At 65.1% G+C, this 100,480-nt stretch carries 108 protein-coding genes, 1 tRNA gene, 1 pseudogene and 1 riboswitch (1 of these 111 only partly in view); of the genes and pseudogenes, 47 read left to right on the forward strand and 63 right to left on the reverse strand.

What is annotated here, in order from left to right:
* The 9 genes in view from xrtA to AC07NK_RS15330 are tightly spaced (at most 20 nt apart) and all read right to left on the reverse strand, a layout consistent with a single transcriptional unit that may run on beyond the window.
* A protein-coding gene (gene xrtA, locus AC07NK_RS15290) for an exosortase A (RefSeq protein ID WP_495171454.1) crosses the window boundary here: on the reverse strand, positions 1–744 show its beginning. The gene continues 792 nt to the left of window position 1, outside the view; only the first 744 of its 1,536 coding nucleotides appear in the window; its start codon is at positions 742–744; its stop codon lies beyond the left edge, outside the window.
* Complete coding sequence (locus AC07NK_RS15295; protein WP_495171455.1) at positions 741–1,961, reverse strand: TIGR03087 family PEP-CTERM/XrtA system glycosyltransferase; 1,221 nt, start codon at positions 1,959–1,961, stop codon at positions 741–743. The genes xrtA and AC07NK_RS15295 overlap by 4 nt, the downstream gene beginning before the upstream one ends.
* Positions 1,961–3,010, reverse strand: coding sequence for a FemAB family XrtA/PEP-CTERM system-associated protein (locus AC07NK_RS15300; RefSeq protein WP_495171456.1), 1,050 nt, complete (start codon positions 3,008–3,010; stop codon positions 1,961–1,963). The genes AC07NK_RS15295 and AC07NK_RS15300 overlap by 1 nt, the downstream gene beginning before the upstream one ends.
* Before the next feature lie 20 nt (positions 3,011–3,030).
* Positions 3,031–3,873: an XrtA system polysaccharide deacetylase gene (locus AC07NK_RS15305; protein WP_495171457.1), complete on the reverse strand. Its 843-nt coding sequence runs from the start codon at positions 3,871–3,873 to the stop codon at positions 3,031–3,033.
* Positions 3,870–4,979: an ExeA family protein gene (locus AC07NK_RS15310; RefSeq protein ID WP_495171458.1), complete on the reverse strand. Its 1,110-nt coding sequence runs from the start codon at positions 4,977–4,979 to the stop codon at positions 3,870–3,872. The genes AC07NK_RS15305 and AC07NK_RS15310 overlap by 4 nt, the downstream gene beginning before the upstream one ends.
* Positions 4,980–4,990: 11 nt before the next feature.
* Positions 4,991–6,577 carry a porin family protein gene (locus AC07NK_RS15315; protein ID WP_495171459.1) on the reverse strand — a complete coding sequence of 529 codons (1,587 nt, stop codon included), beginning with the start codon at positions 6,575–6,577 and terminating at the stop codon, positions 4,991–4,993.
* Positions 6,574–7,665 carry an AAA family ATPase gene (locus AC07NK_RS15320; protein ID WP_495171460.1) on the reverse strand — a complete coding sequence of 364 codons (1,092 nt, stop codon included), beginning with the start codon at positions 7,663–7,665 and terminating at the stop codon, positions 6,574–6,576. The genes AC07NK_RS15315 and AC07NK_RS15320 overlap by 4 nt, the downstream gene beginning before the upstream one ends.
* A 10-nt stretch (positions 7,666–7,675) precedes the next feature.
* Positions 7,676–9,196: an XrtA system polysaccharide chain length determinant gene (locus AC07NK_RS15325; protein ID WP_495171461.1), complete on the reverse strand. Its 1,521-nt coding sequence runs from the start codon at positions 9,194–9,196 to the stop codon at positions 7,676–7,678.
* Positions 9,197–9,206: 10 nt separating this feature from the next.
* The gene (locus AC07NK_RS15330; protein ID WP_495171462.1) at positions 9,207–9,851 is read right to left on the reverse strand and encodes an XrtA/PEP-CTERM system exopolysaccharide export protein; all 645 of its coding nucleotides are present in this window, start codon (positions 9,849–9,851) and stop codon (positions 9,207–9,209) included.
* A 203-nt stretch (positions 9,852–10,054) separates the two neighbouring features.
* Between AC07NK_RS15330 and AC07NK_RS15335 the strand changes: the two genes are divergently transcribed.
* Together AC07NK_RS15335 and AC07NK_RS15340 are read left to right on the forward strand one after the other, a co-directional pair.
* Positions 10,055–10,180, forward strand: coding sequence for a hypothetical protein (locus AC07NK_RS15335; protein ID WP_495171463.1), 126 nt, complete (start codon positions 10,055–10,057; stop codon positions 10,178–10,180).
* Between the two features lie 10 nt (positions 10,181–10,190).
* Positions 10,191–10,619 (forward strand): hypothetical protein, encoded by a 429-nt coding sequence (locus AC07NK_RS15340; protein ID WP_495171464.1) that lies wholly within the window; start codon positions 10,191–10,193, stop codon positions 10,617–10,619.
* Here the strand turns inward: AC07NK_RS15340 and AC07NK_RS15345 are convergent, their stop codons facing one another.
* On the reverse strand, positions 10,620–11,843 hold the full coding sequence (locus tag AC07NK_RS15345; protein ID WP_495171465.1) for a pyridoxal-dependent decarboxylase, exosortase A system-associated: 1,224 nt from the start codon (positions 11,841–11,843) through the stop codon (positions 10,620–10,622).
* A complete protein-coding gene (locus AC07NK_RS15350; protein WP_495171466.1) occupies positions 11,840–13,351 on the reverse strand; it encodes an acyl-CoA ligase (AMP-forming), exosortase A system-associated in 1,512 nt (503 codons plus the stop codon). Before AC07NK_RS15350 ends, AC07NK_RS15345 begins: the two co-directional genes overlap by 4 nt.
* A 121-nt stretch (positions 13,352–13,472) precedes the next feature.
* On the opposite strand from AC07NK_RS15350, the gene AC07NK_RS15355 reads away from it, so the two are divergent.
* The 4 genes from AC07NK_RS15355 to AC07NK_RS15370 are packed head-to-tail and all read left to right on the forward strand — an operon-like array spanning position 13,473 to position 16,043.
* Complete coding sequence (locus tag AC07NK_RS15355) at positions 13,473–13,745, forward strand: acyl carrier protein (RefSeq protein ID WP_495171467.1); 273 nt, start codon at positions 13,473–13,475, stop codon at positions 13,743–13,745.
* A 41-nt stretch (positions 13,746–13,786) separates the two neighbouring features.
* A complete protein-coding gene (locus tag AC07NK_RS15360; RefSeq protein WP_495171468.1) occupies positions 13,787–14,443 on the forward strand; it encodes an alpha/beta hydrolase family protein in 657 nt (218 codons plus the stop codon).
* On the forward strand, positions 14,431–15,243 hold the full coding sequence (locus AC07NK_RS15365) for a hydrolase 1, exosortase A system-associated (protein WP_495171469.1): 813 nt from the start codon (positions 14,431–14,433) through the stop codon (positions 15,241–15,243). The genes AC07NK_RS15360 and AC07NK_RS15365 overlap by 13 nt, the downstream gene beginning before the upstream one ends.
* Before the next feature lie 41 nt (positions 15,244–15,284).
* A complete protein-coding gene (locus AC07NK_RS15370) occupies positions 15,285–16,043 on the forward strand; it encodes an AAA family ATPase (RefSeq protein WP_495171470.1) in 759 nt (252 codons plus the stop codon).
* 58 nt (positions 16,044–16,101) lie between these two features.
* On the opposite strand, the gene AC07NK_RS15375 is transcribed toward AC07NK_RS15370, so the two are convergent.
* Both AC07NK_RS15375 and trxB read right to left on the reverse strand, forming a co-directional pair.
* Complete coding sequence (locus AC07NK_RS15375; RefSeq protein ID WP_495171471.1) at positions 16,102–16,587, reverse strand: tetratricopeptide repeat protein; 486 nt, start codon at positions 16,585–16,587, stop codon at positions 16,102–16,104.
* 402 nt (positions 16,588–16,989) lie between these two features.
* Positions 16,990–17,961, reverse strand: coding sequence for a thioredoxin-disulfide reductase (gene trxB / locus AC07NK_RS15380; protein WP_495171472.1), 972 nt, complete (start codon positions 17,959–17,961; stop codon positions 16,990–16,992).
* A gap of 161 nt (positions 17,962–18,122) precedes the next feature.
* Here trxB and AC07NK_RS15385 point away from each other — a divergent pair, with 161 nt between their 5' ends.
* Positions 18,123–18,767 carry a peptidylprolyl isomerase gene (locus tag AC07NK_RS15385; RefSeq protein ID WP_495171473.1) on the forward strand — a complete coding sequence of 215 codons (645 nt, stop codon included), beginning with the start codon at positions 18,123–18,125 and terminating at the stop codon, positions 18,765–18,767.
* Between the two features lie 193 nt (positions 18,768–18,960).
* Here the strand turns inward: AC07NK_RS15385 and AC07NK_RS15390 are convergent, their stop codons facing one another.
* From AC07NK_RS15390 to AC07NK_RS15440, 11 genes are all read right to left on the reverse strand, one after another.
* Positions 18,961–20,157, reverse strand: coding sequence for a dipeptidase (locus AC07NK_RS15390; RefSeq protein ID WP_495171474.1), 1,197 nt, complete (start codon positions 20,155–20,157; stop codon positions 18,961–18,963).
* 78 nt (positions 20,158–20,235) lie between these two features.
* Complete coding sequence (locus tag AC07NK_RS15395; RefSeq protein WP_495171475.1) at positions 20,236–22,386, reverse strand: prolyl oligopeptidase family serine peptidase; 2,151 nt, start codon at positions 22,384–22,386, stop codon at positions 20,236–20,238.
* A 630-nt stretch (positions 22,387–23,016) separates the two neighbouring features.
* Positions 23,017–23,439: a 50S ribosomal protein L17 gene (gene rplQ / locus AC07NK_RS15400; RefSeq protein WP_495171476.1), complete on the reverse strand. Its 423-nt coding sequence runs from the start codon at positions 23,437–23,439 to the stop codon at positions 23,017–23,019.
* Between the two features lie 188 nt (positions 23,440–23,627).
* Positions 23,628–24,689, reverse strand: a complete 1,062-nt coding sequence (locus tag AC07NK_RS15405) for a DNA-directed RNA polymerase subunit alpha (protein WP_495171477.1) — start codon at positions 24,687–24,689, stop codon at positions 23,628–23,630.
* Positions 24,690–24,795: 106 nt separating this feature from the next.
* Positions 24,796–25,185 (reverse strand): 30S ribosomal protein S11, encoded by a 390-nt coding sequence (rpsK, locus tag AC07NK_RS15410; RefSeq protein ID WP_325282517.1) that lies wholly within the window; start codon positions 25,183–25,185, stop codon positions 24,796–24,798.
* 60 nt (positions 25,186–25,245) lie between these two features.
* Complete coding sequence (gene rpsM / locus AC07NK_RS15415) at positions 25,246–25,614, reverse strand: 30S ribosomal protein S13 (RefSeq protein WP_495171478.1); 369 nt, start codon at positions 25,612–25,614, stop codon at positions 25,246–25,248.
* 229 nt (positions 25,615–25,843) lie between these two features.
* The gene (locus AC07NK_RS15420; protein ID WP_495171479.1) at positions 25,844–26,359 is read right to left on the reverse strand and encodes an SRPBCC family protein; all 516 of its coding nucleotides are present in this window, start codon (positions 26,357–26,359) and stop codon (positions 25,844–25,846) included.
* Positions 26,360–26,427: 68 nt separating this feature from the next.
* Positions 26,428–27,774, reverse strand: a complete 1,347-nt coding sequence (locus tag AC07NK_RS15425; protein ID WP_495171480.1) for a HAMP domain-containing sensor histidine kinase — start codon at positions 27,772–27,774, stop codon at positions 26,428–26,430.
* Complete coding sequence (locus AC07NK_RS15430) at positions 27,771–28,469, reverse strand: winged helix-turn-helix domain-containing protein (RefSeq protein WP_495171481.1); 699 nt, start codon at positions 28,467–28,469, stop codon at positions 27,771–27,773. The genes AC07NK_RS15425 and AC07NK_RS15430 overlap by 4 nt, the downstream gene beginning before the upstream one ends.
* A 129-nt stretch (positions 28,470–28,598) precedes the next feature.
* The gene (locus AC07NK_RS15435) at positions 28,599–28,769 is read right to left on the reverse strand and encodes a hypothetical protein (protein ID WP_495171482.1); all 171 of its coding nucleotides are present in this window, start codon (positions 28,767–28,769) and stop codon (positions 28,599–28,601) included.
* A 104-nt stretch (positions 28,770–28,873) separates the two neighbouring features.
* The gene (locus AC07NK_RS15440) at positions 28,874–31,105 is read right to left on the reverse strand and encodes a S9 family peptidase (RefSeq protein WP_495171483.1); all 2,232 of its coding nucleotides are present in this window, start codon (positions 31,103–31,105) and stop codon (positions 28,874–28,876) included.
* 158 nt (positions 31,106–31,263) lie between these two features.
* Between AC07NK_RS15440 and AC07NK_RS15445 the strand changes: the two genes are divergently transcribed.
* Positions 31,264–32,349: a hypothetical protein gene (locus AC07NK_RS15445; RefSeq protein ID WP_495171484.1), complete on the forward strand. Its 1,086-nt coding sequence runs from the start codon at positions 31,264–31,266 to the stop codon at positions 32,347–32,349.
* Here AC07NK_RS15445 and soxR read toward each other — a convergent pair.
* A complete protein-coding gene (gene soxR / locus AC07NK_RS15450) occupies positions 32,343–32,807 on the reverse strand; it encodes a redox-sensitive transcriptional activator SoxR (RefSeq protein ID WP_495171485.1) in 465 nt (154 codons plus the stop codon). The two genes, AC07NK_RS15445 and soxR, sit on opposite strands and share 7 nt — an antisense overlap.
* Positions 32,808–32,895: 88 nt before the next feature.
* Here soxR and AC07NK_RS15455 point away from each other — a divergent pair, with 88 nt between their 5' ends.
* Positions 32,896–33,270 (forward strand): VOC family protein, encoded by a 375-nt coding sequence (locus AC07NK_RS15455; protein WP_495171486.1) that lies wholly within the window; start codon positions 32,896–32,898, stop codon positions 33,268–33,270.
* On the opposite strand, the gene AC07NK_RS15460 is transcribed toward AC07NK_RS15455, so the two are convergent.
* The 12 genes and pseudogenes from AC07NK_RS15460 to ffh all read right to left on the reverse strand — a co-directional run bounded on the left by AC07NK_RS15460 (position 33,261) and on the right by ffh (position 43,293).
* Complete coding sequence (locus AC07NK_RS15460; RefSeq protein ID WP_495171487.1) at positions 33,261–34,901, reverse strand: cation:proton antiporter domain-containing protein; 1,641 nt, start codon at positions 34,899–34,901, stop codon at positions 33,261–33,263. The genes AC07NK_RS15455 and AC07NK_RS15460 overlap by 10 nt on opposite strands.
* Before the next feature lie 220 nt (positions 34,902–35,121).
* A complete protein-coding gene (locus tag AC07NK_RS15465) occupies positions 35,122–35,520 on the reverse strand; it encodes a hypothetical protein (RefSeq protein ID WP_495171488.1) in 399 nt (132 codons plus the stop codon).
* A gap of 48 nt (positions 35,521–35,568) precedes the next feature.
* Positions 35,569–36,141: an OmpA family protein gene (locus tag AC07NK_RS15470; protein ID WP_495171489.1), complete on the reverse strand. Its 573-nt coding sequence runs from the start codon at positions 36,139–36,141 to the stop codon at positions 35,569–35,571.
* On the reverse strand, positions 36,138–36,539 hold the full coding sequence (locus AC07NK_RS15475; protein ID WP_495171490.1) for a hypothetical protein: 402 nt from the start codon (positions 36,537–36,539) through the stop codon (positions 36,138–36,140). Before AC07NK_RS15475 ends, AC07NK_RS15470 begins: the two co-directional genes overlap by 4 nt.
* A 258-nt stretch (positions 36,540–36,797) precedes the next feature.
* Entirely contained in the window at positions 36,798–37,190 is a 393-nt protein-coding gene (rplS, locus tag AC07NK_RS15480; protein ID WP_495171491.1) for a 50S ribosomal protein L19, read from the reverse strand.
* A gap of 1 nt (position 37,191) precedes the next feature.
* Entirely contained in the window at positions 37,192–37,920 is a 729-nt protein-coding gene (gene trmD, locus AC07NK_RS15485) for a tRNA (guanosine(37)-N1)-methyltransferase TrmD (protein ID WP_495171492.1), read from the reverse strand.
* A gap of 4 nt (positions 37,921–37,924) precedes the next feature.
* Positions 37,925–38,275: a type II toxin-antitoxin system VapC family toxin gene (locus AC07NK_RS15490; protein WP_495171493.1), complete on the reverse strand. Its 351-nt coding sequence runs from the start codon at positions 38,273–38,275 to the stop codon at positions 37,925–37,927.
* A gap of 10 nt (positions 38,276–38,285) precedes the next feature.
* Entirely contained in the window at positions 38,286–39,890 is a 1,605-nt protein-coding gene (locus AC07NK_RS15495) for a serine hydrolase domain-containing protein (RefSeq protein WP_495171494.1), read from the reverse strand.
* A gap of 42 nt (positions 39,891–39,932) precedes the next feature.
* Positions 39,933–40,673, reverse strand: coding sequence for a metallophosphoesterase family protein (locus tag AC07NK_RS15500; protein ID WP_495171495.1), 741 nt, complete (start codon positions 40,671–40,673; stop codon positions 39,933–39,935).
* On the reverse strand, positions 40,661–41,152 hold the full coding sequence (rimM, locus tag AC07NK_RS15505; RefSeq protein WP_495171496.1) for a ribosome maturation factor RimM: 492 nt from the start codon (positions 41,150–41,152) through the stop codon (positions 40,661–40,663). The genes AC07NK_RS15500 and rimM overlap by 13 nt, the downstream gene beginning before the upstream one ends.
* A 189-nt stretch (positions 41,153–41,341) precedes the next feature.
* Positions 41,342–41,776, reverse strand: a pseudogene (rpsP, locus tag AC07NK_RS15510) (30S ribosomal protein S16); the annotation flags it as partial.
* Between the two features lie 32 nt (positions 41,777–41,808).
* A complete protein-coding gene (gene ffh, locus AC07NK_RS15515; RefSeq protein WP_495171497.1) occupies positions 41,809–43,293 on the reverse strand; it encodes a signal recognition particle protein in 1,485 nt (494 codons plus the stop codon).
* Positions 43,294–43,514: 221 nt separating this feature from the next.
* Between ffh and AC07NK_RS15520 the strand changes: the two genes are divergently transcribed.
* Both AC07NK_RS15520 and AC07NK_RS15525 read left to right on the forward strand, forming a co-directional pair.
* Positions 43,515–45,158: a putative bifunctional diguanylate cyclase/phosphodiesterase gene (locus AC07NK_RS15520; protein ID WP_495171498.1), complete on the forward strand. Its 1,644-nt coding sequence runs from the start codon at positions 43,515–43,517 to the stop codon at positions 45,156–45,158.
* Positions 45,159–45,220: 62 nt separating this feature from the next.
* Positions 45,221–45,871 (forward strand): dioxygenase family protein, encoded by a 651-nt coding sequence (locus tag AC07NK_RS15525; protein WP_495171499.1) that lies wholly within the window; start codon positions 45,221–45,223, stop codon positions 45,869–45,871.
* Between the two features lie 13 nt (positions 45,872–45,884).
* On the opposite strand, the gene AC07NK_RS15530 is transcribed toward AC07NK_RS15525, so the two are convergent.
* Positions 45,885–46,463, reverse strand: a complete 579-nt coding sequence (locus tag AC07NK_RS15530; RefSeq protein ID WP_495171500.1) for a DUF924 family protein — start codon at positions 46,461–46,463, stop codon at positions 45,885–45,887.
* Between AC07NK_RS15530 and mtaB the strand changes: the two genes are divergently transcribed.
* The 3 genes from mtaB to AC07NK_RS15545 all read left to right on the forward strand — a co-directional run bounded on the left by mtaB (position 46,462) and on the right by AC07NK_RS15545 (position 49,353).
* A complete protein-coding gene (gene mtaB, locus AC07NK_RS15535) occupies positions 46,462–47,700 on the forward strand; it encodes a tRNA (N(6)-L-threonylcarbamoyladenosine(37)-C(2))-methylthiotransferase MtaB (protein WP_495171501.1) in 1,239 nt (412 codons plus the stop codon). The two genes, AC07NK_RS15530 and mtaB, sit on opposite strands and share 2 nt — an antisense overlap.
* The gene (ftsY, locus tag AC07NK_RS15540; protein WP_495171502.1) at positions 47,697–48,629 is read left to right on the forward strand and encodes a signal recognition particle-docking protein FtsY; all 933 of its coding nucleotides are present in this window, start codon (positions 47,697–47,699) and stop codon (positions 48,627–48,629) included. Before mtaB ends, ftsY begins: the two co-directional genes overlap by 4 nt.
* A 94-nt stretch (positions 48,630–48,723) precedes the next feature.
* A complete protein-coding gene (locus AC07NK_RS15545) occupies positions 48,724–49,353 on the forward strand; it encodes a septation protein A (protein ID WP_495171503.1) in 630 nt (209 codons plus the stop codon).
* Between the two features lie 75 nt (positions 49,354–49,428).
* On the opposite strand, the gene AC07NK_RS15550 is transcribed toward AC07NK_RS15545, so the two are convergent.
* The 3 genes from AC07NK_RS15550 to pspF all read right to left on the reverse strand — a co-directional run bounded on the left by AC07NK_RS15550 (position 49,429) and on the right by pspF (position 52,123).
* Positions 49,429–50,046 carry a superoxide dismutase gene (locus tag AC07NK_RS15550; protein ID WP_495171504.1) on the reverse strand — a complete coding sequence of 206 codons (618 nt, stop codon included), beginning with the start codon at positions 50,044–50,046 and terminating at the stop codon, positions 49,429–49,431.
* A 221-nt stretch (positions 50,047–50,267) separates the two neighbouring features.
* Entirely contained in the window at positions 50,268–51,047 is a 780-nt protein-coding gene (locus tag AC07NK_RS15555) for a TSUP family transporter (protein ID WP_495171505.1), read from the reverse strand.
* Positions 51,048–51,088: 41 nt separating this feature from the next.
* The gene (gene pspF / locus AC07NK_RS15560; RefSeq protein WP_495171506.1) at positions 51,089–52,123 is read right to left on the reverse strand and encodes a phage shock protein operon transcriptional activator; all 1,035 of its coding nucleotides are present in this window, start codon (positions 52,121–52,123) and stop codon (positions 51,089–51,091) included.
* Between the two features lie 171 nt (positions 52,124–52,294).
* Between pspF and AC07NK_RS15565 the strand changes: the two genes are divergently transcribed.
* From AC07NK_RS15565 to AC07NK_RS15610, 10 genes are all read left to right on the forward strand, one after another.
* A complete protein-coding gene (locus tag AC07NK_RS15565) occupies positions 52,295–52,447 on the forward strand; it encodes a hypothetical protein (protein ID WP_495171507.1) in 153 nt (50 codons plus the stop codon).
* A gap of 66 nt (positions 52,448–52,513) precedes the next feature.
* On the forward strand, positions 52,514–53,182 hold the full coding sequence (gene pspA / locus AC07NK_RS15570; RefSeq protein ID WP_495171508.1) for a phage shock protein PspA: 669 nt from the start codon (positions 52,514–52,516) through the stop codon (positions 53,180–53,182).
* Positions 53,183–53,186: 4 nt separating this feature from the next.
* A complete protein-coding gene (gene pspB / locus AC07NK_RS15575; RefSeq protein WP_495171509.1) occupies positions 53,187–53,465 on the forward strand; it encodes an envelope stress response membrane protein PspB in 279 nt (92 codons plus the stop codon).
* A 1-nt stretch (position 53,466) separates the two neighbouring features.
* The gene (pspC, locus tag AC07NK_RS15580) at positions 53,467–53,844 is read left to right on the forward strand and encodes an envelope stress response membrane protein PspC (RefSeq protein WP_495171510.1); all 378 of its coding nucleotides are present in this window, start codon (positions 53,467–53,469) and stop codon (positions 53,842–53,844) included.
* Between the two features lie 30 nt (positions 53,845–53,874).
* Positions 53,875–54,165 carry a hypothetical protein gene (locus AC07NK_RS15585; RefSeq protein ID WP_495171511.1) on the forward strand — a complete coding sequence of 97 codons (291 nt, stop codon included), beginning with the start codon at positions 53,875–53,877 and terminating at the stop codon, positions 54,163–54,165.
* A gap of 26 nt (positions 54,166–54,191) precedes the next feature.
* On the forward strand, positions 54,192–54,509 hold the full coding sequence (locus AC07NK_RS15590; protein ID WP_495171512.1) for a hypothetical protein: 318 nt from the start codon (positions 54,192–54,194) through the stop codon (positions 54,507–54,509).
* 14 nt (positions 54,510–54,523) lie between these two features.
* Positions 54,524–54,796, forward strand: a complete 273-nt coding sequence (locus AC07NK_RS15595) for a phage holin family protein (RefSeq protein ID WP_495171513.1) — start codon at positions 54,524–54,526, stop codon at positions 54,794–54,796.
* Between the two features lie 31 nt (positions 54,797–54,827).
* Positions 54,828–54,956: a hypothetical protein gene (locus AC07NK_RS15600; protein ID WP_495171514.1), complete on the forward strand. Its 129-nt coding sequence runs from the start codon at positions 54,828–54,830 to the stop codon at positions 54,954–54,956.
* 43 nt (positions 54,957–54,999) lie between these two features.
* Positions 55,000–55,266, forward strand: a complete 267-nt coding sequence (locus AC07NK_RS15605; RefSeq protein ID WP_495171515.1) for a hypothetical protein — start codon at positions 55,000–55,002, stop codon at positions 55,264–55,266.
* 26 nt (positions 55,267–55,292) lie between these two features.
* Positions 55,293–55,538, forward strand: a complete 246-nt coding sequence (locus AC07NK_RS15610) for a hypothetical protein (RefSeq protein ID WP_495171516.1) — start codon at positions 55,293–55,295, stop codon at positions 55,536–55,538.
* 34 nt (positions 55,539–55,572) lie between these two features.
* Here AC07NK_RS15610 and AC07NK_RS15615 read toward each other — a convergent pair whose 3' ends face one another.
* Entirely contained in the window at positions 55,573–56,457 is an 885-nt protein-coding gene (locus tag AC07NK_RS15615; RefSeq protein ID WP_495171517.1) for an alpha/beta fold hydrolase, read from the reverse strand.
* 74 nt (positions 56,458–56,531) lie between these two features.
* Between AC07NK_RS15615 and AC07NK_RS15620 the strand changes: the two genes are divergently transcribed.
* Positions 56,532–56,936 carry a SufE family protein gene (locus AC07NK_RS15620; RefSeq protein WP_495171518.1) on the forward strand — a complete coding sequence of 135 codons (405 nt, stop codon included), beginning with the start codon at positions 56,532–56,534 and terminating at the stop codon, positions 56,934–56,936.
* Here the strand turns inward: AC07NK_RS15620 and AC07NK_RS15625 are convergent.
* Positions 56,933–57,235: a (2Fe-2S) ferredoxin domain-containing protein gene (locus AC07NK_RS15625; RefSeq protein WP_495171519.1), complete on the reverse strand. Its 303-nt coding sequence runs from the start codon at positions 57,233–57,235 to the stop codon at positions 56,933–56,935. The two genes, AC07NK_RS15620 and AC07NK_RS15625, sit on opposite strands and share 4 nt — an antisense overlap.
* Positions 57,236–57,244: 9 nt before the next feature.
* Complete coding sequence (locus tag AC07NK_RS15630) at positions 57,245–57,781, reverse strand: J domain-containing protein (protein WP_495171520.1); 537 nt, start codon at positions 57,779–57,781, stop codon at positions 57,245–57,247.
* Between the two features lie 123 nt (positions 57,782–57,904).
* On the opposite strand from AC07NK_RS15630, the gene AC07NK_RS15635 reads away from it, so the two are divergent.
* The 5 genes from AC07NK_RS15635 (at position 57,905) to AC07NK_RS15655 (ending at position 62,767) form a co-directional block, all read left to right on the forward strand.
* Positions 57,905–57,979 (forward strand) — tRNA-Glu (locus tag AC07NK_RS15635).
* 421 nt (positions 57,980–58,400) lie between these two features.
* The gene (locus AC07NK_RS15640) at positions 58,401–58,616 is read left to right on the forward strand and encodes a hypothetical protein (protein ID WP_495171521.1); all 216 of its coding nucleotides are present in this window, start codon (positions 58,401–58,403) and stop codon (positions 58,614–58,616) included.
* Between the two features lie 92 nt (positions 58,617–58,708).
* Complete coding sequence (locus tag AC07NK_RS15645) at positions 58,709–59,860, forward strand: hypothetical protein (RefSeq protein WP_495171522.1); 1,152 nt, start codon at positions 58,709–58,711, stop codon at positions 59,858–59,860.
* Position 59,861: 1 nt separating this feature from the next.
* Complete coding sequence (locus AC07NK_RS15650) at positions 59,862–60,818, forward strand: hypothetical protein (RefSeq protein WP_495171523.1); 957 nt, start codon at positions 59,862–59,864, stop codon at positions 60,816–60,818.
* Between the two features lie 44 nt (positions 60,819–60,862).
* Positions 60,863–62,767, forward strand: coding sequence for a TonB-dependent receptor (locus AC07NK_RS15655; RefSeq protein WP_495171524.1), 1,905 nt, complete (start codon positions 60,863–60,865; stop codon positions 62,765–62,767).
* Positions 62,768–62,931: 164 nt separating this feature from the next.
* Here the strand turns inward: AC07NK_RS15655 and AC07NK_RS15660 are convergent, their stop codons facing one another.
* The 5 genes from AC07NK_RS15660 to AC07NK_RS15680 form a co-directional block, all read right to left on the reverse strand.
* Positions 62,932–64,452, reverse strand: a complete 1,521-nt coding sequence (locus AC07NK_RS15660; RefSeq protein ID WP_495171525.1) for a tryptophan halogenase family protein — start codon at positions 64,450–64,452, stop codon at positions 62,932–62,934.
* A gap of 97 nt (positions 64,453–64,549) precedes the next feature.
* Positions 64,550–67,621 (reverse strand): TonB-dependent receptor, encoded by a 3,072-nt coding sequence (locus tag AC07NK_RS15665; protein ID WP_495171526.1) that lies wholly within the window; start codon positions 67,619–67,621, stop codon positions 64,550–64,552.
* A 172-nt stretch (positions 67,622–67,793) separates the two neighbouring features.
* Positions 67,794–68,693, reverse strand: coding sequence for an SMP-30/gluconolactonase/LRE family protein (locus AC07NK_RS15670; RefSeq protein WP_495171527.1), 900 nt, complete (start codon positions 68,691–68,693; stop codon positions 67,794–67,796).
* Positions 68,690–70,036, reverse strand: a complete 1,347-nt coding sequence (locus tag AC07NK_RS15675; protein WP_495171528.1) for a GntT/GntP/DsdX family permease — start codon at positions 70,034–70,036, stop codon at positions 68,690–68,692. The genes AC07NK_RS15670 and AC07NK_RS15675 overlap by 4 nt, the downstream gene beginning before the upstream one ends.
* Positions 70,033–72,339: a beta-N-acetylhexosaminidase gene (locus AC07NK_RS15680; protein WP_495171529.1), complete on the reverse strand. Its 2,307-nt coding sequence runs from the start codon at positions 72,337–72,339 to the stop codon at positions 70,033–70,035. The genes AC07NK_RS15675 and AC07NK_RS15680 overlap by 4 nt, the downstream gene beginning before the upstream one ends.
* 234 nt (positions 72,340–72,573) lie before the next feature.
* Here AC07NK_RS15680 and AC07NK_RS15685 point away from each other — a divergent pair, with 234 nt between their 5' ends.
* From AC07NK_RS15685 to AC07NK_RS15705, 5 genes are all read left to right on the forward strand, one after another.
* Complete coding sequence (locus AC07NK_RS15685) at positions 72,574–73,746, forward strand: mandelate racemase/muconate lactonizing enzyme family protein (protein ID WP_495171530.1); 1,173 nt, start codon at positions 72,574–72,576, stop codon at positions 73,744–73,746.
* On the forward strand, positions 73,743–74,135 hold the full coding sequence (locus AC07NK_RS15690) for a RidA family protein (RefSeq protein WP_495171531.1): 393 nt from the start codon (positions 73,743–73,745) through the stop codon (positions 74,133–74,135). The genes AC07NK_RS15685 and AC07NK_RS15690 overlap by 4 nt, the downstream gene beginning before the upstream one ends.
* Positions 74,132–74,905, forward strand: coding sequence for a creatininase family protein (locus AC07NK_RS15695; protein ID WP_495171532.1), 774 nt, complete (start codon positions 74,132–74,134; stop codon positions 74,903–74,905). Before AC07NK_RS15690 ends, AC07NK_RS15695 begins: the two co-directional genes overlap by 4 nt.
* A gap of 153 nt (positions 74,906–75,058) precedes the next feature.
* A complete protein-coding gene (locus AC07NK_RS15700; protein WP_495171533.1) occupies positions 75,059–76,360 on the forward strand; it encodes an Hsp70 family protein in 1,302 nt (433 codons plus the stop codon).
* A 210-nt stretch (positions 76,361–76,570) separates the two neighbouring features.
* On the forward strand, positions 76,571–77,353 hold the full coding sequence (locus AC07NK_RS15705; protein ID WP_495171534.1) for a GntR family transcriptional regulator: 783 nt from the start codon (positions 76,571–76,573) through the stop codon (positions 77,351–77,353).
* 38 nt (positions 77,354–77,391) lie between these two features.
* On the opposite strand, the gene AC07NK_RS15710 is transcribed toward AC07NK_RS15705, so the two are convergent.
* Complete coding sequence (locus AC07NK_RS15710) at positions 77,392–78,264, reverse strand: ROK family protein (RefSeq protein WP_495171535.1); 873 nt, start codon at positions 78,262–78,264, stop codon at positions 77,392–77,394.
* A gap of 10 nt (positions 78,265–78,274) precedes the next feature.
* Complete coding sequence (locus tag AC07NK_RS15715; RefSeq protein ID WP_495171536.1) at positions 78,275–78,844, reverse strand: TMEM165/GDT1 family protein; 570 nt, start codon at positions 78,842–78,844, stop codon at positions 78,275–78,277.
* Positions 78,845–78,910: 66 nt separating this feature from the next.
* Positions 78,911–79,046: riboswitch (yybP-ykoY riboswitch) on the reverse strand.
* Between the two features lie 89 nt (positions 79,047–79,135).
* Here AC07NK_RS15715 and AC07NK_RS15720 point away from each other — a divergent pair.
* Positions 79,136–79,900: a class II aldolase/adducin family protein gene (locus tag AC07NK_RS15720; protein ID WP_495171537.1), complete on the forward strand. Its 765-nt coding sequence runs from the start codon at positions 79,136–79,138 to the stop codon at positions 79,898–79,900.
* Positions 79,897–80,235 (forward strand): YciI family protein, encoded by a 339-nt coding sequence (locus tag AC07NK_RS15725; RefSeq protein ID WP_495171538.1) that lies wholly within the window; start codon positions 79,897–79,899, stop codon positions 80,233–80,235. The genes AC07NK_RS15720 and AC07NK_RS15725 overlap by 4 nt, the downstream gene beginning before the upstream one ends.
* A 15-nt stretch (positions 80,236–80,250) precedes the next feature.
* Here the strand turns inward: AC07NK_RS15725 and AC07NK_RS15730 are convergent, their stop codons facing one another.
* Positions 80,251–81,033 (reverse strand): alpha/beta fold hydrolase, encoded by a 783-nt coding sequence (locus AC07NK_RS15730; RefSeq protein WP_495171539.1) that lies wholly within the window; start codon positions 81,031–81,033, stop codon positions 80,251–80,253.
* Positions 81,034–81,398: 365 nt separating this feature from the next.
* Here AC07NK_RS15730 and AC07NK_RS15735 point away from each other — a divergent pair, with 365 nt between their 5' ends.
* Entirely contained in the window at positions 81,399–81,761 is a 363-nt protein-coding gene (locus AC07NK_RS15735) for a hypothetical protein (RefSeq protein WP_495171540.1), read from the forward strand.
* A 51-nt stretch (positions 81,762–81,812) separates the two neighbouring features.
* On the opposite strand, the gene AC07NK_RS15740 is transcribed toward AC07NK_RS15735, so the two are convergent.
* Genes AC07NK_RS15740 through AC07NK_RS15760 form a run of 5 tightly spaced genes read right to left on the reverse strand, consistent with a single transcriptional unit; the run spans position 81,813 to position 86,879 of the window.
* Positions 81,813–83,693 carry an acetyl/propionyl/methylcrotonyl-CoA carboxylase subunit alpha gene (locus AC07NK_RS15740; protein ID WP_495171541.1) on the reverse strand — a complete coding sequence of 627 codons (1,881 nt, stop codon included), beginning with the start codon at positions 83,691–83,693 and terminating at the stop codon, positions 81,813–81,815.
* Complete coding sequence (locus AC07NK_RS15745; protein WP_495171542.1) at positions 83,690–84,607, reverse strand: TolB family protein; 918 nt, start codon at positions 84,605–84,607, stop codon at positions 83,690–83,692. The genes AC07NK_RS15740 and AC07NK_RS15745 overlap by 4 nt, the downstream gene beginning before the upstream one ends.
* Positions 84,571–84,954: a RidA family protein gene (locus AC07NK_RS15750; protein ID WP_495171543.1), complete on the reverse strand. Its 384-nt coding sequence runs from the start codon at positions 84,952–84,954 to the stop codon at positions 84,571–84,573. The genes AC07NK_RS15745 and AC07NK_RS15750 overlap by 37 nt, the downstream gene beginning before the upstream one ends.
* Positions 84,955–84,994: 40 nt before the next feature.
* Complete coding sequence (locus AC07NK_RS15755; RefSeq protein ID WP_495171544.1) at positions 84,995–85,270, reverse strand: barstar family protein; 276 nt, start codon at positions 85,268–85,270, stop codon at positions 84,995–84,997.
* A gap of 7 nt (positions 85,271–85,277) precedes the next feature.
* Entirely contained in the window at positions 85,278–86,879 is a 1,602-nt protein-coding gene (locus AC07NK_RS15760) for a carboxyl transferase domain-containing protein (protein WP_495171545.1), read from the reverse strand.
* Positions 86,880–86,927: 48 nt separating this feature from the next.
* On the opposite strand from AC07NK_RS15760, the gene AC07NK_RS15765 reads away from it, so the two are divergent.
* Positions 86,928–87,266 (forward strand): DMT family protein, encoded by a 339-nt coding sequence (locus AC07NK_RS15765; protein WP_495171546.1) that lies wholly within the window; start codon positions 86,928–86,930, stop codon positions 87,264–87,266.
* A gap of 1 nt (position 87,267) precedes the next feature.
* Here the strand turns inward: AC07NK_RS15765 and AC07NK_RS15770 are convergent, their stop codons facing one another.
* From AC07NK_RS15770 to AC07NK_RS15780, 3 genes are read right to left on the reverse strand one after another with little or no spacing between them, the layout of a single operon-like run.
* Positions 87,268–88,008 (reverse strand): hypothetical protein, encoded by a 741-nt coding sequence (locus tag AC07NK_RS15770; RefSeq protein ID WP_495171547.1) that lies wholly within the window; start codon positions 88,006–88,008, stop codon positions 87,268–87,270.
* Positions 88,009–88,022: 14 nt separating this feature from the next.
* Positions 88,023–88,370, reverse strand: coding sequence for a hypothetical protein (locus AC07NK_RS15775; protein WP_495171548.1), 348 nt, complete (start codon positions 88,368–88,370; stop codon positions 88,023–88,025).
* Positions 88,367–89,518, reverse strand: coding sequence for an isovaleryl-CoA dehydrogenase (locus tag AC07NK_RS15780; protein WP_495171572.1), 1,152 nt, complete (start codon positions 89,516–89,518; stop codon positions 88,367–88,369). The genes AC07NK_RS15775 and AC07NK_RS15780 overlap by 4 nt, the downstream gene beginning before the upstream one ends.
* Positions 89,519–89,614: 96 nt before the next feature.
* Here AC07NK_RS15780 and AC07NK_RS15785 point away from each other — a divergent pair, with 96 nt between their 5' ends.
* The 8 genes from AC07NK_RS15785 (at position 89,615) to AC07NK_RS15820 (ending at position 95,702) form a co-directional block, all read left to right on the forward strand.
* Positions 89,615–90,475, forward strand: coding sequence for a LysR family transcriptional regulator (locus AC07NK_RS15785; protein ID WP_495171549.1), 861 nt, complete (start codon positions 89,615–89,617; stop codon positions 90,473–90,475).
* 47 nt (positions 90,476–90,522) lie between these two features.
* Positions 90,523–90,972 (forward strand): MaoC family dehydratase, encoded by a 450-nt coding sequence (locus tag AC07NK_RS15790; protein ID WP_495171550.1) that lies wholly within the window; start codon positions 90,523–90,525, stop codon positions 90,970–90,972.
* Between the two features lie 121 nt (positions 90,973–91,093).
* Positions 91,094–91,504: a TadE/TadG family type IV pilus assembly protein gene (locus tag AC07NK_RS15795; protein ID WP_495171551.1), complete on the forward strand. Its 411-nt coding sequence runs from the start codon at positions 91,094–91,096 to the stop codon at positions 91,502–91,504.
* Positions 91,501–93,108, forward strand: a complete 1,608-nt coding sequence (locus AC07NK_RS15800; protein ID WP_495171552.1) for a pilus assembly protein TadG-related protein — start codon at positions 91,501–91,503, stop codon at positions 93,106–93,108. Before AC07NK_RS15795 ends, AC07NK_RS15800 begins: the two co-directional genes overlap by 4 nt.
* Positions 93,105–93,353 (forward strand): hypothetical protein, encoded by a 249-nt coding sequence (locus tag AC07NK_RS15805; protein WP_495171553.1) that lies wholly within the window; start codon positions 93,105–93,107, stop codon positions 93,351–93,353. The genes AC07NK_RS15800 and AC07NK_RS15805 overlap by 4 nt, the downstream gene beginning before the upstream one ends.
* A gap of 45 nt (positions 93,354–93,398) precedes the next feature.
* Positions 93,399–93,908, forward strand: coding sequence for a (2Fe-2S)-binding protein (locus tag AC07NK_RS15810; protein WP_495171554.1), 510 nt, complete (start codon positions 93,399–93,401; stop codon positions 93,906–93,908).
* 104 nt (positions 93,909–94,012) lie between these two features.
* Positions 94,013–94,915 (forward strand): RcnB family protein, encoded by a 903-nt coding sequence (locus tag AC07NK_RS15815; RefSeq protein ID WP_495171555.1) that lies wholly within the window; start codon positions 94,013–94,015, stop codon positions 94,913–94,915.
* Positions 94,916–94,997: 82 nt separating this feature from the next.
* Positions 94,998–95,702, forward strand: a complete 705-nt coding sequence (locus AC07NK_RS15820) for a 2OG-Fe(II) oxygenase (protein WP_495171556.1) — start codon at positions 94,998–95,000, stop codon at positions 95,700–95,702.
* A gap of 58 nt (positions 95,703–95,760) precedes the next feature.
* Here the strand turns inward: AC07NK_RS15820 and AC07NK_RS15825 are convergent, their stop codons facing one another.
* The 3 genes from AC07NK_RS15825 to AC07NK_RS15835 form a co-directional block, all read right to left on the reverse strand.
* Entirely contained in the window at positions 95,761–96,153 is a 393-nt protein-coding gene (locus tag AC07NK_RS15825; protein ID WP_495171557.1) for a response regulator, read from the reverse strand.
* A gap of 62 nt (positions 96,154–96,215) precedes the next feature.
* A complete protein-coding gene (locus AC07NK_RS15830; protein ID WP_495171558.1) occupies positions 96,216–98,642 on the reverse strand; it encodes an ATP-binding response regulator in 2,427 nt (808 codons plus the stop codon).
* Positions 98,642–99,886 carry an EAL domain-containing protein gene (locus AC07NK_RS15835; protein ID WP_495171559.1) on the reverse strand — a complete coding sequence of 415 codons (1,245 nt, stop codon included), beginning with the start codon at positions 99,884–99,886 and terminating at the stop codon, positions 98,642–98,644. The genes AC07NK_RS15830 and AC07NK_RS15835 overlap by 1 nt, the downstream gene beginning before the upstream one ends.
* Positions 99,887–100,480 lie beyond the last annotated feature (594 nt).

Below are 100,480 nucleotides of genomic sequence, written 5' to 3' on the forward strand. Positions count from 1 at the left end.
ATAGGCAGCATAGACCGTCCCGAACGCGCGTACGCCATTGGCGAGGATCGGCACGATCAGCGCAACGGCCATAAACGCCACACGCCGCGTCCAGCTGACGTAACAGACGTTCGCCACCAGCGTGCCGTACGCGATCATCGCGATCACGAACTTCGATCCCGAACACGCCTCCGCCACCTCGAAATAGCCATTCGGCGTGGTGATCAGAACCCCATCGACATGCGCCGGCACCCCGAACAGATCGAGCAGCGGCACCATGATCGCCACCGTCAGATCCTGCAGCGGCTTCTCCAGCGAACCGCCGAACGGGACGAGGAAGATCATGTAGCAGAGCGGGAAGAGCAGCGCGCGGACAACATTGGGACCGAGCAATGCGACTACGGCGCCCTGCAGCATCACGATAAGGCCGAGATGGCGGAACAGCGCCACACCCGCTGCGTCGCCAAGCAGCCAGGCGAACCCGCCGCCGCCGATGACAACCAGCCCCGGCCACCACGCTTCGGCGCGCACTGCGGGCAGGTCCGCGCGGCGTTGCCACACCAGCCACGCCACCACGGGCGCGATGAACAGGCAATGCCCGAAGGTCGTATTGGTCCAATAGATCGTCGTCAGATCGGCAACGTCGCGGTGAAACAGCAACAGGAGCACCGCCCACACGCCTGCCAGCAGCCCGGCGTTGCGGCGCCAGTTCGCATCGAACCCGCTCACAGGCGCCTCGATACCGTTCGCCACTGCCGTCGTCATGCTGCCGCCTTCCGGCGCGGCTGCGGATCGCTGCGCCCCTTGAAACCCATAATATCGTCGAGCGCAGCGAGTTTCGCGTCCCAGCCATAGAGATCGATCACACGCGCCCGCGCGGCCTTGCCCAGTTCAACGCCGTGCGCAGGATCCGCGATCAGCGCGTTCACCGCATCGGCCATGCCGCCAACGCCCTCGCCCAGCGCAATCGTACCGCCATGATCGATACCGGTCGCCGCCGCAGTCGTTGCGACAACCGGCCGCGCCATCGCCATCGCTTCGAGCACCTTGTTCTGTACGCCACGCGCGAGCTGCAGCGGCGCAACGACAACCGAAGCCGCGGCCAGCCACGGCCGCACATCGGGCACCTCGCCCGTCACGGTCACGCCATCGATCTTCGCCAGCGCCTGCACCGCCGCATCGGGTTTGCGCCCCACGATTGCGAACTGCGCGTCGGGATGACGAAGCCGGATATGCGGAAACACCGCCTCGGCGAACCAGCTTACACCCTCGATATTGGGGCGGTAGTCCATCTGCCCGGTGAAGACGATCAGCGGCGCAACTGCCTCGATCTGTCCAAACTGCGCCGCGGGGTCGAACTTCACCGTGTCGATCCCGTTTTCAACGGCGTAAACGCGCTCGGCGCGGGTGCGCTCGCGGAACAACCCGGCCTCGGCCTCGCTCACGAACAGGCTGGCATCGGCCTTCGCCGCCACCGATTTCTCGTACTGCGCGAGCATCCGCGCCTCACGCCGCATCATCCAGCCGGTAAAGCCGCGCGTCGTCTTGCCGTAGGTGGCGAACTTGGCCGAATCCATGTCGACGAAGTCCATCACCACGCGCTGGCGCGGCTTGTGCGGCAGATACTGCGCCATCTGGCTGGAGAAGACGTAGATGGTGTCGATCGGGCGCTGCGCGAGCGCTGCCGTTACCGCGTTGCGCAGCACGGGATTGTCGAATGCAGTCAATGAAAAGGGCCGCCGTGCCGCCAGCGCCTGAACACCCGCCGTCGCCTGCCCCTTGCCGCGCCACACGATCTCCCGGCTCGCGGTGACCTTGGCGAGGCCATTGCGTCCCTTGAGGTCTGCCGGGTCGTCGGCAAAGGCAATCAGATGCACGCGCTTATGGCGCGACAGATAACGCAGGATGTTGAACGCGCGGATCTTGTCACCCCGGTCGGGCGGAAACGGCACGCGATGCGCAAGGAACAGGATATCGCCCATCAGCCAAGACCCCGGGAAATCCACGGCCCCACCCGGTTGGCGATGGCGAGCGGGAGCTTGCTCCACACCGCCACCTGCAGCCGGTATTTGGGATTGAGCGGGTTGGCGTCGCGGATCGCAGCACCCTCGGCGACACGGTCGTAATAGACCAGGGGTTCCGGCTCGAACCCCCAATTCTTCTTGAACGCCGCCGCACCGGTGCCGACCTTGGACCGGCCGAAATCGAAGCGCGTGCAGCCGCGCGTCCGGGCGTGGCGCATCAACTCGAAATACATCCGGTCATTCGCGCGCAAGCGCCGCGCGTCCGCGGTTCCGCCTCCCCAATAGGGATAGACCGTCCCCCGCCAGTACAGGCTCAGCACTCCAGCCACCGCTTTCCCCCCGTCCCGCACGATCAGGACGTCGGCAGCACTGCCAAATGCGTGCAACATTTCCGTGAACAGTCGGCGCGGAAAAACCGGTGTGCCCAGATTACGAACGGACTCGGCATAGATCGCATAATGGGCGGCAACGTCCGCCGCGTCCTGCCCCGCCGAAATATCCAGATCATAGCCCAGCGACTTGCGCACCTCTGCGCGCTGCTTGCGGGGGATCTGGAGCAGTTCCGCCTCGTCATCCGCGGCAAGGCCGCGCGCAAAGCCCAGATAGTGGCTGTCGTCGACGATCCATTCGGGCCCGGGCTTCGGTCCGCCGCGCACCTCGGCGCTGGGGCAGCTCAACTGCACCGCGAGCTTCCAGCACGCCTCCGCCAGCAGACGCCCGACCTCAGGCTTGTCGGTCAGGATTCCGCCACCCACGCCGAATCCCGCGGAAGCAAGCACCCGTCCGAACAACGGGGAATGCAGCTCGGTCAGCGGCATCACGCCGACAATGCCCTGCTCGCCCCGCTCGACGACCAGATAATGCGCCTTCTGCCCGCACCCCTTCTCAACCGCCAGGCTCCAGGCGGGGAGATGGAAGGGCGTCCCGTCCGGATGCGCTTCTACGAACGCGTCGATCCGCGCCCGCTCGCCCGGATCGGAGAGGTCGGCCACGTACAGGGTCGTCATCGGCAGGTGCACTGGTGCGTTCACCTGAGCTTCGCCGCTTCGGCAGCGGCGACGCGGTCGGTTCGGTCCCAGCGATGCTTGCCCATCAACGTACGCAGCTTGCCCGCCATCGCGCCGAGCCGCGCATAATGGCGCAACTTCGACTTGAGCGGCGCATTGGTAACCCGCGGCTGACCGGGATCGACCTCCCATGGATGGAAGTAGAAGATCGCAGGCTGTCCTGCGACGTTCAGTGCGTCGATTGCGCGATAGATGACGTTCCCCGGCAACAGCCGGAAAAAGCCTCCACCCGTCGTGATCTCGCGCCCCAGAAACGTTGCGGTCGTCACCGGCAGCTCGATCAGGTCGCTGCCCGCTACCGGGCGATAGGCGCGGCGCGGTGCGTCCTTCCAGCCATAATGGTCGTGCCCGATCGGCGCGACGCTCGACGAGTAGGCATAGCCCTGTTCGGCGAGGATCTCGTGCGCCCATGGCGTCCGGACGTCGATCGAAAAGCTCGGTGCGCGATAGCCGGTCACCTTCTGTCCGCTCGCATCCTCCAGCGCCTTGCGGGCGCGGGTGATGTCGTCGCGGAACTGATCTGGGGTCAGGTTGAATACGCGCTGGTGATCCCAGCCATGGCTCGCCACCTCATGCCCTGCATCGGCAACGCGACGCATCAGCGCGGGATATTTGTCCGCGACCCAGCCGAGCGTGAAGAAGGTCGCCTTGACCCCGCCCGCATCGAACAGCTCAAGCACCTTGTCGGTATTCGCCTCGACGCGATGGTCGAGGCCATCCCAGTCGCCGCGTGCGATCACCTTTTCAAACGCCCCGACCTGAAACCAGTCCTCGACGTCGACCGAAAGCGCGTTGGCCGTCATTGCCAGGCTGCGGTCTCGCGCCGCGGCGCCGATATTCCCTTGGGGGTCTCTTCACCCTCGATGAAATCGACCATCAGCGTCAGCACGCGGCGCAGCGCCGCATCCTGCTCCTCCAGCCGCGCCTCAAGCCGCGCAAGCCGTACATGAAGCGCGTCGATCGCCGCATGATCGACCGAGGACCCTGCATCCGCCTGCGCAGCAGCAGCAGCGGTAACCGGCGGAAAGGCCTCGACCGTGGCCGCAGCGCTTCCGGTAGCGGCATTGGCTGCAGCCGCCAGCGGCCGGCCGGCCACGACCGTGTCATTGTCGAGATCGGCGATGACCGTCTCGACCGCGTCGGCATCGAAGCTGTCGAGCTGCTCGATCGCGCCGAACAGCATCACCCGCCCGGCAAGCTGGTTGACCTTGCGCGGGATACCGCCCGACCAGCGATGGATCGCCTCGACCGCGCCCCGCTCGAACTCCGGACGCCCGGTCCCGCCGACCACCGACAGGCGGTGGCGCAGATAGGGCCCAAGTTCATCCAGCCCCATCGGATCGAGCTGGTGCATCGCGATCACGCGCTGGCGCAGCTGCTCGAGCCGCGGATCGGCGAACAGCGACCGGAATTCGGGCTGGCCGAGCAGGAAGATCTGGAGCAGCGGATAGCCGCCGGCCTGAAAGTTGGAGAGCATGCGCAGCTCTTCCAGGCTTTCCATCGGCAGCGCCTGCGCCTCGTCGACGATCAGCAGCGTGCGCTGGCCGCCGCGCGCAACGGCGTGCAGCCCCTTCTCGATCGCCGCCAGCGTCTGCGCCTTGGCAAGCCCGGCGGTGTCCGCACCCAGCCCCGCTGCGACGAGATGCAGCAGATCCTCCGCCTGCACCTGAGTCGTCACGATGCGGATGACGTTCAGCCGCTCGCGGTCGATCGTGTCCATCAGATGGCCGACCAGCGTCGTCTTGCCCGCGCCCGGCGAACCGGTGATGACGATGAAGCCCTCACCTTGGCTCAGGCCATAGCCCAGATACGCCATCGCCTTGCGATGCGTCGCGGTGTCGAACCAGAACGCCGGATCGGGGGTCAGCTGGAACGGCCGACCGCTGAGGCCATAATGCTCGTCGTACATCATTCCACCCGTCAGAAGCCGTAACGAAGACCGAGCAGTGCCTGGGCAGACGTGCCACCCGCACCCTCGACATCGAACGTCGAAATCCCAAGCGTCGCCATCGCACTGAGCGATCCGAAGCTACGATTATAGGAGCCGTTGGCGCCAGCCCCAAACACACCGGGCGCGCCCGGCAGATTGCTCTCGTAATAATTGGCGTAAACGTTGCCGCTCACGCTCGACACCGAGTCGAGCTGATGCGAGGCGAAGGCCTGCCCATACCAGTTATCGTCGCTCGTCCCGGCCACGATCACGCCCGGCGGCACGAGGTAGCGGCGATTGGCATAGCCCAGCCCCAACCCCAGCGTCGTCGGCCCCGCATTCATCGAGAGGACCGCGTTGACGCCGCGCGCACGATAGCTGGCGGTCGAGATCGAGCCCAGCGAGTTGGTCAGGCACCCGCCCGCCGCCGTCGCGGTATCGCCGAACACGCAGCCGTTGAAGCCATCACCGAACGGATCGCGCGGCGTGTTGAAGCTGGTCGGCAGCGCCGCAAGGTCGCGGACGAGCTGGCGGCCGAAGCTGTCGACCGAGTCATAGACGCCGACCTGAAGACCCGAGCGGCGCGAAATCTGCCACTGGAGCGATCCGGTGTAGCTCATCGAATCATAGCGGCGGCCGACCCGCGCCTCGAGCATGAGCCGGCTGCTCGGCTTGTACATCACGCCCGCGTCCCAGAAGAGGCCGTCGGTCTCGTACGCGATGCGCGGCGCCGAGGCCGGGTCGGTGATGAAGCGGCCGTTGCGGTCGCGCACGATGTTCCCCGCCGTGTCGCGAAGCGGATCGCGCTGGGTGATCTCGATCTTCTCGTAGCCAAGCCCCGCAACCAGCGCGAGACCGGCGCCGACCGGCAGCACCGCATCGGCGCGTGCGTATTTGCCGTCATATTTCTGATCGAGCTGGCGCGCATTCTCACGCTGCCAGAGGCCCGCAACGCTGAGACCGACGGGCAGGATCGTGCCCGCCTTCACCCCGGCACGGACCTGCGCCAGATGGCTGGTCGAGCTGTCATAGACGTCAAGCGGCGGCAGCAGCGGATCGACGCCGACGATATCCGGTGCCTCCGCCTTCACATAGCCGAAGCGATAGGCGGCGCTCAGGCTCGCCGGGCCGCTGCCGGTGTGGAAGGTTGGACCGGCATAGAGCGAATAGATCTGGCTGACGTTGCGGACGTTGCCGGCAAGGTTGCCCGGTGCATCGCCGCGAATGTCGCTGCGCGTTCGCGTGGCCAGCGCACCACCCTCGACCGTCAGGCCCGGCGTCAGCTTCACCGCCGCACGCGCAAGGCCGCTATGCGTGTCGCCATCGGCGACATCGCGACTGTAGGAGAAGCGGTGCTCGTACTTGTACGAAAGCTGCACCTCGACCCGCCGGGTCTGGATCGACGCGTCCACGCCGACGCCGACGCTGGTATAGGTCAGCACCTCGTCCGAATCGAAGTCGGCGACCAGCACCTGCGCCACATCGACATAGGGCGTGATCGACTTTTGCCGCTCCTGTGCGGCGGCCGGAAGTCCGGCGATGGCGGTTGCGGCAATCGCCGCGGCGAACAGCCTCATGTCTCGGCTTCCCCGTAATAGGCGCCATAGCTGCCGAAGCGGCGTCCGCCCGGCTGGAACGATACGCTGTTGAGGACGAGCTGGATCTGCTCGCACCCGTCGAGCAGGCCGATCGCCTCGCGCAGATCGCTCTCGCTGGTGCGGTCGGCGCGGACCACCAGCATCACCTGCCCTACCAGCCCCGCCAATACCGAAGCCGGCGACGCGGCCAGCGCAGGCGGCGAATCGAAGATCACGATGCGGCGCGGATCGGCGGCAGCCAGCGATTCGAGGATCGCATTCGCCCGCTCACTCGCCAGCAATTCGGTATCGGCGTTCGACCGCGTTCCCGCGGGCAGCACCGAAAGCTGCGGCACATCGGTCGCGATCACGCAGGATTCGACGTCCTCGATGTCGCCGGCCAGCAGGTCGAGCAGCCCCGGCCCTTCAGAGGCGCCAAGGCGGCTCAGAACATCGGGCTTGGCGAAATCAGCATCGACGAGAAGCACCTCGACATCCTTTTCGGCGGACATCGAGAGCGCGAGGTTGATCGCACAGAAGGTCTTGCCGTCATTGGGCTTGGCCGAGCAGACGAGGATCATCCGCGCACGGTTTTCATTGCTCTGGTTGTCAGCGGTCCAGATCGTGCGCGCCGTGTTGATCAGCTGGCGCTTGATCAGGCGGAATTCCTCGGCGAGCGCGGTCACCGGCGCGCCGGGCACCAGCATCCCTTCCTCGGCCAGTGTCTCGCGGTCGATCGCGATGGATCGGCCGCGCGAAGGCGCCGGCTTCACCCGTGCGACCGGCCTGGCCACGGGCAGCACGAATTCGACGCGCTCCGGCGCTTCCGCAGCCTCTTCAGCTTCCGCGGCGACCTCGACCGGTTCGACAACCTCTTCAGCGACAATCTCTTCGGTCTCTGGGGCCTCAAGCACCGGCGCTTCCGCGACGGGTTCAGGCGCCGCGGGAACCTCAGGTTCGGGCTGCACGCGCACGGGCTCCGCCGCGGGAAGCGGCGGGAGCACGCGCGGCTCGTGCATCAGGTCATAGCGCTCGGCCGCCCGCTCAAGGAGCGATCCGCGATAGCGCCGAGGAGTTTCGTCGTTCATCGCCCGCCCCTTATGCCGCCACGCCGCGCTGGAACATCTCCAGCCCCAGCAACGCGACCCATGCGAACACCAGCCCGCCGGTCGCCGCGGCGAACATCTGCAATCGTTTCTTGCGTAGCGCGGTCTGCGCCGCCGTCACCACTTCACCCACCGATCCGATCACCGGCATCCCCGACGCCTTCTCCAGACGCTTGGACGTGGGGAAGGTGCCGGCAAGCTGGCTCAGGCCGAATGCCGCGGCCACGCCGCCGCCCAGACCGACAATCAGCACGCCCGTCAACAGCAGCATCCGGTTGGGTGCGCTCGGTGCGCCCGGGGTAACCGGCGGATCGACCACCTGAAACTTAACCGCATCGGCCTGGCTCGCCGCCTGGCTCCGCAGTTTCACCTGCTCGCGATCGGTCAGCAGCTTGTCATATTCGGTCTTGAGGACCTGATAGTTGCGGTCGATCTCGGCCTGTTCCTGCGCCGCTGCGGGATCGCTGGCGATCTTCTGGTCGAACGCATTGATGTCTGCCTCGATCTGCGCCTTGCGGTTGGCCAGCGCAGCGACCTGCGAGGCTTTTTCCGCCTGCATCGTCCGCAAGCCCAGATAAAGCGGATTAGCGCTCGCACCGCCGCCGCCGGTCGCGACCGGCTTCTCGCCGCTTGCCGCGGCCTGCGCCTGCGAAAGCTGGCTCCTCAGCGCCACCACATCGGGGTGGCTGTCGGTCCAACCGCGCGCGCGGGCTTCGGCCAGCTGTCCTTGAATAGCCGAAACACGCGCGCGCGCCGGGCCTGCGACGGCAGTGCCGCCAGCCCCGGGAGTGGAAGCAGCCGTACCGGCCATCTGGCCGTTGACCGCGGCAAGCCCACTCTGGGCCGCGGCGAGCTGCGAATTGATGTCGGCAAGCTGCGAACGGGCTGTCGCCAGCCGTTCGGTCAGCGTGCCGGTGCCGGGCAGCGAGCCCAGATAGCGTGCCTGGAACTCGGCCTGCTTGGCCTCGGCCACCTGAAGCGCCTTCTGGCGGTCGGCGAGCTGCTGGTCGAGGAAGGTGAGCGATTGGCTCGCCTGATCGCGGCCCTGCGTCAAATTATCCTCGACGAAGATGTCGATCAGCTTCTGCACGATCGATCGCGCAAGCTTGGCGCTCGACGCGGTCGCGGTGATCTCGAACAGATTGTCCTGCTGCGCGACGACCTTGATCTTCTGCTGAAGCCCGGCAACCCGCGCCGCGACGTCCTTGTCGGTGGCAACGGTGTTAGCCAGTTCGGTGCCGCGTACGACCTTCTCCAGATTGATCGCGCTGGTCAGCGTCTGACGGATCCGGTCAACGTCCTTTTGCTGCTCCTGCTGGGTAGCGATGCTGTCCCCCGGCAGGATCTGGCGCAACTGCACCTGAACGCGCGCACGGCTCTCATATTGATTGGGCATCTGCGACACGACCAGCCAGCCCGCCAGGCACAATGCCCATGCGATCGCCAGCGCGATCCAGCGGCGTTGCCAGATCCCGTGGAGCAGTGTCCGGATTTCTTCCCAAAGACCTCCCATCGACGCGCCCTTAGAACATGCTTTCGGGGATGATAATCACGTCGCCCGGCTCCAGCCGCACGTTCGCGCTCGTATCCCCGTTTTTAAGCAGTGCCGACAGACGCACACGATACTCACGCTGCTGACCTGTATTCTTGTCGAAACGCACCAAACGCGCGCGGTTTCCGGCAGCGAACTCGGAAAGCCCACCCACCGCGATCATCGCGTCGAGCAGGGTCATATTCGCACGATATGGGATCGACGCGGGCTTTTCGGTCGCGCCCACAACGCGAATCTGCTGGCTGAAGGTGCCGTTGAAATTCTCGACGATCACCGAGACGATCGGGTCCTTGATATATTCGCCGAGCGCGATCTTGAGGTCATCCGCCAGCATCGCCGGGGTCTTGCCGACCGCGGGCATGTCGCTGATCAGCGGCGTGGTGATGCGGCCGTCCGGACGCACCTGCACCTTTGCCGACAGTTCGGGATTGCGCCACACGAAGATCTGGAGGCTGTCGAGCGGGCCGATCACATATTCCTCGCCCGGCCCTTCACGGCTGGCGACAAAGGTCGTGGAGGGCAGCTCGGGCCGGCTGTTGCCGCCCCCGCAACTCGAAAGCACGACCGCTGCGATCGACGCCGCCGTCACCACCCTCGCATTGTGCCGAAAACGCATCACCCAAAGCCTCCGTGCCGTGCGCGGCGGGGTGGCGTCCCGCCCCCGGTAACCACGCACATTCGCGGGTTGCTATGGGGTCGCAGAGGTAAAGATACCGTTAGGGAGGAAGGGCGAAGACTTGTTCGCAAGTCGCGCTATGATCTCGGCCGAACAGGCTTCGATTCGATTTCGAAGCCATACCTAAAACGGGGAGTGGGGTAATGATCCGCAATCACGAATTGTCGATGAGTGGTCAGCATGGCGGCTATCCGCCCGCGCCCTCGCCATCGCCGTCGCCGACACCCCCGCCGACGACCCGCCCTCAGAAGCCGACCAACCCCGGCTGACCAGGAGCCGATGGGACCGGGGCACCTCTACTATCTGGGAATTCTCCTGACCGGCCTGTTCGTGGCGCCGTTCAGTCCGCTGGCGCGCGTCATCGTGCTGAGCTGGCTGGCCGGGGAGTTCGCATGGTGGTTCGGCGTACCCCATTATTGGGTGAACCTGTTCCAGCACCTTGCCGCCTTCATCATCGGCAGCCGCTATCTGCGCAACGAATGGTGCATCGCCGCCTGGGTGATGTTCATGCCCATGCTCGCGTGCGATGCGCTGGCGCTGATCCGCGAACAGGAAGTATTCGCGTGGTGGGGGCTGCTGTGCACGGCATTGGCACAGCTGATCCTCCTGCCGCTTGGGATGAGTTTCAGCGAAGCGCGTTCGGGCTTCCCCCACCGCCGCGCGGACGACCAGCCCGACTATATGCGCTTCCGCATGTTCTCGGGCTGATCAGGCGCCCGCCACGATCTCCGCGGCGGGGCCATGCCCCAGAAACGCTGCCGGGCTCGCACTCGCACCATAAGCACCCGCCAGAAACACGGCGATGACATCGCCCGGTTCCGCGGGCGGCAGCGCCACGCGATCGGCCAGCCGGTCGAGCGGGGTGCATAATGGCCCAACGACGGACACGGTTTCGGCCGGTTCGGCATCCATCTTACCAGCGACGGCAACCGGATAGTTGCGCCGCACCACGGTCCCGAAATTCCCCGATGCGGCGAGTTGGTGATGCAACCCGCCGTCGCACACCAGAAACGTCTCTTCGCCGCTGACCTTACGGTCGATCACGCGCATCAGGTAAACGCCGCACTCGCCCGCGATCCAGCGCCCCAGTTCGATCGCGAAAGCCGATCGCGCGAGTATCTTTGGTCGTAACTCCAGCGCGGTACCCAGCGCAGTTCCCACCGCGTCGATATCGACCGGCGTATCGCCCGAGAAATACGGGATTCCGAACCCGCCCCCAAGATTCACCAGTGCTGGCTCTGCCGCCGCCTCATCCGCCAGCCGCGCCGCGAGCGCCACGGTCGCAGCCTGCGTCTCAATGATCGCCGCAGTATCCAGCGACTGCGACCCGGCGAAGATATGGAACCCCCGCCAGTCCGCACCGGCCTCGATCAACCGCCGCACCAGCCCCGGCACCCGCGCCGCGTCGATCCCGAAGGGCGAGGCACGCCCGCCCATCTTCATCCCCGATCCGCGCAGCTCGAAGTCGGGGTTCACCCGCACCGCGAGCTTCGGCGTCACACCCAGCCGCTGCCCGATCGCGAGCGCGCGCTCGGCCTCACCCTCGGATTCGAGGTTGAGGGTCGCCCCCGCCCCGATCGCCGCCTCAAGCTCGGCATCGCGCTTGCCCGGCCCGGCAAAGCTGATGTGCGCCGCGTCCTTGACCTTGAGCGCCTTGGCCAGCTCGCCCCCCGACGCCACGTCCAGCCCGCCGACCAGCGGCGCCACCGCCGTCAGGAATTCGGGCAACGGGTTGGCCTTGATCGCGAAATGGATCTCACACAGGTCAGGAAGCGCCGCCCGCAGCCGTGTGAGCCGCTCGCGCACGATCGCGATGTCATAGACGAACAGCGGTGACCCGGCCTCTGCGACCCATGCCGCCGCGGTCTTCCCCGCGATCGTCAACTCGCTCTGCCCCGCAAAATAGGGTGGGATCGGCCCGATTGGCTTCATGACGTCAACTCCGCCTTCAGGCTCGAACGATCGAATTTGCCGTTGGCGTTGCGCGGCAGCGCCTCCCGCCATTCGTAGCGCGTCGGCTGCATGAAGCTCGGCAATTCGCGCCGCAGCCGCTCGCGCAGCCCCGCTTCGGCTGCCGCGGCATCGCCGCGCGCCACCGCGACCACCACGATCGCCTGCCCCAGCCGTTCGTCCTTGATCCCGAACGCCGCCGCCTCGCGCGCCTCGCCGCCTGCGAGTACCGCTTCCTCGACCTCGGTCGGGCTGATCCGGTTGCCCTGCGACTTGATCATCTCGTCATCGCGCCCGACGAAACGCAGCAGCCCGTCGGCGCCCTCGGTCACCGTATCGCCCGAAAACACCGCCATCCCGCCATAGTTTGAGAAGCCGGGCGCCGGTTTGAAGCGCTGAGCGGTCCGCTCGGCGTCCTGCCAATAGCCCTGCGCCACAAGCGGTCCGGCATGCACCAGCTCGCCCGGCTCGCCCGCATCGGCACGCGTCCCGTCGGCACGCACCACCAAGATCTCGGCAAAGGGGATCGCGCGTCCCATCGAGTCCGGATTGGCATCCACCAGTTCAGGATCCAGATAGGTCGACCGGAACGCCTCGGTCAGCCCGTACATCGGATACAGATCCGCCTTCGGAAACTTCGCGCGCAGCCCGCGCACCATCCCGGTCGTCAGCGCGCCGCCCGAATTGGTTAGCCGCAGCAGTTTCCGCGCGGTCAGTTCGGGCCAGTCCGCATCCAGCACCTGCACCCATAGGGGCGGCACACCCGCGATCGTGGTGACGTCATGCCGGTCCACCGCCTTCATCACGTCTCTCGCGGTCAGATAGTCGAGCGGAATCACCCGCCCGCCGCCCGCCCAGGTCGAGAAAAGCTGGTTCTGCCCATAGTCGAAGCTCAGCGGCAGCACCCCAAGCACGCGATCCGCGGGCGTGATCTTCAGGTAATGCGCAACCGAAATCGCTCCCAGCCACATATTCGCATGGCTCAGCATCACCCCCTTGGGCCGTCCCGTGGAGCCAGAGGTGTAGAGGATCGCCGCCAGCGCCTGCGGATCGCCACCCGACGCCGCCAACCCCGGCCCGTCCAGTACCGCCTCTGCATCGCCCGCGATCCGACATCCGTCGGGCAGGTCGCCACTTTCCAGCGTCATCGACCGCGTCGGCTGGGTGATCAGCAGCGACGCACCGCTATCGGCCAGGATATGCGCCACCTGCGTGCGCTTGAGCACCGGGTTGACCGGCACATGCACCAGCCCCGCACGCGCGGCTGCCAGCGGCATCAGACAGGCAAGCCGCGTCTTGGGCAGCCAGGTCGCGACCCTCGAACCGGCTGCGAACCCCTGCCTGCGCAACCAGCCGGCCAGCGCACCCACGGCGGTGTCCAGTTCGGCATAGGTCAGCGTGCCGCTACGGTCTTCCAGCGCCACGTCATCGGGCGCTCCCATTTGCGGCAGCGCATCGATCGTACGCGGGGTCGGGTCCAGTTCAACCATCGCGCTTCCTTAGCTCGCATCGGTTAACGATACAGTTCCAGTTTGCTGTTAGCAGGTGCAGCACTTGGCAGCGCCGCGCGCAACCGGTAACGGAAGCACAAAAATAGCAGGGGGACACACGTTGCAGCCGGACGGATTTCACGAGGTCGAGGAAACGGTACGCGGTGTGCTCCGCGACGTGCTGGGGATCAGCGCCGATCGCGCTGCCGCCTTCAATGAGGCGACCCCGCTGTTCGGCGCGCTGCCCGAGCTCGATTCGATGGCAGTCGCGGGCGTTTTGACCGAGATCGAGGACCGCCTCGGCATCATCATCGAGGATGACGAGGTCGATGGCGACATGCTCGAAACCTTCGGCGCGCTCGTCGCCTTCGCCGCGTCCAAGGCGCTCAACTGATCGCGTTCGACGCCTATGACTGGTCCGGTGGGCGTGAAGCGATGCTCCGCTTCGGTCCTGCCACCGGCCCTGTCGTCGTCGTCGCGCTTCCGTTGTTCGAGGAAGCCAATCGCACCCGCGCCTTCGCGGTCACGATCCTGCGCGCGCTGGCGGAGCGCGGCATCGCAGGCGCGCTACCCGACCTGCCGGGGCAAGGCGAGAGCCTGCTCCCGACGCACGAAACCGATCTCGCCAGGCTACGAACCGGCTTTGCCGCCGCAGTCGCCAGTCTCAGCGCACCCGCCTGTTCCCTCGCGATCCGCAGCGGCGCGTTGCTCGATGCCGATGCGGTAGTCGCGGGCCGCTATCACCTTTCCCCGATGGCAGGCGCCGATCTGCGCCGCGAGCTGGTGCGCGCGCGACAGGCATCGTCACGGGAGGCCGGCGAGACGTTCGACCCGGCCTCGCTCGACACCGCGACCGATCCGGTTGAACTCGCTGGCAATCTCATTGCCCCGACCCTGCTCGCCGAACTCGCCATCGCGGTGCCCGCAACCGGCATCGCCCGCACCGTCCGGCTTGAGACCGAAGCGAAGCCGGCCGACGCCAAGCTTCCCGGCAGTCCGCTATGGCGTCGTGCGGAGCCGGACAACGACATTGCCTTCGCCAACATCGTCGCGGACGATATCGCGCAGTGGATCGCGACATGCGCCGGCTGACACGCTTCGCCTGCGCGGGCGAAACCCTCGCTGCCACGCTGGACGAAGCGCCGGGCACCACCGGACTGCTGATCGTCTCGGGCGGGAACGAGATCCGCATCGGCGCGCATCGTGGCATGGCCGAACTCGCCGCCGCGGTCGCAGCGACTGGCCATCCGGTGCTCCGCTACGATCGTCGCGGTATCGGAGATTCAACCGGTGAAAACAATGGCTTCGACTCCACGTCTGAGGACATACGCGAAGCCGCCATCGCCTTTCGCCGCGAAGCGCCGCACCTCACCCGCATCGTCGCCTTCGGCAATTGCGACGCCGCGAGTGCGCTGATCCTGTTCAGCGCCGGCACGGGCATCGACGCGCTCGTCCTCACCAATCCCTGGACGATCGAGGCGGATGAGAAGGGGGGCGACGATCTCCCCGCCGCTGCCGCGATCCGCTCACGCTATATCGAAAAGCTCAAAAACCCGCGTGAGCTGCTTCGCCTGCTCACTGGTGGTGTCAATATCCGCAAACTTGTCAGTGGCTTGATGAAAGCTTCTTCCAAACCGTCACAAGCAATGCGGGGCTTACCCGCGCGCCTCGCCGCGGCGCTCAACGCGACCGAAATCCCCGTCGCCATCCTGCTGGCAAAGTCGGACAACACCGCCCTCGCCTTTGCCGATCACTGGAAGAGTGACGTCTTTACCCCTGCCCGCGCGCGCTGCGTGGTCGAAACCTGCGATACCGACAGCCACAGCTTCGCTCGGCCGCAGGACAAGGCATGGCTGACGCAGCGCGTACTCGCCGCCCTTACCCACCGCTGACGGGATCATTGTCGCGCACCCGTTCCGCGATATGATCCGCCATGGCGTCCAGACCCCGCGAAACGAAGCTGCCTCCTCCTTATCTGCGGCGTATCTGGCTGCCTGCGCCTGAAGACGGCGCCCCGGATCGCACAATCTATCCGTTCAGCTTGCCGCTGATCCGCAACGGCGGCTTCGACTTCCAGTTCGAACGGCCGGTGACGATCCTCGTTGGCGAGAACGGCACGGGCAAATCGACCATTCTTGAGGCGATCGCCCACAATGCCGGCTTCAGCGATGCCGGCGGCGCACCGGGGATGCGCGCCGTCGAAGCGGCGCCCTTCTCCGGCGCGGACGCGGGCGCGCTCGGTCTGGCCCTGCGTTCGGCCTGGCTCCCGCAGATGAAACAGGGCTGGTTCTTTCGCGCCGAAACCTTCTTTACCGTGGCCCGCTATCTCGACGACGCGGGTTCGCCGATCGCCAACTATCTGTCCGCGTCGCATGGCGAGGGCTTCATGTCCTTTTTCGAGGAACGGCTTTCGCGTCAGGGCATCTACATCCTCGACGAGCCCGAATCCGCGCTGTCCCCGCTACGCCAGTTCGATTTCCTCAAGCTGCTTCGCCGGCTCCAGCGTGCGAACCGCTGCCAGATCATCATGGCCACCCACTCGCCGATCCTGATGGCGCTGCCCGACGCCGATCTGTGGCAGATCGACGAATTCGGGGTTCAGCCGGTCACGCTGGAAGAGACGGCGCACTACCGGCTCTACCGCGAGTTCGCGCTCTATCCGCACGAAACGGTAGAGGCGATGATCGACTAACTCGCCGGATCATAGCCGAACTCGCTTAGTTCCTGCGCACGGCGACAGACGACGTCGATCAGACCTCGCGTAGGCGAAGCTTGCGCAAAAGCCGTCGCACTAAGTCTCGCTCGTATTCACTGATATAGGCTGAACCCTCGGCGGCGGCGAGGCTGCGGAGCGCAGCCTGCAGGTCGCGCTTCACGCCTCGCCCCCGCAAGTAACATTTGGCCATTTGTAATTGAGCACTTCCGTCACCAGTCGTCGCTACCCGCTTCCACCATCTAAACATGGACTGCCATTCTCTTCGCTCCCGATAGAGGATAGCGATGTTTGAGCCAGCCACGGCGCTACGCTCCCTGCGCCGGGCGCGCTGATAGAGGCGCATCGCGGTGGCCTTATCGACGTCCACGCCGGTGCCAGTATCGAAGAGGTAAGCAAGTCGTGAAAGACAAGCTACGTCGCCCAAAGCAGCTCCACGCTCGAAGGCAGCGCGGGCTTGCGCGAAGTTTCCCGCTTCTTCAGCAGTATCCCCGATCTGAAAAAGAACGCTGGTGTCCACCATCGCCTTCGAGTGCCACGCGCGTGCCGAAATGCCAACGTCCTCAATGGCGGTCGTCAGCCGACGCCTGACATGCCCTTCCAATGTTGGATTTCGTCTGATCTATCCTTGTCGATGGATCGACGGACTCGCCTGAACCCAACACCCGGTCGCGTCGGCGGCGCGGAGGCGGCGCGTGACCGGCGCGCAACCGGCGCGTGCGTGTCGCGTCAGTGGCGCGCGGATGGCGCGTCGCTGCGGCGAATCCGGCGCAAACGCGACGCGTTTCCGTCCTGTTACCGGCGCATCCGCGAAAAACCGCTGTTTTCTGTCAACCTGTCAACTGGTCCGGCAGGAGACGGGCCAGTGCAGCATACGCCAAAGTGTAAAAATGAAGCACGCATCCCTACACTTTGGGAACACGGATCACTCCGCCGCTTCGGCGACCGCCTCGAAATCCGCCTCAGCGAGGAATCGCTCGGCGTCGAGTGCCGCCATACAGCCGGTGCCCGCCGCGGTGATCGCCTGGCGATAGACCTTGTCCATCACATCGCCGCACGCAAACACGCCGGGCACGCTGGTGCGCGTGGTGCCGGTCTCGACTTCGATATAGCTGTCGCTGTCGAGCTTCAGATGGCCGCGGAACAGCTCGGTCGCCGGATGGTGACCGATCGCGACGAAGCCGCCTTCCACATCGATCTCCGAAAGCTCGCCTGTCACCGTGTCCTTGAGCTTCAGGCCGACCAGCCCCTCGGGATCGCCGCCGCCGGTGAACTCGACGACTTCCTTGTTCCACAGCGTCTTGATCTTGGGGTTGGCGAACAGCCGCTGCTGCAGGATCTTCTCCGCGCGCAGACTGTCGCGCCGGTGGATCAGCGTCACGTCATGGCTGTGATTGGTCAGGTACAGCGCCTCCTCGACCGCGGTGTTGCCGCCGCCGATCACCGCAACCTTCTTGCCGCGGTAGAAGAAGCCGTCGCAGGTCGCACAAGCCGACGCGCCCTTACCCTTCATCGCCTCTTCGCTGTCGAGGCCCAGCCACTTGGCCTGTGCCCCCGTCGCGATCACCAAAGTGTCGCCCAGATAGACGGTGCCGCCGTCGCCGACCATGCGGAACGGGCGCTGGGTCAGGTCGACCTCGACGATCGTGTCGTACAGCATCTGCGCGCCGACATGCTCGGCCTGTGCCTGCATCTCGCCCATCAGCCACGGGCCCTGGATCACCTCGCGGAAGCCGGGATAATTCTCGACATCGGTGGTGGTCATCAGCTGGCCGCCCGGCTGGATGCCCTGCACCACGATCGGCGCGAGACCGGCGCGCGCGCCATAGATGGCGGCGGAAAGCCCGGCGGGACCGGAACCGAGGATCAGCATGCGGGTCGAGTGGGTGGCGGTCATTATACGTCCTGTTGGCCCCGGAATAGGATAGCGGCACCGCATCTAGGGGGTGGGTGCCGCCAAAGGCAACATGGGTGGCGTCATGTGGTGCGCCAGCAAAGCGATTCTGTTGTGGACGAAAGCCGGTTGAAGCCCGGCCCGGCTTGCGCGAAGCTGACGGCATGATGATCCGCCGCACCCTGCTCGCTGCTTCGCTTCTCGCGCCGCTCGCCGCCCTGGCCCAGACCGTGCCCCCGGCTCCGCCGGTCGCCGCGCCCGCCCCGGCGCCGACGCCCAGGCCCGCGACGCAGAAGGTGGCAATCGAGACCAGCCTCGGCCGCATCGTGCTAGAACTCGAGACCGAACGCGCGCCCGTCACGGCGCGTAATTTCCTGCGCTATGCCGATCAGAAGCGGCTCGACGGGATTGGCTTCTATCGTTCGGTCAAGGTCGCGGACAAATTCGGCTTCGTGCAGTTCGGCGTCGAGGGGAATCCCAAGCGCATCCTCCCCCCGATCGCGCATGAGCCGACGACCAGGACCGGCGTCAAGCACGTCGATGGTGCCATCTCGACCGCGCGCCTCGCCCCCGGCAGTGCACGCGGCGAGTTCACGATCAGCGTCGGCGACCAGACCTCGCTCGATGCCAATCCCTCGGCACCGGGCGACAATCTCGGCTACGCGGCGTTCGGCAAGGTGGTCGAGGGGATGGACGTGATCTGGAAAATCCTCGACTCCCCCACCTCGCCGACGCGCGGCGAGGGCGTGATGAAGGGCCAGATGCTCGAACCCCGGATCAAGGTGCTGAGCGTGCGGCGCGTGTCCTGACGCGGGTCAGGAGAGCAGAACCACGAAGATCAGCGCCCAGATTGCAAGCGAAAGGCTAATTGCGACAAAAAAACCGACAGCCAACGGGAACTGCCGGTCTCTTCGAGTGGGTTGATCGAGCATGGCTTGTCACCGCAGCGTTCGGCATCTTTCACCCACAGGGTGAACGCCGCGGCGTCAGCAAAGTTCCCGCTCAACGCTGCCGGGCGGCATCCGCTGCGCGCAGGATACGCAGCACGTTGCCCGACCAGATCTTGGCGATGTCGGTCTCCGAATAACCCGCGGCCAGCAGCCGCTCGGTAACCTTCGGCAGCGCGGTGATGTCCTCGAACCCGCGCACCCCGCCGCCGCCGTCCCAGTCGGCGCCCATGCAGACGTGGTCCGGCCCGGCGACTTTGAGGAGGTAGAGCAGGTTGGTCATGAAATTCTCGAAGTCGGTGTCCTGCACCGGCGCAACCTTGTCGAGCGCCCGGACTTGCGCGGTCAGCTTGGCCTGCTCCTCCGGCGAAAGCGTCCCGATCTTGTCGACCAGCGCCGACAGCCGGTTGCGCTCGTCAGTATAGTTCATCTTGGTCAGGAACACGCTGTTCATGCACACCGCCCCGCCCTTTGCCGCGAGCTTGCGGATACGGTCGTCGTCGATGTTGCGGTTGTGCCCCCACAGCGCCTTAGGCCCCGAGTGCGAGAGGATGATCGGGGCCTTACTGAGCGCGAGCAACTGGTCGAACGTCAAGTCGGACGAGTGGCTGCCGTCGATGACCATCCCCAGCCGGTTCATCTCGGTCACCCATTGCTTGCCCAGCGGCGACAGGCCTTTCCAAGTCCCCTGCCCCGTCGCGCTGTCGGCGAACTGGTTGTCCTTCGAATGGACAGGACCCGCCATCCGAACGCCGCCGTCGTAGAACGTCTTCAGCAGCGACAGATCCTCGCCCAGCGGATAGCTGTTCTCGATGCTAATGAACCCGAAGCGCAGCCCGGCCTTGTCGGCACGCACCGCCTGGTCGGCGGTCGTCACCAGCTCGATCCGGTTGGGATAGGCGCCAAGAGTCTTCTGAATCTCATCCAGCCGCTTGAGCGCGAACGCCTTGGCGTCGGCAAAGCCCTGCGGCGTCACTTCCTTCTGGGCGGTGTAGATGACGAACATCCCGCCATCGAGCGCGCCGGTGTCCATCCGCCCCAGATCGACCTGAGCCAGATCGGTCTCCCAAGCGTGGCGGTCGCCGAACTTCCAGTTGGGGTTGGAGAACCAGACCGGCGTGTCGAGATGGGTATCGAGCGTCAGCAGCCGCTGGTGCAGCGATGGGGCCGGTCCCGCTTCACCCGGCTTGGCCTGCGGCGACGAGCAGGAAGCGGCGGCAAGGGCGAGCAAAGGCAGGCTGATCAAACGCATCGAAGGCTCCATCCACTGGGAAGTGGACGGAACCTATCGAATACGCGCCTCAATACAAGGCGATGCGGTTGCAGATCGTTACCGGACCGGTTTGACGTCCAGCCCGGTCCACTTCGCTGCGAACGCCCAGAGGTCGGACGTCTCCTCGATCACCTTATCGGTCGGCTTACCCGATCCGTGACCCGCGCGGGTTTCGATGCGGACGAGATGCGGCTTGGGACCGATATCCGCCGCCTGCAGCGCCGCGGTATACTTGAAGGTATGACCGGGCACCACGCGATCGTCGGTGTCGGCGGTGGTCGCAAGGATCGCAGGATAGGTCTTGCCTGAAGCGATGTTGTGATAGGGCGAATAGCCGCGCAGCACCTTCCACTCCGCCTCCTTTGACGGGTGGCCGTAATCGTCGACCCAGTAGCGGCCGGCGGTCCAGCGGTCGAAGCGCAGCATGTCCATCACGCCGACAGCGGGCAATGCAGCCGCGAACAGGTCGGGCCGCTGGTTCACCACCGCCCCCACCAGCAGACCGCCGTTCGAGCCGCCCTGTATGGCGAGACCGTCCTTCCTGGTGATGCCTTGCGCGATCAGATACTCGCCGGCACCGATGAAATCGTCGAACGTGTTCTGCTTGTTGGCGAGCCGGCCGCCATTGTGCCACGCCTTGCCATATTCGCCACCGCCGCGGATGTTGGCGAGGACGAACACGCCGCCCTGCTCCATCCAGGCGACCCGCGATGCCGAGAAGGCCGGGCCGTAGCTGACGTTGAACCCACCATAACCCCAGAGCAGTGTCGGCGCGGGACCGGTCACGTCCTTCCGCTTGACGATGAACATCGGCACCCTGGTGCCGTCCTTCGAAGTGAAGAAACGCTGCTCGACGCGGTACTTCGCCGGGTCGAACGCGACCTTAGGCTGCGCCCAGACGGTCGACTCGCCCGTCTTCACATCATAGCGATAGACGGTCTTGGGCATGTTGAAGCTGGTGAACGAATAGAACATCTCGCTGTTGTCGGCGTCGCCGCTCGATCCAGCGATGCTGCCGATGCCAGGGGTCGTAACCTTGCCGAGCAGTTTGCCGTCGAGCGAATAGCGGCGCATCTCGTCCTTGGCGTCGACCATGTAGCTCACGAGCAGTTGTCCGCCGACGATTCCTGCTCCCTCCAGCGTCGCCTTGTCCTCAGGGATCAGCTCGAGCGCGACTGGGTTCGCCGCCGCGACGTCCATCGTCACGACCTTGAGCTTCGGCGCCCCCTTGTTGGTCGTCCAGTAGAAGCGCGTGCCGACATTACCGGCGAGGCTCCAGCGATTCTCCAGCCCAGCGATCAATTTGCGTGGCTTGGCGCCGGCAGTCTTGAGGTCGAGCAGTGTGATCTCGTAGCGATCGTCGGTGCCCTCGCTGGTGGTGATCACCAGCCAGCTGCCGTCGTCGGTCACCTGCACGAAATGGCCGCGCTTCGGCGTCTCTGGTGTCGAGTAGATCAGCCGATCAGCGCTCTGTGGGGTACCGATCTTGTGGAAATAGACCGACTGGTTCTCGTTAAGCTGCTGGAACGCCTGCCCCTCAGCTGGCGCAGGAAAGCGCGAGTAATAGAAGCCGGAACCGTCCTTCGCCCAGGCGAGGTTGCTGAACTTCATCCATTTGACTTCATCGTCCAGCGTCTTGCCGGTCGCGACGTCGAGCACCTTGACGGTGCGCCAGTCGCTACCGCCGTCCTGGATGCCATAGACGAGCAGCTTGCCGTCCTCTGACGGGACCCATTCCGACAATGCGGTCGCACCGTCCTTGGCCCAGCTATTGGGGTCGATCAGCACGCGACCGGGACCATTCAGGCTGTCACGCACCCACAGCACCGACTGATTCTGAAGGCCGGTATTATGGCTGTAGAAATAATGCCCGCCTTTACGGGTGGGAGCCTCGAAACGCTCATAGTCGAACAGCTGCTTGATCCGGCTTCGGAAGGCATCGCGGCCGGGCAACGCCGCCAGATAAGCATCGGTCAGCTTGTTCTGCGCTTCGACCCACGCCGCGACTTCCCTATCGTTGCGCACGTCATTCTCGAGCCAGCGATAGGGGTCGGCGACCTTCTGGCCGAAACTCTCGTCAGTGACGTCGACGCGCTTGGTTTCTGGATAGGCGATCGGGGCAGGCATTGTGCTGGGCGACTCCGGGCTGGCATGGGCGATGGGGGCTGCAAACAGCAGCGGAAGGGCGATCAGCGACGCGTGGCGCATTGGTCTCTCCGGTTACGGGAATGGCGACAGCCTATTCCGGTGGCGCTGAGGGTCAAGCAGACCGGTTGACGAGTTGACACAAATGCAGGGATTTTCGGCGAACGCACCGCTAACGCGCCGGAGAAGCAGCGGGTTGGCGCCGGTAACGCACCAGCTGCGCGCCGCTGACGCCGCAGCGGCGCGCCGGAACCGCACCGGGACGCGTCAATCGCGCACCATCGACGCGACGGCATCGCGACAGCGCGTGGCCGAAGGATCGGGAAGTGTTCGCGCTAAGGCGATTCATCGCTGAGGATAAACCAGCTGAAATCCAACCTTGAAAGAGGCCGACACCCATCGCCTCAGACGAACGGCCCAAGCCCCGTCGAATAGCTGACCCAGCCCATCACCAACAGCGGCAGCGCGGCGAAGCCAATCGCAACCGTATTGCCTGCACGATTTCCTGCGTTCGGACGCATCTGAACCTCCGGCGCGAGGACAATTCCCCGCTGCACTGTCACTCAGATGGGAAGTCATTTCGGTTTCGAAAGAGGAGCTATTCTTTCGAGGCAAAAATACATGCTTCGCACATAGCAAAAGGGCGGCCGCACCAGAGTGCGACCGCCCTTTCGATTGGCTTGCGAGCGCGGATCAGGCCGCGGCGTCGAAATCCTCGTCGTTCAGGACCGGACCCGAATCCTGGCCCTTGGCCGAGACGTCGCGATCGACGAACTCGATGATCGCCATCGGCGAGGCGTCCGAAGCGCGCGGGCCGGCCTTGATGATGCGGGTATAGCCGCCGTTGCGATCGGCGTAGCGCGCGGCCAGCACGTCGAACAGCTTCACCAGCTGCACGTCGTCAAGCAGACGGGCATGGGCGAGACGGCGGTTCGAAAGACCACCCTTCTTCGCCAGCGTGACCAGCTTTTCGACGTAGGGACGCAGTTCCTTCGCCTTGGCGACGGTGGTGGTGATCTGCTCGTGCTTGATCAGCGCGGCCGACATGTTGCGGAACAGCGCAATGCGATGTGCCGAGGTACGCTGAAGCTTACGACCGCCGTATTTATGGCGCATGGGTATTTCCTTTCAGTTCGTTCGGGGGCCGTATCAGGTACCCCGGACCAGGCAGCACTTGGGGTGGCTGCCAATAACCCTTCTTCCAGGAGGCCCGCCGCGGCAAAGCCGCGGCGTCAGACGGAGCCTTCGGCCCCGCTGGCCGGGCTGACGCTGTCTCCGGGTTAGCGTCGCTAACCCGGCGCAGCTTAGCCCATGATTTCCTGCTCGAGCTTCTTGGCCATCTCTTCGATGTTCTCAGGCGGCCAGCCCGGGATTTCCATGCCGAGGCGCAGACCCATCGACGACAGCACTTCCTTGATTTCGTTCAGCGACTTGCGGCCGAAATTCGGGGTGCGCAGCATCTCGGCTTCGGTCTTCTGAACCAGATCGCCGATATAGATGATGTTGTCGTTCTTGAGGCAGTTGGCCGAACGGACCGACAGCTCGAGCTCGTCCACCTTCTTGAGAAGGTAGCGGTTGATCGTCGCGGTATCGCCCGCACCGCCTTCCGACGCAGCCGGAGCGGCCACGCCGATCGGCGCCGAACGGGTGACGGCCGAATCGTCGAAGTGGACGAACAGCGCCAGCTGATCCTGCAGGATGCGTGCGGCATAGGCCACGGCGTCCTCAGGGGTCACGGTGCCGTCGGTCTCGACCGAGAGGCTCAGCTTGTCATAGTCGAGTTCCTGCCCGACGCGGGTGTTCTCGACCTTGTAGCTGACCTGACGGACCGGCGAGTAAAGCGCGTCGACCGGGATCAGGCCGATCGGCGCATCGGCCGGACGGTTCGACGCGGCGGGAACATAGCCCTTACCGGTATCGGCGACGAGTTCCATGTTGAGCGTCGCGCCATCGTCGAGATGGCACAGCACCAGTTCGGGGTTCATCACTTCGATGTCGCCCGAAACGGCGATGTCGCCAGCCTTGACTTCGGCCGGGCCGGTCGCGCTCAGCTGAAGGCGCTTGGCGCCCTCGCCCTGCATGCGCAGCGCGATCTGCTTCACGTTGAGCACGAGGTCGGTCACGTCCTCACGCACGCCGGCGAGCGACGAGAATTCGTGAAGGACGTTCTCGATCTTGATCGAGGTCACCGCCGCACCCTGAAGCGACGAGAGCAGCACGCGGCGCAGCGCGTTGCCGAGCGTCAGGCCGAAGCCGCGCTCCAGCGGTTCAGCGACGAAGGTCGCCTTCCGCTTGCCGTCACCGCCCTTTTTCTCAAGGCCGTTCGGCTTCTTCAGTTCCTGCCAGTTCTTTGCGTTGACAGACACAGGCTTCCCCTGGGTTGGGCAGGACGGGGGGAAGTCCTGCCAGGATTGGAGCCGCCTCCGGCCCGGATCCGGCACCCCGGATCCGCGGCGGAGGCGGAAAGTCAAATCAGACGCGGCGGCGCTTGCTGGGGCGAACGCCGTTATGCGGGATCGAGGTCACGTCGCGGATCGACGTGATCTGGAAACCAACCGCCTGCAGCGCGCGCAGTGCCGACTCACGGCCCGAACCCGGACCCTTAACCTCGACCTCGAGCGTGCGGACGCCGTGCTCGGCAGCCTTGCGGCCCGCGTCTTCAGCTGCGACCTGCGCGGCGTACGGGGTCGACTTGCGCGAGCCCTTGAAGCCCATCATGCCGGCCGACGACCAGCTGATCGCGTTGCCCTGGGCATCGGTGATCGTGATCATGGTGTTGTTGAAGCTGGCGTTCACATGGGCGACGCCTGCAGTGATGTTCTTGCGTTCGCGACGGCGAATACGCTGCGGAGCTTGTGCCATTATTCAGTAATCCTTCGAATCTGCGAAGAAGGCGGGCCGCCGGTCAAGCGGCCCAGCGGCTTACTTCTTCTTACCAGCGATCGGCTTCGCCTTGCCCTTGCGGGTGCGCGCATTGGTATGCGTGCGCTGACCGCGGACAGGCAGGCCCTTGCGGTGACGCAGGCCGCGATAGCAGGCGAGGTCCATCAGACGCTTGATGTTCATCGCGGTTTCGCGACGAAGATCGCCTTCGACGGTGTAGGCACCGTCGATGGTTTCGCGGATGTGAAGCACTTCCTGGTCGGTCAGGTCCTGCACGCGACGCTCGGCAGTGATGCCCAGCTTCGTCGTGATTTCCTTGGCCTTCGCAGGGCCGATGCCGTGGATATACTGAAGCGCGATCAGTACGCGCTTGTTCGTCGGGAGGTTAACACCCGCAATACGTGCCATGAATCTTGTTCTCCCAGCTCCACGGGGCGTGCATGGCAGCAAACCCCATCTCGTAGCGTTGACCCGAAACGCAGTCGCGCGGCACACGCTCAATAGCGCTGCCGGTCGAACGGGTTTCGGAAGATGCGCGACATATGGAGTCGGACCCGCGCTGTCAAGCGCCGGGACCGATGCGTTCCGCGTCACAGTGACATACACCATCCGGCGGGTGCGGCCAAGCGAATGACGATCAGCCGCCCTGTTCGGCCGCTGTCTTCAATCCTGGCATCTGCGCGCCGATCACGCCATCCACCGCCGCTGCGAATCCGGGCAGCCCGGCGGGATGGTAGCCTCCGGCGACATAAATGACGATGAGCTCCGTCCCCTGCCCCGCCGGCTTGAGCGTGAAAGTCATTGTCGCGCTCACCGCACCGCTCTGCAGCGGGCCGAACGCGCCGGATATGCGCAGCGCCTTGCCGCGCACGGCATAGATGGTGCGGCCATGTTCGACGCCACCGCCCGCCAGTTTCTCGCACCAGCAACCGCCGGGGCGCGTGTCCCAGCTGATGTTGGCGCTGTCACCCGAATAGGTGTGATCCTTGCTCCACCAGACCGCGGGCCGGGCGATCGTATCCCACACCTTCTCAGGCGGCGCAGCGATGACCAGCTTATGAGTCGATACGAACCCGCCCGGCTCGGATTTTGTCACTTCGGCCGCCGCGGGCCAGCCGGCCAGCAACGCCGCCGCCACGATCATCTTGCGCATCGTTTGCCCTCCTGTGCGCAAAGGCTGATCCTGCCGCGACACGCCGTCAAATCATTTCGCAGCGGCATTCAATCGCCCGGCAGGTCGATGGCCGCGACCAACCCCGGGCTGTTGTCGCCAAGGCTGAGGCGGCCATTGTGAAGCCGCGCGACGCTGTCGACGAGCGCGAGGCCGAGCCCGGCGCCGGACTGGCCGCGTGCATCATCGAGCCGGCCGAAGCGGGCGAGTGCGGCAGCGCGATCGGCTTCGGCGATGCCGGGTCCCTCGTCGGCCACGGACAGCGCCACGCCGCCGCCCGGCGTTCGGGCGAGACTCAGGCGAATCTGCGTGCCAGGTGCATATTTGAGCGCATTGTCGATGAGGTTCGCCAACGCCTGCGACAGGAGTTCGCGATGCACCGGGCGCGCGCTCAGCGGTTCGGCGGGCAATTCGACCGAGAGCGTGGCGCCCGCATCCTCGACGACGGGCGCGTAGAGTTCGCCAAGCTCCTCGAGGATTTCGGCGAGGTCGACGCGCTGGAAGGTCCCGGCGCGCCCCGCTTCGGCACGCGAGATCTCCAGCAAAGTACTCAGCATCCGGAGCATGATGTCCGCCTCGGCGAGTATCCCCGTAAGCGCGGTGTCGCGCTGCGCCGGATCTGCGGCGGCCGCGGCCTGCTCGGCACGGCTGCGCAAGCGCATCAGCGGGGAGCGGAGGTCGTGACCGACGCTGTCGGTAACCACGCGCAGTTCGCTGACCAGCCGCTCAATCCGCTCGAGCATGCCGTCAACGCGCGCGCCGAGCCGGTCGAACGCATCGCCGCCCGTTCGTCGCAGGCCTACCCGGCGCGACATGTCACCCGCGGCTGCGCCATCGACGACATCGGCGATCCGGTCAACGCGGCGGGCGACATAGCGGCTGACGATCATCCCGCCGACGACACCAAGCAGGATCGCCGCGGCAATCGCCCAGAACAGGGCGCGCTCGATCGCCCGCTGGGTTCGTTCCCAATCGTTGAGAAGGCGTCCGGCGACCAGATAGTCGCGGCCGAGCGGACGCGTGATGGTGCCGGCTTCGCTCGCCGACCATGGCGCATCGGCGCCGATCACCCCGATTGCGAACCCGGCGCGCGGGGCGTTGCGCAACTGCGCCGGGCCCACGCCGATCCGCCGACCGCCCTTTGCGTCCACGACCAGCGCAACGAGTGAATCGTCGTCCGCGCTGGCTTCGTCGATCGCGGCGGTCAATGCGGCGATGCCGCCCGAGCGATGGACCGAGGCGAGGGTCGCTGCCTGTTCGGTGGCGTCGCGGCGCAGAACCTCGATTGCGTCGTCATGGGTCTGCTGCCAGACCAAAATGGCGAGCGCGAGCGCCGTCGCGATCGAAAGCAGTGCCGTCAGCACGGCGATCCGGACCGTGACCGGGAGGCGGTTCACCGATCCACGGCCAGCCGGTACCCGGCGCCACGCACGGTATGCAGGATCGGCGGTTCCATCCCGTCTTCGAGCTTACGCCGGAGGCGGCCCATATGGACATCGACGACGTTCGATCCGGGGTCGAAGTGATAATTCCAGACCTTTTCGAGCATCATCGTCCGGGTCACCACCTGCCCCGCGTTCCGCGCGAGATATTCGAGCAGCGCGAACTCACGCCCCCCGATCACCAGCTGGCGTCCCTGACGCGTCACGGTACGCGCAATCAGGTCGACTTCCAGATCGCCGACGACAAGCCGCGCGGGCGGGGTGCCGGAAACGCCGGTCGACGAACCGGCACGCCGCAGCAGCGCACCGACGCGGGCGAGCAGTTCCGAAAAGGCGAAGGGCTTGGGGAGATAATCATCCGCCCCCGCATCGAGCCCCGCGATGCGGTCGTCCACGGTGCCCAGCGCCGAGAGCACCAGCACCGGCGTCGTGATTCCGGCCGCCCGGATCGCAGCGATCATGGCCAGCCCGTCGAGGCCGGGCAGCATGCGATCCGCAACGATCGCATCAAAGACGCCCTCGCTGGCCAGGAACAAACCATCGCGCCCGTCGCGCGTCTGCTCCGCGGCGAAGCCCGCCTCCGTCAGCCCCTTGGCGATGTAGGCGGCGGTGGCTGCGTCATCCTCGACGATCAATATTTTTCGGGTCATCGACGACGCCTCGTGTTGCGGCGATCCGGGAGCTTCCCCCCATCGCCGGGAAGCTAATGACGCAGAAGGTCGGCGGAAAGGGGATTCCGCCGACCTTCGATCAGGCCAAGAAGACAGGTCGCTCGGGAATTACGACGCCTTCTTCGCCTTGTGGTGCTTCGTGACCTTCACGGCCTTGGCCGGCTTCTCGGCCTTTACCGGCTTCTCGGCCCGGGGAGTCGAGGTCATCGACTTGGCCGTAGCGAGGGTCGGAGCGGCGATCAGCGACAGGGCGACGGCGGAGAACAAGATCTTGCGCATAGCTTCAGGTCCACATCGTTTCCGGGAGAGGCCAAACGCCGCGCCCTGCCCCGCTTCTAGGCCACCCTACCCGTCGTGACGGTGACCGGCAGATGAAGAGTTTTTCATTTTACGGGCGCATCCTTGGCGGCGGTGCTGCGGTCGAGGAAGTCGAGGATCGTCTTCCACAGATGGACGCTGACGCCCGGTCCGCCGACCTTGTGGGTCTGGCCGGGGTACAGCATCACTTCGAACGGCACCGCCGCGCCCTGCAGCTTCGACATCATTACCGTCGAATGCTCGAGCACGACATTGTCGTCGGCCATGCCGTGGATCAGCAGCAGCGGATCGCTGATCTTCGTGGCGTCGGCGACGGTGTTGGCCTTGTCATAGGCGCCCTGCACCTTGCGCGGATCGCCCATGTAACGCTCGGTATAATGGGTGTCGTACAGCTCCCACTTGCTCACCGGCGCGCCCGAGACGCCCGCCGCGAAGGTGCCCGGCGCGGCCTGGAGCATCTTGAGCGTCATATAGCCGCCGTACGACCAGCCATAGGTGGTGATCTTGGCCGGATCGACGAAATCGAGCGTCTTCAGATAGGCTGCACCGGCAAGCTGGTCCTGAACCTCGACCCCGCCCATCGCCTGGAACAGATGATCCTCGAACGCCTTGCCGCGATTGGCTGCGCCGCGATTGTCGAGCACGAACCAGATATAGCCGCGATCGACGATATACTGCTGAAGCGCGCCACCCCATTGGGCGCTCACCTGCTGCGAATGCGGGCCGCCATAATGCTGGAAGAACACCGGGTATTTCTTGCCCGGCTCCAGCCTGGGCGTGATCATTTCCCAGTGCAGGATCGTGCCGTCTGCGGCCTTGATCGTCCCGAACTGCTTGGCGCGATGCGCGGCGAGATAGGGCGCATAGGGGTGATCGCCCGCGACCTTGTTCTCATTGACCCAGGCCAGGCGCTTGCCCGCCGCGTCGGTCAGCATCACCTGGGTCGGCTGGTCGCCCTTCGAGCGCGTGACGACGATGCGGCTCGCCGTGTCATTGGTTTTGGCGGCGTACCAGAAGCCCGGCTCGCTGATCCGCGTGATCGCACCGGGCTTGTTCAGGTCGAGGGTGTAGAGGTGCCGCTCGAGCACACCATCCTTGTTGGCAAGGAAAGTCACCCGCCCCTTCGCCTCGTCCACGCCGACCAGCTCGGCGACTTCCCAGTCGCCCTTGGTCAGCTGGGTCCAGCTGCCGTCCTTGAAGCGATAGAGATGGCCATGACCGTCCCGCTCGGACCACCAGATCAGGCTGCCGTCCTTGAGCGGGCGATAGGCGTCGGACAAATTGACCCAGCTGCGCTCGCCCGACTTCTCGCTGAACAGGATACGCGACGTGCCGGTGGCGGGATCGACCGCGAGCATGTCGAGCACGGTCTGCGCGCGGTTCTGGCGCTGAACGAGCAAGGTCTTGCCGTCAGGTGACCAGTCGACGCGGGCGAGATAGATGTCGGTTTCGGTGCCGAGGTCGACCTTTACCTTGCCGCTGCCGTCGGGGTTGATGACATAGAGGTTGACCAGCACGTTGGCAGTGCCCGCCTTGGGATAGCGCTGGTTATAGACCCGCGTCCCCTCAGCGCCGATCGCCGCGCGGCTGACGATACCAACCGGCGACTCATCGAAACGCTGGACGGCGATCCGCTTGTCGTCGGGCGACCACCAGTAACCGGTGCGGCGCCCCATCTCTTCCTGCGCGACGAACTCCGCCTCGCCGAAATAGACATTGCCCTTGCCCTCGGTGGTTGCCTTGCTCTCCGCGCCGGTGGCGAGATTGAGCACCACCAGATTCTGGTCGCGAACATAGGATGCGAAATGGCCGCCGGGGCTGATCTCGGGATTCAGCTCCCCCGCCTCGCTCTTGGTCAGGCGCCGCACGTCGCCGGTCAGCGTCGCGAGGTAGAGATCGCCGTCGAGCGGCACGAGGACCGACTTGCCGTCGGGCGCCCAGTCATAGGCGACGATGCCGCGCGTCCCGCCGACACGCGCGCGCTCGCGCTGCATCTTCTCCGCCTCGGACAGTTCGGCGCCGGTGCCGACCTTCTTGCTGTCGACCAGCATCCGCCACTCACCCGATGTGGTATCCATCGCCCACAAATCATAGCGGTCGCGATCCTCGGCGCGGTTGCGCAGCACCGTCACGAACTTGCCGTCGGGCGAGAGCTTCAGCGAGCGCGGATTGCTCCCGGCAATGTCCGGGCTGGCGAAGACGCGTTCCAGCGTCAGCTTCTGGGGCGCCGCCTGTTGCGCTTCAGCCGGCATCGCCCACACGCCCGCCATCATCACACCCGCCAGCCATCGCTTCATCAAACCTCTCCGGAACAAGCCGCTGCTTATTGCGGAGCGTTCACGAGCGGTAAAGCGCCATGACCGTTGAACGGTAAACGGTTTGGGGGAATATCCATTCACGGAACGGACGCGTAACGGTGCGAGTTGTCGCACAGTCCAGTAAAAGAGGAACGATCATGACCAAGCGAATGACCAAAGGCATCGCTACCCTCGCCCTCATGGCGACGGTGTTTGCACCGATCGCGGTCGCTGCGCAGGAGAATGACCTGCAGGGCATCCGCTCGAGCCGGGGCGATTCCGAATTGCGGGATCGCGGCTACAAGCTGGAAAAGACATCGGGCGATTCACAATTCTGGTGGAACTCGCGCACCGACACCTGCATTCGCGTGAAGGTATGGCGCGGCCGCTATGAGGCAATCTCGAGCGCCTCCAAGTCCGATTGCGGTAAGGGTGGTGGCCCCTCGGCCGGCGTAGTGGTCGGCGCGGCGGTCGCGATCGGCCTGATCGCGGCGTTGGCGAGCAAGAAGGACAAGGGTCCCGACTATAAGCGCGGCTACGACGACGGCCTGAACGGCAACCCCTATGATCGTAACGGCAACGACCGCTATCGCGAAGGCTATCAGGCCGGCGAGACCGAGGCGCAGAAGCGTCCCGATCCGCAACGCGATCCCGAATACAAGCGCGGCTATGACGACGGCCGGTACGGCAGAGCCTATGACCGTCGCGGCAACGACCGCTATCGCGACGGCTATCAGGCGGGTCAGAACGACACGGGTCGCCCCGATCCGCAACGCGACCTCGACTATAAGCGCGGCTATGACGACGGTCTGTACGGCAGAAACTATGACCGTCGCGGCAACGACCGCTATCGCGAGGGCTTTCAGGCCGGCCAGAACGACGCGCGTCGCCCCGATCCCCAGCGTGACCCCGATTATAAGCGCGGCTATGACGACGGCCTGTACGGTCAGACCTATGACCGCCGCGGCAACGATCGTTACCGCGAAGGCTATCAGGCCGGCCAGAACGATGCACGCAACCGCCCGGACGACCGCGGCTCGCTCCGCAATGTGCCGCAGGTCGCACGCGACGCCTGCGCCAACCGCGCCGACAACGATCTGAATGCGCGTCGCGGAACCAGCGTTCCGATCAGCGCCCGCGAACTCGGCCGCGGCGATTGGGAAATCGTCGTCGAGACCGGGCGCGAGCGTTCGCGCTGCACGGTCGATTCGCGCGGCTATGTGCGCAGCCTGAACGCTTATTGATCCAGCTCGGGCCGCGCTTCGGACAGCACGAAGCGCGGCCCGGGTCCGTTGGCCGCCATCCGGTCATCGGGATTGTAAAGGCCGCAGGTCTTGAGAGACAGACAACCACAGCCAATGCAGCTGTCCAGCGTCGCACGCGTCCGCTCGAGCAGCGCGATGCGACGGTCGATTTCCTTACGAAAATGGCGGCTGATCCGTTCCCAGTCTGCCTGAGTCGGCGCCCGCCCCTGCGGCAGTTGCGCCAGCTCGGCGCAGATCTCCTCGATCGTCAGTCCCAGCTTTTGCGCGATCAGCGTGAAGGACAGCCGCCTTATGTCCGACCGCAGGAAGCGCCGCTGGTTGCCGCCAGTACGGATCGGCGAGACCAGTCCCCGCCCCTCATAGAACCGGATCGCGGAGACCGACAGGCCGGTCCGCGCGGCGAGATCGCCGATCGTCAGCAGGTCACATCCGCGCATTTCCGGTCCTCGCAATTTTCGCTTGATCTCAACTTAAGTTGAGGTTGTACCGGGGGCGGGCACTCATGCAACCGCAAAGGATATGTGGATGTCCGGCCCGATCATCGAACACGTCAACCTCACAGTCACTAACCCCGCCCGCACCGCCGAGCTCATGGAGCGGCTGTTCGGCTGGCACATCCGCTGGGAGGGCCCGGCGCGCGACGGGGGCACTTCGATCCATGTCGGGGACGAGCGCTTCTACATCGCGCTCTACGCGCCCCCGGGCGAACCGGAGGCGCGTTTCCCGAAGGGCGCGCCGCTCAACCATCTTGGCATTCTGGTCCGCGATCTCGACGCGATCGAGGACAAGGTCACGCGGGCCGGGCTGAAACCGTTCGCGCATGGCGACTATTCGCCCGGCCGCCGCTTCTACTTCCTCGACTATGACGGGATCGAGTTCGAGATCGTCTCCTATGGCTGACGCGCCAGCGGCACTGCGCAGATGCTGAGCATGCGGTTCGCGATCTCGCGTTCACCCATCACCACCTCGCCCGCGCCCGCTGCTTCGAGATGCGCAACCTCGGCATCCGAATGCGCGCGGGCAACGATCGCGATATCGGGCCGGATCTTGCGGACCCCCTCGATCACCGCGCCGCCCTCGAACCCTTCGGGGATCGCGATCAGCAGCTTGCTCGCACGTTCAATCCCCGCCGCCTCCAGCGCGGCGGGGTCGAGCGCGTTGCCGCGCACTACGTTCAGTCCAGCTTCCTTCGCCTCCTTGGCGGTGTCGGCCTGATCCTCGATCAGGATGAAGCTGCGGTCGCGCATCTTCAGGTCGTGCGCGATCAGCTTGCCGACGCGACCATAGCCAATCAGCACGACATGGTCGTGCAGGTCAGCGGTATCGGCGGGCGCCTCGACCGGATCGACCTTCTCCTGCCGCTTGGGTACGAGCCAGTTGAAGATAAACGGATTGACGAAGATCGACAGCAGCGCGCCCGCCAGGATCAGGTCGCGGCCTGCCGCCGGCAGGATCGCGAGGCTGGTGCCCAGCGTGGCGAGGATGAACGAGAATTCGCCGATCTGCGCGAGGCTTGCCGCCGCGGTGATCGCGGTGCGATGGTTATGCTTGAGCGCGCGGACGATCAGATAGGCCGCGACCGACTTGCCGAAGACGATGATCAGCACGGTTGCAACCAGCGCCAGCGGCTGATCGAGCACGATCTGCGGATTGAACAGCATCCCGACCGAGACGAAGAACAGGACCGCGAACGCATCGCGCAGCGGCAAGGTCTCCTCGGTCGCCTGACGGCTGAGCGGGGTCTCGCCAAGGATCATGCCGGCGAAGAAGGCGCCCAGCGCGAACGACACGTCGAACACCACCGCCGCGCCAAAGGCGACGCCCAGCGCGATGGCGAGCACCGCGAGGCGGAACAGCTCGCGCGAGCCGGTATGGACGACCCAGTGCAGCGCCCAGGGAATGACCCGGCGGCCCACCACCAGCATCACGAAAAGGAAGCCGGTGATCTTGAATCCGGTCTGGGCGAGCGGCACCAGCAGCGCCGACCAGGTCGCGGGCGCATCGCCCTTCATCACCTCGGCCAGCGCAGGCAGCAGCACCAGCGCGAGCACCATCACCAGATCTTCGACGATCAGCCAGCCGACCGCGATGCGTCCGCGCTCGGTATCGACGATGCCGAAACTCTGCAGCGCGCGCAGCAGCACCACGGTGCTGGCGACCGACAACGCGAGACCGAAGACAAAGCCGGCGAGCGGGTCCCAGCCCATCGTCCAGCTCAGCCCCATACCCATGAGCGTCGCGACCGCGATCTGGCCGATTGCGCCGGGTACCGCGACATTCTTCACCGACAGCAGGTCGCGCAACGAGAAGTGCAGGCCGACGCCGAACATCAGCAGGATCACACCGATCTCGGCGAGCTCGGCTGCAAGATCGCCGTCGCCGACGAAGCCGGGCGTGTGCGGGCCGACGAGGATACCGGCGAGCAGATAGCCCGCAATGGGGGAGACCTTCAGCTTATGGGCGATCGACCCCATGATGAAGGCAATGACGAGGCCGGCGACGATGGTGGCGATGAGCGGCGTGTGATGCATAGGCAATGGTGTCCCTGTTTAGTGCCCGGGCCGTCAATGCGGCCCGGGTGGCGGCTCACTCGGTCGTCGCGCCGACCAGAACCGCGGCAATCGCGGCGCTTCCGGCAATCCCGCTCCAGATCGCGGGTGCAAACCACCAAGGCGGCCGTTTGTTGCGTGGCGTTTCCATGACGTGTCTCCCAATATCGCCGCCCGCAGGCGGCGGGTTGGCAAGGGAAGGTCAGGAAAGCGGCGGACCACGCGGGCTGCCGGCCAGATCAGGGGGTAACGGCAATGCAGGCGCTGCGGTCAACGGCCTGGGAGCGGGAGGAAGGCTGAATTTCGGCGATGGAATCACGACTGGCAGCGGCACGACGGCGAGCGCATCGCCCTGCCCGCTTGCTGGCTCATCGTCGCGGCGGATGGTCTCTGCGACGATACGCGGTTGAGCGCGGCCAGGTTGCAGCGCAACCGCGGTGGTCGCGGGATTGAAGGCGGAACCGAGCGTCATGGTGCGCGGCATACCGACCGGCACCAACGAGGACAGCAGCGCAGTCGCAAGCGCGAGCCAGAGCGACGCGAGGTAAAGCGGCAACCGCTGCCGCATCATCGTCGTGGTTCGGATCGCCCGGGTCGCCATCCACCCAACCTAGTATCGACGCGCCGAGATGCAATCGCGCCCGGCAGCTCAGCGCGGAATTGACATGACGACGCGGCGATTCTTCGCCCGACCCGCAGGGTCGTCCTTGCCGTCGGACGCCAGATTAGCCGCAAGCGGTTCAGCTTCGCCCTTCCCCGTCGCCAGAAACTGGCGCTGGCGAATCCCCACCTGCTCGCCCATCCAGTCAGCTACCGCCTGCGCGCGTCGCCTGGACAAAGCGAAGTTATAGGCATCATCGCCCTTGGCATCGGTGTGACCAATAACCTCCACGGCGCCGGGCGGCGCCTGACGTATGAGCTCAGCGACCTTGGTCAGATTGGCCGTTGCCGTCGGTGTCAGATCGGCGCGATCGAACTCGAACAACGTGTCCGCCGGCAAATCGACGATAGTCCGGGTTTCGGTCGCGCGAACGTTGAGGCCGCTGATGTCGGCGTTCAGCGAACTGACCGCCCCGGTGAGCGATCCACCGGTAGTCGCAGCGGGCAATGGCTCGGTCTCCGGCCTGACCGGCGTTGCGGCAGGCTCGACGCTATTGGCGGGAGCCGCGTTATTGTCCGAACACCCCGCCAGCAGCAATGCGGCGATCAGCGCCTGCTTCACCGCGTCACCGGCACGCCGTCGAACGGCACCACGCCGGGGATGTTGATCGATACGGTCTTGCTCGTGGCAGGCGGTGCCGGAAATTTGAGCCACACGATCTGCGGCGAACGGCCCAGTGGGAACGACAGATTGTCCTTGCTGCCCGACGAGAGCGGCGCAGCGAGCGGCTTGCCTATGGCGTCCTTGAGAACACCGAGCTGGCGGGCGCTGGCGTCGTCGATCACGCTGATATCGTCGACCTTAAGATATTGCGACCCGGTGCCGCCGGTATAGCTGAGCTGGACGGTCATCACGTCGCCCGTCACCGCGACCTTGTTGAGCGCGACCTGCGCCCCCTGCGGTCCGGGCTGCGTCTGAATCACGGCCTGGACTGGTGCCGGACTGGGCGTTGCGGTCACTTCGGCCCGTGTCACGCCGGACGCGCTGTTTTCAACCGGCGCGGTCGTGGCAACTGTCGTCTGATTGGTGTCAGGCGCCGTGTTGCAAGCGGCGAGCACACCCAGAACCAACACGGGTGCACAACTACGGACCATCCTCATCATCTTCTCCCGGCTAAGCCGGGCAACTACGTTCGGACGCCGCCCGGGTTCCGAAACGAAGCGGGGCGCGGAAAGCCTCGCCTTCCGCGCCCCGCGCTGTTCGTCTGACGACGCAGCTTACTCGGCTGCGACGGTACCCTTGGCCGGACGCGGGTCGCGACGCTCGGCGATACGCGCCGACTTGCCGGTGCGGCCGCGCAGGTAATAGAGCTTCGCACGACGCACGACGCCGCGACGGACGACTTCGATGCTGTCGATGTTCGGCGAATAGAGCGGGAAGACGCGCTCGACGCCCTCACCGAACGAAATCTTGCGAACGGTGAAGTTGCTGCCCATGCCCTTGTTGGAGCGCGCGATGCAGACGCCTTCATAGTTCTGAACGCGGGTGCGCTCGCCTTCGACGACCTTCACGCCGACCTTCAGCGTGTCGCCGGGGCGGAAATCGGGGATCTTCTTGTCGGCCAGGAACTTCGCAACGTTCTCGGCCTCGATCTGCTGGATGAGGTTCATCTCATTCGTCCTTCTTTTGCCGCGCGCCAGAGGGAGACTGGACCCGAGCGCCCTCATGGCGCTCCCAAAGATCCGGCCTCCTTAGCCGTGTATCGATCTCTGCCTGTTGCTTTCGCCAGGCCGCGATCTTCGCATGATCCCCCGATCGCAGCACTTGCGGGATCGTGCGCCCTTCCCATTCGACGGGCCGGGTATATTGCGGATATTCGAGCAAGCCGCTTTCGAAGCTTTCCTCGACCCCGCTGGAAGGCGCGCCCATTACGCCGGGAAGCAGGCGAATGCAAGCGTCAAGCAGGACCAGTGCCCCCATCTCCCCGCCCGAGAGGATATAGTCGCCGATCGACACCGGTTCGATGCCGCGCGCCTCGAACAAACGCTCGTCAAACCCTTCGAACCGGCCGCACAGGATCGAGACGCCGGGCCCGGCCGCCAGCGCACGAACGCGCTCCTGCGTCAGCGGCGCGCCGCGCGGGGTCATGGCGAGCATCGGCCGGTCGTAGCCGACGCTGTCGCAGGCGGCGGCGAGGATGTCCGCCTTGAGCACCATCCCGGCCCCGCCGCCCGCCGGCGTATCATCGACCGTGCGATGCTTGTCGGTGGCGAAGTCGCGGATCTGGACGGTGTTGAGCGACCACTTCCCCTCCCCCAGCGCACGTCCGGCAATCGAGGTGCCGAGTGGCCCGGGGAACATCTCCGGGTAGAGGGTCAGGACGGTTGCGGCGAAGCTCATTGCGTCAAATGGTCCAGTCTTCGATGCGAAGCCCGGGCACGTCCCGGAAGTCGCGAACATTGTGCGTCACCAGCGTCGCGCCCAGCGCCAGCGCGTGTGCGGCGATCAACCGGTCGAGCTTGCCCCGCGCCTTGCGAGCGGCCGGAAACCGCCGCGCCGCGGCAGCGTCGAACGGCAACACGAGCACGCTTTCGACAAAAGCGTCCGCAGAGGCAAGCGCGCCCTGCGCCAGCTCGGCAAACGAAATGGCGGAGATCGCCACTCCCTCCTCGCGCTCCGCCCGCAATGCGACGCGGCACCCGGGATCACGCAGGATGCGGATGCAGATATCCGTATCCAGCAGGAACCGCGTCATTGCCGTGCCCTTACTTCCCCGGCTGCGGCGCGAAGCGCAGCGCCTGGATCGTCGGCGGATTGGTCGGTGCGAGCAGGATCTGCCCGTCGAGCTTGCCCTTCTCGCAATTCCAGCGGAAGTTGGCCGTCATATAGCCCTGCGGTCGCAACGGTTCGGCAGTTGCACAGGTGCCCACAATATCCTTGATCCGCGCGAACTCCTTCGCCCAATTTTCCGCCGAGCGGTCCATCAGAAAGTTCATCGCCAGCCTGCCGTCGAGCGGCTTAAGCCCGCCCGCCTGATACGCCGCACGGGCTGAATCCTGAATCTGGCCGAGCAGCGGGTTGAGCGGCGTTTCGCGCGGCGCAATCACACCACTGCGGGCCAGCGCCCAGAGCGACTTCCACACCGGGAGCGACGGCCCCTGATAGGTGCGGTTGGCAAAGCCGAACGCCGCGGCGCCGGTCTCCGGCGCGAGCACCACGAAGCTGCCGTAACCCGGATAGCCGCCGCCATGCGCCAGCGTCAGGCCCAAATTGCAGTCCGGGGTGACGCGAAAGCCCATGCCATAGGCACCGGCATGAACGCATTTATCGTCCGGCGCGGCGCCCGGCCGCGGCGTGATGCGAACGAAATTCAGGCCCTGCGCCATCTCGCGCACCGTGGCGCGCTTGACCGGTCCGGTGTCGGCGCCATCCCGCGCGGGCCATGCCGAGAGCAGGAAAGCGACCCATTTAGCATAGTCGTTCGCGGTGGTGACGAGGCCTCCCATGGCGCCGAACGCACCATCGCGCATCTGCGGCTCTTCGACCCAGCGTTCATTCTCCCAGCGATAGCCGACCGCGAGCTTGTCCTTGGGCACCTCGCCCACGTCATAGGTCGAGGCGGCCATGCCGAGCGGGCGCAGGATCGTGTCACGGATATAGGCCTGATAGGGTTTGCCCGAGACGTTGGAGACGATGCGGCCGAGCAGCGCATAGCCATAGTTGGAATATTCGTGCTGGCTCTGCCCGACGCGGCTCCACGGCACACCTGCCGCGATCATCGCGCTGAACTCCGCCTCGGTCAGCACCTGTTGCCGGTCGCCCCACGGATCGTCGGTGACCATGCCGCCGACATGCTGGAGCAGGTCGCGGATGCGGATGCGCGGGGCATCGCTGGTCGGATATTTCCAGCCGCGCATCTGCGGAATGTGCTTTTCGGCAAGGTCGTCGAGCGACAGCTTACCGTCGTCGCGCAGCTTGAGGATGGCGAGCGCGGTGAACGCCTTGCTCATCGACGCGATGCGGAAACGCGTGTCCATCGCCACTGGCGGCCCGCCGATCGTCTGGACGCCCTGCGCAGAGGAAAGCGTGATCTTGCCGTCCCTGACCACAGCATAGACAAGGCCGGGCACCGGCGTCTGTTTCTGGAATTGCGCGAAGGCCTCGCCAACCTCATCGGCCGCAGAATAGCTCGGAACCGCCTCAGGAAGCTGCGTTTGCGCCGCCTGCCTTGCCTGGACGGTCAGGGGGGCCGCGAGCAGAGCGGTAAACACCGTCAAGTTGACGAAGTTGACACTTTTGGCGGGTTTCCGCGGGCGGGTGTCAAGCGGGGTGGTGGCGGCCAAAGGGCTCTGATCCGGATGCATCGTCATGCCCACAGGCAACCAGAGAAATTCCAACTTTGGAAGCAAAAATCAGCCGTTGCGACCGCTGCGCAGCGCTTCCGCCCAATCCTCCCGCCCCTCGCGCTCGGCCTTGGCGGCGGCGGAGAGATGGTCATAGGGGATCGCGCACAATTCGACCGTGGCGCCGCTCACCAGCGCATAGCGGGCGAGCGGGTCACCATTCTCCACCGAATAGAAGGCGGGATGGTCATCGGTATAGGCCTGAAGCCCAACGCTACCGGGATTGGCGATAATGCGACCATCGGCCAGCGTCGTGACGCGTGCGACATGGGTGTGGCCGCACAGGATCAGCGGCGCGGTGGCACCGTCCAGCCGTTCCACGATCTCGGCATCGGAGGCATCGCGGAGGCCAATGCCCTCGACACTATGGATCAGATGCTCGACATCGCCGCGCGGGCTGCCGTGAATGCAGAGAATGCCGTCCAGTGCTAGCGTCTCGGGCTGCGCCGCAAGCCAGGTGAGATGCGCGTCGCTGAGACAACCCCGCGCAAAGCAGTCCGAGGCGTTCATCCGCTCGAGCGAATGGGTGAGCAGTTGCCGCTCGTGATTGCCTGCGATCGTGGGCCAGCCTTCACGCATCAGCAGATCGGCGGTTTCGGCGGGCCAGAGCGGGCCGGACAGGCTGTCGCCGAGATTGATGAAGCCAGCCGCTCCTGCGGCGCGGGCGTCGGCGATGACCGCTTCGAGCGCGGGAAGGTTGCCGTGGATATCGGAGAGGATCGCCAGCATCGGGCCGGCTATTCCGCCCATCCGTCAGCGACGGTGAGCGTAGAGTCATCCCAGCGCGGCACTGCAGCGGACTGCATCGGGATCATGAAGCGCCTGGCGCCTTGCTTCTCGATCGGAGTCCGTTCGATCTCGATCACGTCACCCGCGCCGAAATTCTCGACCGTGACGACGGTACCGATCGCGTCCCCGGCTTCGGAGACCGCAGCGAGACCGATCAGGTCGGCATGATAATATTCGCCGTCTTCAAGTGGCGGCAACGCCGTTCGCGGCACAGCAAGCTCGGTACCGCGCATCTTTTCGGCAGCGGTCCGGTCGGCGATTTCGGCGAAACGGGCGATGGCGCCGTTATTGCCGCTACGCACCGACTTGAGCGTCAGCGCGCCGCCGTTGAAACTGCGGTGCGCGGACAGGTCTTCGGTGAAGACCTTGAGACGGACCTCCCCCGTCACACCGTGCGCGCCGATGATGACGGCGAGCGTGACGGGGGTGTCCTTAGCCAAGGGTCAGCCCTCAGCCTTTTCCTCGGTCGCGTCCGCGGCCGGGGTTTCGTCAGCAGCCACTTCAGCGGCCGGAGCCTCTTCTGCGACAGCTTCAGCAACCTGCTCGGCTTCCGCAGTCGGCGCTTCGGTCGCTGCTTCGACTTCGGCGGCGACGACTTCGACGGTCTCGGCCTGCGCTTCCTCGACGGCAGCTTCCTCGACAGCGGCTTCGGCGGCAGGAGCCTCCTCGACGACTTCCGGCTCAGGCGCAGGTGCGGCGGCTGCCTCGGCAGCGGCTTCCTCGGCGGCCTTCAGCTTCTCGGCGCGCTCTTCAGCGCGCTCGACGGCCTTCTCGCCCGGCTTGCCCTTGTTCGGGTTGTTCTTGGCTGCACGCTCCTTGACGCCGGTGACGTCAAGGAAGCGGGCGACGCGGTCGGTCGGCTGCGCGCCGACGCTCAGCCAATGCTTCGCGCGGTCGGTGTCGAGCTTGATGCGGTCGGCATTGTCCTTGGCGAGAAGCGGGTTGTAGGTGCCGATCTTCTCGATGAACTTACCGTCACGCGGCGAACGCGCGTCCGCCACGACGATGCGGTAATAAGGGCGCTTCTTCGAACCGCCACGCGACAGACGCATGCTGAGTGCCATTGGTAGTCTTCCTTCTTAAAAGTCTGAAATAGTTACTTCTTGTTATTCAAAAGCTTTGCGAGATCGGGGGGAATCTCGGTGCCGGCGGGCAATCCGGGGATGCCGCCGCCGGGGCCGCCGAGCTTGCCCATCATCTCACCCATTTGCGGACCGCCCAGCGCATTGCCGAGGCCGCCCATGCCCCCCTTGCCGAGCATCCCGAGCATCCCCTTGAGGCCGCCCATCTTCTTGATGCGCTTCATCGCGGTGGACATTTCGAGGTGCATCTTGAGCAGCTTGTTCACGTCCTGGACGGTCGTGCCCGAACCCTTGGCGATGCGGATCTTGCGCTTGGCGTTGATCAGCTCGGGCTTGGTGCGCTCCTTGGGCGTCATCGACGTGATCATCGCGTCCATGCGAAGCAGGATGCGTTCGTCGACCGCGCCATTGGCCATTGCAGCCTGCGCCTTCTTCATGCCCGGGATCATCCCGGCGAGCGCGCCAAGGCCGCCCATACGGCGCATCTGGGCAAGCTGGCCGCGCAGGTCGTTCATATCGAACTGGCCCTTGGCCAGCCGCGCCGCCATCTTCTCGGCGTCTTCCTGCTCGATCGCCTGAGCGGCCTTCTCGACCAGCGAGACGACGTCGCCCATGCCGAGGATACGGCCGGCAACGCGCTGCGGGTGGAACGGCTCGATCGCGTCGAGCTTTTCGCCGACGCCGGCGAATTTGATCGGCTTGCCGGTGACGGCACGCATCGACAGCGCAGCGCCGCCACGCGCATCGCCATCCATGCGGGTAAGCACGACGCCGGTGAGCGGCACCTGATCGCCGAAGCTCTGCGCGACGTTGACCGCGTCCTGACCGGTCAGGCTGTCGACGACGAGGAGGATTTCCTGCGGCTTCGAGATGTCGGCGACCGCCTTCATCTCGTCCATCAGTTGCTGGTCGACGTGCAGGCGGCCCGCGGTGTCGAGCATCAGCACGTCGAAGCCCTGAAGCTTCGCGGCCTGAAGCGCGCGGCGGGCGATGTCGACCGGCTGCTGGCCCGCGACGATCGGGAGCGTCGCACCCTCGATCTGGGTGCCGAGTACCGCGAGCTGTTCCTGCGCGGCGGGACGATTGACGTCGAGCGACGCCATCATCACCTTTTTGCCCTGCTTCTTGAGCAGTTTGGCGATCTTGGCGGTGGTGGTGGTCTTACCCGAGCCCTGCAGACCGACCATCATCACGACGGCGGGCGGGGTGACGTCGAGCGCGAGTTCGGCCGTGTCCGGCCCGAGCATCGCGATCAGCGCGTCGTTGACGATCTTGACGACCTGCTGACCCGGCGTGACCGAGCGCAGCACCTTCTCACCGACCGCCTGTTCGGTGACGGTTTCGACGAACTGGCGTGCGACGGGGAGCGCGACGTCGGCCTCGAGCAGCGCGATCCGCACTTCGCGCATCGCGGTCCGCACATCGGCTTCGGTCAGCGCGCCACGGCCCTTGAGACGGTCGAATACGCCGCCAAGCCGCTCGCTCAGACTATCGAACACTCGCTTCTCCAATCTATCCCGGGGCCGAAACGCATAAAACGCCGGCGGACGAAACCTCGTCAGCCAGCGCGCCCTTGGGCAACATACGTCACGTTCCTAGGAACGGTCGGAGGCGCGCTTAGCCGGAAACGAAGATAGGTGCAACCATCTCCGACTTTAACTCCATCTACACCCTCAAGGTGGAATATCCCGCGATTGCCAGGGGTGGGAGCTTTGCCGGCATGGCGCTGGATCTCGACAACAACAACGAACTCAAGGGCGCAGCGCCGGGCACCGACCTGATCACCGGGGCGATCAGCGTCGCCGCGATCCTGATGTTCGTCGGCACCGGCAGCTCGGTGCTCTCCAAGACGCTGAAACATTATTTCGAAGGCGGCGCGCCCGCGGACCGCACGCTGGTGATCGCGCTGCTGCTCAACGTCGCGCTGATCCTGTTCGGCTGGCGCCGCCACACCGCATTGCGCCACGAAGTCCGCATCCGCGCCGCCGCGGAAGAGCGCGCACACATATTGGCGAGTCGCGATCCGCTGACCGGATTCCTCAACCGTCGCAGCCTGAACGAGGAAGGCGCCGCGATGTTCGTGCGCGCGAACCACCGGCGCAAGGCGATGGCGCTGATGATCGTCGATCTCGATCACTTCAAGACGGTCAACGACATGCACGGGCACGCCGTGGGTGACGCGCTGCTGCGTGCCGTCGCGGGCGAGATCGCCACCGCAATGCCCCCGGTCGCCCTCACCGCACGGCTGGGCGGCGACGAATTCGCATGCGGCTTTCTGTTCGACCCCGCTCATCCCGAAACGGTTGAGCGGATCGCCGAACGGCTGGTCGCGCGCCTTTCCCAACCGATCGAGGCGGACGGATTCCGGCTCCACATCAGCTGTTCGGTCGGCGTCGCGCGATCGGACTTCGACTGCCAGAGCATCGATGCGTTGCTGCGCTCGGCCGATATCGCGATGTATGTCGCGAAGAAATCGGGCCGCAATTGCTATGCTTGGTTCGACCAGTCGATGGAACGCGAGCTGCAGACGCGCAACGAGCTCGAGTCCGGGCTGCGTTCCGCGATCCCGCGCGGCGAGATCGTCCCCTATTTCGAGCAGCAGATCGATCTCGCCAGCGGCAAACTCTATGGCTTCGAGGTATTGGCACGCTGGGAGCACCCGACGCGCGGGCTGATCAGCCCCGACCTGTTCATCCCGATCGCCGAAGAAACCGGCATGATCGCCGAGATGTCGCTGTCGATCATGCATCAGGCCTTTACCGCGGCGCGCGACTGGGATCCGTCGCTAAACCTCTCAGTCAACATCTCGCCCTGGCAGTTGCGCGACGCATGGCTGGCGCAGAAGATCATCAAGGTGCTGACCGAGACCGGTTTTCCCGCCAGCCGGCTGGAGCTGGAAATCACCGAGAGCGCGCTGTTCGAGAATCTCGCGCTCGCCCAGTCGATCGTCGGCAGCCTCAAAAACCAGGGCGCCAGCCTCGCGCTCGACGATTTCGGGACAGGCTATTCGTCGCTGGCGCATCTGCGCGCCCTGCCTTTCGACCGGATCAAGATCGACAAGAGCTTCGTCATCTCGCTGAACGAGAGCGCGGATTCCGCCGCGATCGTCAACGCGATCGTCAGCCTTGGCGAGAGCCTCAACCTGCCGATCACCGCCGAGGGCGTCGAGGACGCGGCGATCGAAGCGCGGGTCAAAGCGCTGGGCTGCGCCAAGGCGCAGGGCTGGTATTATGGCAAGCCGCTATCGGTTGCGGGCGCACGGCGGCTGCTCGCGGAAAAGCGTATGCTGGTGCCGAATGGCCAACAGATGCCGGCCGCCACCGTCGTGCCGATCGTGCCGGACACCGAGCGGCGCGCCGGTTGATACCCCTTCTCCTTCGCACGAGAGCGATCTAGTATCGCGCGCTACAGGAAAGGAAGTCAGCGATGGCAGTCGACCGGCGTGTGATACTGCTGACACTGGCGGGCGGCGCAGGCGGTCTGCTCGCGATCCGCAGCCTCACCGCGCAACCGCTGGAGCCACAGCGGACAGCGCGAGCCGATCTCTATAATTGCGAGGGATGCGAAGCCGTTGGCGAGCGCCCGCGAACCGCGCAAGCAGCCATTGTGCAGCTCGCCGGCCCCGGCGAACCGGGCGAGCGGATGACCCTGACTGGCCGGGTGCTGGCCGCCGACGGCGCGACGCCTGCCGCCGGGGTCGTCATCTATGCCCACCACACCAACCATGTCGGCCTCTATGCCAACGGATCGAACGAGACGGTCTGGAGCCGCCGCCATGGCCGGTTGCGCGGCTGGGCCGTCACCGGGGCGGACGGGCGCTATACCTTCCGCACGATCAAGCCGGCGGTTTATCCCGACCGGTCGATGCCGGCGCATGTTCATCTGTTCGTGGGTGAGCCCGGACGTCGTCCCTATTATATCGACGATGTCGTGTTCGACGGCGAGTTCGGGGTGACCGCAGCCTATCGCAAGGCGTGCGAACTGCGCGGCGGGAACGGGATCATCAAGCTGTCGCGGACCGGCGATGGCGTGCTGCTGGCACGGCGCGATATCCGGCTGGAGCCGCACCCGGTCTGATCGCCAGACGCGCTCACCAACCCGCGTCGGGACGTTTCAGATATTCGAGTTCAGCGGGCGTGGATGTCCGCCCCAGCGCAGCATTGCGGCTGGGGAAGCGATCGAACTGCTCGATCACGACCGCGTGCTCCATCGCAAAGCGCAAATTCTCGGGCTGGCCCAGCGCGGTGAACTTGCGCAGGCTTAGTCGCTGCGCCTCAGGGTGCTCGGCATGCATCAGCGGCATGTAGAGGAACGCCGCGCGTTCGGGCGGCATGTCATCGTCCCAATGTTTGCCGATCGCTTCCAGCGTCAGCGAGAGCGCCAGCGTGTCGGCGGCATAGGCCTGCCCCGAGCCGCGATGGATATTGCGGCTGAACTGGTCGAGCACGATCACGGCGGCGAGCAGGCATTCGGGGGCGTCGCGCCAGCCCGCCGCGCCACTAGCCATCAACAGATCGTGCAAGGCTGCAAAGCGGGTTCGGATCGTCGCGTCGAGCGCGTCGTCCTTCGCGAAATGCTGTTCGGGAGTCAGTTCGTCGAACCAGAAGGCGAGCACGTCCCGCGCCTCCGCATGGACTTCGCCGTCCGCCAGCCCTAGATCGCCGCTCATGTCGTCCTCCATTGCCGGACCAGAGGTAATCAGCCTGGGTTGCAGGCTCAACCTTGCTGAGAGCGAAACGATCCGGGCGCTGCTTGGGTCCGGGGACGTCGTCGTCGTCAACAGTTGCGCGGTGACCAACGAGGCGGTGCGCCAGACCCGGAAGGCAATCCGTCAGGCGCGGCGCGCGCGTCCGGACGCGCAGCTCGTGGTGACCGGCTGCGCAGCGCAGATCGATCCCAAAAGCTTTGGCGACATGCCTGAGGTGGACCGGGTGATCGGCAATGCCCAGAAGCTGATCCCCGCTTCATGGGCCTCAGACGAAGCGGCGCTGGTTCAGGACATCATGGCGGTGCGCCAGACCGCGCCGCACCTTGCCGCGAGCTTTTCCGCGCATGCCCGCGCCTTTGTCGAGGTGCAGAACGGGTGCGACCATCGCTGTACCTTCTGCGCGATCCCCTTTGGCCGCGGCAACAGCCGGTCAGTGCCTGCCGGCGCGGTGGTGGAGCGGATTCAGACGCTGGTCGCGGCGGGACATCGCGAGGTCGTGCTGACCGGGGTGGATCTGACGAGCTACGGCCCCGACCTGCCGGGGGCGCCCACACTGGGGATGCTGGTCGAGCGGGTGCTGGCGCATACCGGCGTCGAACGGTTGCGCCTCTCTTCGCTCGACGGGATCGAGATCGACGGCCGGCTGTTCGCACTGCTGGCACAAGACAGGCGGGTTATGCCGCATGTCCACCTGTCGCTTCAGGCGGGCGACGATATGGTTCTCAAACGCATGAAGCGGCGGCATTCGCGCGTCCAGTCGGTGGAACTGGTTGCCCGGCTCAAGGCGGCGCGACCCGAAATCGCGATCGGTGCAGACTTGATCGCCGGCTTCCCGACCGAGGATGAAGCGATGTTCGCCAATACGCGGGCGCTGATCGACGATTGCGACATCGTGCACGCGCATATCTTCCCCTACTCGCCTCGCGACGGCACACCCGCGGCGCGGATGCCACAGGTGGCGCCGGGCGTTGCGAAGGCCCGCGCGGCGGCGCTGCGGGAGCGGGCGTCCGCGCGGCGGGCGGCGTGGCTGGACTCGCTGGTCGGGACACCGCAGTCGATTCTGGTGGAAAGACCGGGCGACCGCGGGCATGCGGGCAACTTCGCGGAAGTGCTGCTTCCGCAACAGGAAGTCGGGACAATCGCAAACGTGAAGATCGAACGGGTACAGGACGGCAAGCTGATCGGGGCGGCAGCATGAGCGGACCTTCGTGGCGCGAGCGGCTGCTCGGCGGGTTCAAGAAGACGTCGGACAAGCTGGTCGGCAACCTTGCCGGTCTCGGCGCGGCGCGGCTCGACGACGCGACGCTCGACGAGATCGAGGAAGCGCTGATCGCCAGCGACCTTGGCCCCGGCACCGCGGCGCGCATCCGCGACCGGCTGGCCGACGGCCAGTTCGAGCGCGGTATGGAGGATCTGGGTATACGTCTGGTCGTTGCCGAGGAGATCGAGAAGACGCTGGTGCCGGTCGCGCAGCCGCTGACCACCGACAAGGCACGCCCGCAGGTGATCCTGGTGATCGGCGTCAACGGATCGGGCAAGACCACGACCATCGCCAAGCTCGCCGCGATCCTCAAGGATCAGGGCCTGAAGGTCATGCTCGCAGCGGGCGATACGTTCCGTGCGGCCGCAATCGGGCAGCTGCGCACCTGGGCCGAACGCGTTGGTGTGCCGATCATAGCGGGCGCTGAGGGCGGCGACGCGGCGGGGATCGCATTCGAGGCCTTGAAGCAGGCGACCGACCAGCGTGCCGATGTGCTGATCGTCGACACCGCTGGGCGGTTGCAGAACAAGCGCGAGTTGATGGACGAGCTGGCGAAGATCCGCCGTGTGCTCGGCCGCATCGACCCGGGCGCACCGCACGACGTCCTGCTCGTGCTCGACGCAACGACAGGGCAGAATGCGCTCAGCCAGATCGAGGTGTTCAAGGAGATCGCTGGCGTCACCGGCATCGTCATGACCAAGCTCGACGGGACCGCGCGCGGTGGCGTGCTGGTCGCGGCGGCAGAGAAATTCGGTCTGCCAATCCACGCGATCGGCGTCGGCGAGAAGGTCGACGATTTGCGCGGCTTCGACCCCAATGAAGTCGCCCGGATCATCGCTGGGGTCGAGACGTTCACCAAAAGCTAGACATCCCTTCGGGCCGACCGCGGACTTGATCCGGGGAAGCCCGCTCCCGCAACTTGCCCTTCGACAAGCTCAGGGCGAACGGTAAAGTGAGTGCATGACCGCGACCGAGACCAAACCCGCAAAACCCGCGCCCGGGCTGCGCATGCTGATCGATTTCGGTCCGCTCGCAGTATTCTTTGCCGTCAACAGCCTGATGGGCGGGCCGCAGCTCGCGCGAATGATGGCGGCGACCGCAGCATTCATGGTCGCGATTTTCATCGCGATCGGCATTTCGCTTTGGAAGACAAAGCACGTCTCGCCGATGCTCTGGATCTCCGGCGCGCTGGTGCTGGTGTTCGGCGGACTGACGCTTTGGTTCCATGACGAGACCTTCATCAAGGTGAAACCGACCATCGTCTATTCGATGTTCGCGGCGGTGCTCGCTTATGGCCTGATCACGAAGAAGCCGCTGCTCCAGATGCTGCTGGAAAGCGCCTATCCCGGCCTCACCGCCAAGGGCTGGCGGCTTCTGACGATCAACTGGACGGTGTTCTTCGTCGCGATGGCGGTGCTGAACGAGGCCGTCTGGCGCACGCAGAGCTGGGACTTCTGGGTCGGATTCAAGTTGTGGGGCGTGGTGCCGCTGACGCTGATCTTCGCGATGGGCAATATCCCGATGCTGCTGCGCCATGGCCTGACCACCGACGGCGAGATCGTCGACAAGGCGCTGCCGCCGGAGCAGTGAGCCTCCAGGCCAGACAAGAAAAAAGGGCCGCGGTTCGGGTGAACCGCGGCCCTTTTCGTTTGTACCGTCGGGCGATCAGCCGTTCTGGTCGGCCCGGCTCACGCCCTCGCCATCGAGGTTCGCTGCGACGAAGTCCCAGTCGATGATCTTGGTGATCGCGTCGAGATAGCCCGGGCGCGCGTTGCGGTAATCGATGTAATAGGCGTGCTCCCACACATCGATCGTCAGCAGCGGCTTATAGTCATAGACGACAGGCGTGTCGGCGTCATGGAGCGAGGTCACCTTGAGCTCGTCGCCGTCGAGCACCAGCCAGCCCCAGCCGTTGGAGAAGTGGTTGGTCGCCTCAGCGATCAGCTTCTTCACCAGCTCTTCCTTCGAACCGAAGGTCTTCTCGATCAGCTCGGCCAGCTTGCCGGTCGGTTCCTTGGGCTCAGGCGTCAGGCCGAACCAGTAGAAGCTATGGTTCCAGATCTGCGCCGAGTTGTTGAAGAGCGCCTTGTCGCCGGTGTCCTTGGCATGCTTGATGACCTCGGAGAGTTTCTTCCCCTCAAGGCCCTTGTCTGCGACGAAGCCGTTGGTCTTGTCGACATAGGCCTTGTGGTGCTTGCCATAGTGGAAATCGAGCGTCTCGGCCGAGATGGTCGGCGCAAGCGCATCCTTGGCATAGGGCAGCGTGGGAAGTTCAAAAGCCATGGGGAAGACCCTCCTTGTTTTATGTCGCGCCCGCCTAACGCATCAGCGGGGGCTTCGCCGCACAAATTTTTCTCGATACGCCATCGAAATGGGCGATCAGTGATTTTGATCGGCAGGCGCTTTCGCGTCTTGGCGGCACCGGCCCGCTCCCCCACCCTGCCACCCAGCGCCAATATTCTATGGGTGGCCGGGTGGGGGAACCGGCCGGTGGCCGGACTCAATCAGCTCGGAAGCCATGCCCAGATCGGGTTGGCGGGGTCCGACAGCAGCTTTACCGTAAGCGCAATCGACATGAGGACGAGCAGCGGACGCACCCCCTTCCCCCCGAACCGCATCGCCAGCCGCGCGCCGATCTGATTGCCGACGACATTGGCGGCGGCCATGCCGAAGCCGATCATCCACAATACCTTGCCCCCCGCGATCATCGCCATCAGACCGGCGACATTGGTGGCGAAGTTGAGGAACTTGGCGTTGGCAATCGCGCGGACGAGGCCAAGCCCGGCGAGCGCGACCATCATCGTCGTCAGGAACGATCCGGCGCCCGGCCCGAAAAAGCCGTCATAAAAGCCCAACACCACCGACACTGCAGTAAGCCCCACGCTGCCCAGCCGGGCGTGACGGTCGGCCTCCCCCATTGGTGGGGCGAGCAGGAAGTAGATCGCCATCAGGATCAGCAGTATCGGCACGAAGGCGGTCAGGAATCCGGGATCGACCCGCTGGACAGTGAAAGCCCCTGCGGCGGAGCCGAGGAATGCACCGGCGGCGGGCATTGCAAACCGGCGCAGGTCGAGATGCCCGCCGCGCCAATAGGCAATGCAGGCCGAAGCGGTGCCGAACGCGCTCTGGAGCTTGTTGGTCGCGATTGCCGCGACGGGCGGGACGCCTACTGCCATCAGCGCCGGGATCGTCAACAGCCCGCCGCCACCCGCCATGGCATCGATCGTGCCCGCGACGAACGCGACGGCGAGGAGGAAGGCGATGATCTCGGTGCTGAACTCCATCCGGGGGGCGATAGGCTGCCCTCCCCCCGCCTGGCAACCGGCTAACCCCCGGCGTTCAACAACTCATGCCGCTTCAACGCATGACGGAGCTGATCGTAGCTCAGGCCCAGCGCCTCAGCGGTTGAACGCTGGTTGAAGCGATTCTCGGACAATGCCCGGCTCAGCAACTCACGCTCGAAGCGGTTGACGCGACTCTTAAAGTCGCCGGCCAGATCGTCGTCGCGCTGCGGCAGCGGTCCCGGCTCCTCAGTCGTGAGCTGCACCGGAGCAGCATTCCCGGGAATGCCGTGCGGCATCGGCGCGGGACGATAGGGCGAGGCGAAGGGGTCGATCTGGATCGCGTCGACCGGTCCATAGCCGTCCCAGCGATAGACCGCGCGCTCGACCACGTTGCGCAGCTCGCGGACGTTGCCGGGCCAGCTATGGTTGGTCAGCGCGTCGAGCGCGGTGGGGCCGAACCCCTCCCAATCCTTGCCGATCTCCGACGACATGCGCCTGCCGAAGAATTCGGCGAGGACGAGGATGTCTCCCGCGCGTGCGCGCAGCGGCGGCAGCGTCACCACCTCAAAGCTCAGACGATCGAGCAGATCGGCGCGGAAGGTGCCGCGCTCCACCCGCTCGGGCAAATGCTCGTTGGTCGCGGCAACGATACGGACATCGACCGTCATTGGCCGCGATGCGCCGATCCGCGTGATCTCGCCATATTCGACGGCCCGGAGCAGCCGGTCCTGCGCGGCCATGCTGAGCGTGCCGAGCTCGTCGAGGAACAGCGTGCCGCCATCGGCCTCTTCGAAGCGACCCGCGCGCGATTTCGTGGCGCCGGTGAAAGAACCCGATTCATGCCCGAACAGCTCGGCTTCGATCAGCGTCTCGGGAAGCGCGGCGCAGTTCATCACCACCAGCGGCTGATCCCAGCGCGGCGACAGACGATGAAGGCGTTCGGCGACCAGCTCCTTGCCAGTCCCGCGCTCGCCGATCACCAGCACCGGCCGGTCGAGCGCCGCCGCACGCGAGGCAAGCTCGAGCGCGTCGAGAAATGCGCCGGATTGGCCAATGACCTGGGTCGTACGCTCCATGTCCGAACCTTTGGGGTATTTTCCCAACACTTGGCAAGGGGACAATTTTCAACTACGCCCAAATCGCGCGAAAAATGGCGGAATTCAGCCAGTTTTCGAACTTGGCACGCACCCTGCTATATTCCCGTCATGCCGCAACAAGCGGCCAACAAATCAAGGGACGGAACGACAATGTACAAGGGCAAAAACAGCTTTCGCACCACGATGGCGGCGCTAGTCTGCACCCTGGTCGTGAGCACCACCTGCCTCGCCAGTGTAGTCGGCCCCGCCGCCACCGCGACGGCGGAGATTTCCACTCAAGCGTCGGCTAAGACCTACGCCTGAGCGGTCCCGCCGGGCGGGTACCCCTAGCCCGCCCGGCGGCACGAAGTTTCAAGGAGCAAGTTGAAGATGGGCATTTTCTCTCGCACCCGCGATATCATCGCAGCCAACATGACCGACCTTCTCGACAAGGCGGAAGATCCGGCAAAGATGATCCGCATGATCATCCTCGAAATGGAGGAGACTCTGGTCGAGGTACGCGCCAGCGCGGCGCGCACCATCGCCGACCAGAAGGAGATGCGGCGCCACATCGCAAAGCTGGAGAACCTGCAGTCGAGCTGGACCGAGAAGGCCGAACTGGCGCTGAGCAAGGACCGCGAAGACCTGGCCAAGGCCGCGCTGGTGGAGCGTCAGAAGGCGTTCGACATGTGCGACCAGCTGGGCGCAGAGATCGGAGTGCTGGACGATGCGCTGCGCGCCTCGGAAGAGGACATTTCCAAGCTGCAGACCAAGCTGCGCGATGCCCGTGCCCGCCAGAACGCGATCATGACCCGGCTCGAAAGCGCCAACAACCGCGTCAAGCTGCGCGAGATGACCAACGGCTCGAAGGTGAGCGAGGCGTTCAGCCGCTTCGATCTGCTCGAGCGCCGCGTCGACTTTGCCGAGGGCCGCGCCGATGCGCTGGCACTGGGCGCGCCGAGGAAGACGCTGGAGGAGGAAATCGCCGAGCTGCAGTCGACCGAGAAGGTCGATGCCGAGTTGGCCGCGCTCAAGGCGCGCCTGCACAAGGAGGGCTGAGACGATGGACAACCTCATCCCCGCCGTCGCCATCATTACGCCGCTGATCGGTCTGCCGTGGTTGATCCTGCACTATGTCACCAAGTGGAAGCAGGCGAAGACGCTGACCGGCGAAGACGAAAACCTGCTGGATGAGCTGCACTATACGGCGCGCCGGCTCGAGGATCGCCTCATGACGATCGAGCGAATCATCGCCGCCGACAACCCCGAGTTCCGCCTGCGCGGCCACGACGCGCCGACAGTCCGCGAGCTCCCCGACTATGAACGCGCACGGAGGAACTGAGATGTCTGCAAGCCGCACGCAACTCTATCGCGACAAGGTCAACGGCAAGTGGCTGGGCGTCTGCGAAGGTCTTGGCGAGTATACCGGGGTCGATCCGCTTTGGATCCGGCTTGGCTTCCTGACGACATTCTTCGTCACCTCCGGTGCCGTGTTTTTCGTCTATATCGGACTGGCGATGGTCACGTCGCCGAAACCGAACGGTCTCTACCAGAACGACGAGGATGTGAAGTTCTGGCAGGGCGTGCGGGCCAATCCGCGCCGCTCGACCCAGGAAGTCCGCTCCAAGCTGCGCGATATCGACCGCCGCATGGCTGACATCGAGACCTTCTATACGAGCCGCAACACGCAGCTCGCCGACGAGATCGAACGCCTGCGCTAAGCCGCGGCGTCTAACGGGAGGGAATGAACCATGAGCTGGAGTGGACCGGGCTTCGTCATCGCCATCATCGCGATCTCGACCTTGGGCTGGCTCGTATCGACCTGGATCCGTGCCAAGCATGGCTATCCGATCGAGAATGAGTGGAGCGGGATGACCAACAAGGCCGACCCCGCCGCCGAACGCAAGATCGAGTTGCTGACGAACGAGAATGAGCGGCTGACGGGCCAGATCGGCCGGCTGGAGGAGCGGATCGCAGTGCTGGAACGCATCGCTACCGACCCCGCCGAACGCACCGCCCGCGAAATCGACTCGCTTCGCTGACACCATAAGAACGCAAGGAACGCACGATGGACCCTCAGTTTCTCCAGCCCTTCTTCCCGCTCGTCGCCGTCATGGGCGTTCTGGGCATCTCGGGATGGGTTCTCACCACCTGGCTGCGCATCAAGCACGGCTACCCGCTCGAGGGCGGCTGGGGCCAGGCGATCTACCCCAAGAAGAACGATGAGGCGATGGAACGGATCAAGCTGCTGACGGGCGAGAACGCCCAGCTTCGTGCGGAGCTCGGTTCGATCAAGGACCGTCTGGCGAATGTCGAACGCATCGTCACAGACGGCAGTGTAGCGCTGGATCGCGAGATCGAAGCGCTCCGCGTCATCAAGAACTAATAGGGTCCACGAATATGCCGACCAGCCTGCTCATCTTCTTCATGATCGTCGTGGGCATCCCGGTAATCGGCGGGATCGGCTCCGAAATGTTCAAGCGCTGGCTCAAGCACAAAGAGAAGATGAGCGAGGCGCTCAACGCCCAGACCGCCGAGAAGGCCGCGCAATATGCGGCGCATACCGAGCGGCTGGAGCAGCGGGTGCGGGTGCTGGAGCGGATTGCGACCGACAAGGGTCTGGACCTCTCCGATGAGATCGAACGGCTGCGCGACCAGCGGCCGGTAAACTGAACCAACCCCCGGGTATTAGGGAGTAAGAGCAATGTTGATCGGGTTCTTCGCGGTACTGGGAGTGATCGGCGCGATCGGCGTCACGCTCTCCGAGATGCGCGATCGCCCCGTCCGCCGCGCCGAGAAGGCGGCGCGCGAACAGGCGAACGCAACGAGCTGAAACGACGCCGGAGCAACGGCGCGAAAGCCAAAGGAGGCTTTGAATGAATCCCTTTGAGATGGTGATCATGATCGTGCTGATCGTGACGATCGGCGGCATTGTCCGGGCAAAACTGGGCGTGCGAAAGGACAAGTGGGGCAACGAGCACCACGTCAGGGACGGCGCCAACACCGCCGAAGCGCGCCGTCTTCAGGATGAGGTACGCACGCTCAAGGACCGGATTTCCGTCCTCGAACGGGTGATCACCGACAATCACAGTGCCAGCGACCTTGATCGCGAGATCGAGAAGCTGCGCGACGGCCGAAACTGAACCAAACGCGTCTGATGGAGGGCGTGATGAGTGATCCCAATTTCTACCTGATCATCGCGACTGCGGCTCTGACGGGCCTGGCCATGGTCACCGCGGCAAGCCTCGCAGGATGGCGCGGCTGGCTGTCGCTCAAGCAACAGGAGCTGAGCATGGCCCATGCCGGCGACAGCCACCAGCCGGTTCCGACCAACGCGGGCGCGCGGATCGAGATCGCCGATCTCAAGGAGCGGATCCGCAAGCTCGAAGCGATCGCCGCAGGCGTCGATCTGTAGTGCGTAACCGGGAGCGCCCCTGCGGCGCTCCCGGTTACCGAGCGACGCGCTGCTTCTGAAGGAAGCGCACGGCATCTGCTTGGAGGCGAGCCTGCACATCATCCTCGAACTGGCCATGGCCTCCGCCAGGCACAATGTGGAATTCAGACGGAACCCCGGCGCGGTCCAACGCTTCCTTCAACCGCTTCGATGACTGGATCGGCACCACATCGTCCGCGTCGCCATGCACGATGAACACCGGTGGCTGCCCCTTATGCACCAGCGTCACCGGCGACATCCGCGCCGCGAGAGCAGCGGCATCCGGCCCCTCCCCGATCCATTTGGTGATCGACGGACTGTGCCACGCGCCAACCGATTCAGGGCGCAGGTCGCTTGGTCCATAGAAATCAACGATCGCCGCCGCGCGCGGCACGGGGCCACAGGCTGGCAGATCGATGTCAGACTTGCCCCCCATCATCCCCGCCAGCAGCGCCAGATGCGCGCCAGCGCTGCTTCCCATCACTACGACCTTGCGCGGATCTAATTGATATCGGCTGGCCTCGCGCGCGACCCAAGCCATTGCGCAGCGTGCGTCCTGAACTGCGGCGGGCGCCCGCGCCGTGCCCGACAGGCGATATTGCACGCTAACCACAGCATAGCCCGCCTCAACGAAGCGCCGGAAGCCGGTCCAGCTCTTCGGGCGCTCACCACGCGCCCAGCCGCCGCCGTGCAGGAAGACAATCACCGGCGCCCGCCCCTTTCCGGTCGGCCGATGCAGATCGAGATGCACCGGGCCGGTAGGGTGAGTCGCATAGACGATGTCAGTGGTACTTGTGACCGGCAGGGACGCTGCTGTCGGGGTTTGCGCGAAAGCTGTACCGGGCAGCGCGAACATGAGAGCCAATGCCGTCAGTCCCGATCGCCGCCAGCTTCCCGTCATTACGCGCTCCTCTGCCTGTCGGCGCGCACAATGCCGGGCTGGCACAGGGACGCAACCCCGCTATAGGCGCGACCATGTCGAACCTTGACGATATCCGCGACGAATATGCGTTTTTGGATGCCGACGATCGCTATCGCCTGCTGATCGACCTCGGCCGCGCGCTCGAACCGATGCCCGACGCGCTCAAGACCGATGCGACGCTGGTCCGCGGCTGCTCGGCGGCGGTGTGGGTCTATCCGACGGTGCGCGACGACGGCGCGCTCCACTTCCTTGCAGACAGCAACGCCGCGATCACCAAGGGGATCATCGCGCTGGTGCTGCTCGCGGTCCAGGATCGCAGTCCGGCGGATATCCTTGCGACAAACATCGAGGAGGTGCTGACGCCGTTCGACCTGCGCAACCAGCTCAGCTCGAACCGGACGCAAGGCATCCCCAACATGATCGCATTGATCCGCGCGACTGCCGAGCGCTACGCCTAGGGTTCGAGCCCGGCCGCGCGCGCCACCTCATCGAGATCCGCGCCCTCGGGCACGATCAGCCATTCGCGGCTCGCGGAGGCATTGACCATCGTCACCGCACCGCGCGGGCAGACCCCCAGGCATTTGACGTCAACGACGCCTGCACCAGCCTTGCGCCCCTTCTTCAGGCCGAGATGCTTGCGCAATGCCTTGCCAAGCGGCTGCTTACCCTTGGGGCCGAAACCGCCGCCCAGCTTCGTCGAGCATTTGGCGCAGACCAGAACAGCGGCTGACCAGTTGGAGCGAATATGCGTCTTCAATCGGTCAAATCACTCAGGGCGCCACTGACGGCGCTCCTCGGCGGCGCGCAGCACTTCATACGCTGCCTGGATCGCCTGGAAACGCTTCGCCGCCTCGGCATCATTGGGACGGATGTCAGGGTGATTTTCTTTCGCCAGCCTACGCCACGCGCCGCGCACGCCTTCAAAGTCGGCATCAGGATCAAGCTCGAGCACGTCGAGCGCGCGCATCTCGTCGCGCGACCGGCTGCCGTCGCCCGGCCCTGCCCATCCATTGTGGCGGCTCGCGGTGAAGCCGTCGGCGGTGCGCCGTTCGTCTGCCTCGCGCTGAGCGGCCTCCTCCGCGGTCAGGCCTTCAAAATAGTTCCAGTTGCGGTTGTATTCGCCGGCGTGCGTCTCGCAGAAATACCAGCGCTCCGGACTGTTGGGCGATTTGGGCGCAGGGCGGTCGCCCGGCTCCTTGCACCCTTCACGATCGCACAGGCGGACGCGCACGGCATCGCGCTCGGACCCGTAGGGCCGCCAGCGGGGGAAGCCCCAGTCCATCGAACGTGTCGAACGCGCCATCGCCCGCCAGATAGGCGCGGCCGCCGCGGATTTCCAGCGTTGTGACGCCTCAATCGCAAAGCGCTGCTCCGGCGCTTGACGCCCCTGCCCGCCCCCTGTAGAGGCGCGCTTCCCCGCTTATACGGCCCCTTCGTCTAGCGGTTAGGACGTCGCCCTCTCACGGCGAAAACACGAGTTCGATTCTCGTAGGGGTCACCAGCTTTTTCAAGGGCTTAAGCGCAAAAATCAGTTGCGGCCAGCAACTGCTCCAATCTCCCAGCGAGTTGTAGAGCAGCTTAGAGATAAGCAATTTCGATTAGTGCGGCGCTATGACGGGCATTGCTGCGCATTCCCCGGAGAGTGAAGCACGAAGCCTTCAATCGATGAGGTGAGCAGATAGCGATGCCGTCCGCGGCGCCGATGGCACGAAGACCGCGAGCTTCATACCGGACACGCCGGACGCCGTCGCATCTCGGTATAGACAGATCTTCAGGAAGTACGTGGATGGCCAATTCGCCGTCAGTCCATTCTGGTTTCTTCTTTCCTTTCAGTCCCACGGCAGTGACAGCATATATGAACTCGGCGAGTCATCACGTCATCTATTCTCAAGCGATCTGAAATACGATCCAGGGAGAATCGCATGTACACTTTATTCGGAAGACTTGCGTGGTCGGAGCTGCTGGCGCGTCAACTGCCGAGTTTCCTGATTTCACTGATGGTTGCTGAGTTCTTCTACAAGTTTCACAGCTTCCTGCTGGAATGCCTCGCGTTTCTCGCGACGTGGTTCATCCTGGATGCGGCGATCGGGCTCGTTTCGCCAAAGCGGAAGGACACAACGCGTTCCGATCAAGCCTAGGAACTCCACGCCTTGTCTGTCGTGCATGCTTATGCTGAACGAAAGGTGCGAAGATGGGATGCTGCGGACCGGCGAACGCGCGGAGACAGCAGGTGGCGCTCAAGGGATGGCGCCGCGGCTGCATCCTCTGCAGGCTCTGGACGATATTGAAGAACCGCAAGACGCCCTATGGCGACCCTTGCGTGGTCGTCCCAGGCCACCTCATCCGCAAGCCCGATCCGTGCATCTACAGCCAGTTCATGCTGATGCAGCTCGGCCAACCCGTCACTTGGGACAATCCCGACGTCCGCATCTTCCTGAACGGGGTCGAGCAATATACCTACAATCTCGAAGTCGGCACCGACTATGACGTCGAGATCACGGTCCATAATGCGTCGCGCGACAAGCCGGCGCTGGGCACGCAGGTAGAAGTCCAGTGGATCGAGTTCGGCGCGGGCGCCCAAATCCGCCATCCCATCGCGACGGTGGCGGTCGACGTGCCGATCTGGCCTGGGACAGCGTCGATCACCGTGCCATGGCGCACGCCTGACCTCGCCGGCCATTACTGCATCGAAGTCGAGCTGGCGCATCCCGAAGATGGCAATCCCGCCAATAACCGCGGCTGGAACAACACCCAGGTCCATGCCTCCAATTCGCCGGTGACACGGCCGATCCGGATTTTCAACCAGCATCCGGGCGATTGCCCGCCGGTGCGCGAGGGCGGCGGACCAAAGCTCCGGCCGCACCGCGTGCTGCTCGGCTGGGGCGTGGTGGGCGCGATCGGCGCGCTGTTCCTCATCCATGGCGGCCATGACAGCGCCACCCACGTGAATGAAACGCCGCTGGTGCTGCGTTTCCTGGGCTTGCTCGCGCTCGGCTATACCATCGGCGCGGTCCTCGGCCTGTTCTTCGAATCCGCTTATGCCGCGATCGCGCGGCAACGCAACGCGGCGCGAGGGCGCGACGAGAAGCACGACCGGATCGACTGCCATCTCGTCGAGATCACCGTCGATTCCTATGTATTCGAGGACAAGATCGGCAAGGATTTTGATCCCGACGCGGCATTCGCCGGCCAGGCGCCGGTCTGGCCCGCCGAAGTCGATCCGCCGCTCTTCGCCTTCATGCCGGGAGAGGCGTTCCGCGATGTGCTGCTCAAGGTCGACGCGCCCGACGATCCGGGGCCGCCGGGCCAGTTCAACGTCAACGTGCGCCAAGGCGGTGTACCCACCGGCGGCGTGACCGTCACCGTGACGAGAGGAAGCTGACATGGCAGGATGCGACACAGCCTCCGAAGTCCCAGGCGTCGGCGACTATAATTCGGCCGCATGGCGCGTGCTGGCCTGGGTGCTCGGCGGCGGCGGCGCGTTCGCCGGCTATGTGATCATCGAGCTGATCCTTGCCGCCGGCTTCGCGTCACTCGGAACGGCGCTGGCGGCGATCGGCGTCGCGGCGCTGGCGGGCGCGGTGCTCGCCTTCTTCATCGGATGGGCGGTCAACTGGTTTGACCGGCTGCACGTCCAGGATCCGCGGACGATCACCCTCTCGGGCTGTGTCCAGTGCGCGGGCAAAAACACCGGCTATCCCCCGTTCAACGACAACGACTGGACCTTCAACATCGGCGAGCCGCGCTGGGCAGTGCTGGCGCCAATCGTCGCGGGGCTCGATCTCAACGAGATCCGCACACGCGACGCGCCGGGCAATGGTCCCGCAGAAAAGGTCATCGACCCCGCCTCGGGCCGGCCGATCCTGCATTGCGAGATCGGTTCGGCGATCGGCGACGCGGCGGCGGTCGGCGGCGCGATCGGCGCAACCGCGGGCGCGATCGCCGGTGCGGCGCTCGGCATCGCCGCCTGCGTGGCACTGGGCATCTTCACCTTCGGCATCGGCGCCGCGCTGTGCCTGCTGATCGTTGCGATCGCGGTGCTGGCAGGCGCTTTCGCGGGCGGCGTCGTCGGCAATTCGATTGGCGCCGGCATCGGCTGGATTATCGACGAGGCCAAAGATCTCGACGAGCAGGGCGAGGCGATCACCCAAGGCTGCATCATGAACCTGACCGGCCGCTGGGTCACCGATTCGAGCCATCAGCACAACGAGATCCACGATATCGAGAGCGCGCAGCTGATCGAATGCAACGATTGCCAGAACGATGCGACCGGATCGGCATCGTCGGGCCTGATCGCCGCGGTCGGCATCGGCCGCCACCCGACCGGTCGCGATCCTTGAAGATCCCGGCGCGGTACGCGTCTCCGGCGCTCGCGCTTGCATTCGTGACGGGTCCCGCTTTCGCGCAGGACGGACAAACCTTCTCCGAGACGATCGTGGTCCATGGCTATCTCGACACCGCCGAAGCCGGGTCGTTCGAGACGCGCCACGCGCTCACCGCCGAGGAACTGGCGCTGTTCGACGCTGCCTCCGCCGACGAGATGCTCCGGCGCCTGCCGGCGGTGCATGTGCCCACCAATTCGCGCGGCGAGAGCATCGCCTTCGTCCGAAATGCCGCCGAGCGTCAGGTTGCGATCTTCTACGAAGGCGCCGACATCAACATCCCCTGGGACAATCGGCTCGATCTTTCGTTGATCCCCGCCGGGCTGATCGGCAGCGTGCGGACTGCTGCAGGCCCACTCGCGCCGCACTATGGCGTCAATGCGCTCGGCGCGATCAGCCTGTCGCCCGCGACGAAGCTGCGAGCGAGCGCGGCCTATCGCAGCGGTGAGCTGGGCGAGGCGAGCCTCGCCGTGCCTCTGGGTTCCGCGCTGCTGGGCGGGAGCTATAGCCGGCGCGATGGCGACCCGCTCTCGGGCGACGCTCGGCTGCCCTTCTCGCAGTCCGATCCGGACCTGCGCACCAATACCGATCGCGAGTTGGCGAGCCTGTTCGGCCGCGTGCATGGCAAGGCCGGCGTGCACGACCTGCGGCTGACCGCCTTCCATGTCTGGGGCGAGAAGGGGATCGCACCCGAAAGCAACCGTGCCTCGTCTGCGCGCTTCTGGCGCTATCCCGAAGTCCGCCACACGCTGATCGCGGGCAGCGCGCGAAGCCGGCTGGGTGCGGCGACCGAGCTCGTCAGCGCCGTCTGGTACCAGCGCTTCGGGCAGACGATCGACAACTACGCCAACGTCAACTACGACCGCATCACGTTGCGCCAGGTCGATCGCGACCGGACTTGGGGCCTGCGCGAGCTGCTGAAGCATCGCACCGGCGCCACGACACTGGTCGGCTCGTTCAATTTCCTCGAATCGACACACCGGCAGCGCGACATCGTCTATATCGCGGGTGCACCGCCCGCCATGCTACCCGCTGCCCTGCTCTATCGCCAGCGCAACTGGAGCGCAGGGGGCGAGCTGGAAGTCGATTTCTCGGTACGCGTGCGGGGAGAGATCGGCATCGGCTACGACCGCGTCGACTATGTCCGTACCGGCGACAAACCGCCGGTGCCCGACGCCGGTGGCTGGACCGGGCGCGCCGCGCTGCTGCTCGACCTGGACAACGGCTGGCGACTGCGCGCCGCGGCGGGACGCAAGATACGCGCGCCGACGATGCGCGAGCGCTTCGGCGAAGGCATCAATCGTTTCCTGCCCAACCCCGGGCTCCTGCCCGAGCGGATCGTGACCGCAGAGCTGAGCGCGGAGTGGCGGGGCAAAGCGGGCGCCTTCTACCTGATCCCCTTCCTCCAGGACCTGAGGAACACGATCGATCAACGCAACGTCGGCGCGCTACGCCAGCGCATCAACCTATTGGGGTCGCGCGTCCAGGGCATTGAGATCGGTGGCGAATGGCGCCCGGTCGAAGGCCTCGCGCTCTCCGGGAACGCAACCTGGACGCGCGTGCGGCGCAAGGATGTGCCCGTGGGGCAGCGCAATCGGCTGGCCGAGAAGCCATCGCTGCTCGCCGGCCTCGCCGCACGCTACGACCATGCGTCGGGCCTGTCCGCGCTGGTCGAGACGCAGATCATCGGCCGCGCTTGGTCCGCCGATCCCGCGGGCATGCTGGTACCGCTCGAACGGTCGGCCAGCGTCAATGCGCGGCTCGCCTATGGCCGGGACGTCGCCGGGCGACGAGTGGAGCTGTTTGTGCGAGCCAACAATCTGCTGGACGCGTTCGTCGAGCCTCAGCTCGGCCTGCCCGCGCCGGGCCGCGCAGTCCACGCCGGACTGCGATTGGCCGCCTACTAGGGGCGGTAGATGGTCACACCGCGAGATAGTTGAAATTCGGTCCCCCCACCCTTTTATATGAAGCGCCAAACGCGCGCCGGGCGGTCGTGGATCTTCGCATCTGCCATCGGCCGTGCCGTAGCGAAAACCGGGATGCTCACAGATCGACCGGATCGGGCGCCGCTCTATCGCCGTCGTAGCTGAGAGGCGAAATCCCCGCTGGAAACACCGAGGCGGACCGTATCATCGACCGCCACACGCATCCGCTCGAACGTCGCGCGCAGTTCCGTAGTATCGAACTGATCCGCACGGATATTGTAGCGCCGCGGATGGAGATCGAACCCTGCATACATGCTCAACCAGCTCGGGTCCTGGAACGTCTCCCACTCATACCGCACCAACTCGCCCTGTGCACGCCAGGCATCGATCTTGAGCTGAAGCTGTTCGGGCAGCTCCATCGTTCGCATCCGATCCCATAGCGGCTCGCCTTCGCGACGGTTCAGGCAGTAATGGAGCAGCAAGAAGTCGCGGATGCGCTCGAACTCGAGCCGCGACTGGCGGTCGAACAGTGCCGACAGCGTCGGATCGAAATCTCGATCCGGGAACAGTCTGACAAGCCGTTCAAGGCCCGACTGGATCAGGGTGATGCTGGTCGATTCCAGCGGCTCAAGAAACCCGCCTGCCAGCCCGATGGCCACGACATTGCCCTGCCAGAAACTGGCCCGATGCCCGGGCGTGAAGCGGATGCGCCGAGCCTCCCCCATGGTCGGCCCTTCGATATTCGCGCGGAGCACCGCCTCAGCGCCGTCGTCATCGATATAGTCTGAACAATAGACATAGCCGTTGCCGATGCGATTCTGCAGCGGGATATGCCACTGCCAGCCTGCCGGCCGCGCGGTCGAGGTGGTCACGGGGCGATACGCATCGACCGGCTCACAACCTAGCGCGATGGCGCGATCGCACGGCAGCCATTTGCGCCAGTCGATATAGGGCACGCCCAGTGCTTCGCCGATCAGAAGCCCGCGAAAACCCGAACAGTCGATCCACAGGTCCGCAGCCACGCTGCGGCCATCGGCAAGGCGCACCGCGCTTACCTGGCCCGTGTCCGGCGCCTGATCGACGCCTTCGATCCGCCCGTCAATATGAGTGACCCCCAGCGACAACGAGAGATCGCGGAGCACCGACGCGAATTTCGAGGCGTCGAAATGCAGTGCAAAATCGAAGACGCCAAGATCACTAGCGGACTGTTTGGGCGGAGCCAGGAACCGCCCATGCTCGGCAAGCTGGGTACACAAGCAATAGTCTGCCAGCGACAGCTCATGCCCCGCAGCGCGCAGCTTCAGCCAATATTGGTGGAACGGCACACCACGCGCTGGCACACCATATAAGCCGAACGGATGATAGAAGCGATGTCCCGGCTCGGCCCAGTCGGCGAAATGGATACCGAGCTTGATCGTACCCTCGGTCGCCTCCAGCACCTGCGCGTCGGTCAGGCCGACCGTGGCCAGGAAGTCCCGGATCGCAGGGACCGTCGCCTCGCCCACCCCGACGGTTCCGATCTCTGAACTGTCGATCAGGGTGATTTCGAGACCCGTATGCGAAAGCGTGCGGGCAAGGTAGCTGGCCGCCATCCAGCCGGCTGTCCCGCCCCCGACAATCGCGATGCTGCGGATTGCCCGCCCCTGCTCTGTCGCCTGCCCCGTCACCACGCTCTCCATTGTTTTCTGTCTCTACTGCACTTGAACAAAAAATGCCCGCCGATCGCGCTGCGGTCGGCGGGCAGTGAGGAGTCAGTTCAAGCGATCAGAACTTGGCGCGGACACCCGCGACGAAGCGACGCTCATAGATGTTGTCCCAACCAATCTGGTCTTCCCAGGTCAGGTAGTAACGCTCATGCTCGCCCGTGAAGTTCGACGCCTGCCCATAGAGGGTGAAGTTCTCGGTCACGTCATACGACACCGACGCGTCGAAATAGTTGGTCGCGCGCTGATAGACCGAGAGCCCCCGGATACCAGACCAGTTCTGGCTGTTCAGGCGCTTCGAACGATAGTTGTAGGCGACACGCGCCGAGAACGGCCCGGATTCGTACCACAGTGCGACGTTGGCCTGATGCTTCGAATTGTCCTGGAACGGCTGCTTGTTGCCGGCCAGATCGAAGCCCCCCGCATCACCGAGCGACAGCGTGTAGTTGGCATCAATACCGAAGCCGCCGAAAAGCCCGTTCACGCCATAATCGGTGAGTGCCTGACGGGCGGAGACCTCAATCCCCTTGAGCGTGCCACCTGCTCCCTGGCTGATCGTATTCACCGGCAATGCCCTGTTACGGACAACACCGTCATTGTCAGGGATATCGTCACGCAGGATGGTCGTGTTGAAGATGAAGCTGTCCACCTTGAGGTAGAAGGCGCCTACCGCAAGCAAGCTCGAACGGCCGGTGTAGAGCTCGAGGCTGGCCTCGAAATTGTCCGACCGCCACGGATCCAGATCAGGGTTGCCGCGCTGCTGAGCCGATTCCGCACGGAAAATCGGCGGATTGGTCGAGGTATCGATCGCGTAGCCGATATTGAGACCGCCACCCCATTGGATGAAATCGAGCAGCGTCATCGTCTTGGCATAGGATGCGCGGAACTTAAGCTTGTCGGTCACGTCGAACGAGACGTTGAACGCAGGCAGGAAGTCGGTGAACTCCCGATTGAAGTACACATCGCCAGTGTCCAGGCCGGACACGCCATAGGGCTGGTTGTCACCGAGGATGTTCTGGAGAACACGGAACTTCGTATTGATCACGCGGACACCGCCGTTCGCGCGGAACGGCATACCGAGCAGTTCACCCTCCCCGTTCACCTGCGCGTAGCCGGAGATCTGGCGCAGGTTCATGGAGAACGAGTCCGCCGGGTTCACGATGTTCTTGTCGCCCGGGTAGATCTTGTTGTGGAATGCCGCGGCATCATCCATCGCGCGCGGATCGAGCACCCAGATGGCGGGCATACCCGCCACGGGCATCGCATACTGCTTCACCTGGCCGCCAAAGATGGCGTCGTTACCCGGACGCGGGAAGCCCGCTGTGTAGGCATTGCCTGCCGCGTCGCGAACAGCGCACTTCGCGTTGTCGAGGTTGACGTCGAACGCCTTCCACTTGACGTAGCAACCGGCCGCCGGATTGCCCGGGTGATCGGTGTTGCCGGCATAGAAGGGCGCAGCGCGCTCGAACACGAACTGCTCGGCCGAACGCTCACTGTACCGCGCGCCGACGCTGACGCCGATGCCGCCGTCGGACTTCCAGTCGAGGTCGCCTCGGAGCGCCCAGATATCACCGTGGCGGCTATCATTGCCTTCCGATGAGATCGTCTTCATCGCGTAGCGGCTGACATCCTTCACCTGATTGATGAAGGCCGCCGGCATGGTGAATGCGAGTGCGCCGCTCGAATAATCAAGCGTCGCCTTCTGGCTGAAGACACGATAGCCAGTCGGATTGAACGCGCGGTCACCGCCCATGCTCGTCGGATAGTTGCCGACGCCCGAATAGGCCCATTGGAAGCCGTCGGTCAGGTTGAACTGCAGATAGCTCTGGTCGAGCTCGCGCTTGGCCTTGCCATAGATGCCGCGGAGCGTCGCCTTGAGACCTTCGCCATTATCGAAGTCCAGCTGCAGATTGTAGTTCTGCGATTCCGACTTGATTCGGAAGGTTTCCGAATAGCTGTCGAAGTTCGGCATATCGTATTCATAGGTCTGCACGGTGTTGATATCGTACTGACGACCGCCGATTAACGCGCTTTTAGCACCAGTATTGCGTGATTTCGTCGGCTTGTAGGGCGACGTCATCCAACCCACGTTCTGGAACTGGAAGCCGGCAGCGCGGTCATATTGAGTCTGCTTGGTGTAGAAGACATCCGCGCTCAGCTTGAGTGCGTCGGTCAGCTCGAACTGAAACGAGACATTGCCGCCGAAGCGCTCACGCGTGGTGATGCGGTTCCACACGGTGTGCGACTGGGCCGTGATGTATGCATCGTCCGCGTCGCCGTCACCGTTCATATCGAAGCCGGTGATGACGCCCGCACCGTTGCGAACCGGGGTACCGCGGCTGAGTCCATTTGCGGTGCCGATCGCGAAGTCGCCTTGCGATCCAGCGGCCTGCTGCGCAGCGCTCAGACCCTCTTCGCTGAGGGCAACGCCATAGCTCTGGATGCCGCGATAGCTGTTGGACAGGTCGACCTTGCTATAGGCAGCCGAAACGAGGACGCCGAAACGGTCCCCGTTATACGCGATCAACCCGTTGAACGACGGATTCCACTTCTTGGTCTTGTCGCCATATTGCGCCTCGGCCGCAGTCGCGACGGTCAGCCCCTTGGGCAGGCTGAACGGGCGGCGCGTGAGCAGATCGACGGTGCCCGACACACCAGCCTGCTGCAGCGAGGCGGTCGGCGACTTGTAGACGGTGGCGCCGGCGAACAGCTGCGAGGGGATGTCGGTGAAGTTCGGCTGAACGGTCGTGACCGAGTTGGCACCGAGGAATTCTTCGCCGTTGAGGAGAGTGGTGACCTGCGGCAAGCCGCGAATGTTGACCTGGCCGCCTTCGCCCGCCTCGCGGCGGATCTGGATGCCGGGAATACGCTGAAGCGAATCGGAGATGGTACGGTCAGGCAGCTTGCCGATATCTTCGGCGCTGATCGCGTCGACGACGCTGTTCGCTTCCCGCTTCACGTCAATCGCGCGCGCCTGCGATGCACGGATACCGGTGACCAGGATTTCTTCTTCCTGACCCGTCGCCGTATCCGCGGCGGCCTGCTGCGCCTGCGCGATGCCTGGGACGCAGAGCGCCGCGGCTGAAACCGCCGCTAGCAACACCGTCCGCGCACCAACCTTATGACTGGACATTTCCCTCTCCCTGTTCCGCGGCTGACCCATGTCGCCGCACTGCCACGCCGCTACCGCGCGAGGTCAGAACCCAATTCAATACATTTATGAGACCAATAGTCAACTTGTATGGTACCAGAAATCGGCACGACTGACCGAAACCGTGCACAAGCCACCGCAGCCCATTCGGGATTCAATACTCACGCCCTGGAACGGCACTCCGAAAGGCCTCGATCGCGCCGCGATCCTGCACCGTTACGTAGACGGTCCGCCCATCCCTTCCGCCGAATGCGACATTGCTTGGCAGCCGCCCCTTCAGGCGAACCTCGTGCCGCGTCGAACCATCGGGAGCAAAGATCGCGACTGTCCCGCCGCCGTGGCGGGTGACGTAGAGATTCCCGTCGCGGTCGCAGCGCATTCCGTCAAGGCCGTGGTCCGCAAAGCTGGCGAAGATTCGCTTGCCCGCAAGCGCCCCGCCCTTGCCAATGTCATAGACCCAGATACGGCGCTGAACGCTCTCGCCGACATAAAGGCGGCGGCCATCGGGACTGACCTCAATGCCGTTGGTCGTCCCCATCCCGTCTTCGAGGATTCGCGCCTTGCCCTGCCGGTCGATTCGCCAGATTCGCCCGCTGCCGGCCTTCCAGTCCGGGTCGCTCGCATAGATCATCCCGTCGGGCGCCAGCGCGATGTCGTTGGGCTGGTGGGCACCGGGCAGATCGACATGAGTCGACACCTGCCCCGTCTTGCTCACCGCGAGAATGCGATGCCCCTTATAGTCGGCGACCAGCATCCGGCCGTCGGCCGTGAAGCGGATGCCGTTGCCGATGCTTCCGGCAGGCAGGGTGGCGAACAGGCGTGCCGTGCCGATGCCATCGCGCCCTGCCACCACGCGTCCGATCGTGCCTTCGCGTGCGAAGTTGACGACATAGAGCGCGCCGTCGGGGCCGGTTGCCGGGCCCTCGATTCCCGAAGTGAACACACCGTCCGCGACATAATCCCGCGCCGCGTAATCGCCCCCGCCCGCTTTGGGCATGGAGGCACAGCTCGCCAGCAGAACCGCTCCGGCGAGCACCAGCCCTGCGCGGCTCACAACACCGCACTCAGCGCCAGCGTCAGCAACAGCGCGACGATCGAGATGATTGTTTCGCACACCGTCCAGGTCTTGAAGGTCTGCGACAGGGTCAGGTTGAAATAGGTCTTCACCAGCCAGAAACCGCCATCATTGACGTGCGACAGGACCAGCGACCCCGCACCCGTCGCCAGGACGAGGAGTTCGGGCGAAACCCCACTCCCCGCAGCGACCGGCGCGACGATCCCCGCCGCGGTCGCCATCGCCACCGTCGCGGATCCGGTCGCGATGCGCATCATCGCAGCGACCAGCCAGGCGAGTACCAGCAACGGCACCTCCACCGACTGCGCCATCCCGACCACCGAGGTCGAGATGCCCGCCTCCATCAGGATCTTTCCGAACCCGGCGCCCGCCCCGACGATCAGCGTAATGAGTGCGGTCGGCGCAAGGCAGTCCTCGAGGAAGCGACCGATCCTCTCACGGTTGAATCCGCGCGCGCTGCCGAAGGTGATAAAGCTCAACAGGAGGCCCGCCAGCAAAGCGGTGACCGGGTGCCCGGAAAAGCGGATGGCGTCGTTGATCAGAGTTTCCTTTGCCGCGAACAGATCGGCCCAGCTCCCCACCAACATCAGCGCCACCGGCAGTAGGATCGTTGCGACGGTGATGTCGAACCCGGGCAATTCGCGTGTGTCGTCGATCTTCCGCTCGGTCAGTGCCTCGGCCATCGGGTTCACGCCCTCGACGGTGACATAGCGGTCGATCAGCGTGGCAAAGACCGGCCCGGCGAGCGCGGCGGTCGGGATACCAACGATCAGCGCATAGAGCACGGTAAGGCCGATATCCGCCTTGTACGCTCCCACCGCGAGCAGCGCCGCCGGGTGCGGCGGGATCAGCCCGTGCACCACTGAAAGCCCGGCGACCATCGGCAGGCCGACCTTGAGGATCGACGTGCCCGTGCGCATCGCGACGGTGAACACGATCGGCATCAGCAGCACAAAGCCCACCTCGAAGAACACCGGCAGGCCGACGAGGAACGCCGCGGCCATCATCGCCCAGTGCACCCTGGCCGGGCCGAACCAGCCAATCATCGTCTGGGCGATGCGTTCGGCGCCGCCCGATTCGGCCATCAACTTGCCCATCATCGTGCCAAGGCCAACGACGAGTGCGATATGGCCGAGCGCATTGCCGACCCCCGCCTCGTAGATCGTCAGCAGCTTGTCGAGCGGCAGCCCCGCCGCCGCGCCTAGCGCCAGCGAGGTGACCAACAGCGCGATGAACGGATTCAGCTTGAGCCGGGCGATCAGGAAGATCAGTCCCCCGACCGATGCGAGGCCAAGCAGGACCAGAAAAACTTCCCGGCTCATCGCGCACCCTTCTCGCGCAGCTGGACCGACTTGATCGTCCATAGCGGGTTGTTGCCGTTGCCGGTGAAGGTCATGCACAGATCCTGCGCGCCCGGGCGTGCCGCGACGGGCACCGTCAGGCGCGTCAGTGCGGGACTCGTCGCTTGTGCGAGCGAGACCCAGCCGATCCGCTCGCCCGTGCAGCCCACACGGATCTCCAGCTCGCCCGCCGGCGTCGCCGGCTTGCCACGCGGTGCGATCGGGCGGCCGTTGTTCAGCTGGAAGTTATACGGCACCTGCCCGACCTCGACCTCGACCGCGGTCACCGCATCCATCGGCGCAGCTTCGTAGAGCCAGCAAGGCTCGAGGATGTTGACGAGGAAGTCCGCACGTGGCCCTTGCGCTGGCGCATCGTCGATCAGCGCGAGCGAGTGCGAGGCACTGCACGCCTTGAGCTCGCGATCGTCGCGACGCAGCGCGGCGGGGCGGTCGTAGCGATTGTCTACTGCACCGGGAAGTTTTCTGGCGCCACGGAAGGCGACGGCGCGCAGACGAGTCGGGAACGTCACGTCGAGCGGACCGCTATAGAGCCGCGACGACGCGCCGGGCTCGCTGCCATCAATGGTGTAGCGGATCTCCGACTTCACCTGAGTCTTGAGCTCGACCGTCGCGCTCTTCGCCGCGACCGAGCGGACGCGCGCCGAGGGGATGAAGGCGCTCTCGGCGGGTTTCAGCCCCATTGCCCTGACGCGATCGATCTGCGGGATCAGCCGATCGACGAACCCCTCAAAGTCGCGCCCCTTGCCCAGCCACGCAACCTCGGCCAGCGCCGACAGCCGCGGGAAGATCATATAGGCGGCACGCTCGTCGCCACGGATATGCTCGCTGAACATCGTCGACTGGATGCCGAGGATATGCCGCTGCTGATCCGCAGTGAGCGACGGCGGCAGCGGGTCGAACCGGTAAATGTCCTCGAGCGTGTTCGGCTTGCCGCGCCCCGGCCCCTCCGCCGCAGTGCTACCCTGCACATGATCGAAATACAGATCGGGCGACGGTGCCAGCACGGTATCGTGCCCGGCCTGCGCGGCGAGCACGGCGCCCTTGATCCCACGCCACGACATCACTGTCGCATTGGGAGCCAACCCGCCGTCGATGATCTCGTCCCAGCCGATCAGCTTGCGGCCGCGCGCGGTGAGCAGCTTTTCGACGCGCTTCATGAACCACGATTGCACCGCGTGGGAATCGGCAAGGCCCAGTTCGCGCATCCGCTTCTGTACCGCCGGAGACCGCTCCCACTCGGTCGCGACCACCTCGTCCCCACCGACATGGATGTAGGCCGAGGGGAACAGCTCGGTCACCTCGGCAAAGATGTCGTCGAGGAAGGTGAAGGTCGGCTCCTCGATGTTGAACAGCCAGGTGTAGACGCCCCAGTCCGAATGGATGCCGTCGGGCACCGGCCCGCTATTGCCGAGTTCGGGATAGGCGCGGATCACCGAGAGCACATGACCCGGCATCTCGATCTCGGGCACCACAGTGATGTTGCGCGCCGCGGCATAGGCGACGATCTCGCGGATCTGCGCCTTGGTGTAGAAGCCGCCCGTGCGCGGCAGCGCCGGTGCGCCGGGCGCGCTCGCGGGGACGCGCCACGCGCCGATTTCGGTGAGCCTGGGATATTTATCGATCTCGATCCGCCAGCCCTGATCGTCGACAAGATGCCAGTGCAGCGTGTTGAGCTTGTGTGCGGCCATCGCGTCGATCAGCTTCTTGACGAATTCGGGCGACTGAAAGTGACGCGCACTGTCGAGCATGAAGCCGCGCCACTGGAAACGCGGGGCGTCCGAAACCGTGACCGCCGGCACTTCACCGCCCGGCGCTGTCGCCAGCTGCCACAACGTCACCGCGCCATGGAACAGCCCGGCATCGTCGCTCGCGCTGATCGTCGCGCCGCTTGCCGAACTGGTCAGGCGATAGCCCTCCTTCGGCAGCCCGGCGACGCGCTCGAACCGGACCGTCGGCGCGCCGCTGCGCGCCCGCGCCGGAAGGCCCAGCCCCTCCCTCAGCCAGACCGCCGCCTTCTCCGCCCCGGCATCGCCGGACGGGGTATGGATCGCCAGCCCGTCGGCGATGCGAAACCCCTTGCCCTGCGCGACGACGTCGACCGGCTGGGGCAGCAACGGCAATCCCGGCGCCTGCTGCGCAAACGCCGGGACGCCCCCTCCAGAGAGCATGAATGGAGCGGCCGCCAGAGCCAGTGCGCCAAGGCCGCGACGGGCCACGCCTGCACGCTGGATACGGACATTCTCGCCACCACGATACGCTGTCATCGACACACCCTCTCCACGATACCTTTGCAATACCAATACGCGCCCATCCTTTTTGGAAGCTGCGCGAAACAGCCCTGATCCGGCTGCGATTGCACCGACTTTATGCGGTTCAATGTCATTTTGCTAGCATGATGGTATAAATTGGTTATGTTATTTGCGTGACCTGAAAACGGTGCGCCGCGGACGTCACGTCAAGCCGCGCACAACCATGAGAGCCACAGGAGACCTGAAAGCATGAACGCATCCTCGCACCGACGCGCGGGAGCCGGCGACGAGCCGATCATCGTCAAGTTCGAATTCAACGAAGTGGTCGTTCCCGCCAGGCCGGGAATCATCAACTCCGAAACGCTGGCCAAGCCGCTGCACATGCTTCCCGTCGCCGGCAAGGCCGCGTGGAGCGTGCAGTTCGACGCGCTGCCCAAGCTGGTCGTCCGGATGACGCTGGCCAACGGCGTCATCGCGCTCGGCGAATTCTATCGCGATCACGAATGGTCTCGGATCGAAGCGATCAGCCAGGGCCTGCTCGGCGTCAACATCGCCGACCTGACACTTCAGGACCTGCCGCTGCCGCTGGTGCGCGAATTCGACGGGTTCGAACTCGCGATCTGGGACGGCTGGGCCAAGACGCTCGGCGTCCCGCTCCACCGCCTGCTCGGCGGACCGGTGCGCGACCGTGTGCTCTGCCACGCCTGGTCGAGCCACCGCACGCTCGACGAGGTCGGCCCCTGGGTCCGCGCCTATCAGGAGCAGGGCTATCAGGGCATCAAACTCAAGGCAGACCTTGAGGACGATGTCGTCGGCATTTGCGAGCAGATCGCGTCGCACGCGCCGGGCATGAAGGTGGTGTTCGACCCCAATCAGCGCTGGGAGAATATGGCGTCGGCAAAGATCCGCATCCGCGGGCTGGAGCAGGTCGGCAACGTACAATTGCTCGAGGATCCCATCCCGAAATGGATGATCCCCGACTACGCCGATCTGTGCCGCTTCTCGTCGATCCCGATCACGCAGCACATCGCCCTGCCCTATATCTATCAGGGCCAGCGCGTTCACGACATCATCGCGCTGATCCAGCAGCGCGCGGCCGACGGCTTCAACTTCAACGCCGGCCTCGCCAAGTTCGCCCAGCTCAACGCGATTGCAGAAGCCGCCAACCTCTATTGCTTCCACGGTTCGGAAGTCGATCTCGGCATCCTCGAGGCGATGTATCTCCACCAGTCGATCGCGGCGAAGAGCTGCGTCTGGTCGAGCGACATCTTCGGGCGGCTGATCCGCGAGCACGATCTGCTCGAAACCCCGCTTCGCTTCGAGCCGCCTTATGCCTTTGTGCCCGACGGGCCGGGCCTCGGCGTCTCGCTCGATCCAGCAGCACTGGAACGCTACGGCGTCCGTCACGAGGTATACGCATGAGCATCAACCCGATTATCCCGGTCGCGTCGGAACAGCATGTCACCGCCGGTCCCTATTCGCCCGTGCTCAAGATCAGCCGCGATGCCGATCTCATCCTCATTTCCGGCCAGGCGCCGCTGAACCTCGCGGGCGAGGTCATTGGCGACACGATCGAGGAGCAGGCGCGCGTCACGCTGGAGAATTGCGCCAAGCAGCTCGCCGCCGCGGGTGCCGACTTCTCGAACGTGTTCAAGGTCAATGTCTACCTGACCGATCTCGCTGACTGGCCGCGGTTCAACGTCGTCTATCGCGAGATGATGCCGCAGCCCTTCCCCGCCCGCACCGCGATCGGCTGCGCGCTGCTCGACGAATTCCAGGTCGAGATCGAGATGTGGGCGGCCGTGGCATGAAGTGGGAACAGCTCACCAGCCCGAAGCTGGACGCGGTCGACCGCAACACGCCGGTGGTGCTCAACATCGGTGCGATCGAGCAGCATGGTCCGCATCTGCCGCTCGTCACCGATGCGCTGATCGGCCGCCATTTCACCGACCGGATCGATGCCGAACTGGGCGACAAGGTACTGATCCTGCCGCAGATCTCCGTGTGCTGTTCGCGCCATCACATGATGTTCGCGGGCACGCTGACCGTGCGCCACGAGACCTTCCTTGCCTACATCACCGATATGCTCAGCGCGGTGGCGGCGCACGGGTTCCGCAACATCGTGATCTTCAACAGCCATGGCGGCAACCTTGCCATCGGGCAGGTCGTGCTCGAGTCCTTCGGCAACGACCATCCCGAGGTCGAGCTGTTCATGCTGACCTGGTGGAAGATCGCCGCCGAAGAACTGGCGAAGATCCAGGAGACCGACTTCGGCGGCGTCGGCCATGCCTGTGAGTTCGAGACCTCGCTCGTCCAGCTGATCGCGCCCGAGCTGGTCGAGATCGATGTGGCGGTCGATCAGCTGCCGATTCACGATTTCCACTGGGCCGCGGCAGACTTGCTCAACGCGGGGCGTGCGGCGCACCACCGCAACATGCACCAGCTGAGCAACGGCACCGGCGTGTCGGGCTGCCCGTCCAAGGCTTCGCCGGACAAGGGTCAGGCGATCTCGGACGCGGTCACAAGCGCTGCCGTCGCGATGCTTGAGGACATCCGCAGCGCGGGTGCCCGCCGAGGCTGATCGAACACCTGACGCCGGCGGTATTGGATAGCTGTCGCCGGCGTCGGGAACCCTGTCCGCGTCCACCCTTGCCGCCCGGCAAATGGCCTGCCATAGGCCGCGCCCCGCCGCGCCCTGTGTCGGTGGTCACCATAACCGGCAAAGGAATTGCGCGTGGACAGCGCCACCCGCCCCAGCGCGCTTGGGCTCGACTTCGGCACCACCAACACCGTCGTCGCGCTCGCCGATGGCCGGGGTGACTCGCGGCTGATCGAGTTTGCAGGTGAAGCCGCAGCCGGCCCCGTGTTCCGCACCGCGCTCTGCTTTTGGGAAGAAGAACGCGGCTGGAATGGCATCGCACATGAGGCCGGTCCCTGGGCGATCGAGGAGTTCCTGCAGTCGCCGCTCGACAGCCGCTTCGTCCAGTCGTTCAAGAGCGTCGCGGCCAGCCCGCTGTTCGAGCGCGCGCAGATCTTCGGCAAACCGTTCAAGTTCGAGGACCTCGGTCAGAAATTCCTGAGCAAGCTGGTCGCGCATTCGGACGGCGCACTCGACGAACGCCCGCGCCGTGTGATCGTCGGCCGACCGGTCGAATATGTCGGCGCCCGCCCCGACGCCGCGCTCGCCCGCCAACGCTATGACGCGATGCTGGAGGGGTTCGGGGTCGAGCTTCACTATGTCTACGAGCCGCTCGGCGCCGCCTACAGCTATGCATCGCGGCTGACCGAGCCGGCCACGATCCTTGTCGCGGACTTCGGCGGCGGCACCACCGACTTCTCGATCGTCCGCGTCGCCGAGCCGGGTGCAGCGCGCCGTTGCGAGCCGCTGGGTTCATCGGGCATCGGCATCGCGGGTGACCGGTTCGACCAGCGTATCGTCGACCACCTCGTTCTCCCGCTGCTGGGCAAGGGCGGCAACTACCGCTCGTTCGGCAAGCTGCTGCCGATCCCCGGCGGCTATTTCACCGAGTTCGCCGACTGGTCGCGCCTGGCGCTGATGCGCAACCGCCGCACCCTCGACGAACTGCGCCGGCTCCAGCGCGACGCGATCGATCCCGAGCCGATCGGCCGGATGATCGCGCTGGTCGAGCATGAACAGGGCTTTCCGCTCTACGACGCGGTCGGCAAGCTCAAGCGCGCCTTGTCGAGCGAGGCCGAGGCCGAGTTCCGTTTCGAGGGCGGCGACGTCACGATCGCCGCGCATGTTCTCCGTGCCGACTTCGAGCGGTGGATCGCCGAGGATCTCCGCCGCATCGAAGCGGCGCTGGACGTGGCTCTCGACAGGGCAGCCACCGGTTCGGACAGAATCGACCGCGTGTTCCTGACCGGCGGTTCGTCGCTGATCCCGGCGATCCGCGCGCTGTTCGAGCGCCGCTTCGGTGCGGAACGGATCGCGACGGGGGGCGAGCTGACCTCGATCGCCCATGGGTTGGCATTGATCGGCGAGCAGGACGACCTCGACCCATGGGTCGCATGAGGCCGGCGCGTGTCGACTGACCGCGCTTGTGCCTCAATGGAAAGGCCCGGCGAAAGGATAACAGAGGCCGCCAGCCGGTCTAAATTTACCTGCAGTTCCGGGTAACCCGTGTTGATAACGTCATAATCCATCCGGATAGGGCAACCTGGCCGGCGTGGCCGGGCGGCCTTGATACATGACGGGCAACGGCGGGGAGGCAAGGATCAAGCGATGACGCAGCCATCGGACGTCACACACGCAAGCGCAAAGCGCCGGGAGGCGAGCGCGCATGCGTCCGGCCCGCTCTACCTTCAGGTTGCCCGGACGTTGCGCGACGGGATCGTCAGCGGCAGCTATCCGGTCGGCAGCCAGCTCCCGACCGAGGAAGAACTGCGCGCGCGCTTCTCGGTGAGCCGTTTCACCGTGCGTGAGGCGCTGCGCCGGCTGCGCGATGATGGTCTGATCTCGTCGCGTCAGGGCGCCGGCACCGTCGTGCTTCCCGGCCCGTCCGGGATCGAGATATTCCACACCAGCTCGATCAGCGACCTGCTCGCATGGGCGGGCGAGACGCGTCTCGAGATCGAATCGATCGGGATGACTACGGCCGACAGCCAGCTTGCAGGGCGTATCGGCATTCCCGCGGGGGAGGAGTGGCTGATGGTCCGCGGTCGGCGCCTGCACGACGATAGCGGCGTTCCGATGTGCTGGATCGAATATTACATCAACCGCGACTTCGCGAGCGTTGCGCGCCTGTTGCCACGCAACAAGGGACCGATCTTCCCGCTGATCGAGGATCTGTTCGGCGTGACGATCTCCGAGGTCGAGCATGCCGTCTCGGCGACGCTCGTCTCCCCCGCCCTTGCAGCCAGGCTCGATGTCGAGAAGAAGTCGGCGGCGCTGGAGATCCTGCGCCGCTACCGCATGACCGATGGCGGCATCGCACAGGTGACGGTGAATACCCACCCCGCCTCGCGCCACACGCATTCGATGACGATGCGGCGGGTAAAGGCATAGCGCCGGGCCGGCGCTCCGCTTCTCGCATTGGGGCCGCCCTATGTCCGGGCAGCGTTCTGCCGGGCTAGGATCAGAGCTCCCTCCAGCCCCGCATGTTCGAGCGCGGCCGGACGGATGAATCCGGGCTCCCCGGCTGCGCCGCCTACCCCATAGCCGCCGAGCGCCGCGGACATCCGGGATGCTGCGGCGTCACGCAATCCGGCGACGTCCATCACCCCGCCGCCCGCAACGATCCGATGCGGCGACCAGGCGAGCACGATCGTCGCGAAGAACTGGCCGAGATAGTCGGCCACGGCGGCGAAGTCGCCGGGCGAGTGTTCGAGATGGCGCCCGCTGAGCCGGCGCCGGAGGGCCGGGCCGGCGGCCATGCCCTCGACGCAGCTGAGGTGAAACGGGCAAGCGCTGGGGGTTGTATCCCCCTCATATCGCAGCACCGGGACGTGCCCCATTTCGGGGTGCAGCGCGCCGGTGAGCGTGCGCCCGTCGCGCGCAAGCCCTGCCCCGATCCCCGTGCCGACCGTGACATAAGCGAGGCTCGAACACCCCTGCCCCGCGCCCATCGCCGCCTCCGCCAGCGCTGCGGCGTTGACGTCGGTATCCACCGCGATCGGGACGCCGAGCTGGCGGGCGAGCGCGGCGCGCAAATTGGCGCCGGTCCAGCCGGGCTTGGGGGTGGCCAGCACCTCGCCATAATTGGCGGCGGCAGGATCGACGACGATCGGGCCGAAGGCGGCGATCCCCGCGCCCGCCAGCCTCACGTCCCCGGCGAAGGCGAGCAGCGTCGCCTCGGCCGCTTCGGGCGTGGTGGTCGGCCAGCGTTCCTCCGCCAGCACCGCGTCCTCCCGCACGAGACGAGCAAGAAGCTTGGTGCCGCCGGTCTCGATCGCCAGCCAGGTTCGTGGATCGCTCATGCACGCCAGCCTATCCGGCCAAGGCGGTCTGCGCGAGCATCCAGATACCGATGGCGAGGAACAGCAGCGCCGCGACGATCCGCACGGTACGCAGCGGTACGCGTTTCACCAGCTCGTTGCCGAGGAACACTGCCGGGACGTTGGCGATCATCATGCCGAGCGTGGTGCCTGCGGTGACCCAGCCGACTTCGGCGAAGCGGGCGCCGAGCGCGATCGTCGCGACCTGGGTCTTGTCGCCCATCTCGACGAGGAAGAAGGCGATGACAGTGGTGACGAAGGCGCCGAAACGCGCCGGCTTGTCCTCCAGATCGTCGAGCTTGTCGGGGATCAGCGTCCACGCCGCCATGGCGATGAACGACGCCGCGATCAGGTAGCGGAACCACGTACCCTCAAGCCAGGCAGCCGCCTGCTGCCCGACCAGCGCGGCGAGAAAATGGTTAGCGAGCGTCGCAACAAGGATGCCGAGAATGATCGGCACCGGCCGCTTGAAGCGCGTCGCGAGCACGATCGCGAGCAGCTGGGTCTTGTCGCCGATCTCAGCGAGCGCGACCAGCGCGGTGGAGGTGAGGAAGGCTTCCATGCAAGGTCTCCGGGCCGGGCGGTGCGAAACTCCAACGACACCACACCCTCCCGCCCGGCCTGGGCAGAAAGCATGGCGCCATTGGTCTCGCCCGAACAGGATCGAAGTCCCTGCTCCCTTCGCGCCATGGCCTCTCGACCAAGTATGTTGACGCGGAGGCCCGTCCGAAGACGGCTGGCTACTCCCCAGATGACTGTCGCGGCCCTAGCCGGTTCGCGGCGATCACGCAAGTTGCCCTGCCCTGCATAGTCATGGCATACATACCGCAAGCACGAAAAATGGAGAGGGACCATGGCCACCGCCGCCGCCGAGACCACCCGCGTCATGACCGATGCCGAATGGGAGGCGCGCCAGCAACTTGCCTCCGCCTACCGCGTGTTCGACATGCTCGGCTGGTCGGAGATGATCTACAACCACATCACGCTGAAGGTGCCGGGCGAGGATAACACCTTCCTGATCAACCCATTCGGGCTGCATTTCAGCGAAGTGAAGGCGTCGAACCTGGTCAAGATCGACATCGACGGCAACAAGGTCGACGGCAGCCCTTACCTCGTCAACCGCGCCGGCTTCGTCCAGCATTCGGTGTTCCACCGCAACCTGCCCGACGTGCACTGCATCATGCACACCCACACCACCGCGGGCATGGCGGTGAGCAGCCTGGAAGGCGGACTGCAGCCGATCAACTTCTATGCCTGCAACTTCGCGGGCCAGATCGCCTACCATGATTTCGAAGGCGTGACGGTGCGTGACGAGGAAGGCTACCGGCTGATCGAGAATCTGGGCGACAAGCGCATGCTGCTGCTGCGCAACCACGGCATCGTCGCGATGGGCCGCACCCTGCCCGAGGCGTTCGTCAAGCATTGGGCGCTGCAGCGCGCCTGCGAGATCCAGCTCGCCACGCTGTCGATGGGTACGCCGCTGCGCGTCTCCGACGAGGTGGTCGCGGTTCACCAGCGCGACCTGCACATGGCACAGGCATCGATTGCGCCGGGCGCGGCGGACTTTGCCGCGATGGTGCGGCTGGTCGACCGGACTGACAAGAGCTGGCGCGAATGACCAAATACCTCATCTCCTTCCCCGCCGAGGCGATGCAGGTTTCCGAGGACGAGCTTCCGGCCGTGTCTGTCGATTCGCATGCGGTGATCGAGGAGGCGAAGGCCGCTGGCGTCTATGTGTTCGGCGGGGGGATCGATGAGAGCGTCGCGCCGGTGCGGGTATCCGGCGACGGATCGGTGTCGGGCGAGACCTATCCGGGCAGTCGGCTCAATGGCGGGTTCCTGGTGCTGGAGGTGCCGTCGCGCGACGAGGCGGTCGAATGGGCGCGCCGGATCGCGGTCGCGTGCCGCTGCGCGCAGGAGTTGCGCGAGTTCGGCTACGATCCGGCAAGCTAGGACGCCGTTGCAGCGCTAGACCGTCCGCACAAAATCCCGGATCAGGCTAAGCACCGCGTCGGGCATCTCGCGATGCGGCATGTGGTGGCAGTCCTTGAGGATCACGGCGCGGCCGCCGGCGAGCGCGGCGATGCGTTCGGGGTGCGCGTTCGAGCCATATTCGTCGTGATCGCCATGCAGCGCCAGCACCGGACAGCGTAGCCGGCGAAGCTCGTCGTCGAGCGACCAGGTTGCAAAGGCGGGCGTCCGCCAGGTCTCGATCCACGCATCGAGCACCCAGCGCGCCTTGTCGCCATGATATCGGGCGACGCGCTCGACCTGGCCTTCCGACTGGAACGCCATCCGCGCCGCCTCGATACCCGCAAGCGTGCGGTCCTCGGTAAAGGCCTGTGCCGCGAGCGTGATCACCGCAACGGTTTCGGTGAGGAATGCCGCGCCACCGGCAAGGGCCATGCCGCCGCCGACGCTGTGGCCGAACAGGATCATGTGATCGATCGCGAACGCGTCGCGGATATGGGCCAGCCCCGACTGCGCCTCATCCTGTACGAAATCGCGCTGGAGCAGGCCGGGATGCGGATCCGACCGGCCGAAGCCGAGGCGGTCGTACGCAATCACGCTCCGACCGGTGGCCGAGGCAAGCTGCGCGGGAAAATCGCGCCATTGTTCGACCGACCCGAGACTATCGTGAAACAGGATGAGCGGCGCGAGGCTGCCGACCGGCGCCGCTTTCCATTCGCGGGCAAAGAGGCGACCGGCAGGGGTCAAGACATAGCTGTCAGAAGATGACGGGAGATCCATACCGAACGCATTCATACCGTTACTGTCTGGGAGAACAGGCCGCGGCCAATCCCGGAGCGACGGCCACTACTCAACCTTCGCGAGCAGCGCGAGAGCGTATCGACCTGATCTTGCGACTGCGTAGCGCCGCCGGGATCTGCGCTGCGCCGCCAGAGATTGACTGAAGGAGAGCCGAGAATCCGATCTGTACGATCAGGATCGAAAGCAGGAGAGAGAAATATTGTCCGGGCACCCCGGTTTTCGCGCCCGTATAACATTACGAATAAACCCGTATCTATTCTTAGAAATAATGCGAACGCCCTTGATTAATTCCGTGAACCCCTCACACTTCCCAATCAAGATTCGATCTTGAAAAGGAGATGGAAATGAGAAGAACTTCCATTCTGGTTGCATTTGCACTCGCAACGACGGCGATCGCTTCAACATCTGCATTTGCCCAAACATCCAGCGCAGACGAATACGCCGAGGCACAATGCGGCAACGGCGGATACGTGGCTAAAGGGTACCTATCCTATGAGGAATGCTACGAAGCCGCTGTCCAATATTATTATTATATAACTGCAGGTGGCGGCGGCGGTGGCGGTGGTGGCGATGGGGGCACTGGCGGCGGCAATACCGGCGGCGGCGGCACCTGGATTCCCGATCTCGGCGGGGTGCGCGGATGCGCTTCGCGCCTGAAGTGCTACGACATCGAGGGTGAAGAGCAAAACGAAGCCCCACCGCCCTGAGACGGTTGGCAAGACGGTCTCGCCGCGGCCACAGCGTCGCGGCGATGCCGCCTACTCCCCCTTCGCGACCTTGACCAGCAGCGCATCGACCTGAACCTGCGCGCCCGCAACGGCGTTGAGGGTTTCGATCGTGCCGTCGAACGGGGCGGTGAGCGCCTGTTCCATCTTCATCGCTTCGAGCACGAGCAGCTTCTGGCCGGCGGTGACCACCTGCCCTTCGCTGACCTCGACCGAAACGATGCGGCCGGGCATCGGGGCGAGGATCGAACCGTCGCCCGCAGCAGCGCCCGCGGCGCCGTCGGTACGGTCCGCAGTGACGCGGAAGGTGGCGCCGCCATGGACGAGCAGCGCCGCGCCGTCGCGTTCATGGCCATAGAAGTGCGAGGCGATGTCGCCGTGATCGGCGGTGAACGCCACCCGCTCGCCATTGACGGTGACCGCGCGTCCGGTTGCGGGCGCGCGGTTGAGACGGAAGCCCTCAAGGCCATGCGCCATGAGCAGCGTGTCGTCGGGCATGTCCCGCTCCAGCCAGTAGATCGCGCGGGTGAGGTCGGCAGCGCCGGGCAACGGATCGATCGTCAATCCCTCGCCACGGCGCTCGATCAAACCGGTGTCGAGCTGCGCGCGGGCGAAGCTGTCATCGCCGAGCAGGCGGAACAGGAAGCCGGCATTGGTGCGCACCGGCCAGACGGTGAGATAGCTGAGCTCGGAACGCAGCGAGGCGATCGCCTCCTCGCGCGTGTCGCTATGGACGATCAGCTTGGCGATCATCGGATCGTAGAAGGGCGAGATGACCGAGCCCGCCTCAACCCCGGTATCGACGCGGGCGTTGACCGGGAAATCGAGCACTTCGAGCTTGCCGGTGCTGGGCAGGAAGCCGCGGGCCGGATCCTCGGCATAGAGCCGCGCCTCGACCGCATGGCCATTGATCGCAAGCTGCTCCTGCCGCAGCGGGAGCGGTTCGCCCGACGCAACGCGTAACTGCCATTCGACGAGATCGACCCCGGTGATCGCCTCGGTCACCGGATGCTCGACCTGAAGCCGGGTGTTCATCTCCATGAACCAGATGCGGTCGGCGTGGAGACCCTGCGAGGCATCGGCGATGAACTCGATCGTGCCCGCGCCGACATAGTTGACCGCGCGCGCAGCCTTCACCGCCGCCTCGCACACCGCAAAGCGCGCCGACTTGTCCATGCCGGGCGCCGGGGCTTCCTCGATCACCTTCTGGTGGCGGCGCTGCATCGAGCAGTCACGCTCGAACAGGTGGACGATGTTGCCATGGGTATCGCCGAACACCTGCACCTCGATATGGCGCGGGGCGAGAATGTACTTTTCGATCAGCACGCGATCGTCGCCGAAGGACGACGCGGCCTCGCGCTGGCAGCTGGCGAGCGCGTCAGCAAAATCCTCCGCGGCGTCGACGCGGCGCATGCCCTTCCCGCCGCCACCCGCGACCGCCTTGATCAGCACGGGATAGCCGATCTTGTCCGCCTCGCGCTGGAGGCGATCGAGCGACTGGTCCTCGCCAAGATAGCCCGGCGTCACCGGGACGCGCGCGTCCTGCATCAGCTTCTTGGCGGCGTCCTTGAGGCCCATCGCGCGGATGCTGTCGGGATGCGGCCCGACCCAGACCAGCCCGGCGGCGGTCACCGCCTCGGCGAAATCGGCATTCTCCGAGAGGAAGCCGTAGCCGGGGTGGATCGCCTCGGCACCAGTCTCCTTCGCGGCGGCGATGATGCGCTCACCGATCAGGTAGGATTCGCGCGCCTGCGAGCCGCCGATATGCACCGCCTGATCGGCGCTGCGAACGTGGAGCGCATTGGCGTCGGCGTCCGAATAGACCGCGACGGTGCGGATGCCGAGCGTCCGCGCAGTACGGATGATGCGGCAGGCGATCTCGCCGCGATTGGCGATGAGGAGGGAGTTGATCATGGCTTGGTTCCTGCTGGTACGCCGCATGTCGGAGGCCATGCTTCGTGGCTCCCGGGCTTGAGATCGGTGAGATGGATTTCGCCCGAGCGACCGGAGGAGGCCTGGGCGAAGAGCAGTTTTTCCGCTTTGGGTGAGAGCAACGGGCCGACCTGGAACACGTCGGCGCGCGCGCGGATGCGGCCGACTTCGCGCCATGCATCCCCCTGCTTACGGAAATGGTAGAGATGCGAACGGTCGCCGCGATCGGCGACGAGGATCAGCGTGTTGCCGTCGCGCGAGACCTCTGCCTCATATTCGTTGGCGGCGGTGCTGACGGGCGCGCCGAGGTTGCGGACCTGCCACGCGCCGGCCTTTTGCTGCGCAACATAGATGTCGCCCTGCCCGTGCCCGCCGGGGCGCGAGGAGCCGAAATAGAGGTTGCCGGCGTCGTCGATGCGGGGAAGCAACTCGGACTGGGGCGAGTTGACCGGTGGTGGCAGACGCACGGGATCGGCGAACGTGCCGTCCGGGCTGCGCGCGGCGTGGTAGATGTCGAAATCCTCGCCCTTGGGATCGTGGCGGGTCGAGATGAAATACACGCCCTTGCCGTCGAAGGTGTAGCTGGCGTCCGCGTCGAAGGTTCCGGCCGGGCCCGCGAAGGACGGAGCGACGGGTTTGCCCCATACGCCGTCGACACAGCGCGTCATGAGCAGGTGCCAGCCACGGAAACTGGCATCGGCGGCGAGGTAGATCAGCTCACGGCCGTCGGGGGAGAAGGTGGGGCTCGCTTCGTAACCGGGCGTGGAGATAGCGTCGGGCGTCCAGCGCTGCGGGCCTTGGGGTGCTGCGGAGGCACCGGTGAGCAGCAGCACGGCTGCGGCAAGGCCCTTCCCCGCGATCACTTCGCCGCCACCGCTTCGATCTCGAGCAGCCATTCGGAGTCGTAGATATCGCAGACGATCACGGTGAGCGCGGGGACGTGATCACCGAGAATCTCACGGCGGATCACGGAATTTTCCTCGCGATAGGCGCGGTCGCTCAGGAAGGTGGTGACCTTGACGAGGTTCGAAAGGTCCATGCCCGCGGCCGCGAGCTGCGCCGCGACGTTGCGCCAGACAAGGCGGCATTGCGCGGCGAAATCGGCGGGAACTTCACCGTGGGTATCGACCGGGATCTGGCCGCTGACGAACAGCAGCGATTTGCCGGGATCGACCAGCACGGCCTGTGAATAGCCGCCGCCGGGCTGCGGGGCGTTGGGGGCGTTGACGGGGGTTATGGACATCGCATCCATTTCCGCGTCATCGAGAGGACCGAGATAAGCATCAGCTGCTCATCTCGAACGTGAAATCGTCTTCTTCGTAAAACAGCAGAGCATCATTTATGACACGAAGAATCCGTGAAAAGTCGTCGCCCATGGCAATCTGGGATTGCTTGGCATGCTTCCAAGTAATCCGGACCGGCCTTTCGACGAGACCTGTGAGAAGATCCCAAAGCGCGTCCAGATTCCTCCCGTAGAACGAGATTCCCGATGCCGCCGTGACGGCGTTGTGGAAGTCCGCGCTGGACCTGATCGTGGTCCCGTCGAGTTCAAGCCTCATTCGTACCTCACATCCGGAACACGCCGAAGCGTGTGCCCTCCTCCACCGGCGCATTCAGCGTGGCGGCGAAGGCGAGGCCGAGCACGTCGCGGGTCTGGGCGGGGTCGATGATGCCGTCGTCCCACAGACGCGCGGTGGCGTGCCAGGGATTGCCCTCATCCTCGTACTTCTGGCGGATCGGCGCCTTGAAGGTCTCTGCTTCCTCGGGCGACCATTTGTCGGCGTCGCGGTGGACGGTGGCGAGGACGCTGGCGGCCTGCTCGCCGCCCATCACGCTGATGCGGCTGTTGGGCCAGCTAAACAGGAAACGCGGCGAATAGGCGCGGCCGCACATGCCGTAATTGCCCGCGCCAAAGCTGCCGCCGATCAGCACGGTGATCTTGGGCACGCTGGCGGTGGCGACGGCGGTGACGAGCTTGGCGCCGTGCTTGGCGATGCCCTCCGCCTCGTACTTGCCGCCGACCATGAAGCCCGAGATGTTCTGGAGGAACAGCAGCGGGATGCGGCGCTGGCAGGCAAGCTCGATGAAGTGGGCGCCCTTGACCGCGCTTTCGCTGAACAGCACGCCGTTATTGGCGAGGATCGCGACCGGCATGCCCCAGATATGCGCGAAGCCGCAGACCAGGGTCGAGCCGTAGAGCGCCTTGAACTCGTGGAACTCGGACCCGTCGACGAGGCGCGCAATGACTTCATGGACGTCGTAGGGCGCGCGGACGTCGGTGGGGACGATGCCGTAGAGCTCGTCGGGGTCGAATTTGGGCGGGCGCGGGTCGAGGATCGCGAGGTCCGGCGTGCGGTCGCGGGGAAGATGGCTGACAATATCGCGGACGATGGTCAGCGCATGCTCGTCATTCTCGGCGACATGATCGACCACGCCCGACTTGCGCCCGTGCAGGTCGCCGCCGCCGAGGTCCTCAGCCGAGATTTCCTCGCCCGTCGCGGCCTTTACCAGCGGCGGGCCGGCGAGGAAGATCGTGCCCTGATTGCGCACGATCACGCTCTCGTCCGACATCGCCGGCACGTACGCGCCGCCCGCGGTGCAGCTGCCCATGACGCAGGCGATCTGCGGGATGCCCTTGGCCGACATGTTGGCCTGATTGAAGAAGATGCGCCCGAAATGCTCCTTGTCGGGGAACACCTCTGCCTGATGCGGCAGGTTCGCGCCGCCGCTGTCGACGAGGTAGATGCACGGCAGGCGGTTAGCCTCGGCAATCTCCTGTGCGCGGAGGTGCTTCTTGACGGTCATCGGATAGTAGGTGCCACCCTTCACCGTCGCGTCGTTGCACACGATCATGACCTGACGGCCCGAGACGCGGCCAATACCGGCAATCATGCCCGCGCCGGGGACTTCGCCCTCATACATGTCGCACGCGACGAGCTGGCCGATCTCAAGAAAGGGCGAACCGGGATCGAGTAGCCGCTCGACGCGCTCGCGCGGGAGCAGCTTGCCACGCGAGGTGTGGCGTTCGCGGCTCTTCTCATTCCCGCCGAGCGCAGCCTGCGCGACATCGGCATGGAGTCGCTCCGCCAGCGCGCGATTGTGCGCAGCATTGGCGCGGAAGATTTCGTCTTCGGCGGACAAGGCGGACTTGAGGACCGGTGCGCTCATCTTGCGACTTCCGCGACGCACGCGCACAGCGGGGCAAAGGGGGATTTCATGGCGACCATCCTGCTGCTCATTGCGTCCAATATCTTCATGACCATCGCCTGGTACTGGCACCTCGGCAAAGGCGGGCTGGAAAAACCCATTCTGACCGTCATTCTGCTCTCCTGGCTGATCGCCGGGGTGGAATATTGCTTCGCAGTGCCGGCCAACCGCGTCGGCTTCCTCGCCGGCTGGACGCCGGGCCAGCTCAAGATCGCGCAAGAGGCGATCGCGCTGATCGTGTTCGGCGTGTTCATGGTGACCGTGCTCGGCGAGACGCTGCACTGGCGCCATCTCGCCGCCTTTGCGTGCATCATGGGCGGGGTCGCCTTCCTGTTCGTCGGCAAGTGACTCATACCGCCTCGGGCAACCAGCGGTCGCGCATCCACGCCGCCGCTGCCGTACTGACGCATTCGGCATAGCCGGGCAGTTCGGGACCGACGAGCGGCAGCCCGAATTCGGTGACCGTCGCGCGGATACCGTCCGCATCGATCGTCCGCCCGGCGGCGCGGGCATGACGGGCGATCTCCATCTCCTGCCCCCAGAAATAAACAGCGCTTGCCCCGACATTAGCGTGCATCCGCCGCACTTCCTCGACCCGCCCGTCGCTGACGAGCGGCAGCCAGATATCGGCCATCAGCAGATCGATCGGCGCCTCGGGACGCCATTCCAGCGCATCGCCGGCGGCGATCCGCACCTTCTCCCCCACTCCGCCCGGCAACCGGCCGAACAGGTCGAGATCGCGATGGAGCGCGATGACGTCGGGATCACGCTCGACCACCGTCACCGCAGTCACGCTCTCGCGCAGCGCGCTCGCTGCGGCAGCCCAGCCCATACCGAGCCCGAACACCGCGACATGGCCATGGGCATGTTGCACACCGATCGCCTGACTCTCCAGCTCCATCGGCGAGAGCGACATCCAGGTTGCCCCGTCGCGCACCAGCGCACGCAGCGACGTGACGACAGCCGGAGGGCTCCAATAGCCGCGCGTCAGAACCATCTCGGGAGGCAGCAATGCCCAGCGGCCATGACTGACCGGGCGATACAGTTCCTCGAACAGTTCGGTACCGAGCCCCAGCATGGGGTCAGGCATCGACATATCTGCGATCATACGGCCCCCACCAATGCGCAAATGCCCGCCGCACTCAACACCGGCCAGCCGATATGCTTGCCGCGCGACGCAATCAGGCTGACGAGACCGAGCACCAGCCAGATCGCACCGATCGTGCGGATCAGCGCCGTCGGGGTACCGGGCCATGCGACCGCGAGCGCGGTGGCGACCATCAGCGCACTGGTGACGTGCCAGGCATAGCGGACGATCGTGCGCGCGAAGCCGTTCGCCAACACGCCCTGGCGATCGCGCAACATCGGCGCGATCAGCTTTGCCTCACCGAGCATCGAATGCGTGAGCGCGGTGACGAGCATCAGCGCGGCCGAAGCCCAGAGCCAGATCACGCCGCGCCAATCAGTTCGCGGCCGATCAGCATGCGGCGGATCTCATTCGTTCCCGCGCCGATGTCGAGCAACTTGGCGTCGCGCAGGAAGCGTTCGACCGGCCAGTCCTTGGTATAGCCCGCGCCGCCCAGCGCCTGGACCGCTTCGCCCGCGACCTTGAAGGCGTTCTCGCTGGCCAGCAGGATCGCACCAGCGGCGTCGAAGCGGGTGGTCTTGCCCGAGTCACATGCCTGCGCCACGGCGTAGACATAAGCCCGCGCCGAATTGAGCGCGACGTACATGTCCGCGACCTTGGCCTGCATCAGCTGAAAGCTGCCGATCGCCTGCCCGAACTGTTTCCGCTCACGCAGATAGGGCAGCACCACGTCGAGGCAGGCCTGCATGATACCGAGCTGGATGCCGGCAAGCACGGTGCGCTCGTAATCGAGGCCACTCATCAACACGCCGACGCCGCCGTTGAGCGGTCCCATGACGTTTTCCTCGGGCACTTCACAATCGTCGAACACCAGTTCGGCGGTGGGCGAGCCGCGCATGCCCATCTTGTCGATCTTCTGCCCGATGCTGAAGCCGGGCATGTCCTTCTCGATCAGAAAGGTGGTGATCCCACGCGAACCTTCGCCGGTCTTGGCATAGACCACCAAAGTGTCGGCATAGGCCGCGTTGGTGATCCAGAATTTGGTGCCGTTGAGGATGTAGCGGTCGCCCTTGTGCTCGGCGCGCAGCTTCATGCTGACGACATCGCTGCCCGCACCCGCTTCGGACATCGCCAGCGAGCCGACATGCTCACCCGAGATCAGCTTCGGCAGGTACCTTGCCTTCTGCTCGGGGGAGGCCCAGCGGCTGATCTGGTTGACGCAAAGATTGGAATGCGCGCCATAGCTCAGACCGATCGAGGCCGAGGCACGGCTGACCTCCTCACATGCGATGACATGTTCGAGGTAGCCGAGTCCGAGGCCGCCGAATTCCTCGTCGACGGTGATACCGTGCAGGCCGAGTTCGCCCATCGCGGTCCACAGTTCGTCACGGGGGAACCAGTCGTCGGCGTCGATCTTCGCGGCGAGCGGTTCGATCCGCTCCTTCGCGAAACGCTGGGTGGTGTCGCGGATCATCTCCGCGGTCTCGCTCAGCGCGAAATCCATCTGGGGCAGGCTCATTCGGCTCTCCTGGGACTTTTGCCGCAGCTTAGCGGGTGAATGCGACGGAGAAAAATTGAAAGGCAACAGGCAAGAGCATAGATACCATCTATGATTGACCGCTACCTGCTCCGCTATTTCCTTGCCGTCATCGATAGCGGGACATTCACCGCTGCCGCGGCGCAGGCCAATGTCTCGCAGCCCACGCTCTCCGCAGGCATCGCCAAGCTCGAGCGCGAGGCGGGCGCAAAACTGTTCCGCCGCAACAGCCAGCGTGTCGAGTTGACCGAGGCGGGCGCGCGCTTCGCGGTGCATGCGCGGCGGATCGAGCGCGAATTCAACCTCGCCCAGGCGTCGATCGACGGGCTGGCACCCGGCGGTACGCTGCGACTGGGGGTGCTGAACACGATCGCCACCGCCGAGTTGGCGGCATTTGCGGCACTGGCGGCGCACGAGGAGTTGGCGGTCGAACTGGTCGAAGGCAATGCCGCAGCATTGTCGCAGCATTTGTCCCGCGGACGAATCGATCTTGCGCTGACCGCGGCGCAGGGCGAGCCGGGGGCGGAGATGGAGCCGCTGCGCACCGAATCCTATGTACTGGCCTTGCCTGCCTCGCACCCGCTGGCGGGCGAAGCCGCAATCCAAGGCGAGGCGCTGGCGGGCGAGACCATGATCGTCCGACGCAATTGCGAGGCGCTGTCGGAGACCAGCCGCTATTTCACGCGGCGCGGCATCCGCCCGTTCTTCGCGCTGCGCACTACCAATGACGATCGCGCGCTGGAGATGGTCGCGGCGGGCCTCGGCGCAACGGTGATCCCCGAGTCGCACCGACATCCCGGCATCGCCAGCCCCGCACTACTTGGCTTCGGTGTCACGCGAACACTGGCGCTGACATGGGGTGATGACACCGCCGCGATCCGCGCGGCTGCATCCCCTCTTACCGAGGCGCTTCGCACCCAGTTCGGGGGCTGACAGGCCGCGATCGCGCGCTATGTGAGGCGCAAACAGGGAGAGCAGGCATGGCAGGACGCTATTTCAACGAATGGCAGGTGGGCGACCGGATCGTGCATGACCTGCGCCGCACGGTGACCGAGACCGACAACCTCCTCGTCTCGACCCTCACACACAATCCGCAGCCACTGCACCTCGACGCCGAATATGCCGGCGCGACCGAGTTCGGGCGGATCGTCGTCAACGGCACCTTCACCTTCGCATTGCTGATCGGCATCTCGGTCGGCGACACGACGCTCGGCACCCTCGTCGCCAATCTCGGCTATGATGAAGTGCGGATGCCCAAGCCGGTATTCATCGGCGACACGCTGCGCGCCGAAACCGAAGTGGTCGAGCTGCGCCCGTCCAAATCGCGCCCCGGTCAGGGCATCGTCACCTTCCGGCACACCATGCTCAACCAGCGTGACGAGGTGGTTTGCACCTGCCTGCGCAGCGCATTGCTGCAGGCGAAGGGCTAAAATACACGCTTACCGTTCTGGAAGAGCAGAACTTTCGATATACAAATTAGTCCCTACTCAGAACGATAATTCATTAACCTACCGGGCGTACAAACACTCCTGTAAACAGGGAGCAGTACTTATGCGCCTAGTTTCAGAAAGACGCGGCACAGCGATCATCGAGTTCGCGATCATGTTGCCTGTACTTGTTTCGATGCTTATGGGCATGATTTGCTACGGCCTTTACTTTGGCGCGGCGAATTCGGTCCAGCAGCTCGCCGCCGATGCCGCGCGCCATAGTATCGCGGGAGAAACGCTGGCCGAACGGCAGACAATGGTCACGACCTTCGTAAATACGAACGGGCCATCTTACTTTCTCGTCCGTCCCGAACGACTGACCGAGGTCAGTGCAACAGCACAGGCCGGGGGACGGCTGAGGGTCCGGATCTCCTACAACGCGACCTGGCTGCCGATCTTCGGCTTCTCGAATCTCCTCCCGCTGCCACCTTCGACGATCACCCGCGACTGCACCATTCTGGGGACTGCGACATGAGCCGTTCGCTTTGGCGCAACCGCAGCGCAACGGCCACGATGCTTGTCGCCGCGGCCCTCCCCTTCCTGTTGGCCGCGACTGCGGCTGCGGTAGACGTCGGCGCGGTCGCGCTGGAACGGCGGCGGATGCAGGGCGCGGTAGACGCCGCCGCGCTCTCCGCTGTCCAGGACCTCACCACCGCCGATGCGCGCGCCCGTGATGTGCTGACCGCCAACCACACGGAGGGCCCCGTGGCTGCGCAGGTGGCGACGGGAACGGTCGCGGGCACCGGCGACTCGCGAACCTTCACTGCGAGCGCGTCGGGCGACTCGGTCCGTGTCACCGCGACTTATCCCAACCCCAGCTACTTCCTGCGCGCGCTCGGGATGCGCTTCAACGACTCGCAGGTCAGCGCAGTCGCCGGTCGCCGCAATCTGGGCGCGATCTCGATCGGATCGTCGCTGGCGACATTCGACAACGGGCTGGTCAACAACCTGACCCGGGGACTCACTGGATCGAGCGTGGGACTGTCGCTGCTCAGCTATCAGGGGCTGGCGAGCGTCGACCTCAACCTGTTCAGTTTCCTCGATGCAGTCGCAGTCCGCGGCAATCTGGGCGTGATGACGTATGAGCAGTTGCTCACGCAGCAGATCCAGCTGCCCGTGCTGCTGCGCGCGCTCGACGATGTAAGTGGCGGCCAGGGTCTTGGCGCAGTCGCCGCGGGGATCGCCGGCACACCGAAATCGATCCGGCTGGGCGACCTGATCGGCCTCGACATGGGTGGCGCCGGAACGACGGGAAGCGCCGGCGCAGCAGCAATGCTCGCCAAGGTGCGCGCGAGTGATCTGCTCGGCGCGATGCTCTCGATCGCCAATCGCGGTAATCTACTTATGCTCGATCTGGGCGCGAGCATTCCCGGACTCGCTTCGCTGCGCACCGAAATCAAGATCGGCGAGGCGATGCAGTCGAGCCCGTGGATGCTGATCAACGATAAGGGCGGGATCGAGGTCAGCACCTCGCAGGCGCGGATCAACCTGATCGCCGAAGTCGGGCCGCTACTAGGTCTGGGCGTCAAGGTGCCGTTGGCCGTAGAACTCGCGCCCGCGCGTGCGATCCTCGACGCGGTACCCTGTGCCCCGCGCGATACTGCCGCGGTGCGTGCGCGCGCTGGCGTCGCGAAACTCGCCATTGCCGACCTGCCGGTCACAAGTTCGATCCCGGCTACCGCAGCCGCGCTGCCTCCGGCGCCGCTGGTCCGCGCGTTGCTGATCTCGGTCGACGCCAAGGCGCTCGGCGCGCTGGAGGCGTCGAACTGGCAAAACCTCTCCTTCACCAAGGCCGAGATCGCCGCGCACCAGGCCAAGTCCGTGGCCACCACCGACGGCGTCTCGACCCTGCTCGCCACCACGCTCGGCTCGGCCGACATCGACGTGACCCTGCTCGGCGCGCTCAACCTTGGCATCGGCCTGCCCGGCGAGAGCCAGATCGCGGCGCGCCTGCTGTCGGTCGCGCCGGTCCTGGAGACAGCGCTGTTCCAATTGCTCGGTGTTGCGGGCCTGAGCATCGGTAACGCGCATGTCCGCGTCGATGGCTATCGCTGCGGCAAACCCGTGCTGATGGTATGAACGAAGAAGAGAATCTGGATGGGCTGGACGGGATCTACCCCAGCGACATCCGCTTCTTTCGCGACCAGGCACGTGAGGAACGGCGGCGCGTCCGCCACGCCGACACCGAAGGCGGACAACGAGTCCATGCCGAGATGGCGGAACATTATGAAATGGTCGCCACTTTGCTCGAGGTGAAGGCGGGACTGGTTCCCCGCACAATCGGATCGTCGCTGCGACGGATGTTCGAATGGCTGCGGCGCTGAGTGGGGTTGGGTTTCGCACGGCAACCGCGCTAATGTGCGCGTCGCATGACCCGTTTCACCGTCAACAACCAGCCCGTCCAGTATAAGCTCGACGCGCGAACCCCGCTACTCTGGGCGTTGCGCGACGCCTCCAACCTCACTGGCACCAAATATGGCTGCGGCACCGGCGATTGCGGCGCGTGCACGGTCGATATCGACGGCGCGGCGGTGCGATCGTGCCAGGTGACGATCGGCGCGATCGAGGGCAGCTTCGTTACCACGATCGAGGGGCTGGCGGAGAATCGCGCGCATCCGGTGCAGCGCGCCTTCCTGGCCGCCAATGTCGGCCAGTGTGGCTATTGCATCCCCGGCATGGTGATGGCGGCGTCAGCACTGCTGCGGAAGAATCGCAACCCGTCAGACGAGGAGATCGCGGCGGCGATCACCAATTTGTGCCGCTGCGGCGTCTATCCGCGCCTGATCGAGGCAGTCGGCCGCGCGGCACGACTGGCGCGCGGCGAGGACGACAGCGGCCCGGAAGAAGAGGCCGAGCAGGCGCCCGCGGCCAGCGATTGAATCCTTTCGCAATGCTGTCAGCGCAATTCAGACATGTGTCAGCCGACTCGGGGCATTAGCGGATTATTCTGAACGCCGGCGCTCTGCCGGAGCGGAGGACCGAGATGAAGAAGTTTGTTCTGGCCGCACTGATCGGTGCGACCATCCTGACCCCCACTATGGCGATCGCGCAGGAGCGCGGCCAGTGGCGCGGCCGTGGCGGCGGAGAAGCGCGCGAACAGCGCCAGCCCGGCGCCGAGCGCCCGATGCAGCAGCAGCGCGAAGCTTTCCGCGCCCAGCGCGAACAGCAGCGTGCGCAGCAGCCGCAGTTTCAGCGACCGGAACGCCCCGAACGCCCGCAATTCCAGCGCCCCGAGCGGCCGGAACGCCCCGACTTCCAGCGACCTGATCGTTCGGAGCGCCCGGACTTCCAGCGGCCCGATCGCCCGGAACGCCCGCAGATCCAGCGGCCGGAGCGGCCCGAAGGCACGTCCCCGCAGTGGCGCCAGCGCCCTGACGGCCGCCAGGACTGGCGCCGCGACCGGGACCAGGACCGCCGGGATTGGCAGCGCGATCGCGATAATAATCGTGGTGACTGGCAGCGCAACCGCGACGACAACCGCCGCGACTGGCAGCGCGACCGCCGGGACGATCGCCGCGACTGGCGCGATGGTCGTCGGGACGGCGACTGGCGCAACCGGGGCGACCGGGGCGGCAACTGGAACCGCGGCTGGCGACAGGATCGCCGTTACGACTGGAGCGACTATCGCGCCCGCAACCGGAACGTCTACCGGCTGCCGCGTTACTATGCGCCCCGCGGCTACAATTACGGCTATCAGCGCTTCTCGATCGGGTTGACGCTGGGAGCGATGCTGTTCTCGTCGAACTACTGGATCAACGACCCGTACACCTATCGCCTGCCCCCGGCCGACGGCCCGTATCGTTGGGTGCGCTACTATAACGACGCATTGCTGGTGGATACCTACACCGGCGAGGTGGTCGACGTCGAATACGACATCTTTTGGTGAACTGAGGATCGTCACGCGGAGGCCCGGCCGGCAACGGCCGGGCCTCTTGCGTTTCACCGCGGCCTCGGCAAGTTGCGAGTCCATGAGCATTTTCGCGAAACCCAAACCCAAACAGGGCGGCGCATCGATCGTCCGCGCGCGCGCCGGCCAGCAGATCACGACGCGCCTCGAAGCCAATCCCGCGCTTCGCAAAGCGAAGGTCGATGCGGCACAAATCTATTATTATCCCGGCTTCTTGAGCAATGCCGAGTGCGACACGCTGATGCGTCTGATCGATCTCAACCGCCGTCCCTCGACGCTGCTCGCCGCCTCCGACGATCCAGCGTTCCGGACCAGCGAGAGCTGCGATCTCGACCGCTGGTCATCCGACGTGCGCCCGATCGACGAGCGGATGGCGAACCTGCTCGGCCTTCCGCCGGAACATGGCGAGACGATGCAGGGCCAGCGCTACGCACCCGGCCAGCAATTCCGCCCGCATTACGACTGGTTCAGCGAGAATCAGGACTATTGGGAAGCGATGAAAGCATCGGGCGGCCAGCGCACCTGGACGACGATGATCTACCTCAACGACGTCGCGGAAGGCGGAGCGACCTGGTTTCCGGAAGCAGGCATCCGCGTGACGCCGAAGCGCGGGCTGTTGCTTGCCTGGAACAACATGAAACCCGATGGAGCACCCAACCCTGCGACGCTGCACGAAGGCAGCCCCGTGGTGAAGGGTACCAAATACATCATCACCAAGTGGTTTCGCGAACATTCCTGGATCAACATGCCGATCAAGACATATTGATCTCCGTTTAGCGTCGCTGGTGCTGGCCGGTGCCGCTAGCCGCGCGAGCGGTACAAACCTAGAGCAGCATGCCTTCGCCGCCGCTGCGTAGCGCGAGCACGCGGCCGATCGTGTCGAACAGCGCGTCCATCGCCACCGGCTTGAACAGCACTTCATCCGCGCCGGCGGTCAGGCAGCGCTCACGCAGGTCGACCGCGGTGTCGGCAGTGACAACGATGATCGGGAGTTCGGCCTTAGCATCATCGCGGGCGCGGATGCGCTCGATCGCCTCGATCCCGTCCATGCCCGGCATGCGCAGGTCGACCAGAATGACGTCGAAATCTTCCGCACCGATTTTCGCCAGCCCCTCTTCGGCATGCTCCGCTTCGGCCATCGAGGCGCCAGCCACGTCGAGCATGTCGCGAACGACACGGCGGTTCATCGGGTCATCTTCGATAAACAGGATATTCATGTGCGGGCAGTGCCCATCTCGTTGGCGGCGCGAAATGAGGATATCATATGTGTGCTATCGTCTTAAGCCGCTTGTGACACAAGCCGGGTTGCGCCCGATGCAGCACAATTTTCTTCGCGCCCGGCCACCAGCGCTTCGATCAGCGCCGCTCCGGCGACGGGCTTGGCAACGACCGTACCTGCCCCGGCCTCTCTAAGCGACGAGAGCATCGCTTCATCGGGTTTGAGCCACAACACCGCAGTCCGCGCGCCTTTTACCTTTGCGGCATTGGCAAGCGCCGAAAGCACCGCGACGGCATCCTCCCCCGCCGCCTTGAGCGTCGCCTCCTCCGCAAGCAGCAGAGCGGGTCCGACGCCCGGCAGCATGCCGAGCGCTTCGTCCGGGGTCGTGGCGAACTGGACCGCGGCGAAATGCGGTTCGAGCAAGGTGCGCAGCATGCCGCGCGCAATCGGATTGCGGTCGAGCACCACAACCGACTCGCCCGGCCGATCCGCCGCCCCGGCGCCGGCGGGCGCCGCCGCCTCGATCAACGGAAGGTCAACGGTGAAGGTTGTGCCCTCTCCCTCGACGCTGGCAACCGAGACGTCGCCGTCCAGTGCACGCGCCAGATTGCGAACGATTGCGAGCCCAAGCCCGGTTCCGCCAAACTTGCGAGTCGTGCCGGCATCGACCTGACGGAAGGATTCGAAGATTTCCTCGTGCTTCTCAGCCGGAATGCCAATGCCGCTGTCCGACACGGCGATGCGAAGCCGCCCGTCCGTTGCCTCTGCCTTGACCGCGACTGTTCCCTTCTCGGTGAATTTGAGCGCGTTCGAGAGCAGGTTGAACAGCAATTGCCGCAGCCGCCCGGCATCGGTTTTGATCCAGAGCGGCGCGTCACCCATCTCCAGCTTGAACTCGAGTCCCTTCCCGCGTGCCTGCTCCTCCCACATGCGCGTGACGTCCTTGAGCATCGCATGCAGATCGGTCGCGGCAAGTTCGACTGAGAGATTGCCGGTCTCCATCTTGGCGACGTCGAGGATGTCGTCGACCAGCGCGCGCATCGTCATGCCCGCGCCGTGGACAATTCCCAGCCGATCGCGGGTCTGCTCCGGAACCGAGGGATCGCGCAGCATGATCTGGGTCATACCGAGAATGCCGTTCAATGGCGTACGGATCTCGTGGCTGGTGGTCGCAAGGAATTCGGTCTTGGCCTTGAGCGCCTTCTCAAGCGCTACGTTGGTCTGGCCGAGCTCGATATTGGCGGCGCGCACCTGGTTACGGCTGCGGCGAATCGTGAACAGGCCGATGCTGAGCAAGGTGATGATGACCAGAGTCGCGCCGCCGACCCCGAACAGCAAGGTGCGCTGGAATTCGGCCTCACGCCGCGCCTCGTCCGCCTTGAGGTTGGCGATACGCAGTTCCTGGTTCGCATAGTCGAACCGCGCCGCCATGAGCGCAATATTGGTCGATGTGGCGAGTTGAGCGGCTTCGTCACCCAGATTGCGGACGCGTTCGAGGTGGGTGAGCGCCAGCTTGCTCTCGCCTCGGGCGTTGTAGATCCCATAAGCGATCAGATGCGCATCGCGCATCGCGATCGGCGTGGTCGAGAGATCGACGCCCTTGAAACTGCGTTCGATCAGGTTCTTTGCCCGATCGAGGTCTCCGCGGTCGCGCGCGAGCTGGGCCGACACTGCGAGCAGCAACGGCTCGGAACTGGGTGACGCCCCGTCCGCGATCAGCCGCTGTGCTTCAGCAATGGCCGTTTCCGCTTCGTCGATCTTCTTGTTGTGGTTGAGCGCGCGCGCAAGATTGATGAGGATGGGCGGCAGAATATTCGCACTGTTGAGTGAACGTGCCGTTGCCAGCGCGCGGCGATACTGCGCAACTGCCTCCGCAGGCTTCTCGAGCCGAAGCAGCACGTTGCCGCGATTATTGTAGAGGAAGAGCGACAGGCGCGGATCGCCCTCATAGACTTCGCCCGCCTGACGGAAATACTTGTCCGCGCTCGCGAGGTCATTCGCTTCGGTATACAGATTCGCAATCGACTGAAGTGCGATCGACTGACTGCGTTTCTCGCCCACCGCGCCAAAGATGTTGAAAGCTTCCTGCAGTGACGCCAGCGCTTCTGCTGGACGCATCTGCTCCTGCTGAACGCCCGCGCGCGCCAGAAGCAGGTCGCCGCGCAGCTTGCTCGGCTCCGGATAGGCACTGATCAGCCGCAGGGCACGCGCGATCCTCGGGGCGGCCCCGGCGGCATTGCGCGTACGGATCGAAGCTTCGCTCTGCAGCCACAAGGCGGTCGCCGTGGCGATTGCCCTGGAACGCGGATCGGCAATCGTACCCGCGCTGCGTTCAGCCTCGCCAGCCAGCTTGAGCGCTTCGCCGGGCTCCGCCATCATCGCCGCCTTGGCGCGATCGATCAGCGTATCGGCCGCGCGCTGCTGCGCGAATGCCGGGGTCGAAAGGCCCAGCATCAAAGCTGCAGCGATGGCGAGAAGCCGGCGCATCAACCGCTCTTGCGCCAGAAGCCCTCTGGCCGCGCGAAGGTCGGCCGGATCGCCGAGGCTGCCTTATGCCCTTCCTCGTCGAGGAAGCGGATAAAGGCGTCGAGCGCCACCGGCCGGCTGATCAGGAAGCCCTGCACCATGTCGCATCCCATCACGCTGAGTAGCGCCAGTGCCGCGGGCGTCTCCACGCCCTCCGCAGTCACTTCCATCTCAAGGGCATGAGCAAGGTCAATGGTCGAGCGGACGATCAGGGGGTCCCGGTTGCTGCTGGTGAGCTGCATCACGAACATCTTGTCGATCTTAAGTTCGGTCGCCGGAAGCTGTTTGAGATAGGCGAGCGACGAGAGGCCAGCGCCATAGTCGTCGATCGCAAGCGGAATGCCGATCTCCGAGAAGGATTGGAGGTGGCGGATCGCACTGTCCGGATCGCGGATCACCGCGGTTTCGGTGATCTCGAACCCAATCTTGGCGCCGGTTTCGCGGATGATGCGGCACGCTTCGGTCACGAATACCGCGTCGGCCAGCAAAACGCCCGAAATGTTGATGAATATGGGCATGTCGTGCCCGTGCGCCGCCAATATCCGCTGATCGGCAATCACCTGACGTAACGTCCACAGCGTCAGGCCGGCGATTTCACCGCCTTCTTCCGCCGCTGAGATGAAATCACCGGGCAGAATCAGGCCACGAACCGGATGACGCCAGCGCACCAGTGCCTCGGCACCAGTCACGGCTTCTTTTCGCACATGAACCTTGGGCTGATATTGCAGGAACAATTGCCCCGAAGCGATCGCGCGCGGAAGTTCACGGATCAGGGCCAGCCGGTCGAACGCGACATCGGTCTGCGACAGATCGAGCATCACGACCCGCGATTCCAATCGCGCCTGCGACAGCGCTGATTCGGCGGCTTCGGTCAGCCGCACTTCATCATCGTCGAGCGCGGGCGCGGCCGCGATACCCCAGCGGAGCTGAATGACGTGACGCTCACCATCGAGATCGACAGTCCGGGTAAATTCCCGGGCAAGCCGTTCGACCACTGCCGTCGCTGATTCGGCCGAGTCGGCTTCGAACGAGAGTTCGAGCAGCGAACGGCCCGCAGCAGCAAGCCGGACATTAGGTTCGATCCGTCCGATATGATCGGCCAGATCGCGGACCAGCGTGTCGGCACGCGGCCGCCCGAGATGCCGGCGGAGCGACTGGAAATTGGCGATCTCACACAGGGAAAGTGCCCGCCAAATCCCGGTCACCGGCCCTTTATCCGTCTCGATTCGCGAGACGGGAGAATGACTATGCGAGAGCGGCACCGGTAGCGGCGCATCAAGCCTGGCCGGAAGTCCAGACGACAAGCCTTCCCCGGCCTCAGACGGCGGGATCGTGGCAGCAGCGGGTTCGACACGCTCGGACATCAAATCCGCGAATAACCTGCACTCTTGAAGGAACTCTTAAGGACGAAACGACCGGCGCGGGCACGCGATCTGTCCAGCGCTGTCAGAAATGTTGATTCAAGGTTAAATTTCGATTAAGTATGCGGCCGTGCGCGTATGTGCACGATGGGAGAAAATAAATGTTCGATCTGTTGTTTCGGGAAGGCTACGGCGAGTCACTTCGTCCCTGGTAACCCCGGATAGCCCGGGTGGGCGGCGCCGCGGATGCTCCGCGGCTCTCGACCCGTCCGGGCTCTCTTCTCCGATTTCGTGACGCGCGCGTCCCCTTGGGATTGCGCGCTTTTTCGTGCGCGATTCCTCTCCATGGCCACCAGCCTGGAACCACATGGACTTGCTGTGTTGTGGGGTTGCGCTAAGAGCGCGCGGACGTTTGTCGAAAGGGTTTTGGCGTGCGTA

The sequence above is a fragment of the Sphingomonas sp. GW821-FHT09B04 genome (assembly GCF_059418285.1).

Coding starts and splice junctions, on each gene's coding strand:
- AC07NK_RS15765 (WP_495171546.1), top strand. CDS start 86,928: ATGGCGACCATCCTGCTGCTCATTGCGTCCAATATCTTCATGACCATC.
- AC07NK_RS15755 (WP_495171544.1), bottom strand. CDS start 85,270: ATGAGGCTTGAACTCGACGGGACCACGATCAGGTCCAGCGCGGACTTC.
- AC07NK_RS15455 (WP_495171486.1), top strand. CDS start 32,896: ATGTCCGGCCCGATCATCGAACACGTCAACCTCACAGTCACTAACCCC.
- AC07NK_RS15750 (WP_495171543.1), bottom strand. CDS start 84,954: ATGTCCATAACCCCCGTCAACGCCCCCAACGCCCCGCAGCCCGGCGGC.
- AC07NK_RS15710 (WP_495171535.1), bottom strand. CDS start 78,264: ATGAGCGATCCACGAACCTGGCTGGCGATCGAGACCGGCGGCACCAAG.
- AC07NK_RS15300 (WP_495171456.1), bottom strand. CDS start 3,010: ATGACGACCCTGTACGTGGCCGACCTCTCCGATCCGGGCGAGCGGGCG.
- AC07NK_RS15325 (WP_495171461.1), bottom strand. CDS start 9,196: ATGGGAGGTCTTTGGGAAGAAATCCGGACACTGCTCCACGGGATCTGG.
- AC07NK_RS15375 (WP_495171471.1), bottom strand. CDS start 16,587: ATGGTGGACACCAGCGTTCTTTTTCAGATCGGGGATACTGCTGAAGAA.
- AC07NK_RS15640 (WP_495171521.1), top strand. CDS start 58,401: ATGTACACTTTATTCGGAAGACTTGCGTGGTCGGAGCTGCTGGCGCGT.
- pspA (WP_495171508.1), top strand. CDS start 52,514: ATGGGCATTTTCTCTCGCACCCGCGATATCATCGCAGCCAACATGACC.
- AC07NK_RS15615 (WP_495171517.1), bottom strand. CDS start 56,457: ATGACGGGAAGCTGGCGGCGATCGGGACTGACGGCATTGGCTCTCATG.
- AC07NK_RS15545 (WP_495171503.1), top strand. CDS start 48,724: ATGACCGCGACCGAGACCAAACCCGCAAAACCCGCGCCCGGGCTGCGC.
- AC07NK_RS15495 (WP_495171494.1), bottom strand. CDS start 39,890: ATGACGATGCATCCGGATCAGAGCCCTTTGGCCGCCACCACCCCGCTT.
- rplQ (WP_495171476.1), bottom strand. CDS start 23,439: ATGCGCCATAAATACGGCGGTCGTAAGCTTCAGCGTACCTCGGCACAT.
- AC07NK_RS15690 (WP_495171531.1), top strand. CDS start 73,743: ATGAGCATCAACCCGATTATCCCGGTCGCGTCGGAACAGCATGTCACC.
- AC07NK_RS15565 (WP_495171507.1), top strand. CDS start 52,295: ATGTACAAGGGCAAAAACAGCTTTCGCACCACGATGGCGGCGCTAGTC.
- AC07NK_RS15445 (WP_495171484.1), top strand. CDS start 31,264: ATGACCAAGCGAATGACCAAAGGCATCGCTACCCTCGCCCTCATGGCG.
- AC07NK_RS15620 (WP_495171518.1), top strand. CDS start 56,532: ATGTCGAACCTTGACGATATCCGCGACGAATATGCGTTTTTGGATGCC.
- AC07NK_RS15440 (WP_495171483.1), bottom strand. CDS start 31,105: ATGAAGCGATGGCTGGCGGGTGTGATGATGGCGGGCGTGTGGGCGATG.
- ftsY (WP_495171502.1), top strand. CDS start 47,697: ATGAGCGGACCTTCGTGGCGCGAGCGGCTGCTCGGCGGGTTCAAGAAG.
- AC07NK_RS15695 (WP_495171532.1), top strand. CDS start 74,132: ATGAAGTGGGAACAGCTCACCAGCCCGAAGCTGGACGCGGTCGACCGC.
- AC07NK_RS15335 (WP_495171463.1), top strand. CDS start 10,055: ATGATCCGCAATCACGAATTGTCGATGAGTGGTCAGCATGGCGGCTAT.
- AC07NK_RS15600 (WP_495171514.1), top strand. CDS start 54,828: ATGTTGATCGGGTTCTTCGCGGTACTGGGAGTGATCGGCGCGATCGGC.
- AC07NK_RS15725 (WP_495171538.1), top strand. CDS start 79,897: ATGACCAAATACCTCATCTCCTTCCCCGCCGAGGCGATGCAGGTTTCC.
- AC07NK_RS15330 (WP_495171462.1), bottom strand. CDS start 9,851: ATGCGTTTTCGGCACAATGCGAGGGTGGTGACGGCGGCGTCGATCGCA.
- AC07NK_RS15315 (WP_495171459.1), bottom strand. CDS start 6,577: ATGAGGCTGTTCGCCGCGGCGATTGCCGCAACCGCCATCGCCGGACTT.
- AC07NK_RS15830 (WP_495171558.1), bottom strand. CDS start 98,642: ATGCGCCGGCTTCTCGCCATCGCTGCAGCTTTGATGCTGGGCCTTTCG.
- AC07NK_RS15820 (WP_495171556.1), top strand. CDS start 94,998: ATGAGCATTTTCGCGAAACCCAAACCCAAACAGGGCGGCGCATCGATC.
- AC07NK_RS15805 (WP_495171553.1), top strand. CDS start 93,105: ATGAACGAAGAAGAGAATCTGGATGGGCTGGACGGGATCTACCCCAGC.
- AC07NK_RS15460 (WP_495171487.1), bottom strand. CDS start 34,901: ATGCATCACACGCCGCTCATCGCCACCATCGTCGCCGGCCTCGTCATT.
- AC07NK_RS15825 (WP_495171557.1), bottom strand. CDS start 96,153: ATGAATATCCTGTTTATCGAAGATGACCCGATGAACCGCCGTGTCGTT.
- soxR (WP_495171485.1), bottom strand. CDS start 32,807: ATGCGCGGATGTGACCTGCTGACGATCGGCGATCTCGCCGCGCGGACC.
- AC07NK_RS15680 (WP_495171529.1), bottom strand. CDS start 72,339: ATGACAGCGTATCGTGGTGGCGAGAATGTCCGTATCCAGCGTGCAGGC.
- AC07NK_RS15465 (WP_495171488.1), bottom strand. CDS start 35,520: ATGGCGACCCGGGCGATCCGAACCACGACGATGATGCGGCAGCGGTTG.
- AC07NK_RS15650 (WP_495171523.1), top strand. CDS start 59,862: ATGGCAGGATGCGACACAGCCTCCGAAGTCCCAGGCGTCGGCGACTAT.
- AC07NK_RS15320 (WP_495171460.1), bottom strand. CDS start 7,665: ATGAACGACGAAACTCCTCGGCGCTATCGCGGATCGCTCCTTGAGCGG.
- AC07NK_RS15720 (WP_495171537.1), top strand. CDS start 79,136: ATGGCCACCGCCGCCGCCGAGACCACCCGCGTCATGACCGATGCCGAA.
- AC07NK_RS15605 (WP_495171515.1), top strand. CDS start 55,000: ATGAATCCCTTTGAGATGGTGATCATGATCGTGCTGATCGTGACGATC.
- trxB (WP_495171472.1), bottom strand. CDS start 17,961: ATGACCGCCACCCACTCGACCCGCATGCTGATCCTCGGTTCCGGTCCC.
- AC07NK_RS15705 (WP_495171534.1), top strand. CDS start 76,571: ATGACGCAGCCATCGGACGTCACACACGCAAGCGCAAAGCGCCGGGAG.
- AC07NK_RS15430 (WP_495171481.1), bottom strand. CDS start 28,469: ATGACCCGAAAAATATTGATCGTCGAGGATGACGCAGCCACCGCCGCC.
- AC07NK_RS15305 (WP_495171457.1), bottom strand. CDS start 3,873: ATGACGGCCAACGCGCTTTCGGTCGACGTCGAGGACTGGTTTCAGGTC.
- AC07NK_RS15685 (WP_495171530.1), top strand. CDS start 72,574: ATGAACGCATCCTCGCACCGACGCGCGGGAGCCGGCGACGAGCCGATC.
- AC07NK_RS15370 (WP_495171470.1), top strand. CDS start 15,285: ATGGCGTCCAGACCCCGCGAAACGAAGCTGCCTCCTCCTTATCTGCGG.
- AC07NK_RS15395 (WP_495171475.1), bottom strand. CDS start 22,386: ATGCGCCACGCGTCGCTGATCGCCCTTCCGCTGCTGTTTGCAGCCCCC.
- AC07NK_RS15555 (WP_495171505.1), bottom strand. CDS start 51,047: ATGGAGTTCAGCACCGAGATCATCGCCTTCCTCCTCGCCGTCGCGTTC.
- AC07NK_RS15815 (WP_495171555.1), top strand. CDS start 94,013: ATGAAGAAGTTTGTTCTGGCCGCACTGATCGGTGCGACCATCCTGACC.
- AC07NK_RS15360 (WP_495171468.1), top strand. CDS start 13,787: ATGCTCCGCTTCGGTCCTGCCACCGGCCCTGTCGTCGTCGTCGCGCTT.
- AC07NK_RS15310 (WP_495171458.1), bottom strand. CDS start 4,979: ATGTACGACGAGCATTATGGCCTCAGCGGTCGGCCGTTCCAGCTGACC.
- AC07NK_RS15520 (WP_495171498.1), top strand. CDS start 43,515: ATGGCGCTGGATCTCGACAACAACAACGAACTCAAGGGCGCAGCGCCG.
- AC07NK_RS15770 (WP_495171547.1), bottom strand. CDS start 88,008: ATGCCTGACCCCATGCTGGGGCTCGGTACCGAACTGTTCGAGGAACTG.
- mtaB (WP_495171501.1), top strand. CDS start 46,462: ATGTCGTCCTCCATTGCCGGACCAGAGGTAATCAGCCTGGGTTGCAGG.
- AC07NK_RS15790 (WP_495171550.1), top strand. CDS start 90,523: ATGGCAGGACGCTATTTCAACGAATGGCAGGTGGGCGACCGGATCGTG.
- AC07NK_RS15795 (WP_495171551.1), top strand. CDS start 91,094: ATGCGCCTAGTTTCAGAAAGACGCGGCACAGCGATCATCGAGTTCGCG.
- AC07NK_RS15810 (WP_495171554.1), top strand. CDS start 93,399: ATGACCCGTTTCACCGTCAACAACCAGCCCGTCCAGTATAAGCTCGAC.
- AC07NK_RS15760 (WP_495171545.1), bottom strand. CDS start 86,879: ATGAGCGCACCGGTCCTCAAGTCCGCCTTGTCCGCCGAAGACGAAATC.
- AC07NK_RS15500 (WP_495171495.1), bottom strand. CDS start 40,673: ATGGGCGGAATAGCCGGCCCGATGCTGGCGATCCTCTCCGATATCCAC.
- AC07NK_RS15745 (WP_495171542.1), bottom strand. CDS start 84,607: ATGGCTGCTCGAGATCGAAGCGGTGGCGGCGAAGTGATCGCGGGGAAG.
- AC07NK_RS15350 (WP_495171466.1), bottom strand. CDS start 13,351: ATGGTTGAACTGGACCCGACCCCGCGTACGATCGATGCGCTGCCGCAA.
- AC07NK_RS15585 (WP_495171511.1), top strand. CDS start 53,875: ATGAGCTGGAGTGGACCGGGCTTCGTCATCGCCATCATCGCGATCTCG.
- rpsK (WP_325282517.1), bottom strand. CDS start 25,185: ATGGCACAAGCTCCGCAGCGTATTCGCCGTCGCGAACGCAAGAACATC.
- AC07NK_RS15420 (WP_495171479.1), bottom strand. CDS start 26,359: ATGCGCAAGATGATCGTGGCGGCGGCGTTGCTGGCCGGCTGGCCCGCG.
- AC07NK_RS15590 (WP_495171512.1), top strand. CDS start 54,192: ATGGACCCTCAGTTTCTCCAGCCCTTCTTCCCGCTCGTCGCCGTCATG.
- trmD (WP_495171492.1), bottom strand. CDS start 37,920: ATGAGCTTCGCCGCAACCGTCCTGACCCTCTACCCGGAGATGTTCCCC.
- pspC (WP_495171510.1), top strand. CDS start 53,467: ATGTCTGCAAGCCGCACGCAACTCTATCGCGACAAGGTCAACGGCAAG.
- AC07NK_RS15785 (WP_495171549.1), top strand. CDS start 89,615: ATGATTGACCGCTACCTGCTCCGCTATTTCCTTGCCGTCATCGATAGC.
- AC07NK_RS15365 (WP_495171469.1), top strand. CDS start 14,431: ATGCGCCGGCTGACACGCTTCGCCTGCGCGGGCGAAACCCTCGCTGCC.
- AC07NK_RS15295 (WP_495171455.1), bottom strand. CDS start 1,961: ATGGGCGATATCCTGTTCCTTGCGCATCGCGTGCCGTTTCCGCCCGAC.
- AC07NK_RS15550 (WP_495171504.1), bottom strand. CDS start 50,046: ATGGCTTTTGAACTTCCCACGCTGCCCTATGCCAAGGATGCGCTTGCG.
- AC07NK_RS15345 (WP_495171465.1), bottom strand. CDS start 11,843: ATGAAGCCAATCGGGCCGATCCCACCCTATTTTGCGGGGCAGAGCGAG.
- rpsM (WP_495171478.1), bottom strand. CDS start 25,614: ATGGCACGTATTGCGGGTGTTAACCTCCCGACGAACAAGCGCGTACTG.
- rplS (WP_495171491.1), bottom strand. CDS start 37,190: ATGAACCTCATCCAGCAGATCGAGGCCGAGAACGTTGCGAAGTTCCTG.
- AC07NK_RS15610 (WP_495171516.1), top strand. CDS start 55,293: ATGAGTGATCCCAATTTCTACCTGATCATCGCGACTGCGGCTCTGACG.
- AC07NK_RS15800 (WP_495171552.1), top strand. CDS start 91,501: ATGAGCCGTTCGCTTTGGCGCAACCGCAGCGCAACGGCCACGATGCTT.
- AC07NK_RS15715 (WP_495171536.1), bottom strand. CDS start 78,844: ATGGAAGCCTTCCTCACCTCCACCGCGCTGGTCGCGCTCGCTGAGATC.
- AC07NK_RS15675 (WP_495171528.1), bottom strand. CDS start 70,036: ATGAGCCGGGAAGTTTTTCTGGTCCTGCTTGGCCTCGCATCGGTCGGG.
- pspF (WP_495171506.1), bottom strand. CDS start 52,123: ATGGAGCGTACGACCCAGGTCATTGGCCAATCCGGCGCATTTCTCGAC.
- AC07NK_RS15595 (WP_495171513.1), top strand. CDS start 54,524: ATGCCGACCAGCCTGCTCATCTTCTTCATGATCGTCGTGGGCATCCCG.
- AC07NK_RS15665 (WP_495171526.1), bottom strand. CDS start 67,621: ATGTCCAGTCATAAGGTTGGTGCGCGGACGGTGTTGCTAGCGGCGGTT.
- AC07NK_RS15435 (WP_495171482.1), bottom strand. CDS start 28,769: ATGCGCAAGATCTTGTTCTCCGCCGTCGCCCTGTCGCTGATCGCCGCT.
- AC07NK_RS15530 (WP_495171500.1), bottom strand. CDS start 46,463: ATGAGCGGCGATCTAGGGCTGGCGGACGGCGAAGTCCATGCGGAGGCG.
- AC07NK_RS15740 (WP_495171541.1), bottom strand. CDS start 83,693: ATGATCAACTCCCTCCTCATCGCCAATCGCGGCGAGATCGCCTGCCGC.
- AC07NK_RS15630 (WP_495171520.1), bottom strand. CDS start 57,781: ATGGCGCGTTCGACACGTTCGATGGACTGGGGCTTCCCCCGCTGGCGG.
- AC07NK_RS15730 (WP_495171539.1), bottom strand. CDS start 81,033: ATGGATCTCCCGTCATCTTCTGACAGCTATGTCTTGACCCCTGCCGGT.
- AC07NK_RS15735 (WP_495171540.1), top strand. CDS start 81,399: ATGAGAAGAACTTCCATTCTGGTTGCATTTGCACTCGCAACGACGGCG.
- AC07NK_RS15390 (WP_495171474.1), bottom strand. CDS start 20,157: ATGCGTTTGATCAGCCTGCCTTTGCTCGCCCTTGCCGCCGCTTCCTGC.
- AC07NK_RS15525 (WP_495171499.1), top strand. CDS start 45,221: ATGGCAGTCGACCGGCGTGTGATACTGCTGACACTGGCGGGCGGCGCA.
- AC07NK_RS15385 (WP_495171473.1), top strand. CDS start 18,123: ATGATGATCCGCCGCACCCTGCTCGCTGCTTCGCTTCTCGCGCCGCTC.
- AC07NK_RS15490 (WP_495171493.1), bottom strand. CDS start 38,275: ATGACGCGGTTCCTGCTGGATACGGATATCTGCATCCGCATCCTGCGT.
- AC07NK_RS15340 (WP_495171464.1), top strand. CDS start 10,191: ATGGGACCGGGGCACCTCTACTATCTGGGAATTCTCCTGACCGGCCTG.
- pspB (WP_495171509.1), top strand. CDS start 53,187: ATGGACAACCTCATCCCCGCCGTCGCCATCATTACGCCGCTGATCGGT.